This is a genomic window from Acinetobacter sp. V110_1 (genome assembly GCF_031798975.1).
Taxonomy (GTDB): domain Bacteria; phylum Pseudomonadota; class Gammaproteobacteria; order Pseudomonadales; family Moraxellaceae; genus Acinetobacter; species Acinetobacter nosocomialis_A.
The window spans coordinates 1-115,343 of the sequence record NZ_JAVQNN010000030.1 but is presented as its reverse complement, the minus strand read 5'-3'; the positions used below and the strand labels follow the sequence as shown (position 1 = coordinate 115,343).

The 115,343-nt window shown below is 37.8% G+C and carries 101 protein-coding genes and 1 pseudogene (1 of these 102 running past the window's edge); 44 read left to right on the top strand and 58 right to left on the bottom strand.

Annotation, left to right across the window (positions count from 1 at the left end):
* The 4 genes in view from RMA95_RS11430 to RMA95_RS11415 are tightly spaced (at most 18 nt apart) and all read right to left on the bottom strand, a layout consistent with a single transcriptional unit that may run on beyond the window.
* Positions 1-1,394 carry the 5' portion of a molybdopterin-dependent oxidoreductase gene (locus tag RMA95_RS11430; protein ID WP_311070678.1) on the bottom strand. 1,387 nt of this gene lie to the left of the window's left edge, so the window shows 1,394 of its 2,781 coding nt (coding positions 1-1,394); it begins with the start codon at positions 1,392-1,394; its stop codon lies beyond the left edge, outside the window.
* A gap of 18 nt (positions 1,395-1,412) precedes the next feature.
* Complete coding sequence (gene nirD, locus RMA95_RS11425) at positions 1,413-3,035, bottom strand: nitrite reductase small subunit NirD (RefSeq protein WP_311070676.1); 1,623 nt, start codon at positions 3,033-3,035, stop codon at positions 1,413-1,415.
* A 12-nt stretch (positions 3,036-3,047) separates the two neighbouring features.
* Positions 3,048-5,594, bottom strand: a complete 2,547-nt coding sequence (nirB, locus tag RMA95_RS11420; protein WP_311070674.1) for a nitrite reductase large subunit NirB — start codon at positions 5,592-5,594, stop codon at positions 3,048-3,050.
* Positions 5,595-5,605: 11 nt separating this feature from the next.
* Positions 5,606-5,947 carry a hypothetical protein gene (locus RMA95_RS11415; protein ID WP_191104841.1) on the bottom strand — a complete coding sequence of 114 codons (342 nt, stop codon included), beginning with the start codon at positions 5,945-5,947 and terminating at the stop codon, positions 5,606-5,608.
* 384 nt (positions 5,948-6,331) lie between these two features.
* On the opposite strand from RMA95_RS11415, the gene RMA95_RS11410 reads away from it, so the two are divergent.
* Together RMA95_RS11410 and RMA95_RS11405 are read left to right on the top strand one after the other, a co-directional pair.
* Positions 6,332-6,922 carry an ANTAR domain-containing protein gene (locus tag RMA95_RS11410; RefSeq protein ID WP_311070671.1) on the top strand — a complete coding sequence of 197 codons (591 nt, stop codon included), beginning with the start codon at positions 6,332-6,334 and terminating at the stop codon, positions 6,920-6,922.
* Positions 6,923-7,942: an ABC transporter substrate-binding protein gene (locus RMA95_RS11405; protein WP_311070669.1), complete on the top strand. Its 1,020-nt coding sequence runs from the start codon at positions 6,923-6,925 to the stop codon at positions 7,940-7,942.
* Positions 7,943-7,946: 4 nt separating this feature from the next.
* Here the strand turns inward: RMA95_RS11405 and RMA95_RS11400 are convergent.
* Positions 7,947-8,047 (bottom strand): annotated as a pseudogene (locus RMA95_RS11400) (hypothetical protein).
* 218 nt (positions 8,048-8,265) lie between these two features.
* On the opposite strand from RMA95_RS11400, the gene RMA95_RS11395 reads away from it, so the two are divergent.
* From RMA95_RS11395 to accC, 4 genes are all read left to right on the top strand, one after another.
* Positions 8,266-9,594 (top strand): Y-family DNA polymerase, encoded by a 1,329-nt coding sequence (locus tag RMA95_RS11395; RefSeq protein WP_311070667.1) that lies wholly within the window; start codon positions 8,266-8,268, stop codon positions 9,592-9,594.
* Between the two features lie 235 nt (positions 9,595-9,829).
* A complete protein-coding gene (gene aroQ, locus RMA95_RS11390) occupies positions 9,830-10,285 on the top strand; it encodes a type II 3-dehydroquinate dehydratase (RefSeq protein ID WP_004701126.1) in 456 nt (151 codons plus the stop codon).
* A gap of 17 nt (positions 10,286-10,302) precedes the next feature.
* Positions 10,303-10,722, top strand: a complete 420-nt coding sequence (accB, locus tag RMA95_RS11385) for an acetyl-CoA carboxylase biotin carboxyl carrier protein (RefSeq protein WP_263613924.1) — start codon at positions 10,303-10,305, stop codon at positions 10,720-10,722.
* A 16-nt stretch (positions 10,723-10,738) separates the two neighbouring features.
* Positions 10,739-12,109: an acetyl-CoA carboxylase biotin carboxylase subunit gene (gene accC / locus RMA95_RS11380; RefSeq protein ID WP_263613925.1), complete on the top strand. Its 1,371-nt coding sequence runs from the start codon at positions 10,739-10,741 to the stop codon at positions 12,107-12,109.
* 54 nt (positions 12,110-12,163) lie between these two features.
* On the opposite strand, the gene RMA95_RS11375 is transcribed toward accC, so the two are convergent.
* The 3 genes from RMA95_RS11375 to RMA95_RS11365 form a co-directional block, all read right to left on the bottom strand.
* Entirely contained in the window at positions 12,164-12,667 is a 504-nt protein-coding gene (locus RMA95_RS11375; RefSeq protein ID WP_263613926.1) for a hypothetical protein, read from the bottom strand.
* A 147-nt stretch (positions 12,668-12,814) separates the two neighbouring features.
* A complete protein-coding gene (locus tag RMA95_RS11370; RefSeq protein ID WP_263613927.1) occupies positions 12,815-13,981 on the bottom strand; it encodes an MFS transporter in 1,167 nt (388 codons plus the stop codon).
* A gap of 267 nt (positions 13,982-14,248) precedes the next feature.
* A complete protein-coding gene (locus tag RMA95_RS11365; protein ID WP_311070662.1) occupies positions 14,249-15,046 on the bottom strand; it encodes an MBL fold metallo-hydrolase in 798 nt (265 codons plus the stop codon).
* A 350-nt stretch (positions 15,047-15,396) separates the two neighbouring features.
* On the opposite strand from RMA95_RS11365, the gene RMA95_RS11360 reads away from it, so the two are divergent.
* On the top strand, positions 15,397-16,749 hold the full coding sequence (locus tag RMA95_RS11360; protein WP_311070660.1) for a PepSY domain-containing protein: 1,353 nt from the start codon (positions 15,397-15,399) through the stop codon (positions 16,747-16,749).
* 59 nt (positions 16,750-16,808) lie between these two features.
* On the opposite strand, the gene RMA95_RS11355 is transcribed toward RMA95_RS11360, so the two are convergent.
* The 5 genes from RMA95_RS11355 to RMA95_RS11335 form a co-directional block, all read right to left on the bottom strand.
* Positions 16,809-17,837, bottom strand: coding sequence for a spore coat U domain-containing protein (locus tag RMA95_RS11355; protein WP_311070658.1), 1,029 nt, complete (start codon positions 17,835-17,837; stop codon positions 16,809-16,811).
* A complete protein-coding gene (locus RMA95_RS11350; RefSeq protein WP_311072259.1) occupies positions 17,828-20,236 on the bottom strand; it encodes a fimbria/pilus outer membrane usher protein in 2,409 nt (802 codons plus the stop codon). Before RMA95_RS11350 ends, RMA95_RS11355 begins: the two co-directional genes overlap by 10 nt.
* 40 nt (positions 20,237-20,276) lie before the next feature.
* Complete coding sequence (locus RMA95_RS11345; protein WP_311070656.1) at positions 20,277-20,984, bottom strand: fimbria/pilus periplasmic chaperone; 708 nt, start codon at positions 20,982-20,984, stop codon at positions 20,277-20,279.
* An 86-nt stretch (positions 20,985-21,070) separates the two neighbouring features.
* Positions 21,071-21,601 (bottom strand): spore coat U domain-containing protein, encoded by a 531-nt coding sequence (locus tag RMA95_RS11340; RefSeq protein ID WP_275290118.1) that lies wholly within the window; start codon positions 21,599-21,601, stop codon positions 21,071-21,073.
* Positions 21,602-22,136: 535 nt separating this feature from the next.
* Positions 22,137-22,568 (bottom strand): hypothetical protein, encoded by a 432-nt coding sequence (locus RMA95_RS11335; protein WP_263613933.1) that lies wholly within the window; start codon positions 22,566-22,568, stop codon positions 22,137-22,139.
* A 516-nt stretch (positions 22,569-23,084) separates the two neighbouring features.
* Between RMA95_RS11335 and RMA95_RS11330 the strand changes: the two genes are divergently transcribed.
* The 3 genes from RMA95_RS11330 (at position 23,085) to RMA95_RS11320 (ending at position 26,587) form a co-directional block, all read left to right on the top strand.
* Positions 23,085-24,758 carry an FMN-binding glutamate synthase family protein gene (locus tag RMA95_RS11330; protein WP_274786156.1) on the top strand — a complete coding sequence of 558 codons (1,674 nt, stop codon included), beginning with the start codon at positions 23,085-23,087 and terminating at the stop codon, positions 24,756-24,758.
* 208 nt (positions 24,759-24,966) lie between these two features.
* Positions 24,967-26,022: a linear amide C-N hydrolase gene (locus tag RMA95_RS11325; RefSeq protein ID WP_311070652.1), complete on the top strand. Its 1,056-nt coding sequence runs from the start codon at positions 24,967-24,969 to the stop codon at positions 26,020-26,022.
* A 61-nt stretch (positions 26,023-26,083) separates the two neighbouring features.
* Complete coding sequence (locus tag RMA95_RS11320) at positions 26,084-26,587, top strand: hypothetical protein (RefSeq protein ID WP_081404935.1); 504 nt, start codon at positions 26,084-26,086, stop codon at positions 26,585-26,587.
* A 60-nt stretch (positions 26,588-26,647) separates the two neighbouring features.
* On the opposite strand, the gene RMA95_RS11315 is transcribed toward RMA95_RS11320, so the two are convergent.
* The 5 genes from RMA95_RS11315 to RMA95_RS11295 all read right to left on the bottom strand — a co-directional run bounded on the left by RMA95_RS11315 (position 26,648) and on the right by RMA95_RS11295 (position 30,898).
* Positions 26,648-27,676: an alpha/beta hydrolase gene (locus RMA95_RS11315; RefSeq protein WP_263613936.1), complete on the bottom strand. Its 1,029-nt coding sequence runs from the start codon at positions 27,674-27,676 to the stop codon at positions 26,648-26,650.
* Positions 27,676-28,806, bottom strand: coding sequence for a YdcF family protein (locus RMA95_RS11310; protein ID WP_311070648.1), 1,131 nt, complete (start codon positions 28,804-28,806; stop codon positions 27,676-27,678). The genes RMA95_RS11315 and RMA95_RS11310 overlap by 1 nt, the downstream gene beginning before the upstream one ends.
* Before the next feature lie 4 nt (positions 28,807-28,810).
* Complete coding sequence (gene murB / locus RMA95_RS11305) at positions 28,811-29,845, bottom strand: UDP-N-acetylmuramate dehydrogenase (protein WP_311070646.1); 1,035 nt, start codon at positions 29,843-29,845, stop codon at positions 28,811-28,813.
* 19 nt (positions 29,846-29,864) lie between these two features.
* The gene (locus RMA95_RS11300; protein ID WP_263613939.1) at positions 29,865-30,368 is read right to left on the bottom strand and encodes a low molecular weight protein-tyrosine-phosphatase; all 504 of its coding nucleotides are present in this window, start codon (positions 30,366-30,368) and stop codon (positions 29,865-29,867) included.
* Between the two features lie 302 nt (positions 30,369-30,670).
* Positions 30,671-30,898 carry a 4-oxalocrotonate tautomerase family protein gene (locus RMA95_RS11295; RefSeq protein WP_311070644.1) on the bottom strand — a complete coding sequence of 76 codons (228 nt, stop codon included), beginning with the start codon at positions 30,896-30,898 and terminating at the stop codon, positions 30,671-30,673.
* Between the two features lie 62 nt (positions 30,899-30,960).
* Between RMA95_RS11295 and RMA95_RS11290 the strand changes: the two genes are divergently transcribed.
* Positions 30,961-31,434, top strand: a complete 474-nt coding sequence (locus RMA95_RS11290) for a winged helix-turn-helix transcriptional regulator (RefSeq protein ID WP_311070641.1) — start codon at positions 30,961-30,963, stop codon at positions 31,432-31,434.
* A 64-nt stretch (positions 31,435-31,498) separates the two neighbouring features.
* Here RMA95_RS11290 and RMA95_RS11285 read toward each other — a convergent pair whose 3' ends face one another.
* Positions 31,499-31,858, bottom strand: a complete 360-nt coding sequence (locus tag RMA95_RS11285) for a YcgJ family protein (RefSeq protein WP_311070639.1) — start codon at positions 31,856-31,858, stop codon at positions 31,499-31,501.
* A 299-nt stretch (positions 31,859-32,157) separates the two neighbouring features.
* Here RMA95_RS11285 and RMA95_RS11280 point away from each other — a divergent pair, with 299 nt between their 5' ends.
* Complete coding sequence (locus RMA95_RS11280) at positions 32,158-33,315, top strand: iron-containing alcohol dehydrogenase (protein ID WP_086496966.1); 1,158 nt, start codon at positions 32,158-32,160, stop codon at positions 33,313-33,315.
* Positions 33,315-33,749 (top strand): thioesterase family protein, encoded by a 435-nt coding sequence (locus RMA95_RS11275; protein WP_311070636.1) that lies wholly within the window; start codon positions 33,315-33,317, stop codon positions 33,747-33,749. Before RMA95_RS11280 ends, RMA95_RS11275 begins: the two co-directional genes overlap by 1 nt.
* Positions 33,750-33,796: 47 nt before the next feature.
* Here RMA95_RS11275 and RMA95_RS11270 read toward each other — a convergent pair whose 3' ends face one another.
* The 5 genes from RMA95_RS11270 to amvA all read right to left on the bottom strand — a co-directional run bounded on the left by RMA95_RS11270 (position 33,797) and on the right by amvA (position 42,724).
* Positions 33,797-36,025, bottom strand: a complete 2,229-nt coding sequence (locus tag RMA95_RS11270; RefSeq protein WP_311070634.1) for a phosphocholine-specific phospholipase C — start codon at positions 36,023-36,025, stop codon at positions 33,797-33,799.
* 324 nt (positions 36,026-36,349) lie between these two features.
* Entirely contained in the window at positions 36,350-38,428 is a 2,079-nt protein-coding gene (locus RMA95_RS11265) for a DNA polymerase III subunit gamma/tau (protein WP_311070632.1), read from the bottom strand.
* Between the two features lie 124 nt (positions 38,429-38,552).
* Entirely contained in the window at positions 38,553-39,185 is a 633-nt protein-coding gene (gene cpaB, locus RMA95_RS11260; RefSeq protein ID WP_227063222.1) for a metalloprotease secretion chaperone CpaB, read from the bottom strand.
* 21 nt (positions 39,186-39,206) lie between these two features.
* Positions 39,207-40,988: a metalloendopeptidase CpaA gene (gene cpaA, locus RMA95_RS11255; protein WP_311070629.1), complete on the bottom strand. Its 1,782-nt coding sequence runs from the start codon at positions 40,986-40,988 to the stop codon at positions 39,207-39,209.
* A 257-nt stretch (positions 40,989-41,245) separates the two neighbouring features.
* Entirely contained in the window at positions 41,246-42,724 is a 1,479-nt protein-coding gene (amvA, locus tag RMA95_RS11250) for a multidrug efflux MFS transporter AmvA (protein WP_311070626.1), read from the bottom strand.
* 125 nt (positions 42,725-42,849) lie between these two features.
* On the opposite strand from amvA, the gene RMA95_RS11245 reads away from it, so the two are divergent.
* Entirely contained in the window at positions 42,850-43,428 is a 579-nt protein-coding gene (locus RMA95_RS11245; RefSeq protein ID WP_275067874.1) for a TetR family transcriptional regulator, read from the top strand.
* A gap of 47 nt (positions 43,429-43,475) precedes the next feature.
* Here the strand turns inward: RMA95_RS11245 and RMA95_RS11240 are convergent, their stop codons facing one another.
* The 3 genes from RMA95_RS11240 to RMA95_RS11230 all read right to left on the bottom strand — a co-directional run bounded on the left by RMA95_RS11240 (position 43,476) and on the right by RMA95_RS11230 (position 47,127).
* A complete protein-coding gene (locus tag RMA95_RS11240) occupies positions 43,476-44,735 on the bottom strand; it encodes a serine hydrolase domain-containing protein (protein ID WP_311070623.1) in 1,260 nt (419 codons plus the stop codon).
* A gap of 71 nt (positions 44,736-44,806) precedes the next feature.
* On the bottom strand, positions 44,807-45,661 hold the full coding sequence (locus RMA95_RS11235) for a MaoC/PaaZ C-terminal domain-containing protein (RefSeq protein ID WP_004701066.1): 855 nt from the start codon (positions 45,659-45,661) through the stop codon (positions 44,807-44,809).
* Between the two features lie 74 nt (positions 45,662-45,735).
* Positions 45,736-47,127 carry a 3-oxoacyl-ACP reductase gene (locus RMA95_RS11230; protein ID WP_004701064.1) on the bottom strand — a complete coding sequence of 464 codons (1,392 nt, stop codon included), beginning with the start codon at positions 47,125-47,127 and terminating at the stop codon, positions 45,736-45,738.
* A gap of 235 nt (positions 47,128-47,362) precedes the next feature.
* Here RMA95_RS11230 and RMA95_RS11225 point away from each other — a divergent pair, with 235 nt between their 5' ends.
* Positions 47,363-48,931: an acetyl-CoA C-acetyltransferase gene (locus RMA95_RS11225; RefSeq protein ID WP_311070620.1), complete on the top strand. Its 1,569-nt coding sequence runs from the start codon at positions 47,363-47,365 to the stop codon at positions 48,929-48,931.
* 62 nt (positions 48,932-48,993) lie between these two features.
* Here the strand turns inward: RMA95_RS11225 and aceI are convergent, their stop codons facing one another.
* Entirely contained in the window at positions 48,994-49,428 is a 435-nt protein-coding gene (aceI, locus tag RMA95_RS11220; RefSeq protein WP_004701059.1) for a chlorhexidine efflux PACE transporter AceI, read from the bottom strand.
* A 90-nt stretch (positions 49,429-49,518) separates the two neighbouring features.
* Between aceI and RMA95_RS11215 the strand changes: the two genes are divergently transcribed.
* From RMA95_RS11215 to leuE, 3 genes are all read left to right on the top strand, one after another.
* Positions 49,519-50,412, top strand: coding sequence for a LysR family transcriptional regulator (locus tag RMA95_RS11215; RefSeq protein ID WP_311070617.1), 894 nt, complete (start codon positions 49,519-49,521; stop codon positions 50,410-50,412).
* Between the two features lie 130 nt (positions 50,413-50,542).
* Positions 50,543-51,532, top strand: coding sequence for a transaldolase (tal, locus tag RMA95_RS11210; RefSeq protein WP_311070615.1), 990 nt, complete (start codon positions 50,543-50,545; stop codon positions 51,530-51,532).
* Between the two features lie 74 nt (positions 51,533-51,606).
* Positions 51,607-52,257, top strand: coding sequence for a leucine efflux protein LeuE (gene leuE / locus RMA95_RS11205; RefSeq protein WP_004701054.1), 651 nt, complete (start codon positions 51,607-51,609; stop codon positions 52,255-52,257).
* A gap of 35 nt (positions 52,258-52,292) precedes the next feature.
* Here the strand turns inward: leuE and RMA95_RS11200 are convergent, their stop codons facing one another.
* Positions 52,293-52,766: an Lrp/AsnC family transcriptional regulator gene (locus RMA95_RS11200; protein WP_311070612.1), complete on the bottom strand. Its 474-nt coding sequence runs from the start codon at positions 52,764-52,766 to the stop codon at positions 52,293-52,295.
* A gap of 187 nt (positions 52,767-52,953) precedes the next feature.
* On the opposite strand from RMA95_RS11200, the gene RMA95_RS11195 reads away from it, so the two are divergent.
* Positions 52,954-54,126 carry a benzoate/H(+) symporter BenE family transporter gene (locus RMA95_RS11195; protein ID WP_019458671.1) on the top strand — a complete coding sequence of 391 codons (1,173 nt, stop codon included), beginning with the start codon at positions 52,954-52,956 and terminating at the stop codon, positions 54,124-54,126.
* Between the two features lie 73 nt (positions 54,127-54,199).
* On the opposite strand, the gene RMA95_RS11190 is transcribed toward RMA95_RS11195, so the two are convergent.
* From RMA95_RS11190 to RMA95_RS11170, 5 genes are all read right to left on the bottom strand, one after another.
* Positions 54,200-54,919, bottom strand: coding sequence for an MgtC/SapB family protein (locus RMA95_RS11190; protein ID WP_311070609.1), 720 nt, complete (start codon positions 54,917-54,919; stop codon positions 54,200-54,202).
* 15 nt (positions 54,920-54,934) lie between these two features.
* A complete protein-coding gene (mgtA, locus tag RMA95_RS11185) occupies positions 54,935-57,691 on the bottom strand; it encodes a magnesium-translocating P-type ATPase (RefSeq protein ID WP_311072257.1) in 2,757 nt (918 codons plus the stop codon).
* A 562-nt stretch (positions 57,692-58,253) separates the two neighbouring features.
* The gene (locus RMA95_RS11180) at positions 58,254-58,697 is read right to left on the bottom strand and encodes an RDD family protein (protein ID WP_263613959.1); all 444 of its coding nucleotides are present in this window, start codon (positions 58,695-58,697) and stop codon (positions 58,254-58,256) included.
* Between the two features lie 269 nt (positions 58,698-58,966).
* Positions 58,967-59,140 carry a hypothetical protein gene (locus RMA95_RS11175; protein ID WP_240061580.1) on the bottom strand — a complete coding sequence of 58 codons (174 nt, stop codon included), beginning with the start codon at positions 59,138-59,140 and terminating at the stop codon, positions 58,967-58,969.
* Positions 59,141-59,317: 177 nt separating this feature from the next.
* Positions 59,318-59,545, bottom strand: coding sequence for a hypothetical protein (locus RMA95_RS11170; RefSeq protein WP_263613961.1), 228 nt, complete (start codon positions 59,543-59,545; stop codon positions 59,318-59,320).
* Positions 59,546-59,831: 286 nt separating this feature from the next.
* Between RMA95_RS11170 and RMA95_RS11165 the strand changes: the two genes are divergently transcribed.
* A complete protein-coding gene (locus RMA95_RS11165; protein WP_151740140.1) occupies positions 59,832-60,275 on the top strand; it encodes a universal stress protein in 444 nt (147 codons plus the stop codon).
* A gap of 266 nt (positions 60,276-60,541) precedes the next feature.
* Entirely contained in the window at positions 60,542-62,125 is a 1,584-nt protein-coding gene (locus tag RMA95_RS11160; RefSeq protein ID WP_311070601.1) for an ATP-binding cassette domain-containing protein, read from the top strand.
* 62 nt (positions 62,126-62,187) lie between these two features.
* Here RMA95_RS11160 and RMA95_RS11155 read toward each other — a convergent pair whose 3' ends face one another.
* On the bottom strand, positions 62,188-62,619 hold the full coding sequence (locus tag RMA95_RS11155) for a DNA breaking-rejoining protein (RefSeq protein WP_311070600.1): 432 nt from the start codon (positions 62,617-62,619) through the stop codon (positions 62,188-62,190).
* Between the two features lie 382 nt (positions 62,620-63,001).
* On the opposite strand from RMA95_RS11155, the gene RMA95_RS11150 reads away from it, so the two are divergent.
* The gene (locus tag RMA95_RS11150) at positions 63,002-63,700 is read left to right on the top strand and encodes a hypothetical protein (protein ID WP_311070598.1); all 699 of its coding nucleotides are present in this window, start codon (positions 63,002-63,004) and stop codon (positions 63,698-63,700) included.
* Positions 63,701-63,747: 47 nt separating this feature from the next.
* Here the strand turns inward: RMA95_RS11150 and RMA95_RS11145 are convergent, their stop codons facing one another.
* From RMA95_RS11145 to RMA95_RS11115, 7 genes are all read right to left on the bottom strand, one after another.
* A complete protein-coding gene (locus RMA95_RS11145; protein ID WP_263613965.1) occupies positions 63,748-63,879 on the bottom strand; it encodes a hypothetical protein in 132 nt (43 codons plus the stop codon).
* Positions 63,880-64,106: 227 nt separating this feature from the next.
* A complete protein-coding gene (locus RMA95_RS11140) occupies positions 64,107-64,490 on the bottom strand; it encodes a hypothetical protein (protein ID WP_263613966.1) in 384 nt (127 codons plus the stop codon).
* 174 nt (positions 64,491-64,664) lie between these two features.
* The gene (locus tag RMA95_RS11135) at positions 64,665-64,946 is read right to left on the bottom strand and encodes a hypothetical protein (RefSeq protein ID WP_311070595.1); all 282 of its coding nucleotides are present in this window, start codon (positions 64,944-64,946) and stop codon (positions 64,665-64,667) included.
* A 189-nt stretch (positions 64,947-65,135) separates the two neighbouring features.
* Entirely contained in the window at positions 65,136-65,462 is a 327-nt protein-coding gene (locus RMA95_RS11130; protein WP_311070594.1) for a hypothetical protein, read from the bottom strand.
* A 209-nt stretch (positions 65,463-65,671) separates the two neighbouring features.
* Positions 65,672-66,142, bottom strand: a complete 471-nt coding sequence (locus RMA95_RS11125) for a hypothetical protein (RefSeq protein WP_311070592.1) — start codon at positions 66,140-66,142, stop codon at positions 65,672-65,674.
* A 411-nt stretch (positions 66,143-66,553) separates the two neighbouring features.
* On the bottom strand, positions 66,554-66,805 hold the full coding sequence (locus tag RMA95_RS11120; protein WP_016804989.1) for a hypothetical protein: 252 nt from the start codon (positions 66,803-66,805) through the stop codon (positions 66,554-66,556).
* Between the two features lie 307 nt (positions 66,806-67,112).
* A complete protein-coding gene (locus tag RMA95_RS11115; RefSeq protein WP_311070590.1) occupies positions 67,113-68,348 on the bottom strand; it encodes a mechanosensitive ion channel domain-containing protein in 1,236 nt (411 codons plus the stop codon).
* A gap of 605 nt (positions 68,349-68,953) precedes the next feature.
* On the opposite strand from RMA95_RS11115, the gene sbnA reads away from it, so the two are divergent.
* The 7 genes from sbnA to RMA95_RS11080 all read left to right on the top strand — a co-directional run bounded on the left by sbnA (position 68,954) and on the right by RMA95_RS11080 (position 80,595).
* Entirely contained in the window at positions 68,954-69,958 is a 1,005-nt protein-coding gene (sbnA, locus tag RMA95_RS11110) for a 2,3-diaminopropionate biosynthesis protein SbnA (protein WP_311070587.1), read from the top strand.
* 21 nt (positions 69,959-69,979) lie between these two features.
* Positions 69,980-70,993 (top strand): 2,3-diaminopropionate biosynthesis protein SbnB, encoded by a 1,014-nt coding sequence (sbnB, locus tag RMA95_RS11105; protein WP_002115662.1) that lies wholly within the window; start codon positions 69,980-69,982, stop codon positions 70,991-70,993.
* A 71-nt stretch (positions 70,994-71,064) separates the two neighbouring features.
* The gene (locus RMA95_RS11100; protein ID WP_311072256.1) at positions 71,065-72,708 is read left to right on the top strand and encodes an IucA/IucC family protein; all 1,644 of its coding nucleotides are present in this window, start codon (positions 71,065-71,067) and stop codon (positions 72,706-72,708) included.
* A 3-nt stretch (positions 72,709-72,711) separates the two neighbouring features.
* Complete coding sequence (locus RMA95_RS11095; protein ID WP_311070584.1) at positions 72,712-73,917, top strand: MFS transporter; 1,206 nt, start codon at positions 72,712-72,714, stop codon at positions 73,915-73,917.
* Positions 73,914-77,441, top strand: coding sequence for an IucA/IucC family protein (locus RMA95_RS11090; protein ID WP_311070582.1), 3,528 nt, complete (start codon positions 73,914-73,916; stop codon positions 77,439-77,441). Before RMA95_RS11095 ends, RMA95_RS11090 begins: the two co-directional genes overlap by 4 nt.
* A complete protein-coding gene (locus tag RMA95_RS11085; RefSeq protein ID WP_311070581.1) occupies positions 77,434-78,207 on the top strand; it encodes an aldolase/citrate lyase family protein in 774 nt (257 codons plus the stop codon). Before RMA95_RS11090 ends, RMA95_RS11085 begins: the two co-directional genes overlap by 8 nt.
* Positions 78,208-78,360: 153 nt before the next feature.
* A complete protein-coding gene (locus tag RMA95_RS11080; protein WP_311070579.1) occupies positions 78,361-80,595 on the top strand; it encodes a TonB-dependent receptor in 2,235 nt (744 codons plus the stop codon).
* Positions 80,596-80,660: 65 nt separating this feature from the next.
* Here the strand turns inward: RMA95_RS11080 and RMA95_RS11075 are convergent, their stop codons facing one another.
* Positions 80,661-81,215 carry a TetR/AcrR family transcriptional regulator gene (locus RMA95_RS11075; RefSeq protein WP_311070577.1) on the bottom strand — a complete coding sequence of 185 codons (555 nt, stop codon included), beginning with the start codon at positions 81,213-81,215 and terminating at the stop codon, positions 80,661-80,663.
* Between the two features lie 650 nt (positions 81,216-81,865).
* Here RMA95_RS11075 and RMA95_RS11070 point away from each other — a divergent pair.
* Both RMA95_RS11070 and RMA95_RS11065 read left to right on the top strand, forming a co-directional pair.
* Positions 81,866-82,393, top strand: coding sequence for a hypothetical protein (locus RMA95_RS11070; RefSeq protein WP_311070576.1), 528 nt, complete (start codon positions 81,866-81,868; stop codon positions 82,391-82,393).
* Between the two features lie 80 nt (positions 82,394-82,473).
* On the top strand, positions 82,474-82,953 hold the full coding sequence (locus tag RMA95_RS11065; protein ID WP_311070574.1) for a hypothetical protein: 480 nt from the start codon (positions 82,474-82,476) through the stop codon (positions 82,951-82,953).
* A 165-nt stretch (positions 82,954-83,118) separates the two neighbouring features.
* Here RMA95_RS11065 and RMA95_RS11060 read toward each other — a convergent pair whose 3' ends face one another.
* On the bottom strand, positions 83,119-83,457 hold the full coding sequence (locus RMA95_RS11060) for a hypothetical protein (RefSeq protein WP_032011802.1): 339 nt from the start codon (positions 83,455-83,457) through the stop codon (positions 83,119-83,121).
* A gap of 1,144 nt (positions 83,458-84,601) precedes the next feature.
* Between RMA95_RS11060 and RMA95_RS11055 the strand changes: the two genes are divergently transcribed.
* From RMA95_RS11055 to RMA95_RS11045, 3 genes are all read left to right on the top strand, one after another.
* A complete protein-coding gene (locus RMA95_RS11055) occupies positions 84,602-85,432 on the top strand; it encodes a sugar phosphate isomerase/epimerase family protein (RefSeq protein ID WP_311070571.1) in 831 nt (276 codons plus the stop codon).
* 73 nt (positions 85,433-85,505) lie between these two features.
* Positions 85,506-86,123: a LysE family translocator gene (locus RMA95_RS11050; protein WP_009392922.1), complete on the top strand. Its 618-nt coding sequence runs from the start codon at positions 85,506-85,508 to the stop codon at positions 86,121-86,123.
* A gap of 247 nt (positions 86,124-86,370) precedes the next feature.
* Positions 86,371-86,856, top strand: a complete 486-nt coding sequence (locus RMA95_RS11045) for an Lrp/AsnC family transcriptional regulator (protein WP_031944247.1) — start codon at positions 86,371-86,373, stop codon at positions 86,854-86,856.
* A 28-nt stretch (positions 86,857-86,884) separates the two neighbouring features.
* On the opposite strand, the gene RMA95_RS11040 is transcribed toward RMA95_RS11045, so the two are convergent.
* From RMA95_RS11040 to pepN, 10 genes are all read right to left on the bottom strand, one after another.
* Positions 86,885-87,442, bottom strand: a complete 558-nt coding sequence (locus RMA95_RS11040) for a chorismate mutase (protein WP_311070566.1) — start codon at positions 87,440-87,442, stop codon at positions 86,885-86,887.
* Positions 87,443-87,520: 78 nt separating this feature from the next.
* Positions 87,521-88,204, bottom strand: coding sequence for an SDR family NAD(P)-dependent oxidoreductase (locus tag RMA95_RS11035; RefSeq protein WP_311070564.1), 684 nt, complete (start codon positions 88,202-88,204; stop codon positions 87,521-87,523).
* Positions 88,205-88,213: 9 nt separating this feature from the next.
* The gene (locus RMA95_RS11030; protein WP_311070562.1) at positions 88,214-88,975 is read right to left on the bottom strand and encodes an SDR family NAD(P)-dependent oxidoreductase; all 762 of its coding nucleotides are present in this window, start codon (positions 88,973-88,975) and stop codon (positions 88,214-88,216) included.
* Positions 88,976-88,982: 7 nt separating this feature from the next.
* Positions 88,983-89,669, bottom strand: coding sequence for a glutathione S-transferase family protein (locus RMA95_RS11025; RefSeq protein ID WP_311070560.1), 687 nt, complete (start codon positions 89,667-89,669; stop codon positions 88,983-88,985).
* Positions 89,670-89,919: 250 nt separating this feature from the next.
* Positions 89,920-90,792 (bottom strand): DUF4882 family protein, encoded by an 873-nt coding sequence (locus tag RMA95_RS11020; protein ID WP_311070558.1) that lies wholly within the window; start codon positions 90,790-90,792, stop codon positions 89,920-89,922.
* A 153-nt stretch (positions 90,793-90,945) separates the two neighbouring features.
* Positions 90,946-91,968 (bottom strand): spore coat U domain-containing protein, encoded by a 1,023-nt coding sequence (locus tag RMA95_RS11015; protein ID WP_263613989.1) that lies wholly within the window; start codon positions 91,966-91,968, stop codon positions 90,946-90,948.
* Positions 91,959-94,418: a fimbria/pilus outer membrane usher protein gene (locus RMA95_RS11010; protein WP_311070556.1), complete on the bottom strand. Its 2,460-nt coding sequence runs from the start codon at positions 94,416-94,418 to the stop codon at positions 91,959-91,961. Before RMA95_RS11010 ends, RMA95_RS11015 begins: the two co-directional genes overlap by 10 nt.
* 9 nt (positions 94,419-94,427) lie before the next feature.
* Positions 94,428-95,132: a molecular chaperone gene (locus RMA95_RS11005; RefSeq protein ID WP_263613991.1), complete on the bottom strand. Its 705-nt coding sequence runs from the start codon at positions 95,130-95,132 to the stop codon at positions 94,428-94,430.
* Positions 95,133-95,207: 75 nt separating this feature from the next.
* Positions 95,208-95,744, bottom strand: a complete 537-nt coding sequence (locus tag RMA95_RS11000; protein WP_311070552.1) for a spore coat U domain-containing protein — start codon at positions 95,742-95,744, stop codon at positions 95,208-95,210.
* Between the two features lie 501 nt (positions 95,745-96,245).
* Positions 96,246-98,852, bottom strand: coding sequence for an aminopeptidase N (gene pepN, locus RMA95_RS10995; RefSeq protein WP_311070550.1), 2,607 nt, complete (start codon positions 98,850-98,852; stop codon positions 96,246-96,248).
* Positions 98,853-99,171: 319 nt separating this feature from the next.
* Here pepN and RMA95_RS10990 point away from each other — a divergent pair, with 319 nt between their 5' ends.
* From RMA95_RS10990 to thiM, 3 genes are all read left to right on the top strand, one after another.
* Positions 99,172-99,429, top strand: coding sequence for a hypothetical protein (locus tag RMA95_RS10990; protein WP_004700972.1), 258 nt, complete (start codon positions 99,172-99,174; stop codon positions 99,427-99,429).
* A gap of 151 nt (positions 99,430-99,580) precedes the next feature.
* On the top strand, positions 99,581-100,738 hold the full coding sequence (locus tag RMA95_RS10985; protein ID WP_311070547.1) for a hypothetical protein: 1,158 nt from the start codon (positions 99,581-99,583) through the stop codon (positions 100,736-100,738).
* 31 nt (positions 100,739-100,769) lie between these two features.
* Positions 100,770-101,597, top strand: a complete 828-nt coding sequence (gene thiM / locus RMA95_RS10980) for a hydroxyethylthiazole kinase (protein WP_311070546.1) — start codon at positions 100,770-100,772, stop codon at positions 101,595-101,597.
* 28 nt (positions 101,598-101,625) lie between these two features.
* On the opposite strand, the gene RMA95_RS10975 is transcribed toward thiM, so the two are convergent.
* The 3 genes from RMA95_RS10975 to RMA95_RS10965 all read right to left on the bottom strand — a co-directional run bounded on the left by RMA95_RS10975 (position 101,626) and on the right by RMA95_RS10965 (position 104,674).
* The gene (locus RMA95_RS10975; protein ID WP_311072254.1) at positions 101,626-102,477 is read right to left on the bottom strand and encodes an AraC family transcriptional regulator; all 852 of its coding nucleotides are present in this window, start codon (positions 102,475-102,477) and stop codon (positions 101,626-101,628) included.
* 81 nt (positions 102,478-102,558) lie between these two features.
* A complete protein-coding gene (locus RMA95_RS10970; protein ID WP_311070543.1) occupies positions 102,559-102,918 on the bottom strand; it encodes a 5-carboxymethyl-2-hydroxymuconate Delta-isomerase in 360 nt (119 codons plus the stop codon).
* Positions 102,919-102,961: 43 nt separating this feature from the next.
* Positions 102,962-104,674 (bottom strand): AAA family ATPase, encoded by a 1,713-nt coding sequence (locus tag RMA95_RS10965; RefSeq protein ID WP_311070542.1) that lies wholly within the window; start codon positions 104,672-104,674, stop codon positions 102,962-102,964.
* Between the two features lie 230 nt (positions 104,675-104,904).
* Between RMA95_RS10965 and RMA95_RS10960 the strand changes: the two genes are divergently transcribed.
* Both RMA95_RS10960 and RMA95_RS10955 read left to right on the top strand, forming a co-directional pair.
* Positions 104,905-106,077 carry an iron-containing alcohol dehydrogenase gene (locus RMA95_RS10960; protein ID WP_311070540.1) on the top strand — a complete coding sequence of 391 codons (1,173 nt, stop codon included), beginning with the start codon at positions 104,905-104,907 and terminating at the stop codon, positions 106,075-106,077.
* A gap of 195 nt (positions 106,078-106,272) precedes the next feature.
* Positions 106,273-107,241, top strand: coding sequence for an alpha/beta hydrolase (locus RMA95_RS10955; RefSeq protein ID WP_107972129.1), 969 nt, complete (start codon positions 106,273-106,275; stop codon positions 107,239-107,241).
* Here RMA95_RS10955 and RMA95_RS10950 read toward each other — a convergent pair.
* The gene (locus tag RMA95_RS10950; RefSeq protein WP_068613364.1) at positions 107,238-108,428 is read right to left on the bottom strand and encodes a helix-turn-helix domain-containing protein; all 1,191 of its coding nucleotides are present in this window, start codon (positions 108,426-108,428) and stop codon (positions 107,238-107,240) included. The two genes, RMA95_RS10955 and RMA95_RS10950, sit on opposite strands and share 4 nt — an antisense overlap.
* Before the next feature lie 142 nt (positions 108,429-108,570).
* Between RMA95_RS10950 and RMA95_RS10945 the strand changes: the two genes are divergently transcribed.
* From RMA95_RS10945 to RMA95_RS10925, 5 genes are all read left to right on the top strand, one after another.
* Complete coding sequence (locus RMA95_RS10945; protein WP_004791594.1) at positions 108,571-110,082, top strand: aldehyde dehydrogenase family protein; 1,512 nt, start codon at positions 108,571-108,573, stop codon at positions 110,080-110,082.
* Positions 110,083-110,302: 220 nt separating this feature from the next.
* Positions 110,303-111,739 (top strand): ethanolamine permease, encoded by a 1,437-nt coding sequence (gene eat / locus RMA95_RS10940; protein WP_311070536.1) that lies wholly within the window; start codon positions 110,303-110,305, stop codon positions 111,737-111,739.
* A 14-nt stretch (positions 111,740-111,753) separates the two neighbouring features.
* The gene (locus tag RMA95_RS10935; RefSeq protein WP_311070534.1) at positions 111,754-113,139 is read left to right on the top strand and encodes an ethanolamine ammonia-lyase subunit EutB; all 1,386 of its coding nucleotides are present in this window, start codon (positions 111,754-111,756) and stop codon (positions 113,137-113,139) included.
* Positions 113,140-113,149: 10 nt separating this feature from the next.
* Entirely contained in the window at positions 113,150-113,965 is an 816-nt protein-coding gene (gene eutC / locus RMA95_RS10930; RefSeq protein WP_311070532.1) for an ethanolamine ammonia-lyase subunit EutC, read from the top strand.
* A gap of 165 nt (positions 113,966-114,130) precedes the next feature.
* Positions 114,131-114,853, top strand: a complete 723-nt coding sequence (locus RMA95_RS10925) for a glutamine amidotransferase (protein ID WP_311070530.1) — start codon at positions 114,131-114,133, stop codon at positions 114,851-114,853.
* Positions 114,854-115,343 lie beyond the last annotated feature (490 nt).

Below are 115,343 nucleotides of genomic sequence, written 5' to 3'. Positions count from 1 at the left end.
CCCCAACCTAAAGCTGGAAGCAAAATATCGGCGTAAGCTGTAGTATCCGTATCGGCACAGATATCTGACACAACGACCAATTCGCATTTCTCTAAAGCACGTTTCACCTGATCGGCATCTGGCAAACTCACCACTGGATTAGTTGCCATAATCCAGATGGCTTTAATTTTTCCGGCTTCAACCGCATTAAATAAATCAACTGCTTTCAAACCAGCTTGAGTTGCAATAAATGGGCTATCCCAAAAGGTTTGCACTACTTTTTGATGTAATGGGTTATCTAAGTCCATGTGTGCCGCTAGCATATTGGCTAAGCCACCCACTTCACGGCCACCCATCGCATTGGGCTGACCTGTCATCGAAAATGGTGCAGCACCAAGCTTACCAATTTTGCCTGTTAGTAAATGACAATTAATAATACTGTTGGCCTTATTTACGCCCTGACTTGATTGATTCACACCCATTGAAAATAGGGTAATTACTTTTTCAGTTTGAGCGAATTTTTCAACAAACTGCTGTAATTTATCGAGTGCAATTCCCGTACGCTTTGCCACATATTCAATATCGGCTTCTGGCTGACTGCTTGCCAAAACTCCTTGCAAACCTTCGGTATAAGCATCAACAAAAGCCTGATCGGCATGACCATTTTGATATAGATATTGGAATAGGCTATTAAATAAAGCGACATCTTGACCCGGTAAAATCGGCAAATGCAAATCCGCTTGTTCACAGGTACTGGTAAAGCGTGGGTCAATCACGACCACAAACATATCCGGATTTTGGCTTTTTGCCTGCATAATCCGCTGATACAACACAGGATGGCACCATGCGGTGTTAGATCCGACCAATACCACCATATCTGTATGTTCAAAATCTTCATAACTTGCAGGCACAATATCTTCACCGAAACTCCGTTTGTGACCTGCCACCGCAGATGACATGCAAAGGCGTGAGTTGGTATCTATATTTGCAGTACCCAAATAGCCTTTTACAAACTTATTCACCACATAATAGTCTTCAGTCAAAAGCTGACCTGAAACATAAAATGCAATGCTGTCACGACCATATTTGTCGATACAAGATTGGAATTTATCAGCAATTTTATTGATTGCCGCATCCCATGTCGTTACCACCCGATCAGCTTTGCGCCCCATCATTGGTTGTAAAACACGTGTTTCTAAACCTAAAGTATCCGCAAGACGGCTACCTTTAATACATAAGCGTCCAAAGTTGGAAGGATGCTCAGCATCCCCCTCAACTTGCACCACAGGTCCTTGAGGTTTTTGTTGGACGTTTACGCTAACACCGCAACCTACACCGCAATATGGACATGTTGTTTTGATTGTTTTTGCAACATGATCGGAGCTATCGACTTCAACGCTTGGAATACTATTCATAACTGCTCCTTTCCCTATTTAGCCTGCATTTTTTAATGCAAAATCTCGACCAAATAGCAGTTTATTTCTAAATGAAGAAACAGGGGTTTGGTCTGCAATTAATTCTGCATACCACATGCCATCTTCAGTATCACCAAACAATACTGCACCGACTACTCGATCGCTTTGAATGATAATACGCTTATAAATCTGGCGTTTTTCATCGTTCAGGATAATGTCTTCATAATCATCTTTCGGCTCAAAATTACCAGCCGAGAATACATCGACACCACTGACTTTTAACTGAGTCGGCACAGTTGGTGCTTTAAAAGTTAAGCTGCCGTGCTCTGCTAAATGGGTCGCGCAAATAAAAGCTTGCCCCCATAGTGGCTCAACCAAACCAAAAGTTTGACCACGGTGTTCAATACACTCACCCACCGCGTAAATACTTGGGTCAAATGTTTGCATGGTGTCATTCACTAATACACCACGATTGCAACGTAATCCTGCACTTTGGGCCAAAGCAATATTTGGACGAATGCCCACAGCAAACACCACAAGGTCAGCATCTAAAACTGTGCCATCTTTCAATCGAATTTGCTTCACATGCCCATTTTCATCACCAATTAATGCTTCAGTATTGGCTTCGGTAATGATTTGAATGCCTTTTTGTTCAATGCTATGACGAAGTAAGTGACTTGCACGACCATCAAGTTGACGTTCCATAATACGGTCCATCAAATGCAATACTGTGACATTCATACCGCGTTGTTTTAAACCATACGCCGCTTCTAAACCGAGTAAACCGCCACCAATCACCACTGCATTGGTTTTTGAATCGCAGTATTCAATCATGGTGTTGACGTCATAAATATCGCGGAAAGTTAATACACCCTTTAAGTCAACACCTTGAACTGGTGGAATAAATGGTGCCGAGCCTGTTGCCAGAATCAAACGATCATAATCAACTGTCTGACCTTTTTCGGTATAAACCACTTTACGTGGGCGATCAATTTTTACGGCTTTATCACCGGCAATAAATTTAATGCCTTTATCGTCATACCACTTTGGTGGATGCAACATAATGTCTTCAATGGTTTTTTCACCCGATAAAACCGGAGACAACATAATACGGTTATAGTTCCCCCATGGTTCTTCACCAATCACCGTAACTTCATAACGGTCTGGTGCCATATCCAGTAAATCTTCTAGACAACGCATCCCTGCCAAACCATTCCCGATCAGCACCAGTTTAAGTTTGTCTTGTGATACACCTGTATTGGTAATATAAGTTTTTTGCGGCACTGCATTGACCCAAACACGGCCATCAACAATTTTGCTCGGATAAACTGCCAATTTTTGGTCTTTATCTTCTAAACAACGGCCCGTTGCCAAACTAAAATGTTGTTTATAGATTGGCGATGCAATGACACGCTCACCTTGTAAATCACCAATAATGCCGCGGCTCATCACATTCGCTTGGCTAAACGGATCTTTATTACTCAGTACATAAACACGTTTTTCATGCCCCACACGGAAGATTGCAACCGCTTGACCGCCCACTAGCGCTCCTGCACCCGTGTTTGGGGTTAAATCATCGAGTGCACACACATCAATCCATTGATCATCAGGAAGCATATTTTTGTCTTGTACAATATTCATATAAGTTCTCCTTTATGCTTCAACCATTGGAATACGGTCTTCTGAACGTTCAGCTTCAGTTAATGGGCGGATTTGACCACGTTCAGTTGTAAATTGAATGTGCGGATCAGTTTGTTCATTTGCTCCTGCGTTGATATACGTTTGGAAGCGTTTGCGAACTTCAGGATTTTCCACCGCAGTACGCCATTCGTCTTGATATGTGCCAATGATGTGTTCCATACGGCGTTCAAGCTCGGCAGCCAAACCAAGAGAATCATCCACAACTACAGATTTAAGGTAATCTAAGCCGCCTTCCATGTTGTCACGCCATACACTGGTACGTTGTAAACGGTCTGCAGTTTGAATGTAGAACATAAAGAAACGGTCGATATAACGAATAAGTGTTTCTTTATCTAGATCAGATGCGAGTAATTCTGCATGACGCGGTTTCATACCACCGTTACCACATACATAAAGGTTCCAACCCTTTTCAGTGGCAATCACGCCTACATCTTTACCTTGCGCTTCCGCACACTCACGTGTACAGCCAGACACTGCCATTTTCAATTTATGTGGTGAACGCAAACCTTTGTAGCGGTTTTCAAGTTCAATCGCCAAACCAACCGAGTTATCTACCCCGTAACGGCACCAAGTGCTACCTACACAAGATTTCACTGTACGCAACGACTTACCATAGGCATGACCAGACTCAAAGCCCGCAGCATTTAACTCTTCCCAAATAAATGGAAGCTCATGAACTTGGGCACCAAACATATCAACACGTTGACCACCAGTAATTTTGGTGTACAAGTTATATTTCTTCGCAATTTGGCCAATCGCGATTAAACCATCCGGAGTGACTTCCCCACCTGCCATACGCGGTACAATGGAGTAAGAGCCATCTTTTTGAATATTACCTAGGTAGTAGTCGTTACTGTCTTGCAGACCTGCATGACTTGGCTTAAGTACGAAATCATTCCAGCAAGATGCCAAAATATTTGCTGCCGCCGGTTTACAAATATCACACCCCAAACCATGACCATGTTGATGAATTAAATCATCAAATGTCTTGATTTCATTGACACGAACCAAGTGATACAACTCTTGACGCGAGTACGGGAAGTGTTCGCAAATGTGATTGTTAACAGTCACACCTTGACGTTGTAACTCTGACTTCAATACTTGAGTCACTAATGGTGCACAACCACCACATGCTGTTGCTGCTTTGGTGCATTTCTTTAATGCACCTAAAGAAGTCGAACCATCGCTAATTGCTTGGCAGATGTCTGCTTTTGATACGTTGTTACATGAACAAATAGTCGCACTGTCTGGCAGCAAATCGACTCCGCTACCACCAGATTTTGCTGCTGATTGTTCAAAACCCGGCATGATTAAACTTTCAGGCACTTCCGGTAAAGCCAGACCATTAAGCATCATTTGTAAAAGGTCGTTGTATTCTTTGGCATCACCCACTAAAACCGCGCCAAGCAACTTGGTTTTGTCGGCATTTACAACAATCTTTTTATAAACCAGTGCATGTTCATCTGCATAGAAATAGCTTAATGCACCTGGGGTCATAGCATGTGCATCACCAACAGAAGCAACATCAACGCCCATCAACTTCAACTTGGTGCTCATGTCTGCGCCAGCGAAGCAATGACACTCTTCATCTAAAATGTGTTTTGCTGCAATACGCGCCATGTCATAGCCCGGTGCAACCAAGCCATAAATTTTATTTTGCCAAAGCGCGCATTCACCAATGGCATAAATGTTTTGATCAGATGTTTGGCAATAATCATTAATCACAATACCGCCACGCTCACCAATCGCAAGTCCGCTATTACGCGCTAATTCATCCCGTGGGCGGATCCCCGCAGAGAATAAAATCACATCAGTTTCGAGTTCACTACCGTCGGCAAACTTCATCACATGAGTGGTATTTACCCCAGACTCAATAGACTGAGTCGCTTTTTGTGTATGGACTTTTACACCTAAATCTTCAATTTTACGGCGTAAAACCTTGCCCCCTAAGTCATCAATTTGAACTGCCATCAAACGTGGTGCAAACTCAACAACGTGTGTTTCTAAATCTAAATCACGTAATGCTTTGGCTGCCTCAAGTCCAAGTAAACCACCACCAATGACTACGCCTGTTTTAGCCTTTAAACTTGCTGCACGAATGGCATCTAGATCTTCAATGGTACGGTAAACAAAACAGTTCTCGCGGTCATTACCCGGAATTGGCGGAACAAATGCATATGAACCGGTCGCCAGCACCAACTTGTCATAGCTAATCACATCACCATGATTGGTTGTTACGGTTTGTGCAGCTGTATCAATCGCCACTGCTTTAGTATTTAAACGCAGGTCAATGCCATACGCATCGGCAAAATCAAAACGTGCTAAAGATAAATCTTTTGCCGATTTCCCTGAGAAGTATTCAGTCAAATGTACGCGGTCATATGCGATACGAGGTTCTTCCGCGAGAATCGTGATTTCCAGTTCATCATCTGCTTTTTCTAAAATGGCTTCGATGAATTTGTGGCCCACCATACCATGACCAATCATTACCAATTTCATAGTGTTTCTCCTCAAATCACGTTGCTTTTAAGCTGCGTTATTGCGTTCTCAAATAGACGTTGTTTTTTTGCATTGTGTTCTACCGAGAAGCGAATCAATCTCACAAAGCATGTAGCTGCTTGGAATCCATTTTTCCCACTCGTTAATGACACCCAATACACAGCAAAGTCATAAAAACAAATAAAAAAAGCGAGCCCCCTCATAGAGAAGGCTCGCATCGCTGGAACTGAAAAATTAGTTAATTCAGATGTAACTTTTTTATGCAATAAAAATAAAGACATGACCTTCACTCCGACTGAACGTAACTTCTTTGTGTGTACGGTTGCACTCACAAAATCGATCAGAACGGACATCGTTGGCCGTCTTTAAAACTTATGGTCGTCTTCGACCTGTAATTAACTAAGCATTTTGCATGCCAATTGTTATAAAATTCGACAACCAAAATTTTTTATATTTATTTTCAATTGGATAGTGTTTCTCTATCTTTCCTCCCCAAATAATAACCTATTCTCTTTGCACCAAAGCTCTACACTTAAATGGTTTAAATAAAAATACGCCTTGCCACAAAATGAATCGTATTTTTGCACCAAGATCGATCAAACTAACTTTTTGGCCTCCTAGAATGTCAATTAATCCTAATTTTGGGTTTAATTTTGGATGGCACTAATCTTGCTTAAAACTCAATAACAAAAAACGCGTCGAATTGGCGCATTTTCTCAGCCTGATTTTCTGAACTTATGCCAAAACTCAAAATAGCTCTTATTGATGATGATCATGCGCGAGCCGACTATATAAAAAATAGTCTGCTTGAAAATGAATTTGAAGTGGTGGCCTGCCTTACTTTGGACCACTTAAATATTTTTCGTCTTGAAGATTTACAAGCCGATGTCATCTTGCTCGATATGGATCATCCCCATCGAGATATTATTGAAAGTTGTGTCAGTAGTTATGACCTACCCACTGTCCTGTTCACCAAAAATTCAGATAAAGACACCATCAAACAAGCCATAGATGCAGGCGTGACCGCTTATATTGTAGATGGCATAGACCCTGCTCGCTTACATACCATTTTAGAGATCTCAATTGAGCAATATAAAAAACATAAAAAGCTCGAAGGTGACTTAAAAGAAGCCCAAACCAAACTGGCAGACCGTAAAGATGTTGAAAAGGCTAAAGTACTACTCATGCAACTGCATGGCTTACCTGAAGACACAGCTTTTCAGCTTCTCAGAAAAAATGCCATGAGCCACCGTATAACCATTGGGGAAATGGCACGGCGTTTACTTAACGCTCAAAAACTACTAAATGATCAACTAAAGGACGAATAAATGAGCACATTAGAAAAGACTCAATTGCAACTCGGCTATATTCCTTTACTTGATTGTCTTGCATTGCTTTGGGCAAAACAGCAAGGTTTTTTCGAAGAAGTCGGTTTAGATGTTACTTTAGTTAAAGAAGCATCATGGGCAAGTCTACGCGACCGTTTGGCTTTTGGGCTATTAGATGCCGCACATTGTTTATCAGCCATGCTGCCTGCAGCAGCCGTGGGTGCAGACCAAATTGGTATTGCACTACAAACCCCTCTCATTTTAAGTAAAAACCGTGCCTTTATAAGCTTAAGCCAGAAATTAATTCATCAACTGGCTATTAATAACAATGATGATGCACAAACTACCGCCCAAAAAGTGACGAGCTACATTAAAGAAGATAATGCTCTATCCTTAGCCCACGTATTTAAACATTCAATCCATCATTATTGTTTAAGAGAATGGCTTGCTTTGGCAGACTCTAGAATAGCTCAAACGCTCAAACTCAAAGCACTTCCGCCACCGTATATGGTCGAAGCTTTAGATAACCATGTGATTGATGGTTTTTGTGTAGGGGAACCGTGGAATACTCAAGGCGAACTTTTAGGCTTAAGTAAAATCGTATGCTCAAGTCAGGACATTATTCCCAATGTGGCAGATAAAGTTCTCGCGGTAACTCAAGAGTGGGCTGAACAACATCCTCAAACTTTAATTGCACTCACCACAGCAATTATGAAAGCTCAAAAGGAATTGAGTAATTTAAAAGATTTTGCACCTGTCTTAAAGTTGTTGGTCGATTTTGGAATTGTCCGCTTTCACTGTTCTGAAGAAGTACATGTCGATAAATACTATATGATTCAAAATATTGTAAAGCACTTGGTTAAAGAAAATGCTGCCCCACAACCTGAAGATTTCCATTGGCTATTTGAACAAATGCAAAAATGGGAGAAACTTCATTTATCCCCTGCTCAAATCATAGAACTGAGTGCTCAATGCATTAATCTCGATTGCTACAATCAAGCCAAGCTAAGAAATACTTAAATCATCATAAAAAAAAGCTGTCTTTTATAACAAAGACAGCTTGAAAGACCCATAAGACAAATGCGTTATACGCATTACTATATTTAAAGGACTCAACCCATCGATTAAATATAGCTCTTATGGTTTCGATCATAACTAATTAAAACTTATCATTTTCAGACATTTCCATATCAATAACTGACAATTCATTCCTTTTACAGCCTTTTCATAATTTCGACGAACAACCAGAACTCCCCTAGATATCTGTCCATAATTTTGTTAACTTGATTATGTTACAAATTCAAAATATGTATTTTGAGTTGATGAATTTGGGGGATGAAAGAATGAGAGAAATCTCACACCGCGAAGTTTATGCACTGGTTGATATCAATAATTGCTATGTCAGCTGCGAACGACTTTTCAACCCTAAACTCATTGATAAACCTGTAGTTGTTTTATCTAACAACGATGGCTGTGTGGTTTCACGTAGCGAAGAAGCAAAAATTTTAGGTATTAAGATGGGAGTACCGTGGTTTCAAATTGAGAAAGATGCTTTAGAAGCTGGTGTTGAAGTTTATTCAAGCAATTACACTTTATATGCCGAGATGTCCCGTCGTTTTTTTGCTGTCCTGGGACAATTTTTTTCTCCAGATGATATAGAAGCTTACTCTATAGATGAATGCTTTATCCATCTCACCCCTTACCTTCAATCTATCGATACCTCAGATTACTGCAGTGAGGTGAGAAAGACTCTCCTCCAATGGTTAGGTTTACCTTGTTGTATTGGAATTGGATATTCAAAAACACAAGCAAAACTAGCCAATCATTATGCAAAGAAAATTAAAAGTTTTAAGGGAATCTGTAATTTCATCACCCTAGATCCATTAATTATGGAAGACCTCATGCAACAGACATCGGTCAAAGAAGTCTGGGGAATTGGCTATCAATTGGTCAAACAGCTACAAAGTTATGAAGTGTACTCTTGCCTAGACTTAACTTTTGCCAATGAACATCATATGGCAAAGGCATTTTCTGTGGTCATGGCACGCACTATTCGTGAGCTAAAAGGCCAATCATGTATTGAACTTGACGATCCTGCTATTCCAACTAAACGGATTTTAGCATCACGAAGTTTTGCTCAAGCTTTATCCAGCATTGAGATTATTAAACAAGCACTTATTTTTCATCTTAATCGGGCGCACCGCCGTTTAATGAAACAAGAACAACTTTGTGCCTGCATTCAGGTCATGCTTTATGAGAAAACTGATAAGCCACCTTATAAAAAAGCCACTTCTCAGGCCATTGGTCTTCACTATGCAACAGATGATTTATGCATACTAACAAAAGCAGCAATGCAGCAAATTGATGTTTTATATAAAGAAAATAAAAGTTATATAAAAATTGGAGTATTATTTTGTGGTCTACACGCGCGTCAACAACACATTGATGATTTATGGCAGCCTCTGGAACTTATTCATCAAAGACAACAATTGATGGAAACTTTGGGGACGGTCCGTAAGCGTTTTGGTAGTCATTATTTACAAGTGGGGTATCACTCGCGTAATCCATCTTGGCAAATGAAACAATGCCATCGCTCAAAAAACTATCTAACTCGCTGGAATGAAATGTTAACAATTGAAGATGCCCATACTGTCGTTACACAAAATACATGAACTGTTTTTGTCAATTCGGTTTAAAATAAGCTCCGTTAAATTACTTGAAATTTTGTCATTTTTTAACATTGCTAATTCGTCGCAAAATTTACAATATATAAGCCGAATTTGGTGTACCCTTTCTGCGACAATTAAAAGAAATTATAAAAAACTTGTAGAAACATATGCCATAATAAGCAAACTTTGCAGACATCTTGCAAAGATTATTTGCAACTTTAGAGCTGGAGCAATCTGAATGAGTTCGACCATTTTGGTAATTCATGGACCGAATTTGAATTTGCTGGGAAAACGCGAACCAGAAGTATATGGTCATCTTACCCTAGACAATATCAACCAACAACTTATTGCTCAAGCTAAACAAGCCTCTATTACACTAGATACTTTTCAAAGCAACTGGGAAGGTGCCATTGTTGACCGTATTCATCAGGCACAAACAGAAGGCGTAAAACTTATTATTATTAACCCTGCTGCTCTTACCCATACTTCAGTTGCTTTACGTGATGCCCTACTTGGCGTTGCCATTCCGTTTATTGAAGTACATTTATCAAATGTTCACGCACGTGAAGCGTTTAGACACCACTCTTATTTATCAGACAAAGCAATTGGCGTGATTTGTGGTTTAGGTGCAAAAGGTTATAGCTTTGCACTCGATTACGCTATTGAAAAAATTCAACCATCTAACCCAAACTAGTTCAGGAATAGTCGCCCATGGATATCCGCAAAATTAAAAAACTCATCGATTTAATGATTGAGTCTGACTTGCAAGCGATTGAAGTTAAAGAAGGTGATCAATCGATCGCTTTAACTCGTCGCAATCCTGTCGTTGCTGCGGCTGGTGTAGCACTTCCAGCAGCTCCTGTTGCTGAAGCACCTGCTGCAAAAACTCCACGTGGAGCAGTTGAAACTTCTCCTATGGTTGGTGTGTTCTATGCCGCTCCAAGCCCAGGCGAAGCACCATTTGTTAAAGTAGGTCAAACTGTATCTGCTGGTGAGACTTTGGGTATTATCGAAGCAATGAAAATCATGAACCCTATTGAAGCAACTCAAAGCGGCGTGATTGAAGAAATTTTAGTGAAAAACGGTGATGTGATCCAATTCGGTCAACCTTTATTCCGTTATCGCGCGTAATACCTCGGGGACAACTATGTTGCAAAAAGTTTTAATTGCAAACCGTGGTGAAATCGCTTTACGAATTACCCGGGCTTGCAAAACATTAGGAATCAAAACTGTCGGTATCTATTCAGATGCTGATAAAGATTTGATGCATTTACGTTTCGTTGATGAAGCAGTATGTATTGGTCCGGGTGCAAGTAGTGACAGCTATTTAAACATCCCAGCAATTATTACTGCTGCAGAAATTACTGGTGCTGATGCAATTCATCCAGGCTATGGCTTCCTTTCGGAAAATGCCGAGTTTGCTGAAATTGTAGAAAGCTCAGGCTTCACATTTATTGGCCCTCGCCCAGAACATATTCGTTTAATGGGTAACAAGGTTTCTGCAATTGTTGCAATGAAAAAAGCTGGTGTACCTACAGTACCTGGTTGTGACCATGCAGTAACCATCCACAACGCTTTAGCTGAAGCTAAAGAAATCGGCTTCCCGCTTATTGTTAAAGCGGCAGCTGGTGGTGGTGGTCGTGGTATGCGTATTGTTGAACGCGTAGATACATTACTTGAGTCAGTTCAAGCAGCTCAACGTGATGCAGAAATGTGGTTCGGTGATGATACTGTATACATGGAACGCTTCTTACAAAAACCTCGCCATGTCGAAGTTCAAGTTTTAGGTGATGGTAATGGCCATGCGATTCATTTATATGATCGTGACTGTTCATTACAACGTCGTCACCAAAAAGTGTTAGAAGAAGCTCCTGCTCCAAATCTACCAGAACAAGCACGTGCTGATATTTTAGAAGCTTGTGTTCACGCATGTCAGCTCATGCAATATCGTGGTGCGGGTACATTTGAATTCTTGTTCGAAGACGGTGAATTCTTCTTCATCGAAATGAACACCCGTGTTCAGGTTGAACATCCTGTAACTGAAATGGTGACTGGTGTTGACATTATTGAGCAACAATTACGTATTGCAGCAGGTTTAGGCTTAGAACTTCAACAAGAAGATATTGAAGTGCGTGGCCATGCTATTGAATGTCGTATCAATGCTGAAGATCCAACAACATTCTTACCTTCACCAGGTAAAATTGAAAGTTTCTATGCACCAGGCGGTGCTGGTATTCGTTTAGATTCTCATATCTATCCTGGATACAGCATTCCACCTTATTACGATTCAATGATTGCAAAATTGATCTCTCATGGTAAAGATCGTGAAACTTCGCTTGCTCGTATGCGTCAAGCGTTAGACGAAATGATTCTTACAGGAATTAAAACTAATATTCCTTTACATAAAGATCTTATCTTGCAAGACAAAAACTTCTGTGAACAAGCAATGGACATCCATTACCTTGAAAAACACTTGTTGAAAAAAGTGGAAGAAGAAAAGAAAGCTGAAACTGCATAATATGCATAATAAAAAAGCCTCTTACATAAGAGGCTTTTTTATATCTATTTCAAATTATGGCAACATGCGACGTAGTGTTGCAAAACATTGCTCACCTTTAGCAGTTGAACAGAAATTGATGGTATGGTCATTTTTCCATTGCACAAAATATTGGGAAACATCCCCAGTCTGATCTTGCTGCTGACCAGAGCAATCAACTTTATTATTATCAAATTTAATTTGCATCACTAAGGCTGATAGCTGCTCTTTAGGGTCGTCCGATGGTTGGTATTCATAAATACCATATGACCATTCTTCACCGCTTTTAATCACCACATCATTACTACTACGGAAGTTATAGTACTCTACACATTTCTTATTATTTGGAATCTCCATTCCCCACAAGCCCATAATTTCAGGACGAGTAACAATACGTATAGCGTTAGGATTACTTGCAGTGCGAACAGGTTGTTCTGTTGGCTGTTGAGTCACTGTCTCAGCCATAGCAAAACCAGAAAAAGCCAATAATAATCCCATAATATAAATATTTTTCATAGATTTATTAATCATTAAACGCATGGGTTTAAGTTAGCACATTTTTTTAGAAAAACATTGTTTCATAACCATATAAAAACAATATTTTTCAACAGTAACGAACCGATACTTCTCTTCAAACAATTTTTATCTTTAACTACCTATGGCTAACAATTTTAGTAATGTTCTCAATTAAGAAGCAGGTTTTTCAATTTGTTTAGGGAGCCAAAATACAAAGCACAACCCTAAAAGCACGACTAAAGCAGCGATCATAAAAATATGTTCACCAGTAAAAATTTTCCAATAATGTCCAGCCAAAATACTTCCAGATGCCACTCCAAGCCCCCACATGGTACTGTAGAAAGCTTGACCACGCCCTTGTTGCCCGATTGAAAAGTTTTGGAAAATAAGCCGCATTGCAATAAGGTGAAACAAGCCAAAACTAAAAGCATGTAAGCACTGTGCAAATAGCTGGCCTATAAAATAATGAGAAAAAACGGCAACCAATAACCAGCGTATACTTGTTAAAACTAAACATATGGCAACAAGACTTCGCCAAGAAAAATATTTAAAAAATGTGGCAGCAAATGCAAACATTACAATTTCAGCCATCACTCCCATTGCCCATAAAAAGCCAATTTCGGTCGTACTGTAATTTAAAGATTTTAAAAAATTGCTATAAAAACTATAAAAAGGTGCATGTGAAAAAAGAAGAATAAATTCAATAGTGAAAAAAGCAGTAACTTCTGGACGCTTCAACACAGGCAATAAAGGCTCTAAATACTTTTGTGAAGTGGGAGCTCCCTCGGGTTCATGAATCGTAAAGGCCCAAATAAATGCAAGTGAAGCAATAATAAGCAATAAAATAGGCAACATAGAAATTGGAATAATTTCTAAAATTGCACCTATGGTGAACACACCTACAATAAATCCCACCGATCCCCATTTTCGGATTTTGCCATACAGCTTTGCTCTTTGGTCACCTAACCAAAATAAGGTTACCCCTTCAAACTGAGCTAAAATTGCGTTTTGAAAAAAACTAAAAATAAGCATGAGTAAAGCGACAGATTGGAAGGTATTAGGAACTATAAAGATAGCCAACCATATGCAAGCCTCCATCCAAGTTGCGAGCCGCACCAGAAGCATTCTTTTACCAGATTTATCTGCGATCCAACCCCAGACTAAAGGCGCAAAGAAACGTGTCACAATAGCAATAGATGATAAAACACCTATCTGCTGATAATTAAATCCTTGGTCTTGAAGATATAAATTCCAGTACGGCATGAATGTGCCAACGATGGAATAGTAAAAAAAGTAGAATCCACCTAGTCTGGTTTGGATTGTAAGTGATGGGAACAAGTGATAAACCTTTGTATTTTCAATAGGCTGAAATTCTAAATGGTTGCATAGGTATATCTACGTTTACCCTCACTTGTAGTTCAGCGGTCTACAAATTTAATTTCAAACATTTTGTAGACTGCTCATTAGTTAGACAAAATAGATACTACTTACTGGCCGTCGCAATTCTATCATTTACATAAAAAACTCATAGCGTTATTCGCTACTCATAATAGAAAATATGAAAATACAAGATTTTCATTTAATAAATGTTGATTAAATCTTGTCTTAATTTTCATAAATAAGTGTTTGCCCATCTTCAGGGATCTGTACACGATGAACAGCATTCATTTCAATAGAAATCTGCTTTATCTCATCCCGCTTTACTGGACAATGGTTTAAGGCTTCAAGATGATTAGCAATCACATGTTTAGGTGAAAGGCGTATAAATTCACGTACTTCTTCTGTCGACATAAGAATTGGTTGCCCTGCATCCATTTGCGCTTGTCCTGCAGCAACTACAGCAATATCAGGCTGAAAGTTAAGCAAGGCATTTTTAACATCATTGGTCAGTACGGTATCACCACTAATATATAAAGAAGGTTCATTTGGCAATTCTAAATAAAACCCACAACCATTCGCCATCAATTTATTAATCCAGCCATGACCATGACGCGCTGGTATGGCAACTAATCTTCCTCCCAAAAACTCGATTTCTTCCCAGTAATCAACACCACCCTGAACATTTATTCCATATTTAGATAAATATGACACATCATTTTGAAAGGAATAAACAGGTATTTGCTTTTGAACAAGAAAGTCCTCACCCTTTTGGTCTAAATGATCAGTATGTTGAAGTACTTTTATTCCTAAAGTTTGGCTATGAGTAATTAAACAATGGGTAACTTTGTTTAATAATTCTTGGGCATTCAAAGGTAAATCGACTAAAGGATTTTTTTTAGCCTTAAAGCGGATGAATGAAAAAGCAGGAAGCGAACCTTTCCTTCCCAACATGGGATCAATTAAAATAAAATAAGGTCCAGTTTCAATAATAAAAGTTGCACTTCGCAAATGATGAATTTTCATAGCTATACAAATTATTTAATTATATAAAATGCAATTATAAACTATTAGTTTAGTAGAAATTTAATGGCTGATAAGTTATTTCTATTAGTCGTTTGAACAGCCTATTGCTTAAGCCGTCCACCATAAAGATATCTGAACATTTTTTGCGTTAACCGACTATAGTCAATCTTGTCCAATTTTCAGAAAAATCATGATAACAAAACCTTATATCAGTTATCCAATCTACTTAGTTAAAAAAACAGTTTTTACAATAACTTAGATATATAGAATAATCTCATGTTTTAATTATTTTAAAATTTAGGAATAAAGTAGATATACTTCACGCCAAAGTTTGTTTGATACTCCTCAAAATGCCTCATACCCCTAGCTTTTGGCGTAGTCTTTTTCGTCTTGTGCATATTTATGCTGGTATTTTTATTGCCCCATTTATATTTATTGCGGCGTTTACAGGTCTTCTATATGCAATTACTCCCCAGATAGAACAATCTATCTATAAAGATACGTTGTATGTTCAACCTTTAAATAAAGATACCTACCCACTAAGCCAACAGGTTGAAGCAGCAAAAAAAGTTATGCCTGCGTCTGCACAAATTACAGAAGTTAGGCCAGCACCAAGTTCTATACAAACAACACGAGTTATTTTTTCTGATAAGGCTCATCATTTAAATAATGAAGCTGTTTTTGTAGACCCTTATACACTTTCTATAAAAGGTCAACTTACTGTATATGGAACCAGTGGTGTGCTACCGTTTCGTACCTTCTTAGATCAATTGCATAGTAATTTATTACTTGGAAAATGGGGACGTTTTTATAGTGAACTTGCTGCAAGCTGGCTGGGCATTTTAACTCTGACTGGACTATACAGTTGGTGGAAACGTCGTCAAAATTTCAAAATCAGACAAACAAATAAAAATAATTTATTAAAGTGGCATAGTTCTATTGGCTTAACCTTATTACCACTTTTATTGTTCATTGCGATTACAGGTCTTACATGGTCCCAATGGGCTGGTGATAATATTCGTATTGCTCGTCAATGGTTAAATTGGCAAACGCCAACATTAGCCACAACTTTAAATAATGCCCCATTACCAAAAATGTCTCGTGATGAGCATAAAGAACATCATGGCATGATCATGGAAACTTCGAATGTAGAAATCATGCCAACCGAATTCGACTCTGCATTAGCAATTGCTAGAGCAAATGGAATTCATTCAGTACAAATACAAATCAAACCACCAGTTGATGCAAATCAGGCTTGGACTGTTACTGAACTACAGCGCAGATGGCCAACACAAGCAGATAGTGTGGCTATTGATATACATCAACAAAAAGTCATCGATAAATTAGCTTTTAAAGATTATTCATTATTTGCAAAGCTTACACGCTGGGGAGTCGATGCTCATATTGGCGTGTTATTCGGTTGGGCCAATCAGCTTATACTGGCTTTATATACACTTGGGCTATGCATCATGATTATTTATGCATATAAAGCTTGGTTTAAAACATCTAATTTAAAACTTACGACTAGCCATTTTGTTAGCCAAACTTTATTGGTCTGGAAGCGTGCAAGCAATCAACAAAAAATAATCACAGCACTTACACTTATTATTTTAGGAATTAGTTTGCCCATCTTTGGATTTAGCTTATTGATCACACTGTTTATATTGCTAATACGAAAACAAAGCTCTCTAAAAACCAACTAAAACTTATGAGACTTGCCAATTCACCTCCTTAATTAAATAAATAGTGAGTTGGCAAATAATTAATAAGTCACTGTAACAACTATGCTATCTGAATAGTTACCGGGCGTACTTGAAATAGCGATTCCTTGCGGAATTTTTCCATATACATTTGAAATTTGACTAGTGCCAGATCCTGTCTTTGATACTCCTCCAAAACCACCCACCGCTGTTATGCCACCTGTAGCATCCCACACTGTGCTATAAGCAGTATCTTTGTATAACTGATAAGGAATGTATTGACTACTTCCATTGGTCATACGTCTAAATCCACCGCTTATACGATTATTGCCGTCCCCCAAATAAATGCTATAAGGTGTTCCATTGTTGCAAGTTGCATTAATCGCACCTTGAGCCGTATAGTCACGACTAGTCGTACCAATATCACTAATATTGCCAAAATCGACATTTGAGGTAGAGTCTAATTGGCAGAAACTTGGTACAACATAGTTAGCTGTAATAGTCGTATTACCTGAGTCCCAACCACCCCCACTATCACCTTCACATACAGTACTTGAACTTGCTTGCATATCCCAATAAAGCTGAACTGTACCCGTATATGTTCCTTTAGGATAGGCAACTAGCGTTCCTGATCGGGCTGGTACTTTTATATTTACGGAGTAACTAACAATATTGTTTGTTGCGACTGTTCTTACGGGTCCATACCAAACATTTGACGTTTGATTGGTGGTAGTCGAACCTGCCCCACCTACAGTTGCCGTAACCGTATAAGGTAACGTCACACTGCTATTCGCGGTAGTAGCCCCTGTAAATACAGTCTTCATACACATATAAGGTGATATTTCTGGCGTCGTACGCCCACCAAGACAGCTAATTGTTCCCGAAAAATTAATAGTTGCATCACTATTAATCGTTGCTGCTGTATAAGTATAAGTACTATTTGTAGTTCCAGTTACCGTGCAGGCAGCATGTGCCGAACTAAAAAATGCATAAAGTACAAATAAGGTTAAGGCAGCTAAACTATACTTTATTGCTGATGAAAACTTTTTAGCTACCATCCAGAAACTATGACTTACAACACTTATTGACATACATAAGGCCCCAATTTTTTAGCACTGTATTGCTTACTTTCATAAGTGAAATTAATTTGACAAGTGCCATGATCGAGAAGATCTACTTCAAGTTTGTTTTGTTGTAATAAGTTGGGAACGAATACTTCGCCATCGTAGCCTACTACAGCATCTTGTTGCCCATTAATTCGAACGCTATAACCCGGCAATAATGGTGAGTTATTTTTATCAACAACTTTGACTAATCCTGAAACAACTCGATGAGCACCAAAGTCAACAAGAGTACCTTGGCGATAGCCCACAAGCGCTGTTCGGTTGGTCGTTGTCACATCCCATTCCAGCGGTAAATAAGATGGATCTAGATAGATATGATGGGATTGATACGGTCTTAAGTTCGCGATTAAGAATCTTCCAGACTTATCAGTCTCTCCTAAATTTACCCCACCATTGATAATCTGGCTTTGCGGTCCGGCATTGGTAACAACAGCATAACCATCTCCAATTTCATTGGCCGCAAAGACGCGTCCTGCTGCTGCAACCAATGATCCTGTCGCTGAAAGTGCAACTTGGTCATTGTCTCCAATTCGGTTATAGCGACCTGTCAGGTACGCAGCTCGGGCGCGGTAAGAACCATAGATCGATGCATTATTGTTATGTGCATCCTGATCTCGCTCAACATAACCACCCCATCCAAATGAACCAATTTGTGGATCGGTAAATCCATTTATTTCTTGTCTGTAGGTAGTTTTACCGCTGTCATTAGTGAAACTTGTAATCGCATTAACTCTGGTAGATGGCGTATAGCGAAGCGCAAAGTAAATGCCATAGTCCTTATGGTTTTCATAGTCTTTATAAGCTGAACTATAAAAGCCCCAGTTCTTGTTCAGACTTCCACTTAAGTTAGCAGATAGCAACTTATACGAGTTATCACTGTACTTGATCTGGTTATAGCCGACATAAACACCATAGCCTGTATAAAAGTTATAGTTAATCCCTGCCCTAAATACTTCATCCGCCAGTGCACTGTAGCTCAAATAATTTTGTGGCTCCGAAGTAATCTGATTCTCTTTTAAATATCGAATTTGAGACACACGGGCTAAGTCAAAATAGTTATCAAATACTTTGCGGTAACTGGTATTAAACGAAATACTCTTACTAATACGCCCTTCTAAACCAAGTAAGACAGAATAGCCGTTCTCATCCTTATACTGGCTTGCTGCAACGTCGGCATTAATCACTCCAACACCAAAAACATTCTTGGCAAAACCTGTTCCCACGTTGAAAAGACCATCTGTGGAAGCTTCTGCACCACCGCTTAAAGTCAGTGAGTTGCTATAACCATAGCGAATCGCGCCAGAAGCAAAGGTGGCATCATCATAATCGTTTGAATACAGCCCATAGTTATAGCGTGGAACCCCAACATCTACTGAAAACTCATTGATGTCCTTTGCCAGAATCTTCGATGAAAAATAGTAAGGCTTTTTAGTAATGGTTTGCTGACCTGTGGCATCAGTAGTCACCAGGGTGACTTCATTTCCTGAAATAAACGGCAGCTGTTTAATATCAAAAGGGCCTGAAGGAACAAGGCCTGAATAAATCTTTTGCTGGTTAACGTATAAGTCCAGTGTTGAAGGCAGTGCCGCTGAACCTGAAAACTGCGGTAATGCCGAGGTAACAATATCCCCACGCTGGGTATAAGCACTCGACCACTGCAAACCGGCAAGACGTACACTACTGCCCCAGTCAGAGCTATTGGAAATAAAGTCACCTAGGGTATATATTCTAACTTTTTCAGGATCTACATATTGCCATTTACTTTCCAGACGTACCCATTTTTCATGGCTATAGCTCGTTTCATTACTACCGTTGTATAAAACGCCTGATGAAAAATTACCGATGCCGCTATTAAAAAACCCTTCAGCCGAACCAGAGAAAATACTCTCATCATTGGTTATGGTGTGATACAGGCTGTAATTCAGGAGTGCAGCATTTAAGGGTTTCATTTTTAGCAGACTGGAGCTAGTGGTCTGTTGACCCGTTAAGTCAACTGAGTAGTCCGTTAACATGCTTGAAGGAACTTGTAAGTTTAGAGACTGCTCATTTTCCAAATATTTAAACTGAATTGCTTTAAATTCATTAATACACACCCATTGGCTATCAGGGACATGCTCATCCATTTTTAGCCTTAAAACTTTTAAGTCACGAGCGCGAACATATAACTTTTTATCTTGATTCTGACGTACCGAGATTAAGTCCGTAGAAGTATTTGAGTTAACAGAAATATTTAAAAATAGCTGTACATATCCTTTATCAGAACTAGAACCCTGATAAGAAGAATTTGCAACTTCCGGAATGCTTGGTAAAGCCGCATTGGTGCTATCTTGCAATGATTCAGCAAAAGCATGAACCGGCAAGTACATAACACATAAAGCACTTACGAGATATTTCATATGTGCCTCTTTATAGAGATGCTTGCTTACCGTTAATATTCAGTGAAATATTATATTTATGAGTAGCTTGGAACTTAAAATCTGGGCTAATGTTATAGTTTCTTGATTTTCCGGAAAGAATATAACCATTTACAGTATTTACTTTAATCGGATAACTTTTATTTGCAGTCGTATCGACAAGTATTAAATTATTTAAAAGTGCATGGCGATTGCCAACATTACTTATCGTAAGGTAAGCATTATCTTGTTCTTGTTGTATAGACCAATTCAGTTTCGTAATTGCATCTTTATTGACTACAAACACAGGCAATGATGAGCGAAGCAATACATTTACACCTTGAGACGCTTTGCGGCTGTCAATAGGCTTTGGTAATTCATCAATAATAATACGATAGGTTTTTTCACCAGAAATAGGCTCTGGCTTAATTCTCACTACCCGTAAATTATAAGAGTCATTCGGTTGTAATTTTAAAAAAGGTGGGCTAATTGCAATATCATCTGTAGGTATTAATTGATCTTGCCCGGCATTTTGAGTCCATTCAAATATACGCACTTGTAAATCAGCACTTTCATTTGACTGATTATACAAACTAATTGAGGATGCTGTTTGATCACTCAATATTTCCACATTTACGGGAGAAAGACGTATTGAGGCAGCATTTAGCATACTAGGCAAAAATAATAATAAACTTGTAACAACAAAGATATTTTTTCTCATAACTTGCCCAGAACAACTTTTCTCAAATTAAGCTAGCTCTTTCAAACAAGAGCTAGCGACAACAGCGAATTGAACTTATTTTTAAATTAATAAGTTACAGTCACAGTTACTGTGTCAACATAACTACCTGCACTCGGTAAAACTGAGCCAGCAGGAATACGACCGTATACGTTCACTGTTTGTACCGCACCCGTACCTGTCCCGCTGTATGCTGTTGTTGAAATACCGATTGCTGTTGCACGGTTAGTGTCAGAGAAAAGGTTATAAGGGATATATTCGTTACTTGTTGCACCGCCAATCATACGGCGTTGAGTAGTTTGAGCATTTTTGCCTGCATCAAAAGCCAAAGTCCATGGCACAGTGTTGTTACATAGAACTTTAATTGCAGTACCACCTGTAGTTGTAGTGTCTGCATCTACGTTGCTCGCAAGCGAACTTAAAGTACCAAAGTCTAAAACTGCATTAGCAGTTGTACCTGTAGCTGAAGTATTGAGTACACAACTATTCGTAATTGTAGCCTTAACAGTTAATGTACCAGTAGCCGTTGCAGCATTTGCGGCATTGATAGACATTAAACCCATAGCAATTGCTGATAAACCGATGAGAGATTTTTTCATGATTGAAAACCTTTTTACATTACGCCAATAAGAATTAATAGATGTAAAAACTAGCCTTCCCCAATCCAATCACTAGCTTTTTCGACTGTTTTTTCAAAGCGTCATTTTTTTACTCTACTGTCCGCGCATCATACAAAAAAACAACAAAAATACTGATATTAATTTCATTTTAAATATCTATTAACAATTCAAAATTCGATGGATTTCTCAATTATGTGTTTTTGTATGGTCTATACCACTTTTTATAGAAATTTCCGGTAATTTTAATCACTTTTTTATTAGATTTAATAAAAAATGATAAAATTTCATTAGTTAAATTTTACCATCATTTTTTATAGTTTATCATTTATTAAAATCTCGCTTCCACTAGAAGAACAAAATTTAAGCTTTTGTTTGTTCTATATATTTTAAATGAATAAGAAAGCAATATTCTATGAATAAGAATTCTAAGTGGTTAGCTTTAAATTGAACAGTTTTTCTTAAATTTTATATAGTAAGAGTGACTTACCTTCAGCAAAGAAGAAAAATACGTCGCTTAAGTATTTCTAAAGACTAAATGAAAAATGAAACCTAAAATTCCACCTACCATCGCAAAGCCCAATTGAACATATGCTTTGCCATACCAAGCAAGCCGATCTAATTGATAATTTCCGTCACTCACATTAACCATCCACATATTCTTGATATCCCAAGTATGGAACCCCTTAGGACGTTCTGCGAAAAAATCAAGAATGGGAGTAAAACCTAAAATAAATAAAATGCCTAGCAAAGGGTAAACGATACAACCTGGAAAAATAGGTTTCTTTTTCTGTTCCATTGCATCAAATATAATGGCCACAATAACAAGTAAGGTTTCAACTAAAGCCACTTTCCTAAACGTTTCAAAATCGTAGCCAAGGTAAAACATTAAAAACAATAAAAAAATATCAGTAAAAAAAACAGAAAATGTTAACAATTTCCAGCTCATTTCAAATCCTTACTTAATTTTTTAGAATGCTATATAGTTGTAATAAAATCTATTGAAAATACTCTTTCAATTGACAAATACTATCAAAAAACGTTTAAAAAAACACAAGATGATCAGTTTAAAAGCTAGCTTTTTGATCAAGTGATATACAAATCTTTTTTGAGTTTGATTAATACTATAAGCATAAAAATATACTTAAATTAAAAGATAAATTTATATGATGAAAAATAGTTGCAATTAACCTTTCTAAATAATATTAATTTTATTCAATGCTATAGTCCAAATAATAACTTTAGCTATGAAATTTATAATCAACATTCTCATTATAAAATTTAATCATTTCTATAATCTACTCAATATTATATTTACTGAATATTTTGATCATCACAAGCAAAATATCATTATCACTTTCTAAATATATAGTCATTTAATTTTCAACTAACAATTCCCTACTTGTAGTTTGGGCTGCTTCTTGGCAAGGTATGTGCCAGTAAAACATTAGGAATTTGTTCACATATGGCGAGTCCGGCACAAATCATTCGACATAAATTTCTCAATACATTCTTTTCACGCCATTCTCTCTGGTTCTTGTGTATTTTTACTGCACTCAGTATCACGTGGTTTAGAACCGTATATACCCCTCATAGTATCTATTATTTTATTTCAGACACACTACTCAATGGTTTATGGGTAGTGACTAGTGCATTGAGCCTATTGGGTTTATATGACGTCTTACAAAATAGACACTCTATCTTAAGAAATTACCCAATTATGGGCCATTTCCGTTTTTTATTTGAAGATATACGTCCTGAAATTCGCCAATACTTTATTGAAGCCGATCAAGATGCCCTACCTTTCTCACGTATGCAAAGAAGCCTAGTTTATCAACGCGCTAAAAATGAAAATGCGGATAAACCTTTTGGCTCAATCATTGATGTATACCAACAAGATTATCGTTTTATTGTGCACTCAATTAGTCCATGCCCACCAGCAGATCCTAAGAGTTTTCGTATTCAAATTGGTAATGCACAATGCCTTCAACCCTATAGTGCTTCGATTATGAATATTTCTGCCATGAGCTTTGGTAGTTTAAGTGCGAATGCAATACGTGCATTGAATAAAGGAGCGCAATTAGGTGGTTTCTATCACGACACTGGTGAAGGTAGTCTCAGTCCTTATCATTTAGAAAATGGCGGTGATATTGTTTGGCAAATTGCCAGTGGTTATTTTGGTTGCCGTACTTTAGATGGAAAATTTGACGAACAAAAGTTTGCGAAGCAATCTCAATTACCACAGATCAAAATGATTGAGCTGAAGCTTTCACAAGGTGCTAAACCTGGTCATGGCGGTATTTTACCTAAACATAAAATTACCGCAGAAATTGCCGAAATTCGTGGCGTTTCACGTGACCATGACTGTATTTCCCCCGCAAAACACTCTAGCTTTTCAACACCAATTGAAATGATGCACTTTTTACAAAAGCTGCGCACATTATCTGGTGGTAAACCAGTTGGTTTTAAACTATGTATTGGCCAGCCATGGCAATTTATGAGCATTGTAAAAGCAATGCTTGAAACAAAAATTGTTCCAGATTTTATTGTGGTAGATGGCTCTGAAGGTGGTACTGGTGCAGCACCAATTGAGTTTAGTGACTATATTGGTACTCCATTACGTGAGGGCTTACGTTTTGTACATAACACGCTTGTAGGTGCAGGACTAAGAGACCAAGTTAAAATTGGTGCAAGTGGCAAAATTATTAGCGCATTTGATATTGCCAGTACTTTTGCATTAGGTGCAGATTGGGTTAACTCAGCACGTGGTTTTATGTTTGCTGTGGGTTGTATTCAAGCGCAAAGTTGTCATACCAACCAATGTCCTGTAGGTGTAGCAACTCAAGATAAAGACCGTCAAAAAGCACTACATGTACCCACTAAAGCAGAGCGCGTGTTTAATTTCCATAAAAATACATTACATGCTTTATCAGAAATGATTGCTGCTGCTGGTTTACGCCATCCTTCAGATATTAAAGCTCATCATTTGGCTCAGCGTGTAAATGACCGTGAAATCAAGAACTATGCTCAATTGCATTTCTTCTTGAAAGAAGGAGAACTTTTACAATCTGAACTAAAAAATGATGATGATAATTTCTATTACCGTATGTGGAATATGGCCGATGCCAATCATTTTTAATTTAAATTAGATTGATTATTTGGGCATCATCTTTATTGTGATGCCCTTCTATTTTCTAACTTATTATGTGATTTTTATTTAAATAAAATTCTGTTATTAATTTGTCTTTGCTATATTTTTCACCTACTATAAAAGTATAAATAATATACACACTTTAATTTTATTAAATAAATATCCTCAAATTGTTATAACAAGAAGGTGTTCACTCATGTTAAAAAAAACATTCATTCCCACTTTTATTGCTCTTGCTGTTGGTTTAAGTAGCTATGCAGCCGCTTGTACACGTGCGGTATATTTAGGCAATGACCAACATGTTATTACAGCCCGCTCAATGGACTGGAAGGTTGATACAGGCACAAATTTATGGATTTTGCCGAGTGGTGTTGCTCGTGATGGGAGTGCAGGACCAAATTCAATAAAATGGACGTCTAAATATGGCAGCGTTATTGCTACAGGTTATGAAGTTGCTACAACCGATGGAATGAATGAGGCTGGTTTGGTCGCTAATGTCTTATGGTTAGTCGAATCCCAATATCCAGATGTAAAAAAATCTAATAAACCATTATTAAGCATCGCAGCTTGGGCACAGTATGTACTCGATAATTTTGCAACCGTTGACGAAGCCGTTAAAGCTCTTGAAAAAGAGCCCTATACAATCGTGACAGATAGCGTTCCGGGCGAATCAAGACTCACAACACTCCATTTGTCTATTTCCGATAAAACAGGTGATAGTGCAATCATTGAATATATCGGCGGAAAACAAGTGATTCATCACAGCCGAAGTTATCAAATTATGACTAATTCCCCTACATTTGATAAACAGCTTGCACTTGCGGAATATTGGAAACAAATCGGCGGCACCGTTATGCTACCAGGTACTAACCGTGCTTCTGACCGTTTTGCACGAGCATCATTTTATATTAATGCAATTCCAAAAACTGATGATATGAAACAAGCTCAGGCTTCTGTATTTAGTGTCATTCGGAATGCCTCTGTTCCATATGGATTGAATACACAAGAAGAGCCTAATATTTCATCGACTCGCTGGAGAACTGTTGCAGACCATAAACAGATGCTTTATTTTTTTGAATCAGCCTTATCACCAAATGTATTTTGGGTCGACTTGAAGAAAATAAATTTTAAAGATGGTAAAACGCGTAGACTGGATCTCGGTCCCGAGCAAAGCCATATCTATGCTGGAGATGCGACTTCTGACTTTAAAATTGCAAAACCATTTGCTTTTTTAAGCCCCAAAACTCTTTAATGAAGGGTAAAATTTATCATCTCTAAGATAAATAATATTAAACGTGCTTTCTTGGAATTACATTATGAAAAAAGCCCTATTTTTATTAGGTACTTGTTTACTTACAGCAGCTTGTAGTACGACTTCGTATAAGTCTAATACCACGACAACAACATCTGAGGTAAAGACAGCGGGTCAGCTTAATTGCTTACCTACAGAACTTTGTCCAAGCTTACTCGTTAAATGGAATGAACAACAGAAAAACCAAGTCCGCGTAGATGTACATTTAAGTAGTAGTTATAACTTCTATGATATTAATTCATTAGTATTTGATATTGATGGGAAACAATTTAGTTATAAACCAGCTCAAGCTACTGAGAAAACAAATGTCAGTCGCCTTGTTCCTAAGCACTCGACGACATACTTTATTATTCCAAGTCAATTCTTACAGGAATTTAAAAACGCGAAAAACATTAATGTTTTAGTTAAAACTGATAAAGGTATTATTGAGCGAAATATGTATTCACCGCAAAAGCAATCTTCAGTGTATAAAAATTTCGTTGAGCTTTATCAAAGCTTAAAATAATCATCTGATTTGATTAACTGATGCACTCAATCTATTGACTAGAGTGAGTGCATTAATTTTTTAATAATAAAAATGCTTTGGCTTAGCATGTAAAAAGGCTGGAATCAAACCAGTTAAAGCCGCACGAATATCTGCACGTTCATTAATTAATTGATGAGACCCCTCTTCAAGCATTAATAATGTTTGAAGTCTAAATTTACGGCGAATAAACTCAATGTTATAACGCCAGTCTACCGTTTGATCTAATGCCCCTTGCGCCAACCAGACAGGAATACGGCAAGCAGGTCGTTCTTCCATTTCCTGCATCCATTTTGACATTGCCAAAATCCAGTCCATACCCATCATGCGTGGCTGTAACGGATCTTTTAAACGAATAAATCGTAAAAATTCAGGGTTATGGTTATTGCGTCTAAAGTGCCTAGGAACCTGACGCTTTATGCGGCGAATAATGCCGAGTCCTACCGGATTATGCCACCATGCAGTTTTAGCAGGTCGAATTAAAGGCGAAAGTAGCAAAACTCTATCAACGATTGGGTCTTGTCTTTTTTCGGCATATTCAAGCAGATGATGCATCCAAATTGCCCCACCCGTACTTTGGCCTATACCTACCCAAGGTTTGGGTAATTGATCTGCATGTTTAACATACCGATAAACAGCCATTAGAACTTGCTGATAATGATCAAAATTTTGAATACTTGCTGGTGAACCATTGCTCAAACCATGACCAGGTAAATCATAGGTAATTACACTAAAACCTTGCTCAAGTATTTCACGAATGATGGGTTGATATATCCCGCTATGCTCAAGATAACCATGTAACAAACATACAGTTCCCTGTACTTTATCTACTTTAGGCTTAAAAACTTGGACATGTAGACGAAATAAAGGCATTTGAACATAGCCTTGCCAATGGTCACAGTCGAGCAAATGCAAACCATATAATTTTCGGTAGGCTAAAAGTTCACGAGAAGGTTCTTCTAATGTATTTAAATTAAGTGGACTTAAAACTTGCGGAGTGAGATCACGGTTAGGCACCGGTAAATCTAATTGTTTTAATACGGCAGGATTGAGAAATGGAATCTCAGACATTAAGGCACCTCTCGACAATCACTTGAACCAAATAACATGTCACGAATTGTCGCAAGTAATTCATAATTTGCACGACGACTATGATCGTAGTTTTGTGTACTTGGTTGCCAACGTGTAAGTGCTGTTGGCATTGGGGCAATTACTGGAATCGTTTCGATGCCATTCAAAGCAAATAGACGGCGCGTACGCGGCATATGATATTCATCTGTGACTAACATCACCGTAGGTGCACCACCTTTCTTTTGAAGCAGCAATGAACTAAAGCGAGTATTCTCACAAGTATTCATACTTCTTTGTTCTAATAATTTTGCATCAACGCCACGTTCTTTCAACCAAGCCTGCATGTAAGGAGCTTCAACACCACTTAATACAATGGGTAAATGGTTTTGCTTTTCAACTTCTAGCGTTTTTTCCAGTCTTAATCGTGTATAGCTGTTAACTACAATATCTTTGCCATTTTTATCTAAAGTTAAACCACCACCTAACACCACAATAGCGTAGGGTTCTGATAACTTTTTAGGTTGAGTCGGTAATGGATTTTTACGGACATATTCAACTTTCTGCTCAGGCTCACTTACCGCTTTCTGATGTTCTGGTACGACAGGTTTTCTAGCTAAAAACTCAGTATATTGTTCGGTAAGCGCTTTATTTTCAGAACTATTAATAAAAAGTGCCTCATCAATAGGACTACTTGCTTCATCAGCAGCATCAATTTCTGAGTTTTTAGCAACTAGAGGTACACTTACAGCTGAGGTGTCGTCATCTTCTTCCTGCTCTTGTTCTTTTTCTTCTAAAAGAATAATTTGCTGCAAAGCTTTATAGTTCTCTTGGATGTAGCCCAAGTCTTCTGTCTTTTTTTCACGTATCGCATCTTCGGTCAGCTTTAAATATGCTTGACGTGCAATCCATAAATTTGAACCTGGTTCTAAGTTATCATGTTCACTTAATGCAGCTTGTCGCTGGCTTTCCGCTGCCACTTCATTCACATCTACCGGAACAAAATAGTTAAGTCCAGCTACAATAAGTTTTGAGTAAAATGGCGAATATAAAAAAACCACGAAACAGCCTAATAGTACAAATAGCACAGTAACTACTTGTACAAAACGTACCATCAAGTGTACTTTTGGCATAGACCTATTCCGTATGATTTTCAATTAAACCTAAACTGTTATAAAGCACAGGCTCTGGTTCTAACATAACATGGAACCGCTGATCAACATCATGTTGTACAGCTTGATAAGTTTTCTTTACATCAGCAAGAGATGCATTGGCATAATTCACCAAAACCAACGCTTGTTTGTGAAACATCCCTACTACACCAAGTTGTTTCCCTTTCCAACCTGCTTGATCAATTAACCAGCCCGCTGCAATTTTAACGTTGCCGTTGGCTTGAGGATAATGTGGAATTGTTGAAAATTGTGTGATTAAGCGTTCAAATTCTTGAGCACTTACAATCGGGTTTTTAAAGAAACTTCCTACATTTGGATATGCTTTAGGATCGGGTAATTTACTTTGGCGAATACGGATGACCTGATTTTGTAAATTCTCAGCAGTTAGGTCGTCTCCAACCGCTTGCTTTAAATCACCATAATTCAGCTTTAAATGAGCTTGTTTAAGTAATTTAAAGGTAACATGCGTAATGATGTAGCGTGTCGGATCATCTTTAAAAATGCTATGTCTATAAGAAAAATGACAGTCGGCCGCCAAAATTGATTGGGTCTCTTTAAGTTTACGGTCATAGACTTGTACTGACTCAATAAACTCACCAACCTCAACACCATAAGCACCAATATTCTGTACGGGTGAAGCACCGACTAAGCCCGGAATAAGGGCTAAATTTTGCAAGCCAAACCAGTTCTGCTGTGTGCTATATAAAACAAAATCGTGCCAAACTTGCCCTGCACCTACTTTGACACAAACAAAATCCTCATCTTCAGATAAAACTTCTATACCCTGAATATCAAGATGAATGACTAACGCATTAATTTGCTGCGGTAGCAACATATTACTACCGCCAGATAATACAAGTACATTTAGCTCATGCGCTTTAGCAAAATCTAAAGCTTCCTTAATGTCTTCAACAGACGTGATCTTAGTATAATGAGAAGATGTTACATCTAAACTTAAAGTATTGAATGGCTTAAGCTGTACTTGATTTTGAATTTGCATTGTATTGATAAACCTATTCTTAAACATTCAATTGTTTTTTTAAGACATTAATCCATGCCAGAGTACTTGATTCACATTGGTCAAGTACGCGCTCGAAACCATCATCCCCACCATAATAAGGATCAGGCAAAGCTTGTTTTGGATATTGAGGATCATGTTCACTCATTAATGCTACTTTTGCTCGAATTTGATGGCTACCAAATTGAAAGATAGCGCTTTGTAGCAAATCATGAATATCTTCAAAGTTCTGATGATCCATTGCCAAAATCAAATCAAAATCTAAAAAGTCTTGAGTTGAAAGTTGTCTGGCACGTAAAGAGGATAAGTCATAGCCTCTTTTCTTCGCATGCAGTTGGCTACGCTGATCTGGTGCTTTATTTGGATGATAATTGCTCGTTCCAGCTGAATCGACAATCACATTAAGTTGATGCTTATCACAATAATGTCTGAAAACAACTTCAGCCGTGGGAGAACGGCAGATATTTCCTAAACAGACACATAACACCTTATACTGCGTTTCCATTAGAAATTTATTCCAACCACTTGAATTACATATGAATAAGTATTTTGCACGTAAAATCTTGCAAAATCCTGACTAAACTATCAATTGTTGTCAGGTTTGAGTTGACCATTGTGACAAGTTGCATTTTGTCAAAACTCAGATGGCTTGAAAAGGAAAATAATGTTTATCAATAGATTAAAAGTTGATAAATCAGGCGACAAAGTAGCTAAATTTGTATTTTTATTTTCATTAGATACGCTAAATATATTTTCAGCAAACACATACTCAATTATAAAAGCCCTACTCATAGGGCTTTAAATAAATCACTTAGATGCAGTCATTAACTCAATCATTTCCTTTGTTGGCCTTAAGCCACCTAATTGCCACTGTTCAGGTGGATATTCATCAATTCGAATCCAAACATGCTCTCGAAAAGCTGGATTACCCTTACCCTCTATTTCTACAAATAAGTCTGTTATCCGTTTAAAAAGTTCGGCCTTACTGTCTTTATCGAGTAAACCTTCTATAGTTTGTATATTTATAAATGGCATAATGCTACCTGAATTAATGCTAGGTCTAAATTATAGACTCATCCTAATTGGAGCTCCCTCTAATGTCAAATCAAATTATTCCAGATCATAAATTTCCCGTAGATGTATGTGGAATCTTTAAAATTACTGAAATATTGAATGACAGATGGACAATCCTCTTGTTAAGAGAAGCTTTCTATGGGATAACAAAATTTAATGATTTTTTAGTAAATACAGGTATATCAAAGCAAATTTTATCTAATCGTCTAAAACACCTCATCCAATTAGAAATATTTGAACTATCAATTTATAAGGAAGTGGGTGTACGAGAGCGTAAAGAATACTTACTCACCAAAAAAGGTAAAAGCTTAAATATTGTTTTGCTTGCCATGCTTGAATCTGGTAGTAATTTTATTGAAGCCGATAAAGATGTCGTGAAAATTTTTAAGAAGAATTCAGATGATCAACTCAAATTAAAGCTTGTTGATTCATCTAATCAAATCATAGATCGTAATAATCTGGAACTGAAACTTATTCCTCGCAGAAATAAGGAATAACTTTTTATTTAGATATAAAAAAAGCTCAAATATTATGGGCTTTTAAGCAACATGAAGACAAAAATCATTTATTTTTAAATAACTTATCAGTCATATTTCTATCAATTTTACTACGATGACCATTCTCGAAGTATCGGTCTACATGACATAGTTTTGTTTTGGTATCACAGAACACACCATTTGAAAGTGTAAATGCTGAAGTATCAAAATCGCCTTGAGAGAACGCTTTATTCGCTTTATAAGTGCCTAAGTATTTAGCTGTAAGTTTTTTAGAGATACCCTTTTTGTCTGCGCAAATGTATTTGTCACAAATTACACCCTTTTGAGGTGAATATACACCAGAGTTGGTTTTTGCCATCGCTGCGGAGCTAAGCATAAAGCAAGTACATCCAATAACACTAAGTAAAGTTTTAGAAATTTTCATTTTTTAGAACCGAATAAAATTATAAATTGTTAAGACATTATATAAATTAGAAGCTTGCCAGAAAATCAACAGAGCCCTATAAATAACAAAAAGCCCACCGTTCAATGGCTTCTTAAATAACTTGTGCATCGCCTGAATATCCGATTTAGAGCACATAAAAACAGTGCTCATCTTATACAACACTCAACATAATTGCCCCAGAACTACTTTATTTTAAAGTGTCTTATGCTAAGTTATTTAAAGATTGAATCTTATAGAATCGTTCAACAATAATTTTCAAGAATAAGGAAATAACGTATATGAGCCATTTTCAATTTCAAACCGTTCCAAACATCATCTCTGGCTTAGGCTCTATACAAGAATTACAAAATGTTTTGTCATCAAAAGCTTACCGTAAGTTATTACTGGTCACCGATGCAGGCATGATCAAAAATCAGTTACATCTACCCATTCTTCAAATTTTAGATACACTCAATATTGAATATGACATTTATGCAGATGTACAGGCTGACCCACCAGAACAAGTGGTCTTAGATGCAGCCAATTATGCAAAACAGCAAAATGTAGATGCCATTATTGGTTTTGGTGGTGGCAGTTCTTTAGATGTTGCAAAAGTTATTGCTTTACTCGCCCACCCCGACCAGACTCAAAGTTTGCAAGACATGTATGGCGTAAACCAAGTCACCACAGCTCGCCTTCCGCTTATTTTAATTCCAACGACAGCCGGTACGGGTTCGGAAGTAACGCCTATCTCCATTGTCACCACGGGTGAAACGACAAAAATGGGGATTGTCTCTCCAGTACTGTACGCAGACACTGCAATTCTTGATGCTACCTTTACTCAAAACTTGCCAGCTCATATTACTGCTGCAACAGGTATCGATGCGATGGTGCATGCCATTGAGGCATATACCTCTAAACACAAGAAGAATATATACACCGATATTTTAGCTAAGAATGCTTTGAAGCTACTAAACCATAACTTACCGAAAGTTCTTAAAGATGGTAATGATTTAGAAGCACGTCAAAACATGCTGTTCGGTTCAATGCTCGCAGGTCAAGCATTCGCAAACTCGCCTGTTGCCGCTGTACATGCTTTAGCTTACCCATTGGGCGGTCATTTTCATTTATCACATGGACATACCAATGCCTTAGTGTTGGTCGAAGTATTAAAATTTAATGCGCCCAATGCAAAAAAATACTATGCAGAACTTATGCAATGGCTCGATCCATACAGTAATGGCAGCACCGATGGCTTGTGTGATCTGTTTATTGACCATATGCAGAACCACTTAGACCGTAGTGGCTTGACCTTAAAACTTAGAGATTTGGGTATTGATGAGTCGAGCTTACCTCGGCTTGCACAAGATGCCATGTTACAAACTCGCTTGCTACAAAATAATCCACGAGATATGACAGAAGCAGCTGCTTTGGCAATTTATCAGGCGATTCATTAATGACTAAACCAGTTTTAAGAAACCGAGATCAATTTAAGTTCTTTTTAGATATTCAAACGCGTTGGGCAGATAATGATATTTATGGTCATGTGAATAATGTGACTTACTATAGCTACTTCGATACAGCAGCCAATGCATTGCTCATTCAGAAAACAGGTTTTGATATTCATGAAGCAAAGTCAATTGGGTTAGTGGTTGATTCAGCTTGTAGCTTTTTACAAGAGTTATCATTTCCAGAAATTATTCAAGTAGGTGTTGCGATTGGTAAAATCGGTACGACTTCACTACGTTATGAATTGGCAATCTTTAAACAAGGTCAAGATCAAGCCTCAGCTCAAGGGCATTTTGTGCATGTGTTTGTAGATCGTGAAACGCGTAAGACTGTTCCAATTTCTGAGTCAATTCGTGCAGTATTAGAGAATTTTTTATTATAAAAAATGGGGCAAAAAGAAAATGATCTGTTCTTTTTGCCCACCTAAACTTACATCATTGCGGGATCACTAAAGGAGTCTTCACCCGTTTCGACTCGGCCCGCAAAACGTCGGTAATAATACGGATCACTCTGACTCGTGATTTCAAAATCATACCAATGCCCTACATCAGCCAAAGCCCAATGCTGCTTAACAAGCTGTCCCACTTTTACGGTAAGTTGTAAAGGTGCATCTTTTCGGTATGCACAAGGTTTTATCGTCAATATTGCATCCTTGGTTCCTTCATTCATAAGTTCGACATAAACATCACCATTGGCAATGTCATAACAGACGCGAATTTCAGGTTTAACGCCACTATCAACAATACGTTGAGTATCCCCTTTGAAATGACGATGGTAGCCATTTGGACCAAGTACCCATAGGTCATAACAACCTAGGTTATCTTTTAAAGCATCCCATTCATCGTCTAAAGTTTTATTCGGCTCGACAATATAACGCTTTGGAATACGGTCTAAGTTAAGTTTGTCATAAACATGAAAAACCGCAGCTTGTGTACCTGTATTAGAGAATATTAATTGCACTTTGCCATCCGCTTTACAGCGCGCACTGGTATGCAATTCGTAAGGTAGCGCACGCGACAAACGTATGCCACTTTGCTGGATCGGCAACTTAATATCCGTTGGTACAGGAACAGCAGGCAAAGCTTCTTGATTTACCCTTAATGTATCTGCCTGCACACGTGTTTGTTTACCGCTCAGCTGCGGTAAAACATCTGCATTTGGAGTTTTAAAGTTAAATGCACTGGTTAAATCACCACACACTGCACGGCGGTACGCACTGATATTCGGCTCTTTAACCCCAAAACGTTTTTCTAAAAACATGAGTACAGAGGTATGGTCAAACACTTGCGAATTGACCCAGCCACCACGGCTCCATGGGGAAATCACATATAACGGAACACGAGGACCCGGACCATAAACACGACCATCAGGTGTAGGCTGAGAATGGCTTCCTTCAGGCGCAGCATGATCAAAATATTCATCCTGCATATCGGCACTACTTAATGTCGATTTGCCAGCATACTGACCATTTGCAAGTCGTGATGGCGCAGATGGTGACGGTACATGGTCAAAGTAACCATCATTTTCATCGAAGTTAATAAGCAGTGCTGTTTTACTCCAGACTTCTGGCACAGCAGTTAATGCATCAATAATTTCTTGAATAAACCATGCCCCTTGGACAGGACTTGAAGGGTCTGGATGTTCGCAATAAATTGAGGGCGCATTAATCCAAGACACTTGAGGTAACATACCTTCACGAATGTCGCGTTTAAAAGCATCGAGGTATTCTTCAGGCTTATTGCCCGGTAGTGTATTTGCAATGCCTTTATAGAGTGGATTTTTGGCATTATCCGTAGCAGAGTCATAGGCTTTATACGGTAGTTTTTGGCCCGTATCTGCATATGGTTTGTTTGGTTCACCACCACTTGCAACTGGGTAACCAGAAGCAATGTTTGCCTTTCTAAAGGAACGAAATGCACCAAGCATATTATCGCCCCATTCATCCGGCATATTTTGATAACAAATCCAACTTACCCCTGCTTCTTCTAATCTTTCGGCATAGGTCTTCCATGTATAACCGCGATCTGCCGTGGCAGGATTACCATCAATCCAGTCCCATTCGTTATTTACAAATGAACGCTTGGTCGGTGTTGCCCCATTAGTTCCAGTTAAATGAAAAGAGCGGTTAGCATCTGTTCCAGTGTGCATAGAGCAATGATAGGCATCACAAATCGTAAAGGCATTGGCAAGCGCAAACTGATATGGAATTTCTTTTTCTTTAAAGTAGCCCATGGATATATCAGTCTTATGAGTTGGCCAGTTCGCCATACGCCCATTATCCCATGCCAACTGACTATCGTTCCATGTATGCGGTGTGCCATCTGCACGCTGTGCATTATTGGCTGTACCGTCTAAATGAAAAGGCGTTAAAACTTGCCGATTGCGTCTAAGCTGTTCCCAAACCTTACGACCATTTGGCAAGGGAATTGTAAAGCGGTCAGCAAAACCTCGAACGCCTTTTAACGTACCAAAGTAATGATCAAAAGATCGGTTTTCCTGCATTAAAATAATAACGTGTTCAATATCTTGAATAGTACCCGTTTTATTATTTGCAGGAATGGCTAAAGCTTTTTGAATACTAGATGGAAAAGCTGCCAATGCCGCAGCACCAAAACCCATATTTAAAGAGTAATTTAAAAATTTACGACGTGTAATCATGATCAGGTTCTTTTTATTATTTAAGTTTAAGGAGCACAGCGCATTACAGGCTTTTTACCTGTCTCTGGTGTATTTGAATTATCATTTGATGAGTCGTTACAACCACTCAGCAGAATGGCGCCGATTAATAAAAAATAAGAATATTTAAAGGAAGGTGTTCCTGTGCATTGCCTTTTCATGACGATATATAGTCCATTTAAAATCTAAAATGGCTAACATAGAAAAGTACAATGACAGTGGCGTGACCTGAATATTTCAATCCAGTGAAAAATATGAAAATTCTATTATTTCCACATTTCTCACAAGGTCAAAATTTATGTAAATTTAAGGCTTTAATTGAATATTTTGGAGTTCGCCATCAAAAGTATCAATCAGGCTTTTTATAACGGGTTGTTGCTGTAATAGTTCTGTCGCTCTATGGAAAGCTTTTTCTTTACGAATGCTTTGCATGACATAAGGTGTAGATGTATTAACTGCACCATACTCAACCGTAAATTGTGTATTCGGCCATTGCTCGTTTAATGCATCAATGAGGCCTTGCTGTAATTGGGTCAGCATATTTTCATATTCTTGAGGAATATGGAAAACCGTGTTACCACCAATTTCTCCAGTCATTACACCATGTTGAGCAAGTTCTTGAACGGCTGGGGAAAGCTGGCTGTTTCTAAACCAGTATTCCCATTTTTCAAGTGTCCACTCACTTTCCAAAACTTGAGCAGAAAGCTTCAAAATATCCTGAGGCATCAACTGCCCGTTATCAGTTGCGCTAGATTCTTCTACAGCTGTAGCAGTTTCAATAACCACTTCGGGTTGCACCAATTGTTGCTGCTCAATAATAGGTTCAGAAACTAAGTCATGAGTTAAAGGCGCATCCTGACCGAGGGAAAATTCAGCAGCGCTAGATTCTTCAAACAAACCTTGAGACTCAGCAATAAAAGCTGGTTCTGGTTCAATTTGTTTGGCTTGGGTTTCAGCTTGAACCTGTACTGACTTCTGTTCTGGTACTGGTATGAAATCTTCTTCTAGAACACTAACGGTCTCTTGAATAACTGCTGACTCAAGTCCAATCAGCTCATGATGATTTGGATCAAATACCATTAAATCCTGATTAGACTCAGGTTCAGGTTCAGGTTCAGGTTCAGGTTCAGGTTCAGGTTCAGGTTCAGGTTCAACCATAGCGGGTTGATTAATAACTTCAACCGGCTGAACAGTACTTACAGGTGGAATCTCTTGAACTGTTTGCTGAGCTTGTTGATTTAGCCCTACTACTGCTTGCTCATTTTGTTGAACAGGCTCTGATACTAAAATTTCATTTGGCGCTAAAGGACGGAATGCCAATAAGCGTAAAATACACATTTCAAAACCTTGCTCTTGCGTTACGGCAAGTTGCAAGTCTGAACGACCTTTACATGCGATTTGGTAATAAAGCTGCAAATCTTGAGCAGAAATTAGCTTAGACAGTTGCATGATTTTGCGATTGATTTCATCGCTATATTTCAAACTCAAATCAGGTAGATATTGCAAAATTGCCAATTCATGCAATGTTGAAATGAGCTGGTCAAGCACCAGTGAAACATCTAGCGCTTGATGTCTAAATTGCAATAAAAGCTGACTAACTTTCTCACGTTGGTTTTGATGAACCGCTAAAATCAAATCATAAATAATTGTACGGTCAATCAACCCAAGCATTTCTTTAACATCTTGATGATGTACAGCACCCTGTCCATAAGCAATCGCTTGGTCAGTTAAAGATAGTGCATCTCGCAGTGAACCTTGAGCAGATTCAGCAATTTGCCAAATTGCATCCTGATCAGCATTAATTTGCTCTTTTTCAAGAATAGCGCCAAGGTGCTTAGTAATTTCATCTACAGCTAAAGGTCGTAAAGTAAATTGCAAACAACGTGAAATGACCGTAATCGGTAGCTTTTGTGGGTCAGTCGTAGCAAACAGAAACTTAACGTGTTCTGGTGGTTCTTCTAGTGTTTTTAATAACGCATTAAAAGAATGCGTCGATAGCATATGTACTTCGTCAATCAGGTAAACTTTAAAACGACCTTGCGTTGGTGCATAAGGAACGTTGTCTAATAGTTCACGAGTATCTTCTACTTTTGTTCTTGAAGCAGCATCAATTTCGATTAAATCAATAAAACGGCCTTCATTTACCGCCTTACACGTTGCACAAACTTCACATGGTGTAGCAGTCACACCTGTTTCACAGTTCAAACACTTGGCTAAAATACGTGCAATTGTAGTTTTACCTACACCACGCGTTCCTGTAAATAAATAAGCATGGTGAAGACGACCGCGTTCCAATGCACTACTTAATGCACGAGAAACATGGTTTTGCCCCACTAACTCATTGAAATTACGTGGACGGTATTTTCTAGCAAGTACTTGATACATGTATGCTCCTTATTACAGGCATAAGCATACTTTGTTTTTAAAAGAGTGTGAACGCATAAAGCTCATATCCGTACAGATAAACTGCGAACCACTCTCTTTTTCAAAGCCAGAAGCTTTTATTTGCCTACGGATGATCATGATGTAGCTCTTGATCAGTTACACCTTCATCTATCGTTTGCACTAGCCCTACACCATCCTTAATTTCAGCCGAATAATTTCCTTTCTCGGTAAAAATTTGCATGACCGTATAGTGGTCTTTTTGACTTTGAGTAATAGTAAAGAAATTCTGATTTGGATCGCCCTGATCAAATTTTCCAGTCCACCGAACAATATCTTGGTCAACAGGTTCAATCTCTACTATTTTTCCTGTGCGATTAATGCCATATTCCAACATTTGAAACTTAACAGTGTCACCCACTTTTTTAAGTTCAATCATATTTGGATCATATTTAATGACCATACCTTTCGCATTTTTAAGCAGCGGAAAATTAATATTAGAAGGAAGCTGATCTTTTTCTATTTCATTAAAAACAATTTGTTGCCTAGACAACTTTTCCTTTTCTGATGAACTCAAATTCAGCATATTTTGACGAGAAAATTCATTCTGACGATCTGCCACTTTTGTCCCAGCCTCTTGCTGACTTTCTAAAGGCGATGTTAAAGCAGAAGAGCTTTGCTGTGAAAAAGCAAACCAGATTAAAACTGCTAACGCCACACAAGCGATAGCAGTTCCTATTAACAATTTATTTTTCTTCATTATTTACAGCTAAAATAGAGATTAGTTATATAGAGAAATTTTCTGCGCATTCAGGTTAATCACACTAACCGCATCAATTTTTCCTTCTTCACCTAAACGTACACCATATTTAGGGTTATACAGATACGGGCTAGAGTAAAAATTAATATTATTACCACCCATTGCGGTACTTCCTAACGGATGGGCAAAACCTGAACCAATATTGGTTGAACCATTATGGTACAGGCCAAGATTGTGCCCGACTTCATGACGCATAGCGGCAAAAGAACAACCTGCAATATCATTTGCACCAATCATGTTATATGCAGAAGCATTAATCCAAGCCCAGCCACAACCACCGTCACCAGGTTCATTACCTTGATAATAAACACCGTCTGCCAATACACGTTTACGCTCATTTTGTACCGTCGTGTCATCTCGTCCAGTAGAAATTGCTTCTTTTAAAGTGGCAGCAGGGATTTTATAAGTTAAATAGCCCACATCTCTTAAGTAAAAACGCGCATTTGAATTTTCAGCGGTTAAGTTTGTTAGATTTACGCCTTCAATCATTCTAAGTTTTGCAGCGCTCTCTCCTAAAATTGCATTTACTTCTGGACTAGAAACTAACAACATATCAATTGTATAACTATCTACTGTCCAGCCTTGAGCAGTGTAAATAAAACGGCGATTTTCACCATTTTTAATTGCTGTCGACAAACCATTAGCAGCATTAATATAGGTGTCTGCCGATGCATTCGACACAATAACCACCTTATCCCCGACTTGAGCTTGAGCGGGTAGCTGCAAAGTCGGCTGCCAATTTGATGTAGACAGTTTTACCTTTAAAGTGGGCTGAGTCATATTCGGTAAAGTTGCAGGGATTGTTGCCGTTGAATCAATCACCTTTGTTGGTGAAGAGATCAGCTGCCAATAGCCTTTATCACTTACATACATAAACTCATATTGATCGCCTGTTTTAAGCGTTAAAGTCGCTTGGCTATTAACATTGGTATTATTAATCTTTGCTGACCAAGTCGCTGTAGACTTGATAATAACTCTATCTCGATCACTTGCAGTGGTAGGCAAAGTGAAATTCGAGACCCAGTTCCCATCTCCAAATGCAATTTCGGTAAGTGGACTACTTACCGCGGCTAAAGATGTTCCGATTTGCTGAACATTTAGCTTCTGAGGTTTTATATATTCTGGAACCCATTTTCCTAAAGCAGAATAATATTTAAACCAATATTCCGAACCATTTTTTAATGTAAAACTGCTCGGGAAAAGTAAATTTGTTTTATCAATCTCTGAGCTTGCACTTGCTGTAGAAACAACTTGTACGGTTGTTCCGTCACGTACGTCACTTGGTAAAGCAATGGTTTGTGCCCATTTGTCATTTTGAATGAGTACTTTTTGCATTGATGCGGTTGTTAAAGGTACAACCTCATAGTTAGTACCATTGGTAGGACTAACCGTCGCTAACTGAGCAATCCATTTATTTTGACTGCTATTAAAGATGAATTGATAAACATCTCCGCTATTTATCTTCAACACTTCTAACGGAATATTCGTATTAGAAGTATCTAAATAACTACTATAGGCGGCACTAGAACGAATTGTAATTTTGTCCGAATTATTAGCACTTGCCGGTAAAGAGAGATTTTTGACCCAATTCCCATTTGCTAAAGAAAATTCTAAATCTGAATAACCAGATGGTATTGATCCACTATTATTATTCTGATTTGGTGAAAGTACAGTTGCGGCATACACAAGTGAAGACGCAACAATTACTCCAATAATAAGTGATGTTTTTAATTTAAAATTCACAGCGGCCTCTTTTATTTGTTTTTAGATTTTCGAATAGCAGGTTAACAAACCATTTTTTTACAGTCAATTTTCGATCAATCATTTTTTCATTAAATTTCAATTACATGAATATTGAATCATTTTGAAATAAAAACATGAAATTTATTAAAGAATGGGTTGTTTATGAGAATTAAATAACTAAATTTATTATAAAGAAAATATTAAAAAAGACATTTGAGGGTAAAAAGAAAGATAAATCTCTCTTTTTACCCTTTATTTTAGTTTACTTTCTCAGGAAAGCTAAACCAGACAAATACAGTTAAAAGGAAGAAACAAATAGCTGAAATAGTGAGTACCCAACTATGCGCATAGCTAAAAGCTTGCTGAGCAACTGCAATTAATTGCCCTCCCAAAGGGCTTTCAAGGTTAGAAGCTAATTGCATGGTTTCACCAATCGAGATACTCGCTTTTTCAATTAAGTTCGATGGAAGCTCTGCTGGTAAAATAATTGAGCGGCTATAAAACCAAGACAACATTAACCCAAAAATAGCGACGCCTAAACCAGCTCCAAGTTCATAGGCCATACCTTCAATTGCACCTGCTGCACTTGCTTTTTGTGGTGGAACAGATGACATAATCGCAGCAGTTGAAGCCAGTAAGGCAATCTCAATACTAAAGCCTAAAAAGACCATACACGTCCACGCTAAAAAGTGATCGGTCGAAAAGTTAAGCTGGGCAAGCCCCCATAGACTAAATCCACTTATTAAAATACCAACAGTAGATACAAGTCTAAGCCCCCACTTATTCAAGCAAATACCAGCTAATGGACCACCTAAACTAATTGCAATCATGAATGGAATAATAAACATGGCTGCCTGTAATGGAGAAAACCCATGCACAAACTGCAACTCTTGAGACAAGAGTAATTCAAAGCCAACCAAAGCAATCATGGAAACCACCGCCATCACAATGCTGGTAGAAATCACTGGATGTTTAAATAACTCCAGATCAATCATTGGCGTGGTCATTCTTTTTTGGCTTCGAATGAAGTGAATTAAAGTACTTATACCCACCACAAACATCACGACTGTAAGTACCGAGAAGTTGTACATCGCCGATTTGATTGAATAGATGAGGCTTAAAATGGCTACAACCAAAATTAAAGCTTGCCCTAAATTAATTGGCTGATCCGTTTTCTCTTGTTGTTTAGGAATGATCATCGCGATCATGACCAGAACCACTAAAATAATCGGGATATTGATGAGGAATACTGCTCCCCAATGGAAATGTTCCAGTACAAATCCACCAACTAATGGACCAAAAGCTGCTCCGCCGCCACCCACTGTAGACCAAAGACCAAGTGCAAAATTTCTCTGCTTTTCTTCGGTAAAAGCATTACGAATGCCTGATAAAGTGGCAGGAATAAGCATCGCTGCCCCTAGACCTAAAACAGCACGGGAAGCAATTAACGCGTAAGCTGTTGGAGAAAAAGCCGCAGCTAAGGAACCGACTCCAAAAATTGCAGTTCCAATAAATAATAATTTTTTAAAGCCAATACGATCACCCAGTGCACCCATCGGCAAAATCAAACCCGCCATAATCAGTGAATAAATATCAATGACCCATAAAAGCTGATTGGCAGTTAAATTCAATGCTGCACTTAAAGATGGTGTTGCAACATGCATCACCGTTGCATCAATCGTAACTGGTAAATATATAAGGACGATAATTGTCAGAATTAACCATTTTTTTTGCATAACGCTCTTCAATATCCAAAACTTGGACATGTGTTCAAATCATGGTTATTATATACACAATTGGACACTTGTCCAACTTTTAGTTTTAATGTAATTTGTGTCGAATTCTGTCAGGTGAAAGAAACATGGCCTATCTTAATCGCGATCAACGCAGAGAAATGATTCTGCAAGCTGCCATGCAAGTTGCTTTGGCTGAAGGTTTTACAGCCATGACGGTACGCCGAATCGCAACAGAAGCACAAACATCAACCGGACAAGTTCACCACCACTTTTCTTCGGCATCTCATTTAAAAGCTGAAGCTTTTCTAAAGCTAATGGAACAGCTTGATGAAATTGAACAAACCCTAAAAACGACTAGCCAATTTCAAAGGCTATTCATCTTATTAGGCGCAGAAAACATAGATAGACTTCAGCCCTACTTACGCTTATGGAATGAGGCTGAACTCTTAATTGAACAAGATGTTGAAATACGAAAGGCTTATAACCTTGCCATGCAGAATTGGCATCAAACAATTGTGCGAGCAATTGAATCTGGTAAAAAAGAAGGTGAATTTAAAAATATATCTAATTCAACAGACATAGCTTGGCGACTCATTGCTTTTGTGTGCGGATTAGAAGGTATTTATCAACTTGGTTTACACGGTTTAGCTGAAGAAGACTTCAAGCGTCATACCGAAGCAATTATTCGTCTAGAATTATTATAAATATTGAAGCTGGCATTAATTAAAATACCAGCTTTACAACACTAAAATTAGAACCAACCTTTACGGCCTTTTAAAATTTGGTCAGTGCAACGTAAGGCTTCTTGAGTCAGCCCCCACAAACGGTAATCACCCGTGATTGAACCAATTTGAAAATTATGAATATAGGCAAAACTCAGGTCGCGCTCAGGATCGCACCACGCCCCTGAACCATTGTAACCAATATGCCCAAAGCCATTTTTAGCGCGTTTACCCATGGTAATAATGCGGTGATATCCTAAACGCCAATTCATCGGAATTGGCATGACACGATCACGTGCATAACTTTGAATAGTACTGAGCTCTTTAAATATTTCTGGGCGAATAAGTTGCTGTCCATCCCATTCACCGTGATTTGCCAGCATCGCATAAATTTTAGCAAGACTATTTGCAGTAAACGTGCCGTTCGCCGCTGGAATGACTGCTTGTAACCCTTCATCACTAAAGAAACTAAAATGCTTCATTCCTTTTGGAATCATGGCATCCTGAAAATCTTGCGGGTCTTGTCCAGTCCACGTAATCATTTTTTCAGAGAGTGAACTCTTGCGTGCTTGAGGCTTTTTAGGTTTTTCAACTTGGGGAGCCGCTGGTTTTTCAGGTTTTGGTTGAATAATTAAACGTGCTACACGGTCTAGCTCACTTGCAGGTGTACCAAAATAAGCACCGTCTAACTGCAAAGGCTCAACGAGATATTTTTGCATGAGCTGATCTAAAGATTGACCAGTTGCTTTCTCAAGCACACCGCCTACCAGCCAGCCAAATGTTAAAGCTTGATAAGCATTGCCCTCTCCGGCAAGGAATCTAGGCTTAGTCGCTGCAATCACATTTAACATATGAGACCAGTCGAGCATTTCTCTTGCACTTTCGATAATATTTCGAACATCAAACATACCACTTTGATGACTTAGCACATGACGTAAAGTCATTTGCTCTTTACCATTTTGAGCAAATTCAGGCCAATAAGTCGCAATCGGTTTATCGTATTCTAAAAAACCTTCACTTACTAAAATATGCGCTAAGGTTGCAAGTACGCCTTTACCTGTAGAATAGCAAACTGCCAAAGTATCGGGTTGCCAAGCTTCAGTTTGTGATTTGAGACCTGTATAAATATCTACAACTTTCTGGCCTCTAAAATAAACCGCTAATGCAGCTCCACCTTGTCCAGTTCTAGCATCTTGAAGACGGCTGAACTGGTGAGCTAAATCAATAAAACGTTCATCTAAAATACCGTGATAGTTATGGGTATCGGCCAGTAAAATTTCTTTAATCACATGAAGTTCCTTGCATTTTTTGTTATTTTGCTCAAAAGCAGCCCAAACCTCTGTTCAGGCTGCTGATATTTTTATAATGCTTTTACTGTTCCTGCAACATGCGGTTTTTGTGATTTCGCATTACGAATCAAGAAATCAGTCTTTTTGTCTGTATTGGCAGTTAAAAACTCAACTTTTGACGGTAAGAACATTGGTAGCTTAAACCACACATCTGCTTCATAAGCATTAGGTAATTCAAGATTCGCTAGTGCTTTAGCTTTGCTCCACATACCATGCGCAATTGCTTGCTTAAAACCAAATGCTTTTGCAGTAATGGCATGAATATGAATTAAGTTAAAATCACCAGACACTTTCGCATAACGGCGGCCTGTGTTTTCTAAAATATCCCACTCTGCCTTTGGAACATAAGCTGGCGCTTGTTCTTCTTTGGCTTTCTCACCCACTCTTTTCTCGACTTTTTGACGAGATAAATAAGTCGTTAAGCCTTCCATCACCACTTCATTGCCAACTTTTGCCGTGGTAATAAAGTCAAACTGAACACCTTTATCATGCGGTTTTAATTCCCCAAATTTGCATGACAAGGTTAGTTTTTCAGTTACACCAATTGGTCTGGTTTGTTTAATCTGGTTACGAATATGAACTAAACCTAAAATTGGAAATGGAAATGCTTCTGCTGTCATCATGTGCATTTGCAAACTTTGAGAAAGCACAGCCAAATAAATTGCCGGTACAAAGCCATTATTTTGAAAGCCACATACTTCGTTATAAGCTTTGAGATGGCTCTGATCAATTTCAAGACGGTCTACCACATATTCAACTTGTGGCAAGATTTTTGGCCCCTGAGGCTTTTTAAAAATTAAGCCTTGTACTACTTTTGGATAAGCCAATGCCGCTTTTGGTAGTTGGCTAAAATGACGAGTATTCATACCTAACCTTTTATAATTTATAGATTCTTGAATAAAAAAGGGATGCACAAGCACCCCTATTTAGCTAAAAGTGCTTAAGCGCCCAACAAGCTTTGTCCACACACACGTACAACGTTACCGTTTACACCAGTAGACGCAGTTGATGCAAACCATGCAATTGTTTCTGCTACATCAACAGGTAAACCACCTTGTTGCATTGAATTCATACGGCGACCAGCTTCACGAATTGCAAATGGAATTGCCGCAGTCATTTGAGTCTCGATAAAGCCAGGTGCTACTGCGTTAATGGTAATACCATTTTTTAAGATAGGCGCAGTAAATTTCACTAGACCAATCACACCAGCTTTAGATGCAGCATAGTTGGTTTGACCAAGGTTACCCGCAATACCACTAATTGATGATACACAAACAATGCGGCCATTTGCATTTAGACCATCGTTTTCTAACAAGTAGTCATTTACACGTTCAGCAGCAGACAAGTTAATGTTAATTACCAAGTCCCAAAGCTCTGGCTTCATGTTTGCCAAAGTTTTGTCACGAGTAATACCTGCGTTATGAACGATAATATCTAAACCGCCTTGTTTAGCCGCAGCAGTTTTAATTTTTTCGCCTGCATCGGCAGCAGTAATGTCAATTGCCAATGTAGAACCACCAATGTCAGCAGCTACACGGTCAAGGTCAGCTTGTTGTTGTGGTACATCTAAACAAATAACATGAGCGCCATCACGCGCCAACACATGTGCAATTGCTTCACCAATACCACGGCTCGCACCAGTTACCAATGCAGTTTTACCAGCAAGTGGTTTTGCCCAATCAACATCAACTACATCTGCTTTAGATACACGAATTACTTGACCAGACACATAAGCTGAACGTGGAGAAAGCAAGAAACGTAAAGTTGATTCAAGGTTTGCAGCAGCACCTTCGTCTACATAAACAACTTGTGCAGTAATACCCTTTTTAAACTCTTTACCTACAGATTTGATAAAACCTTCAAGTGCACGCTGAGCAATCGCCTGTTTTACAGTTTTTGCAGTTTCAGGCGTTGTACCAATCACAATTACACGACCAGAAGTTGCAACTTGACGTGCAATCGGATTAAAGAATTTATAAAGTTCGTTTAACTGTTCTGAGTTTTGAATACCAGAAGCATCAAATACTACTGCTTTGAATTTTGATTCTTTGTCGCCTGCATTGAATGGGCGTAAATTTAAACCAACTTTTGCAGCTTCTTGCTGTAATGCAACATTATTCCCTACATAGCTGTCAGCATGAATATTGCTAAGTACTTGTGCAATCTCACCAGACAATACACTTGATGGCGCTGCGCCAACCAATACTGCACCATTCACTATTGGCTGAGCACTTTCAAAACGCTCTAATGCAACTGGTGATGGTAAACCCAGATTTTTAACAACGAATTTACCAATAGGAGATTGCGTAAATGCTTGGTATTGATCAGTCATGATTATTATCTCTCAAAGAAATGAATTTTCTACGACAGGCTTCATTATGTTATGAGATGGACAGAAACAATATGAAATCAGTCGTTCATTAGAGTTACTCCAAATCATACTTGAGTTCATCTTTGGATGTCTTGACCTGAATGCTATCTACAATGTCATTCTAGTCAATACAGGTCTATTTGAATTGTGTTAAGGTAGCTAGCAAGAATATCGTTATTATGCTTGGAAAAGCCTTATGAGCAAAACAACTCAAGAAAATCCAGCAGTCGAGAATTCTGCTCAGGAAAAAGTGTCAAATACATCAAAGTCGGCTTCTAACACGGCTAAGCGTAACAGCACTACTCCTAAAGCAGCAACTAATACACAAAAAACGACACGTACTCGTTCAACGACTGCACCTGCACGTAGCCCTCGTAGTAAGAGCGCTGCTTCAGCAACCCCGTCTACATCTTCAAATGTAGCTGCAGCACCAAAAGCAACAAAAACCAAACCTTCTGTTCAACAGGATAAAACCATGAGTCAAAACACTGTTCGCCGCGTTGCAATTATTGGTGGCAACCGTATTCCATTTGCACGTTCAAATACTGCTTATTTCAAAGCGTCTAATTCTGACATGCTGACAGCAGCATTGAATGGTTTGGTTGAACGCTTTAATTTACAAGGTAAGCGTATTGGTGAAGTTGTTGCGGGCGCTGTTTTAAAACACAGCCGTGATTTCAACATGACTCGTGAAGTTGTACTGAGCACAGATCTTGCTCCTGAAACTCCTGCTTATGACATTCAAATTGCATGTGGTACAGGTTTACAAGCAGCATTTGTCGTTGCCAACAAAATTGCACTTGGTCAAATCGACGTAGGTATTGCAGGTGGTGTAGATACAACTTCTGACGCGCCGATTGCTGTAGGTGATGGCTTACGTAAAGTTTTACTTGAGCTCAATGTTGCTAAAACGGGTAAAGACCGCCTTAAAGCTTTAACAAAAATTGATTTTAAAAAGCTTCTTGATGCACCAAGCAACGGTGAACCACGTACTGGCCTTTCAATGGGTGAGCACCAAGCAATTACTGCTTTAGAATGGGGTATCACTCGTGAAGCACAAGACGAGCTAGCTGCAAGCAGCCATCAAAAACTTGCTGCTGCTTATGAGCGTGGTTTCTTTGATGACTTAATGACTCCTTTCTTAGGTCTTAACCGTGACAACAACTTACGTGCAGACAGTACAGTTGAAAAACTTGCTAAGTTAAAACCAGTTTTCGGTAAAGGCGAAACTGCAACAATGACTGCAGGTAACTCAACTCCGTTAACTGACGGCGCTTCTGTTGTATTGCTCGCATCTGAAGAATGGGCAAAAGAAAACGGTCATGAAGTTTTAGCTTATCTTTCTTTCTCAGAAACAGCAGCTGTTGACTTCATTGGTAAGAACGGCCCTAAAGAAGGTTTGTTAATGGCTCCTGCTTATGCAGTACCTCGTATGCTTAAGCGCGCTAACATTAAACTTCAAGATTTCGATTTCTACGAAATCCATGAAGCATTTGCATCTCAAGTGTTATCTACATTGAAAGCTTGGGAAGACGAAAAATTCTGTAAAGAACGTCTTGGCTTAGATGCACCTTTAGGTTCAATTGACCGCTCTAAACTTAACGTAAATGGTTCATCTTTAGGTGCAGGTCACCCATTTGCTGCAACTGGTGGTCGTATCTTGGCTACTGCTGCGAAATTAATTAATGAAAAAGGTTCAGGCCGCGCATTAATCTCGATCTGTACAGCAGGTGGTGAAGGCGTTGTAGCAATCGTAGAGAAATAATTTTACGATTCACCTAAAAAAAAGCACCCTGATGGGTGCTTTTTTACTTTAACTAGTTAATTTTAATGAAGTGATGCAGCTTTAGCATTTGGGAAAAACTTATCTTCAATATGGTCATAGCACCACTGGAAAATAAAGGTATAAACCAAAATACATAAGGTTAAGCCAATATCTAAAATAAATGCATCAATCACTGTCATCTGCATCATATATGCAATCATTGGAACAGTCGCAATCAGCAAACCACCCTCAAAACCAATTGCATGTAAAATCCGCACAGGGATCGTTCTTTCCCAATTATATTTATGCTCTACTTTTTCGAAATAGTGGTTAAAAATCATATTCCAGAAAACTGAAACCACTGCCATAAACACACCAAGTGTTCCGGTCACTTCCATCGGCATGTCAAAAATAAAACTTAATGCAATCGCAATGATGACCAATAAAATTCCTTCATAACTGATTGCATGAATGAGTCTTCTCTTGGAAATCAACATTTTTAAATACTCAATAATTACTTGGATAATGTGCATTTTATTTTTATAATTTTGATTAATCCAATTAGGTTCTTTCAGTTTTTTTGACAGATGAATATTAATCAAGAACAATTGCTCATGTTTCAGGCCGTTATGGAAACAGGTTCATTTTCAGCAGCAGCACGGAAACTCGGTAAAGTTCCCTCTGCTGTAAGCATGTCTATTGCCAATTTAGAAATCGATTTGAACCTGACATTATTTGAACGTAAAGGCCGTGAACCTACCCCAACAGCTGAAGCACGAGTGCTATATGAAAAAACGGCGCAACTATTAATTGAAATGAATCAATGGAAACAGCACGCGCATGCATTAAGTACTGGACTGGAACCTAATCTTACTATTGTTGTAGTGTCTGAGCTGCTACATACCAATTGGACCGACTATGTTTGTCTATTAGAAAGCCGCTTCCCTGACCTACAAATTAATATTGTGTCTGCCCCTCAAGAGGATGCTCTTCACATGTTACTAGATGGCTCTGCCCAACTGGCCCTTATGTTTGAACGTGAACATTTAGACAATAGAGAGCAGTTTGTAGAACTCAAACGTGAAGCTTTAATTCCTGTTATTTCAAAAACCCATCCGCTCGCAAGCCAAGAGCATGTTTCTTATGAGCAGATTTTGGGTACGAGACAAATTGTGGTGGCAAGTCGAGATGAGACGTTAAAACCCGAATTATTATTTTCAAAACACTACTGGCGTACAGACAACCACCACTCCGCATGCCTAATGATTTTACGTAATTTGGGTTGGGGGGTACTGCCACAAGAAATGTTTAAAGAAAACCCCGAGTTAAACAACAAGCTAAAAGCATTAGATGTATTTGATTTTACACCGCGTTTTGAATATTACGTCGACTTAGTTTGGAGCCGTGAAAATGAACTTGGTGCTGCTGCCAGGTTTTTGATTGACTATATTCGCGATAAGCGAATGCAGCAGGTCCCTTAAAATAATTTCAATTTAGATGCACAACATAAACGTTTTTCTTTGAAACATAACAATTGATATATCGACAGTATGGATAGAGTTTGTGCTATAAAGAAAACATAAGATTTATTACTGAAGATGTTGAATATCAATGACTCATACAGCACTTGACCAATTAAAAACATTAACGACCGTTGTTGCTGACAGTAGCGACCTTGATGCCATTCGTAAATTTCGTCCCTTAGATGCTACAACGAATCCTTCATTAATTACGGCAGCGGCAGAACAACCAGAAAGTAAAGAGCTCATTGAAGATGCTTATTATCAAGCCAAAGAAGAAGGCTATAAAAGTGATGAGTTGATTGAAAGAACCATTGATATTTTAACCGTAAAATTTGGCGTAGAAATTTTAAAACTCATTGAAGGCCGTGTTTCGACCGAAGTTGACGCTGCCCTTTCATATGACACCGAAGCAACAATTAAAAAAGCGCATGAATTATGTGAACTTTACAAAGGTTATGGTATTGATCAGTCACGTATTTTGATTAAAATCGCGTCGACTTGGGAAGGTATTCAAGCTGCTAAGCTACTTGAAGCTGAAGGTATTGCCTGTAACCTCACGCTGCTTTTCGGTTTACACCAAGCACAAGCATGTGCAGATGCAAAAGTGACTTTAATCTCACCATTTGTCGGCCGTATTTTAGACTGGTACAAAAAGGCTGAAGGTGTAGACGCTTACCCAATCGAAAAAGACCCAGGTGTGGTTTCAGTTAAGAAAATCTACACTTACTACAAGCAGCAAAATATCCCAACTCAAGTGATGGGTGCGAGCTTCCGTAGTATTGATCAAGTGGTTGGACTTGCAGGATGTGATTTGCTAACGATTTCACCGGGGCTACTTACTCAGCTTGAGCAAGATACACGTACAGTTGATGCAGCTCTTGATGCGACTAAATCAAAACAAGCAGAGGCTATTGTTAGACCTGCTCAAGATGAACAAAGCTTTAAAGACGAACTTAATCATGACTTAATGGCATTCCAACTTTTACAAGGTGGTGTTGATGGCTTTATTAAAGCTCGTGACCAATTAAGTTTTTTATTACGTCAATCTTTTGGAATTGATGCAGAAATTAAACCTTAAAAAACTGCACTTTTCATACAAAATCACCGATTTTTGTTATTATGACAAAAATCGGTTTTTTTATTGGGTTTCTTGTGTTCGGCATAACAGATATAACAACATATATTATTGGTACATTCCTAATTGTGTTATTACCCGGACCCAATTCCCTTTATGTGATGTCAATTGCTTCACGCTACGGGATTAAAACCGGATATATGGGTGCACTTGGTATTTTTACTGGTGATCTTATTTTAATGCTCTGTACCGTACTGGGTGCTGCTTCTTTATTAAAAGCATTTCCTTGGGTTTTTATTATTCTTAAGCTCGTCGGTGCACTTTATCTGTCCTATTTAGGGTTTAAGCTTTTACAAGGCAGTATTCAACGCTGGAAACTGCGTAATCAACCACAACCAGAAATGGCTGATTTACCTACTTTAGATAAAATTCACCCTTATAAAACCGCCTTAAGTATTAGTTTACTTAACCCGAAAGCGATTTTATTTTTCTTATCTTTCTTTGTTCAGTTTATTAATCCAGATTACGCTTATCCAGCTTTAAGTTTTTTAATTTTAGCGGTTATTTTACAAATTATTAGCTTTAGCTATTTAACAGCACTTATTTTCTCTGGAATTAAGCTCTCGGCATTTTTTAAACAAAACCATAAAATTGCAGCAAGTAGTATTTTCTTGGTTGGAATTTTATTTTTTGGATTTGGTTTAAAGTTGGCAACTTCAACGATGTAATCTGCCTAGCCTATAAAGATGAACATCCTGAACTTTTAAAATGCCAGCATGCCATCTGTTTTAACTTCATTGAGTACAAAGAATGTCCTAACCTGCCTTACTCCTGGCAAGGCAATAATTTTCTCACTATGAAATCGGTTAAAAGCAGCCAAATCTTTAACACGAATTTTTAGAAAATAATCGACTTCTCCAGCAACTAGATAACATTCTAAAACATTCTCCAAACCACCTGATGCCTGTTCAAACGCTTGAAAGCTATCGGGTGTTGAACGGTCTAGTACCACACCCACTAATACAATTGTTTCACGCTGTACTGTAGCTGGATTAATTCGCGCACGAACATCCAAGATTGCCCCTATTTTAAAAAGACGCTGGGTATGATTCCAACAAGATGAGGTGCTTATACCTACAAGTTTTGCCAGTTCAGCGTTACTTAAGCGTCCATTTTCTTGTAAACAACGCATAATTTTCAGATCAAGCGGTGTTAAATTTTCAGTTTGTTCATCCATAAGAACAATATCCAGTATTCATTAATTTTTATGAAATGAATAATAGCATTTATAGCTTTTTAAAAAATATTATTTCATTTTTAAGATAAAAATAGAAAGCACCTTCTTAAAAAAAATTGTTAGATTTACCTAGCTGAAAATGTAGGCAGAAACAAATTAATTTTTCAGGGATTTAGAACATTTAGCCATGCAAAAGATTCTTCAAGATTTTTCTATTCCAGCTGTATTCGCGGGTTTCATTACCTTTCTTATTGGTATTAGTGTTTCGGCTATTTTAGTGATTCAGGCTGCCCAAGCTTTAGGTGCTTCACCTGAACAAATCACCTCATGGTTTTGGGCTTTAGGTTTGGGTCTTGGTTTATCAGGCCTTATTCTTTCTTGGAAATTTAAATATCCTGTAGCAACAGCTTGGTCTACTGCTGGTCTCGCTTTAATTATTGCAACTGGCGGTGGATATAGCATAAATGAAGCAATTGGTGCTTTTTTAGTTGTTGGTGTACTGACTGCAATTTTAGGTTTTTCAGGAATTTTTCAAAAAGCACTTTCATATATTCCTCAAAGCTTGACCAGTGCCATGCTTGCAGGGGTTTTACTCAAATTTGGTATTTCACTTTTCGCAAGTTTACAAAATGATTGGGTATTCGTTTTATCTTTGCTCGTCATTTATATCATTACAAAAAGATTATGGCCGCGTTATAGCATCGTGTTCACAGCACTTGCTGGTGTTGTGCTCTGTCCTGTGTTTTTAGACTTTCATATGCCTACACTTCACTGGTCTTTGGCTAGACCTGTTTGGATTAGTCCTGTCTTTAGCTGGTCGGCTCTTTTGGGCTTAGCGTTACCTCTTTTTGTGATTAGTATGGCTTCGCAGTATTTACCCGGTATTGCCATGATTAAGAGTTATGGCTATAAACCACATGTTAACCAACTCATTGGCTGGACTGGTTTAACCCAAGTTTTGCTTGCACCTTTTGGTTGTTATAGCGTCAATATTGCCGCGATTAGTGCGGCTGTATGCCTTGACGATCAGGTTCATCCTGACCCAAGCAAACGCTATATTGCTGGCATAAGCTCTGGTTTTTTCTATGCATTGATGGGACTATTTGCAGCAACACTGACAAGCTTGCTCATGTCTTTTCCTCATATTTTTATTGTAGCTTTAGCAGGTATTGCATTACTTGGTACAATTAGCCATAACATTGCGCTTGCATTTGGCCCTGTTGAAGACCGTGAGGCCGCATTATTTACCTTTTTATGTAGTGCTTCGGGTATCCAATTTTTCGGTATAGGTTCGGCATTTTGGGGTCTGATTGTCGGTATTATTGTATTTGTAGTTCTTAAGTTTAAGGCTAGAAAATAAGACCTAAAATAAAAACTTTGCGCTTAACCATTTAGAGCATTTCATAAACAGTTAAGTGCAAAGTCTTATTAAATTAATTAATTGCGTTTTTATCCCAAAAAGCTTGGCGTATTTGTGGCATTGCATTTAAGTGGTTAATAATATGCTGTGCTTCTTCTGTCTCAATTGAAGTCGCAATAAGCGTCACCTCTATCTCAACTTCTTTCTCTCCAAAAGGTGTCACATCAATGTCTTTAGCAGGATAATTGTGATGCTTCAACGTTAGGTTTAATTCATCCATAACCACTTTACTCTGACTGCGGTCACATATGATGTAAATGACATGCAAGACTTCTGTGTCATCGTCTAATGGACGGCGGTCAATGATATGAACAATCGGTCTCAATAGCGTATTGGCAGATAAAATAAAAGCTGTTGCCAGTATAGCTTCAATAATTAAATCGGAACCTGCCGCCGCTCCAACCGCAGCAGAACACCACAAAGTCGCTGCGGTATTTAAGCCATGGATATTACCTTCTTGACGCATAATCACACCTGCGCCCAAGAAACCAATCCCTGAAACCACATAAGCAATGACCCGAACAGCTCCATCTGCTCCAGTAAGATTTGTTGCAACATCCACAAAAATTGCAGCGCCTACAGCGACGAGTACATTGGTTCGAAGACCAGCAGTCCGTTGCCTATATTGACGTTCAAATCCAATTAATGCTCCTAAAACAAAAGCAACTGAGAGACTAATTAAAGTATCAAAAATATTGGATAAATCTGCATGTTGTAGAAATTGCAACTTCATCTTGCACCTATAGTTTTATTGCCAACCGTAACGGCGGATGTAGATTTTTTTTACCCATTGAGTAATACACATATAAGCAATTAAAATTAAAGGCAAATATAAGAAATAACTTAATGGTAAAGCTTGCAGTTTTAAGTAACTTGCCAAAGGCCCCATTGGTAAGAAAATACCAATACACATAATCACCACTGTCATGACCAATAATGGTGTTGCAGCACGACTTTGAATAAATGGAATCTTAGCCGTACGGATCATATGTACAATCAATGTTTGAGTGAGTAACCCCACAACGAACCAGCCAGACTGGAATAAAGTCTGATGTTCAGGCGTATTTGCCGAAAACACAAACCACATCAGACAAAACGTGATAATGTCAAAAATTGAGCTAATCGGTCCAAATACCACCATAAAACGGCCGACTTCTTCAGGTTGCCAACGCTGTGGTTTTGCAATTAACTCTTCATCAACGTTGTCAAAAGGAATGACAATTTGTGATACATCATAAAGTAAGTTTTGGATCAGTAAGTGAATAGGCAGCATTGGTAAAAATGGAATAAAAGCACTCGCAATTAATACCGAAAAAACATTACCGAAATTTGAACTTGCCGTCATTTTGATATATTTCAGCATATTGGCAAAAGTTCTACGGCCTTCAATTACACCTTTTTCAAGCACCATCAAGCTTTTTTCAAGCAAGATTAAATCTGCTGATTCTTTAGCAATATCTACTGCTGTATCTACTGAAATACCAATATCAGCAGCACGTATAGCCGCAGCATCATTAATACCGTCTCCTAAGAAACCAACCACGTGACCATTGGCTTTTAACTGCTCAACAATACGTTCTTTATGTACTGGACTTAGCTTCGCAAAAATATTGTATTGCTCTACTGCTCTTTTGAGCTGCTCATCAGTTAAAGTTTCAATTACACCACCCAAGAGAACTTGATCATAATTGAGACCAATTTCACGGCACACTTTTTGAGTTACAAACTCATTATCACCTGTAAGTACTTTTACGGTTACACCATGAGCATGCAAACTTTGCACTGCTTCTCGAGCAGACTCTTTAGGTGGATCAAGAAATGCAACATAACCAATTAAGATGAGATCACTTTCATCAACAACCGAATAATTTTCCTGATTATTATCAAACTCACGATATGCTACAACAACGACACGTAAGCCATCGCGGTTATAACGTTGAGTTAATGCTTCAATTGCAACTTCACGTTGTTCTGTTAAAGGTTCTACTTTGCCATTTACTTCAACATAACGGCAAACTTTTAACATTTCCTCAACCGCGCCTTTAGTAATCATACGTACTTTTTCTTGGGGCGTTTGTACCACAACTGACATACGGCGGCGATCGAAATCAAAAGGCACTTCATCTAACTTCTTATAACGTAACTTTTGAGTTTTGATCTGATCATCTACAGCTTCTAACACAGCCACATCAAGCAAATTTTTCAAACCAGTTTGATAATAACTGTTTAAAAATGCCTGCATGAGCACAAAGTCTGATTTTTCACCATTTACATCAATATGTTGGGATAAAAAGATTTTGTCTTGAGTTAGCGTTCCAGTTTTATCGGTACACAGAACATCCATTGCACCAAAGTTTTGGATCGCATCTAAACGCTTAACAATCACTTTCTTTTTAGATAAGAAAACCGCACCCTTTGCTAAAGTTGAAGTCACAATCATCGGTAACATTTCAGGCGTGAGACCAACAGCAACCGATAATGCGAATAAAAATGCCTCTGTCCAATCACCTTTGGTAAAGCCATTAATGAACAGTACAACAGGTGCCATGACCAACATAAAGCGAATGAGCAACCAACTTACTTTGTTGACACCCATTTGGAATGCCGTTGTGCTTCGATCAGTAGCTGTAACTCGGTGAGCAAGCGCGCCGAAATATGTTTGAATACCCGTACTTAAAACAACAGCTTGAGCTGAACCAGAAACAATATTGGTCCCCATAAATACAATATTATCTAGCTCTAAAGCACTCGTTTCTTCGAGATTTTTCTGCAAAGGAAATTTCTCGACAGGCATTGATTCACCAGTCATTGCAGCTTGAGAAACAAACAAATCTTTTGCATTTAAAATTCTGCAATCAGCAGGAATCATGTCGCCTGCAGACAATAAAATCACATCACCTGGCACCAAATATTGAATTGGCATTTCAAATTGATGGTTGGTTTGATTCTTAACATCAATACCATAGCGCTCATGCATAAGCGCTAAATCTTCTGCACTGACTTGATGACGAAGTACCGTAGCAGTATTGCTCACCATTGCCTTTAAAGCATCCGCAGCTTGATTTGATTTTGCTTCTTGCCAATAACGAAGTAACGTCGAGAGAATAACCATCACACTAATGATGGTTGAGCCAGTTAAGTCATCGGTAAAAAAAGCAATTAGTGCCAAAAGGCTAAGCAAAATATTGAATGGATTGCGGTAGCAATACCAAAGATGTTGCCACCAAGTTAATGGTTTCTCATGAGTAATCTCATTAAGCCCCACTGCCATTTGCTGGGTATGTGCTTGCTCTTCTGTAAGCCCTGTGAAGTGAGTATCGAATTGTTTTAATAAGTCACCTGTTTGGGCTCTTGATGCATCGAGCAAACGCATAGATAAATTTTTGCTAATTTCTTGAGCATAGCTTGATTGATGTAGCTCTTTAAAAGATCGATTACGACCAAAAAAACGCATCAAATGAAATCTTTGTAAAAATGCTGTGAAGAGTCGTTGCCAGAATTTCATCACGAAATCCTCCATTTTTTAGGCGTACAAAGCTCTCGACCTTATTGAGAAATAAAGTCTATAAAAATTTAAAATTTAGAAAGGAATAGGAGATCGTAGACTTACGATGAAGAAGAGAAAATTAGCCCAAAGCCAAACCAACGCTGACGAAAAGTCACAGGTTTGAACATAGCTTGGATACTTTGAATCGTATGAGACGAATTATTTACCAACATTGAAGTTTGGTAGGCATAGCTGTGTGTGGAAGCATATAAAAACATTGGCTTCTCCCCATTTCTAGCGAGAAACTAAACAGATAAGCGCTTGAAGTACTTGATTACAAATAAAGTAATTTGTATAGGTTTAATCTAATTTTTTACAAAGCTATCTCATTGCAAGATAGCCCTTCCTAAAGGTGATCTTGCTCAGTATTGGCTTTGGTTTAATTGATAATTAAACTCGAACCTCGAACAACTACCCATTTAGGATCTCCATTAAATAAACTCGCGGCAAGTATATGTTTTACTCTGCAACACACAAGAATTTTTTTGTAATTTTTTATTAACAAAAATATTGACTAAAATTACAGCTCTTTGACTACCACTGTTTTTGCCATTTTGTCATGCCAACCTTGTTTTTTAGGATCAAATGCGACCCAAATAAGACCAATACAAAATACCAAAATAGAGGGAATATATCCAATATAGCGAATTAGAGATTGCATTACAGTTAACTTATTACCTGTTTTCTCATCGAGAACTTTTAAACGCATAAGACGTTTTCCAGGTGTACCTGCAAAGTAGAGCCAACATAAAACAGTATATAAAAATGGAAAAGCATAATTTACGATCAGATCAAACCAATAGTTTTGAGGTTTACTACTCATGCCTGTAGCAAATATCAAATCGTAATCTCCACGGTAAAAGATCCATGCGGCTGGAATAATGGCTAAAAAAAGAATAAGCGTATCAATAATCATTGCACCAAATCGTAACCAGAACCCTGCATATTCGTATTTATAGCTCATGCGTACACCTCACTTTTGTTATTGTTTGCCTTATACCAAAGAGACAACTTCACGTTACTTTCATCGTAAAGGAAATCTTTTTATTTTTAAATACTTGAAGTAATTTTTAATTTTCTATTTTATAGAGAATTGTAATAAAGATTATAAATAGCTATAAATACTTTTATAAATTAAAATAATATAGATCATGTTTATATATTTTATATACACCTCACTCTAGATGAGGTGGTTTAATTATTTTTATTCAGTGAGTGATATATAACAGCTGATCATTTCCAAAACAAAACATCTATTTTAAATTCTTTTTTCAATAATAATGCAGCACAGATTAGTCCTAAGCCAATAATAATCAAAAATAGACTGAGTGTTAATATGCCACCTACTATAGATAAAAAACCTAAAATAGTGATGAGATAAAATAAAACTATAATTAACTTAAACATTTAGTTTATTCAACCATTTACGATAAAATCAACTCATTCTAGCGTTTTTAGCAATAAATACTGTTCTCAAATGTTGAATACACACCTTATTTGTATTAACTCAAAAACAATATGTTAATAATTCTTGCTAAATGTTAATAACACAATGTAAAGCGTGACAAAAATCACATTTATGCTTTATTTCACTTCAAAATAGTGTTTTTCAGTAACAAGTTTTATTTTAAGATTTTTATAGAGACGATCTTTTGAGTTTTCCAATGAAGGTACAACCTTTTCAGCGAACTTATCATCCGCCATAAGTCGGGCATAAGTTTTATATCCAATCACTAGCTTTTCTGGTTCTTTGCCTGTTTGGCGGAATTCTTCAATAAGTTTACTTACTTTCTTTGCTGTTAAATCTGCCATATTACCTCTCCCCCTCAATATACTATTTGGTTATACGAGTTCAGTATGACAAAAATATGAAAAGTAATTTATTGTAAAGTTCATCTTAAAAATAAGGTTTTCCATGCACCCCTTTCATCCTGATATTCTAATTTTAAAAATTAATAAAAATCAAATATATATTTAATTTTTATTTAATTTAACTGCAACTTAATTGAATTGAGTTGTACCTTTAAACAAATGTGTTAATCTTTAAGTAAGAAAAGCTTCATACATATAACAACTTGTAAATAAGAGGAATAACATTATGAATTACCAACATATTATTGTACCTGTGGATGGTTCAGAGATTTCTTTGGCAGCAGCACGACAAGCTGCTCATATTGCTAAAGCTTTTGGTAGTAAACTTACAGCAATTAGTCTTGTTGCAGTGGATCCGTTTAGTGGTGTTGATTTTTATTACATCTCTCCTGTTGTAAAAGATTATTTTGTTGAAGCACGTGCTAATGCTGAAAAAACACTAGCGAAGGTAAAAGCCTTATGTGCTGAAGAAGGTGTTGATATTGAAACACAAATTATTCAAGGCGAAATCTCATCTGATGGCATTTTAAAAGCTGTTGAAGACTTAAAATCAGACCTAATTGTTATTGGTTCTCATGGCCGTAAAGGCTTCCAAAAACTTATTTTAGGTAGTTTTGCCCAAGACGTTCTAAACAGTACCAAAATCCAAGTTTTAGTCGTCAAAGAATAATTAGTTGATGTTAAGGAAAAGCCTAATCAATCGATTAGGCTTTTCTACATATAAACTGCGCAAGTTTTACACAGACTAAAAATCGTTATAAGATAACGTTGTTATATTTTCTATTTTTGTGAGTCACGCCAATGAAGTAAGTCTTTTTTCTCATCAATTTTCTCTTTTTTGATGTGCAAAATAGACTATTTTTTTAGTGACTTAACGTCTTTATTTAAAGTTTAACTTTCCTATTTTGTACATCCTGTATTTATGAGGTTTTTTTTATGACTCAGCAGGCATATGTAATATCGCAACTCACTTTAGAATTTCCTTCAAAAGTGATGTTTAAAGAATTGAATTTCTCACTTGAGTATCATCAAGTATCCGCTTTAATTGGTCGTAATGGCCAAGGTAAGTCCTTACTTATGCAATTGCTCCAAGAGATTTCACCCACTGAGGAAATGCACATCAGTGGGCAAATTACTTGGCAGACAAAGCATGCGTATTTATCTCAATTAACGCGTCTTTCTTCATCCACCATTGCAGAAGCTTTAGACATTGACCATCTCTATAAAGCTTTGCAAAGAGTAGAACAAGGCGAAGCTGAATTCGATGATTATGATTTATTAGAAGGCAATTGGGACCTCCCTTCTGTTTGGGAAGCATTATTGCGATCGGCCCACATACCAACCGATTTAAACTTTCCTGTGAAACAGTTAAGTGAAGGGCAAAAAACCAAGTTAGCTTTAGCAGCGTTATTTTTAAAAACCGATCACTATTTATTACTTGATGAACCAAGCAACCATCTTGACCAAGATGCTAGACAATGGTTGATTTATCACCTTAAGAAGCATCCAGTAGGTGCTCTTATCATTAGCCATGATCTCACTTTACTAAATGAAGTCGACCATATTTATCATTTAAATGAACATGGTTTACAGCACACCACAGGAAACTATGAAAATTTTTATGAGCAATACCAAACGCAGATTCAAGCTTTAGAGCAGTCGGTACACCAACATCAACGTGAAGTTAAGCACATGAAGCAGAAGCAACATGATGTTTTAATGAAAGCACAGAAACGTGAGCGTGCCGGTAACAAACTTCGTGATTCAAATTCACAAGCTAAAATTTTGCTCGACTTTAAAAAAGAACAGGCTGGGCAAAGCTTAGGAGCAATTCAGTCTCAACATCAGCGTCAAATTGATCAAAGCCAGCAAGACTTAAAGAATAAAAAAATACTTTTGGAAACTGTTAAGCCTCAGCAGTTTGTATTCCCCTCGTTTCAAAAACGCTCAGGAGAAATTCTTAGAGTTCATGACTTAAAGCTTAACTATGGAACCCAGCAGCCCATTAATTTTGCCCTCAAAGCGTCTCAAAAAATTCATTTGATGGGTCGTAATGGTATTGGGAAATCAACTTTGCTGAAACAGATTGTTCAATCTGCTGTAGTGCCCACAGATGAAATTAGCCTATTTGTAAATTGCTTTTATCTTGATCAGAACTTTAGCTTTTTGTTAGACCATTTGTCTGCTGTTGAAAACTTAAGAAACATTAACCCTAATATTTCTGAGTTAGAGTGGAGAAATCTACTAGGTCAGCTTAGGCTTCGTGGTGAAAAAGGGACTTATCCTTTAGCTCAACTGAGTGGGGGTGAGAAGTTAAAAGTCGCATTGTTAGGTTTGAGTCATGCAGAGACTATGCCTGAACTTTTATTACTCGATGAACCAGAAAATCATTTGGATGTTGAATCAAGAGAACTATTTGCAAATGCTATTTCTAGCTATGAGGGTGCTGTATTATTAGTCTCTCACGATTTAGCTTTTGTTGAAAAGTGCGGAATTCATGAGTCAATTTATTTAACTTAATATATTTTCAATCTTATATAAAAGCTCTAACTATGAGAGCTTTTATATAAATCTTTTAATTATCACTTTATATTTTTATTATTTAATATTTGAAGATCTAAACTAAAAGATACGGTTCTATTTTTTCGTGCACTATTTCTCATTTGATAAACTTGAATAATATAGTCACCATCGACTGGTAGTACTAGTTCTCCTGAAGAACCCATAGTCGAACCTACCAATAATGCTTTATCTTTGCCTGGCTTTTTACCGGGAGCAAAAACATTAATATAAGCTAAGTTACTATAACTATTAATGTTAAATTTTAAAACCTGACCACTTTTTGCAAAAACTCGATACCTTACATCATCATACCCCTGAAATTTCCCTGTTAAAGTTGCTTGATCAGAACCTTTTAAAAAGCTTACTTTGTTTTCAACATTTTTAGCAGTTACGGTTAAGGGTAAGGTTGCAATTAATCCTGTTAATAATAAAATTTTAATGATTCTTTTCATTTTAATCCTCGAAATTCTTTTAAATAATGATAAAAAAGATACGTTTTATTAAATTTTACTTTATGTATAAGTTTGATGAGTAACGTTTGAGTTTGTATATCTTTTAATAGTTGTTCAAAAAATATATGTCATGAAACTTTAACTTGCCAGCTCAGAAAAACCACCTTAGAATCCGCGCAACGAATTTTTAGGGGCTTCATTGTGAGTACTTGCTCGATTGATAAGAATAAATCATCGACTCAGATCTAAGTATCCACTAAAGCTCATTGGCTCTCTTGTGGATTTAAGAGAGTCCCTCCTTCTTGCTTTATTTCTTATTTATCTGTCTTTTTGAAAGATGAGTAAATACTTGCATATGCTCCTTGTTGTATTGGAGTCATCAATGCTATTTCTTAATTTTAAAAAATCTGTCGTTTTTTTTAGCACTTGCTTGGCATTTATTTCTAGCTATGCTGGACGACCTATGGTGGTTGATGATGCTTCTTTAGTTCCTGCCCATTCTTGTCAACTTGATTCATGGATGCAGAATAACCCTAAAGACAAAGAATATTGGGTTATTCCTTCTTGCAATATAGGTGGCAATTTTGAGTTTGGTGTAGGTATGGGGCGCCATTTTTCTGATGACACAGGTAATGCGACTTATACAACTGTTCAAGGGAAAACGCTTATAAAACCACTTGAGACAAATAACTGGGGAATTGGCGTTTCATTTGCGACTCAAATTAATAACAACCACACTTCTGAAAAAGATTGGACTGTGAATGTTCCCTTAAGTATTTCTATGCTAGATGACCATTTCTTAGTTCATACCAATGTGGGTTGGCTTAGAGAACATACCACTCACCGCGAGCAAACCACATGGGGTGTGGGAACAGAAACATTCATTACGAAACCTTTAACATTGACTGCTGAAGTTTATGGAAATGATCGAAGTGATTCATTTTATCAAACCGGCATTAAGTATATGTTGTACAAAGAGAATGTTCAGTTCAATGCAAGCTATGGTAATCGTTTAAATCAGACCAAAGATGACTCGTTTTTCTCAGTTGGTTTAGTTCTTGTGACTAACCCATTTTTCTAAGTGAAAATGTGATTTAAAAAGCCCATCAATAGATGGGCTTTTTAATTTTATGAGTCTTTATCTAATGAATGTGGTGTCGTGGTTTTGTCTTGCTGCTTGGTATCATTCTCGCCTTGGCAGGCTGCAACAGAGATTGAAACGATTGCTGCTAAACCTAGGGTAGCTATAATTTTAGTCATATCTTACCTCATACAGTTTCCATTGATTAGCTTATAAATACTGGCTATCAATATTACGATCAGCATAGGTTTATAGACTTTTTTGTACTTCTCACTTAGAAATGTAAATTAGAAAAAATCACCTTTAACCAATTTTTTAATGACAAAGAGGTGAGAAATTTTAGATGTGGTATGAATTAACGTTTTAGCTCATTACTTTAATTATCGCTCTGTGGTTAAGCTTTTTATTAGTTGTAAGAAACACAAAAATCAAGCCGATCATGTTGTTGCTTAAAGCAGGTCCAAGAGTCTTTTTCAGGAGCTTCAATAATCTTTTTAGTTTTGAAATCACGATAATAAATAGTCGCATCTTTTAAATTCGATAAATTACTTCCCACAGACACACATGAATCTTCATGAGAACAAATATTTGATTCTTTTATAAATACTTTGCTATTTGGAAAAGTTAATCTTTCAAAGTTAGAACTTAAGTTATTTGTAGAAGAAAGTAAGCAAGACACCGTACTATTTTTACCATTCACTACAAAACAGCTTTTACTGACTTCGAAGGGCTCTTGAGCGAACGTACCCGTAGCATAAGGCAATAAAAATAATGTAATAAGGCGCTTCATGTTCTTTCTCTCTATTCAACATTTAGTCCAAAACTGCCTATAAATATTCAGACTACATTTAATTTAGCTGTCTATAATACCTGTATTAAGTTTAGTTAAATATTTACTATTTGATAAATTTTACAAAATATTCAAAAAATTAACTTATAGAATGGTTATGTACTCACTTTAACGTTATTCGTCTAAAATCTTCCAATCCGTACCAATTTGCGCCAGCGCTGGCAACTCATCACTATTAAAAACATTCTGGTTATCATCAACAGCAAATCGATAAAGTGGTATTGAATCCGCTTGTGTTTTCTTAAAAAAACTAAAATCTTCGGTAATATGTATTAGGTCCACTGACCGATTATCTCCGCCTATTTTGTTTACTCCAGTACCTGACGGTATATGTATATAACTTTCACAAGTTACTTCGATGATATTCCCATTCAAATCTTGATATGAACATTTCATGACTAAGTCCTGCCATAAGTTTTAGAGATGTGTAGAAAAACTTAACATGCTATACAGATAAGTTATGGAAGTTTTTATGATGTAATTGTTTTAAGTATGTATATCGTGTTGAAAACTGAAAGATTTACTATTATGTAAGACTGATAAGAAATTACCCTTTAAAAAAAGCACCGTTACCGGTGCTTTTTTTTATTTACATTTCCCATGAGGGCTGTTTATTTCTTCTTTTAAAGAATCAATATCCATTTTAATTAATTCTTTATCATTAGTTGCTTCTAGTTCAGATTTCTTCATGAAAGCTTTATATTCCTTAAATCTAGTAATAATAAATTCATCATATTGCAGTTCAGATTGCATATAAGTACATTCTATTGAATCTAGCTTTTTTCTTTGCGAACTAGTTAGATTTTTATTCGCATTCTTTTTGATAAAAGCATCTCTTTGTGCTTGAGTTGTATGGAATTTTTCTAAAAGACTATGATATTCCTCTTCAAAACTTGTGTCTGATGCAGCCATAGTATTGGTACAAATAAGTATGCCCAAGATAAAAAGTCTTAATTTCATAATATGTAATATTCGCTTATCATAATTAAAAACTGCATATTATAAGACTGTCGCGATCAAATAAAGTAAATAAACTATATAAAGAAAACCGCCCCAGAAGGCGGTTGCTGAAATTTTCCAGCGATTATAAAAGTGCGGTGGACACACACTTTTATAGGGTTTTAAACCAGATTTACTTTCTTATTATTTTTCTTATACTCCTCAGAATTAAAATAGTTCACTATCATCTTGGCATTTTCTTCCGACACGGCTTTTTTATTTTCAAGTACCGTCTGAGCTTCTTTTTTTACGTTAAAGTCGGCTGGCACAATACTTGAAAGTGGTGGCAGTTTTGGCTGTCCACCAATCGTGATTCTTTCAATAAAGCTCGCTAGCCACATAATATATTCGCCCTTGTTTTTATATTTAGGCATTAAGCTCATGTCGAGTTTAATCGTACATTCATTTAAAGGTTTACTTAGACATTCTTCAAAATCTATAAAATTGTATTTGAGTTTACAGGGGGTTCCCTTTATCTCTTTTCGAATAATGCTGACTAAATTATTCAGTTGTTCAATCAGGTTATCAAAGAATAATTTATCTTCTTCAAATTTTTTATAGACCTTCTCGGCAATTGTTAGAAATTTTGGCATGGGTCCTTCCCTCCTATTCTGACTTTGGTGGTTAATCAGATTTTTAGGGAAGTATGATGGATATATTATTGCAGTATGTAAGTCTTGAAATGGCAAATGTAATCAATAAGAGTGTTCTGAAACCGAGTTCCATAATACGCCACAACAATTGAATAAAATGCAAAATTCATCGCATTTTTGGTGCGGAAAGATTTTATAGTTGGTAATAATTTTCTGAAAAAAATTAAGCTCATCAATAATATTATTTGACTTAGATTTTTTGTGATTTCTTAGCTAAAAATAGAATATAGGAATATTTGAATTATTTTTATTTACTGCCTTGCTGAATAACGAGGTGATTTAGTCGAAGAATAAAAGTTAACCCTATATTCAGCAAGGTCTTCTATGGTTTATATTTTAGATTGATGCAGCTTATGCACTACTTAGCGCTGCTTCAAACATTTCAATAATTGCTTTGGCTCCTTCAGCCTTTTGCCTTGCGTCTTGATCATCGAAGATAACCGTTTCATCATTGAGTTCACTCACATATCGCCGGGCTTCGTCTAGAGCTCTCCTTAATTTTTGTACTTTGTGTTTGTTTACGTCTTTGGCAATGGTTGGCGCATATCCTCCACGTTTTGCGTTTTTAAGTTGTCTAGCTCTGTTCTCTATTGCTGTAGCCATTCAAACACTCCAACTCACCTAACAAATTTTAGTAAAGCAACTTTATTGTTTGTTATTCTTAAACATTTAGTATTTTCTTTGTTCAAAGTGTCAAATTCGTTACTTAAGCCTCACTCCTTAAAAATTTTAGATCGAGTTTGCTTAAAAATCAGCCTATTCTAAGTTATGAAACGCGCATAACTCATATAGTCAATTTATACCGCTATTTAATAATAATTTTCCAAAAATATTTATAAATTAATGTATAAAAATATTAAAAAAATGCTATCTACTTGAAAATTCAAAGAAGATAGCATTCTTGTACCACTTACTCTACTGTAAGTTTTTGAAAATCATGGCCTGATGGTGCCTGATACACTCTTAAACCAAACTCAGGCAAAATCGCGATGAGATGGTCAAAAATGTCGGACTGAATTGCTTCATAAGAAACCCATGCAGTGGTATTAGTAAAGGCATAAATCTCTAATGGTAGACCTTCACTCGTCGGTTGTAATTGACGAACAATTAAAGTTTGATTTTGTGCGATTCCTTTGTGCTGACGCAAATAGAATTCAACATATGCTCTAAATGTTCCGATATTGGTTAAACGTCTTTTGTTATAGCGAGACTGACTACCTAAATGCTTATTGAACTCGTCAATCTCAGATTGTTTAGCATTGAGATATTGATCTAACAATAGAAAATCTTTTAGCTTTTGCTGCTCTTCTTCGGTCATGAAGTGCACACTACTCTGGTCAATGAAAAGCGAACGCTTCATACGACGGCATCCAGCATTACTCATACCACGCCAGTTTTTAAAAGTGTCTGTTACGAGTTTATTGGTTGGGATAGTGGTATAGGTTTTATCAAAGTTCTGAACTGTCACGGTATGCAATGAAATATCAATCACATCACCATCGGCATTCAGCGACGGCATTTCAATCCAGTCCCCTATACGTACCATGTCATAAGATGCAATTTGCACACTCGCGACCAATGACAAAATCGTATTTTGGAAAACCAACATTAATACGGCGGCCATTGCACCGAAGCCAGCAAGCAAGGTGAATACATCCTTTTTAAGGAATGTACCTAAAATCATCAAACCGCAAACAACAAAAATAATGAGTTTAACGAGTTGTAAATAACCTTTAATCGGCTTGTTTCTCGATTTTGGATTACGCTGATAGATTAAATTAAATATATTTAATAATTCACTGATCGTGAGCGCAATAGTCAGGAAAATAAATGCTTGCGCACCCATCTGCACTAAAGCAATTGCTTTTTCGGATAGATGCGGAACTGTTGTAATCCCATTCATAATGACAATGGCGGGCACAATATTGGCAAATCGCTTAATAACACTATGCTGAGCAAAGACTGACTGGTTAAGTGACTTGATTTTAGTCACTAAATGACGGATTCCCCGAACAATAATTCGCTTAGCAATAAAATTTGCCAAAGCAGCAAATAAAATCAAAATTGTGAGTGAAACTATCATTTCTAGCCAAGGATAGTTGCTTAACTCAGCTTGAAGATCACGATAATAATTAAAAAAATCCAACCCTTTACACCTTAAAACTTTATTTTCAATAATTTTAAAGTGTTCGAGTGTTATAGATTAAGGCTTGTTTACATATGTCGTCATAAATACAACACGTCTATAATACTTAATCGCTAAATTAGATTAATTTATGGAAATATGATTCACACAGGCAATAAGTGAATCTTCTTTTTTAAATAAAACTGTTCCATTCAACACGGCTCTAGCTTCTTAGCTCCTTCATAAGGAGTGCTCGTTTTATCAAATTACAGCTTTTTTGTTTCAATAAACTTCCCTTTGAATGGAGAATTTTGAGTAAAAAAACTTTCTCCATAAATTATTTACCTTTATTTTTTGTCAATTAACTCATTTTTTCACTGTGATCAATTTTTATAAAATAGTAAGTTTCTGCCTATCTGCTTATATTTAAAAACTTTACTAATTTAAGCATTTGTAAAATATACATTTTATTATTCAAAGTATTAGTCTAAAAAATTTAGTGAAAATTCCTATAACACCCCCTGTTTTTTCTTTACAAACAGCAACAATCTTGGAATAAATCGTAATAATAATTTAATTAATAATAATTATCATTTACAACACATAAAAACCTGAGAAGATCTGCCATGATCCATGAAAATATTCTCGAATGCATAGGTAAAACGCCACTATTACAACTATCAAGGCTATTCACGCATCAATCGATCTCAGTGATTGCGAAAATGGAATTGTTAAACCCAGGAGGAAGTATTAAAGACCGTCCAGCATTATTCATGCTACAGGAAGGCTTAAAATCTGGAGTAATTCATAAAGATAGTCATATTGTTGAAAGTTCTTCAGGAAACTTAGCAATTGCGCTTGCAATGGCATGCAAAATATATGGATTAAAATTTACTGCTGTTATTGACCCGAAAATTGCCTCAGCAAACTTACAAATGCTGAAGCTCTACAAGGCCAATATCGAAATGGTCTCTGAAAAAGACCAAAACGGCGGTTACTTAAAAACCCGAATTGACACCGTAAAACGGCTCTGCCAACAACTGCCAAATGCTGTTTGGATTAACCAATATGCAAATCCAAACAACTGGAAAAGCCATTACTTTGGTGAAGCAGAAGAAATCCTAAGTCAAATTGATCGCAAGATTGATTACCTCGTAATTGGAGCAAGTACCTCCGGCACGATTATGGGCGTATCTCGTCGTCTTAAAGAAAGATTTCCAGAATTAAAAGTCATCGCAGTCGATATTGTCGGTTCCGTATTGTTCGGTGGCACATCTGGTCCACGCGAAATTCCTGGCATTGGTGCAAGTACTGTCCCACCGCTACTCTCCCCCGATGAAATTGATGATGTCATTTATGTAGATGACTATGAGTCGGCACTGGGTTGCCGAGAACTTCTTGAACATGAAGGAATCTTTGCAGGCGGTTCGAGCGGCTCATCTATTTCAGCCATCAAAAAACTGATTCCAACCATTCCAAAAGGTTCATGCGTCTTAACGCTGTTGCCCGATCGCGGCGACCGTTATCTCGATCTGGTTTATGAAGATGAATGGTTCGAAATGATCAAGAAGCGTCACTTCAATCGAAACACACGACGCCAAGAAAACCTTACTTTACAAAATGTTGTTTAACTTTCTCCTTAGGACATATTCATGAGCAATTTGGCTACCCTTCGCTATTTAAGTCAATCAGATTTATTAAATCTTGGCGCAAATCATAGTAATTCATTTATTGAAGCGATTACTGAAGGTTTAACCCTGCATGCAAATAAACAGTTTGTACAACCCTTAAAACCATACCTTCGCTGGCAAGGTGCAGACCATATTGCAGACCGTATTATCGCTATGCCTTGTTATTTAGGCGGTAATGACCCGATTGCCGGAATTAAATGGATTGGTTCAAGACAACATAACCCTAAAAAATTCAATATTCCGCGTGCGAGCGCGCTGATTGTTTTAAATGACTCAGAAACAAATTATCCGGTTGCGGTGATGGAAGGCAGCTTAATCAGTGCAATGCGAACTGCGGCAATTACGGGTGTTTCAATTAAATATCTAGCAAAAAAAGACTTTTCAGACATTACTGTAATTGGCTGCGGACCAATTGCGCAAATGCAAATTAAGACTGTGCTTGAACAATATGCTCAAGTGAAAAAAATCCATTTATTTGATGTAAACCCTGAAGCGGCTGAAAAACTCAAAGCGTTGTTCTTATCAGAATATCCAAATTTAGAAATTGAAATTCATGACAGTGCTAAGTCTGCTATTCAGCAAGCCGATGTCCTCATTACCTGCACAGTCTCAGATAAACCTTACATTCCATTTGAATGGCTTAAAAAAGGCTGCTTTGTTTCAAACATTTCAATTATGGACATTGAACCTGAAGTCTTCTTAAAAGTGGACAAAGTGATTGTAGATGACTGGGACCAATCAAACCGAGAAAAGAAAGTCATCAATGTACTGGTTGAAGATGGCTTATTCAGCCGTGAAAAACTACATGCTGAACTTGGCGACATCATTATTGGTCATAAAAACGGCCGCGAACACGAAGATGAAATCATTTTGCTCAACCCAATGGGCATGGCGATTGATGACATTGTCTGCGCTAAGTGGTTCTTCAATGCCGCACAAGAACAAAACGTTGGCACGGTTCTACCGCTTTTATAAGAAAAGGAATAACTAAAATGTTAGATCGGATTTACACAGCACAACTACAAAAAACGATAGATGCACTCTACATGGAGAATTATGGAGATTTTAAAGATCATATTTCCTATAAAAAGCCTTATTTGGCAATTACTCTCAATGATGAGTTGGAACTCTATTTCAACTGTTTAAAAGTAGATGGTGTAAATCCTTTCTATGTTACCCAACCCGAAATTTTGCTTCATAACCTGTTGAGCAATACGACATCTAAAATTTCTATTTCTGAAGTTTTCAACTATTTAACGAAAGCAACTTGGTGGCCGTCACCACACCATCAAAAAGCGATTGATTACTGGCTAGACAACTTAGTAACGGCTGAAAAAATTCCTCAAATTTTACAGTCAGCCCTTTCATTTTCTTCGCCTTTGATTACTAGTGAATTGCTATCGCTGGTCGCTGACCGTCCATTTCATCCATTCGCGCACTCAAAAGGTGAACTCGCTCCGCTCACAACTCAAAAAGAAATTGAGGTGTACTGGTGGGCATTTAAAAAAGATGACGTGATCAATAATATGGAGTCGACTCCTCATAAAGAGCTTCTGTTAGCAGAAGCTGAGGAAAGTAGTCTTATTGCTGACAAAATGGCTGACCTTTCAGATGACTACTTAGCCCTACCTTTGCTAGAGACTCAACATCGCTATTTAAAGTTTGATGAAAATAAGTACGAAGGTATTGACCTAAACCATGTCACCACAATTGGTTTACCGACTTCTTCTTTAAGAACGCTTATTCACAACGCAAACCCTACTCTGCATTTAAAACTCTCAACCAATGCCAAGACATTAGGTGCAATCCGCTCTATGCCAGGCCGTTATTTAATGAATGGGCATACGGCTTATGATTTTTTAAATGACGTTATTAATGAAACTTCTTTATTAAAAAATCGCCTCTTTTTGAGTAATGAAACCCACTGGTGGGTACTGGGTAAACAAGAGCCGATTGTAAAAAATTTAGGTGTAATTGGTTGCCAAGTCCGACATTTACCCGACTTTTGTCAAGATAAAAATGTCACGCCAATCACTATGTCAGCTTTAAGCTGTACTTATATAGACCCTTGGGAAACTTTAGGCGTTGAAGGTGACAAATGGACATTACTAAAAGACTTAAGTGTTCATTTTATTCAAACATTCTTAACCCTTTGGTCGAAAGGCATCATGCCTGAATGCCACGGGCAAAACACCATGGTGTGTTATGAAAATAACAAGTTGAAATGCTTTATTTTACGTGACCACGATACCTTAAGAATATGTACCACAGCCATTAAAGAAAGTGGTTTTACACCTCCGATTTATACCATTGATACCAGCACGCCGAACAATCTTATCTTTACTAAAAATGAGGACTTATTTAATTACTTCATTACTTTAGGGATTCAAATTAACCTCTACCCGATTGCTTTAGCTACCTTGAAATATACGGATCGAACGGAAAACGATTTCTGGGAGATGGTTCAAGACATTATTCAAGATTTTGTAGAAACCCAACCGATTTCAGAGCATACAAAATCCCAGATTCGAACCTATCTTTTTGACAATAAGACTTGGCCGTTCAAACAGCTACTTACACCTTTACTCGCTCAAGAAAGCGACTCAACAGGCATGCCAAGCAAAATCGGAACGACCCCGAACCCTTATCACAGCTTATCTATTTCTAGCTATGAGACCATGGATATCTAAATCATGCGCTCATCTCGCCTAGATCATTTCATTATTTTGCTCTGTCAGTTTTTTTCCACTTTCGGGCTCATGGTGCTTATTCCGATCATGCCGCTTTATATGGAAAAACTGACGGCGCATATGAGTGCTCCCACTATCTGGGCAGGTTTGGCACTCGCGGCTCCAGCTATTGGCAGTTTATTTACAGCACCGATTGTTGGTCATCTATCCGATACATTCGGTCATAAAAAAGCCTTGCTACTTTCTTTGGCTGGGTTCTGTATTTCAATACTGCTCATGGCGAGCGCCCAGCATTTATACCTGTTTATTTTCGCGCGAATTTTACTCGGGTTTTGCGGTCTCTCAGTCATTTTAAATGCTTACGTTTCATATCTCTCGAATGAACAACAACGAGGCGCTGCTTTTGGGCAACTACAAAGTAGTGTCGCGCTCGCTTGCCTATGTGGTCCCGTACTCGGCGGTATATTTATGGATCAATGGCGGGTTGAAGTATTACTCAACGCAACAGCATTTGTTGTGGTGACACTCATTGTGATTGCGACATTTGTATTAACCAATCCCGTTAAAACTGAAACCACAAAAACCAAAGAGAAATCCAAGCTTCCAGCTTTCTTTGATAGAACGATTTTTTCATGGTTAAGCGCTGGCATTTTGGTTCAAGCCGGTGGCTTTGGTTTGGTGTCTTGCTTCGTTTTATACATTAGTGAAATAAGCCAAAGCACTCATTCATCGTTATCTGCAGCAAGCTTAACAGGAACCATTCATGCGCTTTCATGGGGAGCAGCCTTTATTGCTGCGACCTATTGGGGAAAAAGAAATGATGATAAAGGAGATTCTTTTAATAACTTCGTTTACGCATCTTTAATTTGCGGTATCACGATTTTCGCATTGATCTGGGTTTCAAATATTTGGCTAGTTCTTGTATTACGACTCATACAAGGCTTTTGCTTTGCAGCCCTGATTCCTTCGATCTTACACACCATTTCTCTAAAAGCTGGCGCTCAAAGCCAAGGAAAAGTGATTGGCATTTCTAACAGTGCCTTTGTCTTAGGACAGCTTATTGGCCCAATCACCATCACGCTCACTTACTCATTTTTCAATATTACCGCGGCATTAATCTGCACCTCACTATTTTTTATCGGTGCGGGATTAGTGGTGATTTTGAACAGATTCTTAATGGATACAATTTTAGAAGAGGCACAAGAATGAACTCAATTATTACAACAGATGCATGGTCTTATAAACTTTTCGAGCAATACCTGAATACTTTCTTTCGTGAACTTAAAGTGAATCTTGAAAAGAACATTATCCCAGCTCAAGATTCTCCTTTATTCACCCTATATGCAGAGCAACCAGACACCCTATGTTTTGCTTATACGTTTAATGCATCTAACACGGTTGTTTATGGCGCAGTTCAGCACTTATCAACTACGGGTTATCACAGATATCACCGTGGTTTTGTTCTGCAAAATTTGAACGACAATACGTTTGACTCGCTCACCGACCCTAAACATTTAGTGAAGCTGATTACAGATGAACTGAATAGCTTATTTAAAGATAAAAACCAAAATAAAAATCTGTACTCCGATATTGCCAATAGTATCGAGAACACAAAATTCTTTTTAGAAAATAAGCCATCTCAAACAGCAACTAAAGCATTAAGTGGTTTTCAGGCTACTGAACAAGGCATGCTATATGGGCACCCTTTTCATGTGACCTCTAAAGCCAATTTAGGTTTTTCTAAAGAGGACATGAAAAAGTATAGCCCCGAGTTAGGTACAAGTTTTCAACTCCACTACTTTGCAGTTCATTCGTCTTTAATCCAAAAACTGGTCAGCGAGACCGAACCTTCTCACCATATTGAAGATGAAGTTTTAGAAGCAGCAAAAGATCGTTTGCAAGAGAACTTCACTAATTATGAACTGATGCCAACCCACCCTTGGCAAGCCAATTTCTTACTTCAACATCCGTCTTTAAAAAAACATTTAGACAGCCAAGATGTAATCTATCTGGGCGCTTTAGGTCAAACGGTATGGCCGACCTCATCCGTTCGTACTGTGTGGCTACCTCAATCGACCCTATTCTTAAAGCTTTCCATTGATGTGCGAATTACCAGTTTCATTCGTAATAACCCAATGGATGAAATGGAACGCGCGATTGATGCGAGCAAAATTATTATTAATCACAAGATTAATGAACAATATCCAGACCTTGTGATTCTGCCGGAGTTAGAGGCAAAAACAGTCAAAATTCCAGAGCTTGAGAGTTCATTTGGCATTATTTATAGAGCAGGGCTCACGCCAGAGGTATTAGAAAATACCCGAATGCTAGGTGGCTTGGTTGAAGAAAATGAAAACCATGAAATCCCACTTTTAAGCTTTATTCAACAAGCAGCACCGAATCAAAACTTACAATCGAACGATGCCAAAGACTTCATTACTTTTTGGTGGAAACAGTACATTAAAGTTTCGCTTATTCCATTAGTTGAATTGTTTGCAAATAAAGGCATTAGCGTAGAAGCGCACATGCAAAATAGCTTAATGGAATTTAAAAACGGTTATCCACACCGCCTTATTCTTCGAGACATGGAAGGCATTAGCATTGTTCCAGAAATGATAGAAGACGACTCATCTATTTCTGAAGATAGTACCGTTTGGTTCTCTCAAAAAGATGCTTGGACCTTTTTAAAATATTACCTCGTGATCAATCACATTGCCCATCTCATCAGTGCAATTGCACGCGTTACGGCCATTGAAGAATCTGAACTTTGGCAAGCCACCCGTCTTACGCTCACACAAGAAAATTTTAGCGTCAAAAGCGAGCAATACCGCGATTTATTAATTAATTCACTCACATTACCAATCAAGGCAAATATGTTAAATACGCTCTACCACAGTGGTGGCAATCCAATCTGGATTGAAGTTGAAAACCCTATTTATAAATATCGCGGTGCAGAAGCGCTTTGCCCTCTTCAACCAACACAACAAACCAATTATAAAACCCTCGCGGAAAATCGCGTGATGGGCCAATTATTAGAAGCGCTCATTTTTGAAAATACCTTTAAATATGAGTTTTCTAAAGGTCAAATCAAGTTCTATATTTCCGATACCATTTTTTATACCTGTGCGGCCAAACGACACTTTAGTTTTAAACGAATTAAGTTAGATCCTTCAAGCTTAGTTCGTTCTGATATTACTTTAGACATTGAAACTCGTCCTAACTTAAAAACGCTACTTGCCGACCTAAAAAATATTATTGAAGCTGACCCAGTTAAATGGCAAAACTTTAATGATGAACTCAATTTAACGTACGTTAAACATGCGCAAACTTTGGGCCAAGCCCCTGCTCAACCTTTAAGAACTTTGTCTTACCTAGAACAAGAAGCACGAATTACCAATGCGCATTTATATCACCCAAGTTTTAAGTCTCGTATCGGCTTCGATTTAAAAGAAAATCAAAAATATGCACCAGAGCTTTCTGAAGGTTTTACGGTTCAATGGGTGGCGACTCATAACAGTTTATGCAAACTGGTTTTAAGTGAAACCATTAACTTAGAGCAGCTTTATAAACAGCATTTTTCAGAAAAAGATCTACAAGCCATTAACCATCAATTGAAAGAGCAAAATGTAGATTTTAAAGATTATATCCTCACCCCAATTCATCCGTGGCAGTGGGATAAAATTATTGAATTGTATTATCAAGATGCGATTAGCAACCAACTGATCATCCCGTTAGATATTGAAGGTCCCACTTATTTACCACAGCAGTCGATTCGAACTTTATCAAATATTAGTGATATCTCGGCGCTTTCTCTAAAGTTAGCAATGAACTTAGTCAATACCTCTACCTCTCGTGTATTGGCACCACATACCGTTCAAAATGCTGCAAAAATGAGTGATTGGCTTTATAACATTGTTGAACAAGATCATATTTTAGAAAAACAGCGCAAGCCGGTTATTTTAAGAGAGATTGGAGGTCTTTCAGTTAATCAGCAGATCACCCTTCCTGTTCAATACGGCGCACTCGCCTGCATTTGGCGCGAAAGTATTTACAGCTACTTAAAAGAAGGTGAATCGGCCACGCCAGTAACAGGTTTAATGCAAGTTGATACAGACCACAAACCTCTCATTGATGAGTGGATTCAAGAGTATGGTATTGAGTTCTGGTTAGAAAAATTACTCACCAATGCTTATTTACCAATCATGCATATTTTATGGTGCCACGGTCTCGCTTTAGAGTCACATGCACAAAATATGGTACTGATTCATAAAAATGGCTTACCCGTTAAAGCTGCCTTGAAAGATTTCCACGATGGAATCCGCTTTAGCCGTCATCTTTTACGCGAGCCAGAGCTTTTACCAAACTTGCAAGATGCGCCAAAAGAGCATGCCAAAATTAACCCGAACTCGTTCTTAGAAACCCACTCTCCAAATGAACTCAGAGACTTTACTCAAGATGCGCTTTGGTTTGTAAATCTGGCTGAGTTAGCGATTTTCTTAAATGAACATTATGACTTCGATGAAATCAAATTCTGGACTATGTTAAGAACTATCATCAATCAGCATAAAGAAGCTCACCCAGAGTTTAGCGAACGATATGAATTGTTTAACTTTACAGATGACACCATCGATATTGAACAACTTGCAAGCCGCCGTTTCCTTCCAGAAATTCGCTTAAGAGTACAAACTACGCCGAACCCGCTTAGTCTTATTAAGGAAATTGAATATGAATAAGCATTCGATTTCTTTTAAGAAACGAATAGCAAATGGTGAGACGCTCTACGGAATATTTTGTTCCGTAGCTTCTCCGATTAATGTCGAGCAACTGGCACTTGCGGGCTATGATTTTATTATTATCGACTTGGAACATACTTTATTTAGTACGTCTCAAGTCGAAACCATGATTCTAGCCGCTAGAGCTATGTCTCTTGATGTCTTTGTAAGAGTGCCTTTAAACGCCAACCACCTAGTACTACCTCTGCTCGATGCAGGGGTAACAGGTATTGTTTTCCCACGTATTGAAAATGCGAAGCAGGCACAAGAAGCCGTGAACTATTGTCACTATATGCCGCTTGGGCAAAGAGGACTGAATTCGACTAGATTAAATCGATACGGCATGGATGATTTAGCGAGTTTTGTTCAACACGCAGCAAACGAAACAGTTGTCGTTGCCATGATTGAAAGCTTGGAAGGACTAGAACAATTAGATGAAATTTTAAAAGTCGAAGGTATTGATATTATTCTTGAAGGTGCTGCCGACCTTTCCCAATCGATGGGAATGCCGTGGCAAACTAGCCATCCAAAAGTGAAAGAAAAAGTTCAAGAGATGTATTTAAAGACTAAAAATAGCCAAAAACATTTCTGTGCTATTCCTCGACAACCTGAAGATATTGCAGCTTGGAAACAACAATCCGTTCAGCTTTTTGTGCTCGGGGATGACCGCAGCATTATACGCCGTGCCCATCAAAACCATCTAAATACCTTTAAAGACAACTCATAACTGTTCAAATCTTTTAAGGGGAATAAATGCCTATTCCCCTAATTCATTGAATAAATTTCAAATATATTATTTTAATGCAATTAATAATATTGTTAATTACAATGATTCTCATTTATAATTCGCTCAATTTAAAATCACTCTCAGGGCGAGACAATGGCAAATAAGAAAAGTAATAAACTTTTTACAAGAAAGTCTGAAGTTAAAAATATCATTCCACTTCTTTCACTTGGTGGAGCCATTATTCTTTCAAACTCAGCATTTGCAGCTTCAACTTCTGATACCACAGAAACAGAAAAAAAGCCTGAAGCCCTTCCTACCATTACCATTACCGCTTCACGTGCAGATGAACTCTCTACCTCTGCCAAACAAGTCACCAAGCTTGATGAAAAACAAATTGAAATTTTGAAAAATGGATCGTCTGGGAACATTGCGACTGTTTTAGCCAAAGCCGTACCGGGCCTATCGGACTCAAGCCGAACCATTACCGATTATGGTCAAACTTTACGTGGCCGTAATGCGCTTATTTTGGTGGATGGCGTGCCAATGAACCTCACTCGTGATACAGCGAGAGGACTTTCAGCCATTGACCCTGAAAGTATTGCTAACATTGAAGTGATTCGTGGCAGTAACGCAATTTATGGTGGCGGTGCTGCGGGCGGTATTATTTCAATTACCACGAAAGCTGCGGGCGGTGAACCTACGGCTAAAACGGTCGTTGGCCTACAAACACCCCTCACAAATTTCCGTTCTAATGCTTTAAGTGGTGACATTCACCAGTATTTTACGGGCAGTTTTAACGCCTTTGATTATGCACTCGACTTTGGTTATCAACGTATTGGTAGCCCCTACGATGCAAGTGGTGACCGTGTTGCACCGGAACCAAGTCAGGGCGACCTTTACGACTCAAATGGCTATAGCATTGGCGGTAAGCTGGGTTATCACATTGATGACAACCAATACCTCCAGTTTGCTGCAAACTACTATAATGCAGAGCAAGACTCAGATTATGCATCTGACCCAAGTGTTAAAAAAGCTCCTGCTGGAACTGTGCCAGCCAAAGCCATTAAAGGCTTAAAGCTCAAAGACCAAAATAAAAACGAAAACCAGATCTACAATTTGACCTATAACCATAAAGACTTTTTTGGTAATAAGGTTGATGCTCAAATTTATTACCGCGATTTCTTTACCCGTTTTTCACCGTTTGATGCCCGTGGAAATGCCAACCGTGGTAAACAAGTCGACCAGATTTATCAAGAAAATAATGTACTCGGTAGCCGCTTAACGGTGACCACTCCCCTTGAGTTTTTAGGTGATACATCTTTAGTTTGGGGTGGTGACTTTAGCCGCGAAAAAAGCGAAATGCCTTTAGATATTTTTGATCAAAAAATTTATGATCAATCGGGCGGCTTAGAGTTTGTAAAAATCGGCAAACTCATTTATTTACCTGAACTCACCACACAAAGTGTTGGTGGTTTTGTACAGCTAAAACATCGCTTTAATGACCAATGGTCAGCAGAAGCTGGCACACGCTATGAAGACAGCTATGCCCAAATTGATAGCTTTGTTCCATTATCACAATTAGGCAAAACCAACCCTTACACGGTTCCGGGTGGAAAAGTAAAAGCTGATGCATGGTTGTACAATGCTAATGTGACTTTCTCACCAAACGACCAGCACTCGATCTATGCATCGTTTAACCAGGGTTTCCAGTTACCTGATGTCGGCTTGATTATTCGTAATGCTGGTGAAGGTTTTAACCTTGGATCATCATTCTTAGAGCCTGTAAAAGTAGACAACTACGAGCTTGGCTGGAAAGGTAACTTTAACAACTTCTCTTCAAGTTTAGCGGTATTCCGTTCAACATCTGACTTAGGTGCTGTGCAATCATTCAACAATGGTTTAGTACTGGCTCGAACCAAAGAGAAAGTCACAGGTGTTGAAGCAACTTTTGACTACCTTGACGATGCAAATGTTTGGGGAACTGGTGGTAGCGTTACGTGGATGAAAGGCCGTGAAAAACCTCAAAACGGTGCGGAACAGGACATGACGGGCTTCCGTATTCCACCATTAAAACTCACAGGTTATATTTCTTATAGCCCAACTGAAACTTGGACGAACCGTCTACAAGCCACTTACTTCGGTTCAGAAGATTACCGTTTAAATGGTATAAATAGTTTTGGTCGCTACGATGTAAAATCTTATACCACAGCAGATTTAATCAGTAGTTTTGCGCTTAACAAGAAAGACACCATGACTATTGGCCTAGAAAACATGTTTAACCGCAAGTACTACCCGCTTTATAGCCAATTATTAAGAACGAACGATAACACCAGCCACTTAGTTGCAAATGGTATAACGCTTAAAGTGACTTATAGCCATAAGTGGTAAGAACTTTGGTTAGTCCCTAATACAGTAAAAGCCCCAACCTCGGGGCTTTTATTTTTAGAGTATTTCTATGAAAATATCATTATAAAATATTCGAATTGTTTGTCCCGCTCATCTACATCGTTATGACTGAGCCTTTGAATAATAGTCCCTTCTATTATATGTAAAAGTAGTTTGGCATCATGAAATGAGGTATCAGCTTTTAATGTTCTAAGCTGACTATAAATTTCATTGGTGAGCCAAGTTCTATATTTAATGGCGACTTGATAAGCGTTTGAATAAGTATTTTTGGTTTCAAAAATGGCTTTAAATAACAAGTAGTACAGCTCTTCTAAGTCCGTATGTAAATCATAAAGTGTTTTGAGTTTATCCGTCACGCTTGAGTTGTAGTCGTACTCGACCATTGCCGTGACTTTGTCTTGAAGCCGCTCTTTTTGTACGAGCAGGCAGATTTCAATAAACCGTGCTTTGGACTGGAAGTGATGATAAAAAGTCATTTTTGTAATTTCAGACTCTTTGATAATTCTATCAACCCCCACTAAGTGAAAGCCGTGGTGATGAAATAAATGAATTGCTTTATTCACAACTTTTAAAGCACGTGTAGAAAGTACTAAAGGTGGCATATTTGTACCATTTAAAATAATTTTTTGTTGTATATAAAAGAGATAGAAATACCGTCACTCTTAAATTGAGCGCTAAAAACAGGCATACAAAAGCAGCACAATAAAGGTGTGCTCGCCTATCTCAGGTTTATTGTTGCTATGATTTTTGAGTCGTAACGATTCTTAAGGTGTAGAAAACCTAGAGTCGATTAAACCGATTTATAGGATGTTGAAATGGTATGGGCAGAGAGACTTTGGCAAAGGCCAATAAATGAGAAGAAATAGTACGCATAGCGGACTCCTTGTGTGTAAAGAAGTTCTACCAGATCACTGTCAAATGATTATGGTGGTAGAACGAGAGAAGGTTGACAGACTGACACACAAGAATCAGCACGCACAAGGCGTCCCTCCCTCGCCCTACCGCTACGAAGGGGGACGAACGAGTTCGCCACCAAAAAGAGAACTTTTTGATGTCTTGTGTGTTAAATCGATCTGTCAAAATCGACTGGCAATGTAGGCCAGCAGGCAAAGGATAATCGGAGAGATTTGGGGTGTCAATGTGATATTGGCTAGAAAATAGATAAATAATTTTTTGTTTTTCATTAGATTAGATTCGTTAATCTATTGAATAGAATATATTATATTTGCTTAACGCACATTAACTTATAAATATGAATACGATCTCAGCTACTCTTTTACGTGAACATCTGATTGAAGGATGTATAAAAGATGCTAATGGTAATTTTAAACCATTCCCTATTCTCGCAATTGATAATATTCCATTAAATATATGGGTGCACCAGAATACCCAAATTATTGATCGTGCAGAAACTTTAGTTCCAGCTCAAGGTTGGTTATATGATTATGATAGTGAGTTGGCATTAAGTAATGCATGGAAACTTCTTAAACCTGAAGTTCATAAAAATGGAGCTGTTTCAACAGTGGTTCCAATATTAATTTGCTCTGATGATTTAGATCTAGTATGCAGCGTAATTATGGTTGAACAAGTTGTTTCAGCAGATCAAGTCGTATGGGCTCGTTTTGGTTACGCATTTAACCATATTCATGATGTTGTGACATCCGTAGTCTGGGAAACCTCACCTTCTGCTCCGCAGTTAAGTTTTTCGTTGAGCGAATTTGAAAAAGCATATAATGATTTAAAAGAATTAGACAAAAAATGGAGTGAAGGTTTTATCTAGTTTTTTTAAATATGACCACATATTGAAAGATGCTGCTCTTACCTTCTCTAAATATCATCTAATAAATTTAGGTTAAATAAATGTCTAATAGTTATAAATTTCAATTAAAAATGGAGCTAGATCTAAAATTAATCACGCCTGAAGAGATTCTGAACTGGGCCGTGCATGCATTAGAAAATGATCCAACAAATGAGCTAGCTTTAGACATCTGTTTTTTATCAAACACTGAGCAAATATTACAATATTTCAGACTCACAGAAAAAAGTGAATTTTGTTCATGTTCACGAGATTGCTTAGCAATAAAAGTTATGGAAAATTATATTTTTAAGCACTTAAATACTTGGAATTATAAAGATCAGATAGATTCTTTCTTTCAAAATACTCATTACCTGATTCATTATTTAGAAAATGCAGAACTAGGTTTGTTAATTCGATCATATGAGAGTCAACTAGATGTGGCATTTTTAGGTTACTCACAATTAGAGCCTGAAACATTATGGGAAAATTTTAAATTAGAGTTAAAAGAACACCTTTCATCTTCGACTAATTCCGACAATTAAAATATGATCATTAATAGATCCCCAATTAGCTATTTTTTATATTGAGTAGATTCTTAATAATTATTTTCTGATTTAACCGATAGTTATATACTGTGATACACCGATAAAATGAATCATAAAATCCATTTTATCGGCTTGCCTACAAAGGCTTTTTAAGATTCCATTTTATTTTCTAATATAGTTTGGAAACTCTTTTAAAACCGTACTACATAATTGGCCTTTCATATCTTCACGTTTGCGTGCTTCAAATTGGTCCATACCTAATCGCATAACTTCTTTACCATACTTTTCACCTAGTTCATGTTTGGTACATTTGTCAGATTCATGAACTAATTCTTGTGAAGTATAGTGATAATTACAATCAAGTTGAGCACGGCTTAAAAAACCATGTAGTTGTACTGTTCTCTCGCAAGTCGTTCGCTGTATATAAGTTTTAGGCTCTTGAGCAGCATAAACTGATGTACCTACCAATAAAGTGAAAGCTGTTACTAAAAAATTACGCATTATTTCCCCGATAAAATTATTAAAAGTATAAGTGGCAATGTTGCGAGTGTATTAAATAATAATTGTTTATAAGTGTCTATTAATAATAAGAAAGTTAGATAAATCCTCTTATCTTTTGAATATTTCATCACCTTATTAAAATTATGGAATTAAGTTTAATAAATGAGATTGGTCTTTATCAAATAGCTGACATTGGATTTGTTTTATGCCCATCTTTAAACATTAGTAAAGAATGTGCTCTTATTATTTTCAATAAAGCGGATTGATAACAACTTTGAAATTTCAATGTTCTAGACTAAAAAACAAACCTTTGAATATAAAAAAGCTCTTTAAGTAACAAGAGCTTTTTTATCATTTCGACAATTTTACTGATTATCGATACTTTTTATTACCACTTGGTGTAATACAGTAAGTCCCTCCACGAGGCCCAACACAATTATTTGATCCACTACAAGGACACTCGGAAGAACTATTACTAGAAGAGCTACTAGAACTCCCATAGCTACTTCGTCCGTGGGATAATTTACTTTTTGAAGAGTAATGATGACTACTAGATGAGTAACTATGGCTACTAAATGATCTTCCTCCGCCACGACCTCCCCGTGCCTCGGCCTGAGTTAAAAATATTACCTGTAATAAAACTAATATAGATAAGAAAATAATTCTCATATTCACCCCTAAAAAATAAAAACTCATATTAATTTATGGCCAAATTTTAAACTACAGTTTAATAATTCAACTTTGGTAGATCATATAATATTTGTTTTTATGAATACAATTTAAACTAACAGATAACTTGAAATTCTATTAGCTCATTAATTATACAAATATTTTTTGTAATCTAATGCCACTTATAAGGAATTATTTTAAATCCCAAATATGATAATTAATGACAAATTATATTAAAATATACAATATTTTTAATATAATTTAGTATGACTAAAGAATAATAAAAAGGGAAAAAACCAAATATTTTGATCATTTTTGCAATATACGGCTCTGTCCATATAGAGATTTATATGCCTTATAAAAATTCGACTTTAGTCTGATGTTTTTATAGCAGAATAAAAATAAGATGGCGGCTGGGTAGACAGTGAATAAATAATTATACCCAGAATATCTTTAATAAATCAGGAACATAACAATGACTTCGCCTTTAATGAATAATTATCTTAACTTTGCATCTGGAATTGCACATCAGCAGTATTTACCAGCTGAAGAAGGGATTGTTAAGGCATATAATGATGGTTGTACTCACTGGTATGTAGATGGAAGTCTACATGGAGAAATGGTTCCAGATTGGTCTTCTGAACGAATTGAAAATCTAAATAACTTAATAAAAAAATATAATGTTCAACCTATTTTCCACGGTAACTTTAAAGCCCCATTAGGTAGCGATGTAGATTATTTACGTGAAGCTGCTGTGGCATATGTTAAACAAGAGATTGATATTGCTGCAAAGATTGGCGCCCCTTTAGTGATTCATGGCGGCGGTATTGTTGAACCTAAAAAAATTGTCCTCGCAAAACAAAAAGCTCTCGATAACTATATTCTGTCTATTAAAGAACTGGCTGAATATGCGGCTGAAAAATCAGTTGATATTTATTTAGAGAATTTATCAAACTATAAACACTATCGTCCGTTCCATTATGTCTTTACCCATATGGAAGAATACGATTATGTTTTCAACAAAATTGATCATAAAAATGTCTATTTCTTTTTAGATGCAGGCCATGCAAATGTGGGTGAAGGTGACCCTATTGCTGTTGTAGAAAAATACCATCAAAAAATTAAGGGTATTTCTTTTAGCAATAACAATGGTGAGCAAGATCAACACTTTAGTATTGGCCGCGGTACTGTAAATTATTCTGATTTTATCGAAACTATTAATCGAAATAATTGGAAAGGTCTTGTTGCCTTTGAGGTAAGAGATAAAAGTACTTTAGATTCAGTTAAAGAATTGGCAAGCGCATAAAATTAAAAGCCTTCTGAGGAACACCAGAAGGCTTTTTAAATATAAATAATTCATTTTTAAAAGGATATATTAAGTGAGTGGTTTACTAGTTTTCATAACAATTGCCTTTCTTACATTATCAAGCCCAGGGCCTGGTGTCTTATTTACAGTGACAAATTCAATAAATTACGGTGTCCGTACCGCATTATTTGGCATTATTGGCTTAATTATTGGTATGTTTGTGATTGCAGTCATTTCGGCTAGTGGCGTTGGTTTAATTATTACTAGTAATCCCACTATTTTTACTGTTTTAAAGTTTATAGGTGCATTCTATTTAATGTACCTAGGCTATAAGAACTTTGTAAAAACATCCCCTTCTCAAGACTTATTAGATACCGAAACAAGTGAAAAAACGGTTAGAAAGTCCAAATTATTTTATCAAGGTTTATTCGCGTCTCTTCTAAACCCTAAAACTATTGTTTTCTTTATTGCTCTTTTCCCACAATTTATTGATATAAAAGAAAAAATAATAAATCAATTTTTAGTATTATCTTTAACCTTTTGCCTGATCGGATTCTTAATCCATCTGGTCTATGCTAATTTTTCTTCAATCTTTAAAGAAAAAATGCTATCTGGAAATAACTTTGCCAGATTAAATAAAATCAGTGGTTGTATATTTTTTATTCTCGCTGTTTTATTAATTGTTCAATAAGTAAACTTACGTTTTTGTCTTAATATCAGTTCTTTATTAGATCCGCAAAGAGCACTGTTTAGTCACCCTTACTGAAACAGTACTCTTTGCTTCATCACAACTCCTATCCAGTAGAGTTCGATGCATAGAAATAGTGTATGGCTGTCGAGCTCAAAATGTTTACTGTATTTTCAGTTTTTTTAAATGATCTCAGCATAAAAATCACGTATATTAAAAATTAACAGAAGAATCTTCTTTGGTTTATATTTTGAACAGCACAGAATACACACTAGATCGCATAGATCGGAAAATATTATCTGCCCTTCGTGGAAATGGACGCTTAACGGTTGCGCAGCTCGCTGAAGAAGTTGGGCTTTCATCTTCACCCTGCTGGACTCGACTCAAGCGTTTAGAAAGCCTAAAAATTATTGAAGGTTATACGGTAAACGTAAACCCAAAAGCGATTGGCATTCACGAGTTGTTCTTTATTGAAATTACGCTAGAACGTCACGACGACGAAATGCTAGAAAACTTTAGTGAAGCTTTGGCAGACATTCCCGAAGTAGTCGAGGCGCATTTAGTTACCGGTGACTATGATTACTTGGTGAAAGTGGCCGTAAAAGATGCCGAACATTACGAACGCTTTTTACGTAAAAAGCTCTATTCGATTAAAGGTATTCGGCATACGCGTTCAACCTTTGCCTTACGACCACTTAAATCTGCCAATACTGCCGACTTAATGTTGATTGAATAATTGAGTTATATAAGCCGCTTTAGGTGCTTCATTGTTTTAATTTGATTTTATTCAATGTTACACATAAAGCTTTCTTGTCAGCTTCTTTAAGTTGAGGGTGCTGAACTGGCCACATATAGCTACAGCCATGAGGCGCCTTGTTATTATTTTTCTTAAGTTCATAGGCAATATTTTTTAGAAGCTCGGTGTTTAAAGAACTAATTTTTAAACGCACTTCGCTTAAGTCTTGAGGCTTCCAATTAGTTTCAGGGCTAGACAACCAATCTGCTCTATATCGGTACTGAATAGCTTTCGCTACATTCATTTGCGTCACTATAAACGGCTTTACCGTTTCACTGTTCAGACCAAAAGATTCGGCCTCAGAAAGTGATTGGTCAAGTACTTTCTTTTCTTGAGTTAAATCTTCAATCGGTAAATGCTGCTCTGCTTTATAGCCTGCAACATCTTTCATATAAGATAAGCGCTCATTAACTAAACGTGCTGCTTGATCATATTGATATGCTTGTGCCAGTGAAGAAAAGCACATCAAAGCTGCTACTGTAGTCGCTACCTTAACCGTTTGTTGAGCATTCTTAATATTTAACATTTGAGTACCTATCGAAATTATTGTTGTGCTGTCATTCCAAAGCAGTACTCTATTTTAAGAACACTCGAAAGTAAAATCTCACGATACGCTGAGCTCTTGGCTCCATGCAGAATCAGATTGGTGATAGATGTGCTGACACACTTGTTTAACAGATGAAATAAAGTGCGGGTTTTGTCCATCCCATTTTTCCAACATGCAATACGTGACATGTATGCCTTTGGGCTGAAACTCTCTTGCCAACGACTGCGATAACGCTCGAATACTCGCAAACATACTTTGGCTTAATACATCGTGGTGAGCAGAATGATGAGATGGCGCTCCAAGAAAAATAACTGTACCCCGCTGCTGCTTTAACATGGGTTTAAGTACTAACTGCGACACGCTCACGGCACTTAAACCTGTGGTCTGCCAACTGTGCTCAATTTCTTCTAAAGATAAAGCTTCAATATTTGGTGCAGATGAAAAATTTGGCTGAAACACGCATAACTCAATGGTATGACGATGCTCTGTTATATATTTCAGCAGACTTTTTAAATGCTTAGTTTTTACCAAGTTTAAGCGGACACTCGTCATGCCATCATTTATAGAACTTACTTGTATGTTCCGAACAGTAGAATCATGTATGACTTGATAAACATGTAATGGAGCTTGATAGTTTTTATCTAAAATTACAAAATCATGGTCGAGTAGTTCTATATCATGACCGGCCACAACCACACAGCCCTGCTTTTTTTGAAACTTCTGAAATATTGTTTTTAGCATATTCGTCTCTCAAAATTTTTCTTGGTATGGGCGTAAATCTAACTCATGTGTCCAGAGCTCAGGGCTTTGCAGGTAAAGCATCCAATAGTTTTCTGCTATTGCATCAAGATTAAGTCCGCCCGTTCCACGTGTAAGACGTGCTAAACGGCCTAGCCCAAATAAAGCTTTATTAATTCTGTCACCATTCACCATTCCATCAATAATGACATGAGCAATATGAACGCCTTGTGTTTTATATATTTGAGCTAAATTTAATGCATAAGCTCGCAACGCAGATTTGCCCATCGTAAAAGCAGCAAAGAAAGGTTTTCCGCGCAAAGAGGCACTCGCTCCAGTAAAAATAAGCGTACCGTGATTTTGTTCTTTAAAAATTTTTAGGCAGCTTTGAGAAACCAAATAAGCCGATAAAAATGTGGATTGCCACATATCATTAAAAAACGATAGCGGGCTGCGTAAAAAAATTGAGGGAATATTTCCCCCAACATTATGAATAACAGCAGTAATACGTTCGTTTTGACTAGTAACGGTGTCAAATAGGGCCTGTACTTGATGTATATCTTCGGCATCCAACCGAAATGCGGTAGCCTCACCGCCTTTTGCATGGATTTCGGCAGCGACTGCTTCAATTTTCTGGAAAGTTCGCCCAGCAACGTAAACTTTTAAGCCTTCTTTTGCAAAACGATGACAAACGGCTGCTCCAATCCCCTGTGAAGCCCCGACACCAATAACAACTGCACAATCTCGTGTTTTATCTGGTGTTACTAATGACATAGTCGTTTCACCCTGTTTGTTTTTTATACCATAAAGCAATAAACGGACGATTCAAAATTTCTTTACTAAACTTTTTACTTGTTCGAACGACTTCACCAAGTTGAGCAACCACGGCAATGTCTGCAATCGTCTGGTGATCTCCAACCAACCATTCGCTTTGTGATAAAACCTGCTCAATACGGTCTAAGTGTTTAATAAACTCTGCTTCAACATCCTCGGCTTTCATTCGGCCCAAGCCCTGAAAGAAAAGCTGTGTTTTTAATTCGGCTAAAATAAAAGCTTTCACCATCGGCTTTTCATACGCTGGGCGACCAATGCTACTAATACGGATGGCTTCCTCTAAAGCGTCCGAATCATTTACTCTTAAATACACTTCATAAAAATAAAGAGACTCATCTGCCCAGTCCTCCCACAGTTCGGCAAGTGCTTTTTGATTTGGACCTGCGGGATAAAGTCGCGGTGTATCCGGATAGGCTTCATCTAAGTAACGAGCAATACGAGTACTGTCTTGTATACGTTGTCCTTTATGGTCAATCACAGGTACTTTGCCCACTTTACTTAGCAAAGGAACTTTGGCACCAAGAATGCCGTTATAGTTTACTGTATCAAATGAGATACCCTTAAATTTCAAAGCTCTTGCAACTTTCTGACAAAATGGAGAAATTTCCCATTGGTGCAAAATAATATCCGACATTTGTTCACCTTTATTTTTAATTGCCTGTTTTACTTACTAGTTCTTTTTTAGAACTAACCAATAAATATACAGAATACCTTTTTAAGTCAAACCATTTTTAATGACGGTCAAGTTTCTAAAACTAAGAATTATTTGATTTTTATTATGATTAAAAAGAGCTCTGAATGTTTATGTTATCTTTTAATTTATAGTTTTTCGCAAAGCTATGTACCCTAAAAAACTAAGATACATAGCTTGGTTAAGTCTTTTCTTATAAAGCAACACCACAAATGTCTTTAGTCCCTGTTGGGTAAGTAAACTGCATTTTTGATTTATCTGTAATTAATTGAAGACCCACTGTTTTACCAGTTAAGGCCGAGTTAGCGAAATGATCTTGGTTAATTGCTCCCATGAAGCTGATATATTTTAATTTATTTTCCATCGTAAGGTTCAAGTAGCCGTAATTTACACCATTAACAATATATCCAATCTGTTTAGTATTTTGATTTACATAAATTCCGACTCTAACCTTTCCATCAGCTGGTACTTGTACAGGATTACTGGTTCTATTAGCACTTAAGAGTGTTAAATGACCATTTCCATCAGATTTATATGTAACACCTAAAGAAACAATTGAGTCTCCATTTAAAACACCTGAATAGTTATTACCTTTTGCAAACATTAAATTTAATGTAAATTCCACCTTAGACTCTGAAGATCCAGTAATAACAAAACCATACTCATACATCTGAGAAGTGCTACCAAGGTTTACCTTGAGATTATTCACATCAAAAATGAACTCCTGACTAAAAATATCTGAAGTAGTAATAGGTTTATCTACTATGGCAACATTATCTGGCGTATTAGAGGTATATTGAGTTTTAAACTGAATATATTTTTTTGAAGCTAAAAGCTTATCGACATCTTTATTTGAATAATAATTTATAACGTCATAACCAGACTGATTCGTATTATTTATATTAGCAACTTGCTCTGCATAACGATAATTAGCTGTGTTTGCTCCGTTTGCTGCTTCAAAAGCTTTTATGTCTTGTAAGGTCGCATCAAAGCTATAGGTACACTCAGCAAAAGAGTTACTCATACCCGAGATACCTATTATTGTTGCTAAAATTATCTTTTTCACGTCATTATCCTTTTTTATATTTGAACGTTTAGTATATATAAATACATAAATAATTTGATTAAATCTGATAAATGGCATTTTTAATAAGACAACAATATATTTATTAATTCTAAAAAAGCACTATATCTTTTGAAGAAATAGTGCCTGAGGCAATTAATAAGTCACTGTAACAACAACACTATCAGAGTAGCTACCGGGTCTACTTGCAATCGTAGTACCTTGCGGAATTTTTCCATAAACTGTAGTGGTTTGAGCATTACCTGTTCCAGTGCCAGATACTCCTCCCGTTCCCCCAACGCTATTCACTCCACCCGTAGCATCCCACACCGAACTATAAGCAGCATCTTTGTATAACTGATAGGGAATAAACTCATTATTACTATTGGCCATACGCCTGAACCCTCCACTTATACGGTTATTGCCATCCCCTAAATAAATCGAATATGGCGTTCCAGAGTTACATGTCGTATTTACAGCACCTTGAGTCGTGTAATCACGCTTAGTAATACCAATATCATTAATATTGCCGAAATCGACGTTTGACGTTGAGTTTAATTGACAAAGCGTCGGTACCACAAAGTTCGCTGTTAGCGTTACATTTCCAGAGTCCCAGCTGAGTAAATCACCTAAACATAACACCGCTAGAAGATCCATATCCCAAAACAGTTGAACCGTAGCGGTATAGGTTCCTTGAGGATAGGCAATTAATGATCCTGTACGTGCCGGTACCTTCACATTTACCGAGTAACTAAGAATATTATTTGAAGCGACAGTTACCACTGGACCATACCAAACATTAGAGGTTTGGTTGGTGGTAGAAGAACCGGCTCCACCAACAGTTGCAGTGACTGTATACGGTAACGATACACTATTATTTGTAGTGGTTGCTCCTGTAAATACTGTCTTCATACACATAAACGGAGAGATTTGAGGTATTAGTCCTCCATTCGTGCAAGTAATTGTTCCTGAAAAGTTTACAGTTGCATCACTATTAATATTTGCTGCCGTGTAAGTAAACGTATTATTAGTCGTTCCAGCTACCGTACAGGCAGCATTCGTTGGACTCAAAAACGCATAAACGAGATAAAGTAAGCAAATGCCTATAAAGTATTTTAAAGATAAGGAAATTTTTTTATAGCTCTCTATTTGAGCCTTATTCATAATATTTAATGACATATATAAGGTCCCAATTTCTTAGTTGAGTACTGATTACTGTTATAAGTGAAGTCAACTTGGCATGAACCATGATCGAGAAGATCTACTTCAAGTTTGTTTTGTTGTAATAGGTTGGGAACAAATACTTCGCCATCGTAGCCCACTATTGCATCTTGCTGCCCATTAATTCGAACGCTATAACCCGGCTTTAACGGTGAGTTGTTTTTATCAACGACTTTTAATAAGCCTGAAACGACCTGATGTGCACCAAAGTCAACTAAGGTTCCTTGGCGGTAACCTACTACTGTTTTTTGATCTGTAGATTTAACATTCCAATTTAAAGGTAAATAAGATGGATCTAAATAAATATGGTTCTCTCTATAGGGCATGAGGCTTGGAATAAGAAACCTTCCGGACTTATCAGTTGTTCCTAGATTTATCCCACCATTAATAATCTGGCTTTGCGGTCCGGCATTGGTAACAACAGCATAACCATCTCCAATTTCATTGGCCGCAAAAATACGTCCTGCCGCTGCAACCAATGATCCAGTCGCTGAAACTGCAACTTGATCGTTATCTCCAATTCGGTTATAGCGACCTGTTAGGTATGCAGCCCGTGCTCGGTAAGAACCATAGATCGATGCATTATTGTTATGTGCATCTTGATCTCGCTCAACATATCCTCCCCATCCAAATGAATCAATTTGTGGTTCCGATAGAACAAATACTTCTTGTCGATAAGTCAATCTGCCACTATCACTAGATACGCTAGAAATAGCATTCACTCTGGTAGATGGCGTATAGCGCAGCGCAAAGTAAATGCCATAGTCCTTATGGTTTTCATAGTCTTTATAAGCTGAACTATAAAAGCCCCAGTTCTTGTTCAGACTTCCGCTTAAGTTAGCGGATAGCAACTTATACGAGTTATCACTATATTTAATTTGGTTGTAGCCGACATAAACGCTATAGCCCGCATAAAAGTTATAGTTAATCCCTGCCCTAATAATCTCATCTGCCAGTGCACTGTAGCTCAAATAATTTTGTGGCTCAGAAGTAATCTGATTTTCTTTTAAATATCGAATTTGAGACACACGGGCCAAGTCAAAGTAGTTATCAAATACTTTGCGGTAACTGGTATTAAACGAAATATTCTTGCTAATACGCCCTTCTAAACCAAGCAAGGCAGAATAGCCGTTCTCATCCTTATACTGGCTTGCTGCAATGTCAGCATTAATCACTCCAACACCAAACAGGTTCTTGGCAAAGCCTGTTCCAAAGTTAGAAAGACCATCTGTGGAAGTCTCTGCACCACCACTTAAAGTCAGTGAGTTACTATAACCATAGCGAATCGCGCCCGAAGCAAAGGTAGCATTATCATAATCGTTTGAGTACAGCCCATAGTTATAGCGTGGTACGCCAACATCTACTGAAAACTCATTTATACCTTTTGCCAGAATTTTCGATGAAAAATAGTAAGGCTTTTTAGTAATAGTTTGCTGACCTGTAGCATCGGTGGTCACCAGTGTGACTTCATTTCCTGAAATAAACGGGAGCTGCTTAATGTCAAATGGGCCTGAAGGAACAAGGCCTGAATAAATTTTTTGCTGGTTAACGTATAAGTCTAGTGTTGAAGGCAGTGCCGCTGAACCGGAAAACTGCGGTAATGCCGAGGTAACAATATCACCACGCTGGGTATAGGCACTCGACCACTGAAAACCGGCAAGACGTACACTGCTCCCCCAATCAGAGCTATTGGAAATAAAGTCACCTAGGGTATATATTCTGACTTTTTCAGGGTCTACATATTGCCATTTACTTTCCAGACGTACCCACTTTTCATGGCTATAGCTCGTTTCATTACTACCATTGTATAAAACGCCTGATGAAAAATTACCGATGCCGCTATTAAAAATCCCTTCAGCCGAACCAGAAAAAATACTCTCATCATTAGTAATGGTGTGGTACAGACTGTAATTCAGGAGTGCAGCATTTAAGGGTTTCATTTTTAGCAGACTGGAGCTAGTGGTCTGTTGACCAGTTAAATCAACTGAGTAACCCATTAACATGTTTGACGGAACTTGTAAGTTCAGAGACTGCTCATTTTCCAAATATTTAAACTGGATTCCTTTAAGTTCGTTAAGACATACCCATTGGCTATCAGGGATATGTTCATCCATTTTCACTCTTAGCGTTTTTAAGTCACCAGAACGAATATATAACTTTCCATCTTTAGATTGTTTTACAGAAAACAAATCTTCAGAAGTATTTGAATTAATAGAAATATTTAAAAATAGCTGAGTAAAATCATGTTCTTGCTGCTGTCCATTCGTCTTTTCATGCATATATTTATTATTACTTCCTATAGACTTAGGAACACTAGGAACTGCAGTATTTGTATGATCTAGTAACTGTTCAGCAAAAGAATACGTTGGAAAATACGCAACACATAAGACACCTATAATATATTTCATATAAGCCTCTTAAAGTGTGGTTTTCTTACCATTAACTGTCAGAGAAATGCTGTATTTATGATTGGGCTGATATGTAAAATTATTAACTGAATAGCTTCGTGCTTGGTTTGCAAGAATGTAGCCATTCACGGTATTCACTTTAATCGGATAACTTTTATTTTCGGTGTTATCTATAAGTGTTAAGTCATTTAAAAGTGCATGTCGGTTGCCAATATTTCTAATATTTAAAAAAGCTTCCTTTTGATGAGTATCAATTTTCCAATTCAGTTGAGTAATCGCATCTTTATTGACTACAAATACAGGTAATGACGAACGAAGTAATACATTTACACCTTGAGAAGCTTTACGGCTATCAACTGGTTTTGGTAATTCGTCAATAATAATACGATAGGTTTTTTCACCAGAAATCGGCTCCGGGTTAATTCTGACTACCCGTAAATTATAAGACTCGCTAGGCTTTAACTTTAAAAAAGGTGGGCTAATAGTGATTTCATCTGTAGGTGTTAATTGATCTTGTCCATTATTTTGAGTCCATTCAAATATACGTGCCTGTAAATCAGCACTTTCATTTGACTGGTTATATAAACTAATTGAAGAAGCTTTTTGATGACTTAAAATTTCTACACTTACTGGTGAAAGACGGATTGTAGCGGCGTGAATAGTGCTAGATAAAGATAAGAATAATCCCGTAATAATAAAAATATTTTTTTTCATGTTTTACTCAAATATATATCTTTTTAATATATTAGCCCTTTCAAAAGGGCTAACAGCTTTTCTAATTTATACAACTTAATAAGTTACCGTTATTGTTACCGTATCAACATAACTACCCGCACTCGGCAGTGCTGAGCCAGCAGGAAGACGACCATATACATTCACTGTTTGTACTGCACCACTACCTGTTCCGCTATAAGCGGTTGTTGCTATACCAATTGCAGTGGCACGTCCTGTATCCGAATACAGGTTATAAGGAATATATTCATTACTTGCTGCCCCACCAATCATGCGTCGTTGGGTTGATAAAACATTTTGACCACCATCAAACGACAAAGTCCATGGCACAGTATTGTTACAAAGAACTTTAATTGAAGTACCACCTGTAGTTGAGGTATCTGCATCAACATTACTAGTGAGAGAACTCAAAGTACCAAAGTCCAAAACCGCATTTGTTGTAGTACCTGTTGCAGAGGTATTAAGGACACAACTATTTGTTACTGTCGCCTTAACAGTTAATGTCCCCGTCGCTGTAGCGGCATTTGCTGCGTTCAGGGAAAATAACCCTACAGCTATTGCCGATAAATAAAAAAAAGTCTTTTTCATGGCCAAAACCTTTTAAATTAAATTGTCGAATTAATAGATATAAAAAAATTAACTCTTATTCTTACAATCATTTTTTATTTGACTGCTCTTTTAAAGCTTATTTTTTATCCTATTTTAAATATCATACATAAAAATAATTAAAATGCATAAACTTGTTATTATTTTTATTTCTATTTAATAAAATATAGTTACTTAAAGTTACTCCACAAATATAAAAACCAACATTAACAAATCATAAGCATTTGATTTAAATTAATTTAACCCTCCTATCACAAAATTTATTCATAGAAATTTAAGTAAATGTGTCATTTTTTAATTTTCGGTAATTAATCACAAAAAATAGCTTTTTTATGTAATACTTCAACTTAAAATTAAATTGATTTATTCTTTAATATATTTAAAAAATACATTTAATATAAATTAATAAATAACATAATTTAAAGAAATATAAAATAAGGGTAAAAATAAAGGCCTCTTTAGAGACCTTTATTAAGTATATTTAAATAATTAAACGCTTAACATACTATTTAAAGTTTCAGAAACGTTTTTAGATTTCACTTTAGGCTGCAATGCCTCTAAAGCTTGTTGTACTTGAGTGCGCTGAGGCTCTGCAAGTGTGTACCAACGTGACAATACCTGTAATAGGCGTGAACCTAAAATCGGGTTCTTCTCATCAAGATATTGTGCAAGATTAATAAAGTGCGCTACACCAAAGCCCCAAGTATTTTCAGGATTATTTGACAAGCCCCCACTTACGGCGCGAATACGGTTTGGCGTCGTGAGGTCATAATCAGGATGTTGAGTGAGATATTCAATCGTCTCAACAGTAGCATTTGGATTTGCTGCCTGAATCATAAACCATTGGTCTAAAGACAATGCTTCATCTTTAAAGCGGTCATAGAAATCAGCTAGGGCATCTTGAGCTTGAGGTGCATTTTGCCAAACCAATACACGTAACGCACCTAAGCGTTCAGACATATTGCCTGTGTTTTGATATTGCACATGTGCTAATTCAAATGCAGTTTGGTCGCCCTGACGAGCCATCATCATCAGCATAATGTTCTTTAATGCACGTACACCCATCGCTAAAGAGAAGTCTTTTTGCTGGTCTGGGTCAAGCGTAAGGTAAGTATCTTTCCAGAATGAACCTAACTCTTGTGCTAAACGATTCAACAAGGCTTCACGTTTTACATGAACATCGGCTGGTGCATAGTTCTGATCGATACGACTACCCAAATAACCTTCACTTGGTACATCAAACAATCGTGATGCTAAAAGTGGGTCGCGGCCAACTAGCTCAGGTAAAGTGCTTTGAATTGCTTGAATGTACGCATCGGCAGAATGGTCTTCTAACAAAATACGTTCAAGCAAGGTTTGAGTTGCTTGCCACTGGTTAAAACCATTTGTTTCGTGTTGAATTAAGAAAGCTAATTCTGCATCGGTATAGTCAAATACAAGATTTACAGGCGCAGAGAAATTACGGAGTAACGAAACAACTGGCTGTTCAGTCACACCTGTAAACTCAATGGTTGCCTCGTCTTGATCAAACAAGTACACGCCATCTTTAACATCATTTACGAATAAGCTGTCACTGTGCAATGTATATTGCTCGCCTGTTTTTGCATTAAATAGCGCTAAAGCCACAGGAATTGGAACAGCTTTTAAATTTGGATATTTAGGATGTGCTTTTAGGCTTTGTTTAAAGCTCAAACGGTAAGTTTGTGCTGCTGCATCGTACTCACCTTTTGCTTCAAGCTTTGGTGTACCGGGTTGGTTATACCAAGTTAAAAATGCAGATAAATCGACACCCGAACCTGCTGATAATGCAGCTACCCAGTCTTCTACAGTTACGGCTTGTCCATCATGACGGCGGAAGTATTCGTCTGTTCCCTTACGGTATTTTTCTTTACCAAGTAAAGTCGACATCATGCGGTTAATTTCCGCACCTTTTTCATAGACTGTCGCTGTATAGAAGTTATTAATTTCTACAAAGTGGTCTGGACGTGGTGGATGCGACAATGGACCTGCATCTTCAGGGAATTGGTGTGATTTAAGTACAGCAACGTCATCAATACGTTGAACCGCAGCAGATTGTAAGTCTTCCGAGAAAGACTGATCACGGAATACCGTTAAGCCTTCTTTTAAACACAGTTGGAACCAGTCACGGCAAGTAATACGGTTCCCTGTCCAGTTATGGAAATATTCATGGGCAATCACCGACTGTACACGCATAATCGCAGCGTCAGTTGTGTATTCTTCATCAGCGAGTACACATGAGGTATTAAAGATGTTTAAACCTTTATTTTCCATTGCCCCCATGTTGAACTGGCTCACCGCAACAATCATATAGTTGTCGAGGTCATACGCACGGCCGTAGTGTTCTTCATCCCAACGCATTGAATGCTTTAAAGCTTCCATTGCGATATGACATTTTGGAATGTCTTTCTCAATGGCATAAATTTCTAAAGCAACATCACGTCCTTCAGAAGTCGTATAGCGATCTTTCAGTAGAGCTAAATCACCAATAACACAAGCGAACAAATAGCTTGGCTTTTTAGTTGGGTCTTGCCAGATTGCAAAGTGACGGTTTTCACCCGCTTCACCTGTTTCAAGCAAGTTACCATTAGCAAGTAATACTGGGTATTTTTTGTCTGCTTCTACACGAGTCGTAAAGACTGAAAGTACATCTGGACGGTCTGGATAGAAGGTAATTTTGCGGAAGCCTTCAGGCTCGTTTTGCGTAACAAACAAATCGCCTGCTTTATATAAACCTTCAAGCTGAGTGTTGGTTTCAGGATGAATAATCACTTGAGTCTGTAAAATGACTTCATCTGGTGCGTTAGTGATCACCAATTGTTCACTATCGAGTAAATATTGTGCAGGAGTAAGCTCTTGACCATTGAGCTGAATAGATTGCAACTCAAGATCACGGCCTAACAGCACCAAGTCTCCAGCAGTTTGACGCTTCATGACTAAAGTTGAATCAACAATTGTTTTATCGTCATAGACTTGAATATCAAGATTAATGGATTCAACCAAGAACGAAGGTTTTTGATAATCTTTTAAATAAACTGTTTGATCTACCTGAACTGGAGGCTGTGCCGCAATATTCATCTTTATTCCTTATATACTTTTCGGAAACCGTAGTACGAATTTTATGAACTTGATCATACACATTCATACATACTGTGTTTGTTTACCTTTATAAAATTAATGGGACTTCATTTATACATTTCAAATTAGAATTTGGTTTTATTAGCACAGATTAGACCAAAATTACGATAATCGTTGTTTATATAATCAATCTATACAATAAAAATAAAACTCCTTTCGCTTTTAACATTTTTTAGGAGCTGCTTACATTTTGGGCATGGTTCTTGCCTTAACTAATATACCAGTATAAGTATTTCAATTAGAACAAGAGGTAGCCACTATGGAATTAAAAACTTATTTACATCGCTTAGAAAATATTAAAGCTATTCATGATCTAGACGCAGCAGGACTCGACCATCATGTGATCGCCGTGTTTTTAACTGCCGAAGGTATTTCAATGACTGCTCAGGAGGTAACCACTATCGTTAATACTTATGACGCATTAGGTAAAGTGAAATTACCAAGCAAAAAAGTACAGGCGCTTATCAATGCTAAAAAACTTGGACAACATGATGAGAGCTTGCCGTGCCCTGTTTAATCTTAACTTTTAACCCCTTATGAAAACCTAAAATCAAAATAAAGATTTTAGGTTTTCTATTTTTGCAGCAAACAAAAATACAATCTCAGCTATCGGCAATGCGGCTGTGTATAATAGGTCAATCATGATTGATTTAAGTGTTCGGAGCGAAATGGCCTTACAAATTCTACAGAAACAGCTAGATGAAAGTAGCCATTGCCCACTCTGCCAAGCTTCAATGTACTGGGTAGATGCCGAACAATTTGAGCAAGACATTCAGTTTCATGAATGCAGTCATTGCCAGCACCGTGTATTTAAAGACACAAAAATGACGTGCCATTGTGACCAATGCACTAAACAAAGAAAAAAGCTTTTACAGCAAACCCGCCTACAAGAACAGCGCCAGTTTAAGTCAAAAGACCAACCTCAGCGCAGTTTGGAGCAACTTAGTTTTTTAAATAAACTTTTTCTGCTTAGCCTGCTTGATGACTATGCACGTGACGATGTTGCACATGACGAATATATTCACTGGGACCAAATAAAATATCAACCTATTACACCCAACTGGATGTTCCAAAACCATCTGATTAAACAGCTTCATAAAGATGGGATTTTAAATGCACAGGATCAATCTGACGAACCACAGTGCTTTTATTTAAACATTCGCCTAGACGGCTATAGTGACCCAAGCTTATTTAGTGTAGCCCAGCAATTACGCCACTGGTTTTATGAAAACTTAAGTCTTGGTATTCCGTTTCGTAGTGCCGATGAAGTGAAAGATGTCCTGTTTCAGGTGCTCTATCAAGAAATTATCCAGTTTATGCAGTTCTACTGCCGAACATGGGGTATTCAAATTGCAGGTAGCTCTAACTTTCAAACTTTTTGCTATCGTTTAATGGACTCATTGGCCATTGGTCAAATTTATTATTTGATTCAAACCGCGCTTGAATATCTTTATAAGCAAAAAGCTCTACAGCCACGTAATGAAAAGTTTATTAATACTAATTTATTAAAGAAAACTTTAGAACAATATCGGGAAAGAGCTTTAGCTGAAAAGTGGGAAACTTCGATGTTGCCACGTCCGTACAATATTCCTTACAGTAAAATGAGCCACATTTTGTTTAACCGCTTTTTAGGTTATGACGAGCAAATTTTTGTACAGCCTGTATGGAAAGCATGGCGGAAAATTGAACCTCGGTTAAACTTTTACTCAGTTAAACGTTGTATGCATTGTGGTTCAAATGATTTAAGTGTTGATTATGATGCAGCAGATTATGTTTCTTTGATTTGCGAAAGATGTAAGCATCAAGACCACTATTTTACCCGTTAAATGTTATCTCTGGCTTAATAAGGATAATCAGATGACTTCAACATCAAACCTCATTGAACAGGTGATTGAAGCTTGGCAAAACATGCAGGCAAAAGCGCCTCTTGTACAATGCATCACCAATATTGTTGCAGCCAACTATACAGCCAATGTATTACTGGCTTCCGGTGCTTCACCTGCGATGATTGATAATCCTTATGAAGCAGAAAGCTTTACCAAGATCTCATCAGCTTTAAGCATTAATTTGGGGACACCTACTTCAGAACAAATGCAAGCCATGCAAATCTCTGCCAAAACAGCACAGCTTAATAATGTTCCTTGGGTACTTGATCCTGTCGGTTATGGACCAATTTTAGCTTGGCGTAGTCAAATGACAAACGAGCTTTTACAGTTCAAGCCAAGCGTTATTCGTGGTAATGCTTCAGAAATCAGTACCCTTGCAGGCAATCAGGTTCAATCTAAAGGTGTAGACAGCACTTTAAGTAGTGATGAAGCTTATCAGCAAGCTGTTTCTCTCTTAACACATGCAAGCTGTATCGCTATTTCAGGAGAGTCAGATTATATATTGTCTCATGAAATAGATGCTGTGATTCAAGTGAACGGCGGAAGTCCTTTACAACCTAAAATTACCGCAACAGGCTGTGCTTTGGGTGCGTTAATTGCAGCATATAGCCCTGTGGCAACACCAACCATTGCTGCTCTTTCAGCTCATGTTCATTTTGCAATTGCAGGTAAACTTGCTGCAAATCAAGCGCAAACCATGGGAAGCTTTAGTAGCATCTTTATGGATTATATCCATATGCTAGATGACAACCTAATTGAACAATATGCAGATATCAAACTTTTAAACATACAGGCATAACCTAAGCTAGGCCTGTATCAGATTAGACTCACTTTAGAAGTAAGTAAATGTCGGTAACAAGGTCGCACTCGTTCACTTCGTGCACAAAGTTGTGATAGTGAAAGAAAACTGGATAATCCCCTGCTTCTTCTGGTTGCTCAGGTAACCAGTTTCTAAAGATGTAATACACGCTATCTTTAATCTGGTCATGGCTACCCAAATGTCTTACGGTTGCATAACGCCCCGCAGGAATTTCACCTGTCTGCACGCCGTAACTATTTTCAGGTACAGCCTTTTCAATTGAACCTGCAATATCAAACCGAAACTCATCAGATGGTGTCTGATCTGGATCAGCAAAAGGAATACCATAAGTTCTAGATTTGGTCACAGGCGACAAACCTGTTTCTTTACGCCAAGCAATAAAACGCGCAGCAGTTTCAAAGACTTTATCTGGACTGCCTAAATGCGACAGATAGGCAATCTTTTCAGCAGGTCGCTCAACAATATTTACATTCATTTTTAGCTCACTTTTTGGAATCGTAAAAACAAACTTCTGGTGCCAAGATTCCCAGTCTGGTTTATCTCTAAAAGCCCGAGGAGTTTGATCAAATGAACGCTTAAATGCACGAGTAAATGCCTCGGGACTGTCAAACCCTGCTTGTAATGCAATCTCAATAATCTTGAGATCGGGTTCAAAAGCCAGTTGAAAAGAGGCCCGTTTTAAACGAGAAAGTTGAATAAACTTCATTACATTTAAACCAATATGAATGGCAAAAATGCGATGAAAATGAAACTTAGATAAGGTCGCAATCTGGCTCAATCGGTCAACATCTAAATCTTCATCTAAATGTCTTTGAATATAATCGCAAACCAGTTGCAGCTTTTGTGTATATACAGCCATACTTTTATGTCTGTTCATTCGATAGCACTACTTTTACATAGTGCTGATCTCTATTCTTGATCGAAATTGCGCTTTTTATAGTTATACAACTTGCTTGAAATAATCTTCTCTTGGCATATCAACAAGTTCAACACACAATTGAATTTCTTTATTAAACCCTTGTTGTAAATATTTTTTGTTGCTAAGCGCCGCTAATAACTGCTCACCCATAAGCTGTTTTTGTTCAGCCGTTCTTCCCGACAAAATATAAACTTTTACATGAATATAAGCCTGTTCTAGTCCCAAACCAATTAGGAAAACATCATCTTTACGCGCACGGCTTTTAATGTCTTCTGGGCTAAACAACTCTGTTTTAATGAGCGTTGTATTAATTTCTTCAAGTAATTGTTTTGCATTTAATCCAGTTAAGTTATCTGAATAATCAACTACAATGTGCGGCATAGCCACCTCAATTTATGTAATAAGTAATTAAGCTAATTAAACTTTACTCAATAAATAATAAAGCTAATCGAACCTGATCATATCCCATTCGAGGACTGGTTGCTTCAACAATTGGTCTTAGTTTGATCGAACCATCATCAGAAAAATGATCTGGATTCTGACGTTTTTTCAATTTCTTATAAATTTTACGGACTTCTTCAACCACTTCTTCACCCGGATGGGCAACTGAAATATCCAGCTTTTGTTCTTTATGAAGTCGAGCCAAATGGTTAATAATCGTCGCTGGTGTCAGACCACGCTCATGCGCGATGTCTTCAATTTCGTAGCCTTCTTCAAACAATGCACGAGTTTCATCTAGCGTTGCCGTAGCGTAATTTTGCTTGCCACCTTTTGCGAGTTTCTTCTCATTACGAGAAATCTCAGTTTCATTTAAGGTGCCGCCACAGTGACGAATAAACGCTTTGTGCTGAGCCGTTAAATCTACATCTGCAAAGTTATCTTCGGCTTCAGCCGATAACTCCTGAAAACGGCGATCCGCTTTGACCGCTAAACTATCTAACTCTAAAGCTTGTTCATTAATACCTAATAACTTTAATCCAGTTAAAGATTTTAAGCGCGACAATGCTACATAACCCTGACCTTTTTCGAAGGTATTCGTGAGGTTAATTTCTGCAGCTTCTAAAGTCATACCCTGACTTTTATGAATAGTAATCGCCCACGCTAAACGAAGCGGAATTTGCTGAAAACTTGCAATCACTTTGCCTGCTTCATTTTCAACCGACCATGTTTCAGGGGCAACGAGCAATGTCGTGCCATCGGTTAGTTTTACTTTCGGCAGTAAGCCATTTTCGTCATCTTCTTCAAAGCCGATAACTTCACCCAAGCTTCCATTGATATATCCCATATCAAAGTTGTTTTTGACAAACATGACTTTGGCATGCTTTTTCAGTGTGAGTTCTTCTGGTGCGCGTACCGAGGATTTTAAAGTTTCTACCAGTTTCTCATTACCATCCAAAACGGCATTAAATTGATGCCCTTCATTATCAATTTCATTTAAATGCTGATAATTGATATTGTCGACATCCATATTGTGCGTATAAAGACGAGTAAAGGTCTCACCAATATCATGCGAACGCGATTGACGTAATGCGTGTAAATGATCTGCTTGAATATTTTGCGCACGGATGGCATTTAAAATCTGATTTAGAATTTCATCGTCTTGACGGTGTTGTTCTGTTAAATAACATACGCGGAATTTGGCTTCGACCCATGCATCAGACATAAAACAGAACTTGTCACGATTAGCTTCACCATTACGTCCTACAGGTGGTAACTGGAAGAAATCTCCAGCCACAATGACTTGAATGCCACCAAATGCCTCATCGCTTTCTTTAAAATATTTTAGAACCTGATTGACCAGATTAAGCTGCTTTGCATGCAACATTGAGATTTCATCGATGACAAGAACTTGCGCATTTTCAAGGTGTTCCTTGAGGTATTTACGCTCTTTCATACGCTTTAGGTCATCGTCAGTTAACTGATCTTTAATGCCGATGCCCGCCCACGTATGAATGGTCATGCCGTTCATATGCGTTGCCGCAATACCTGTAGACGCCGTAATTGCCACAGGCACTTTACGTGCTTTTAGGTATTGGATGTACTGATTAAGTGTATAGGTCTTCCCTGCACCAGCCGAACCGGTTAAAAAAACATTTTCACCTGCTTTGAGCAGTTTAAGCGCAGTTTCCTGTTTCATAATCTCATATGTACATCTTCAACAGCCCATAGCTTAACGATTTTCCCGAAAAAATTAAATGAATGTGCCAAATTTTATATAAAGTCATTAAAAATCAATAATTAAATCCCAAGTAATATTTGGTAGGTTTTTGGTAGGTAGGAAAATAATCTTCAGATCACAATACTAAGCCCATGGTGAGGCTCACCTGTAATAACAAACAATGAATTTATGGAAGAAGGAATCACTCCATGGCTTTTAAAAATATTGCAGATCAAACAAACGGTTTTTACATTCCTTGCGTATCACTCTTTGGACCAGGATGTGCCAAAGAAATTGGTACGAAGGCGCAAAACCTCGGCGCAAAAAAAGCATTAATTGTGACCGATGAAGGCTTATTTAAATTTGGCGTTGCAGACCTTATCGCAAACTATTTAACCGAAGCAGGCGTTGCGAGCCATATTTTCCCGGGTGCAGAACCTAACCCAACCGATATTAATGTTCATAATGGCGTGAAAGCCTATAACGAAAATGGCTGTGACTTTATTGTCTCTCTAGGTGGTGGATCATCTCACGACTGCGCAAAAGGTATTGGCCTAGTTACCGCTGGCGGTGGCCATATTCGTGACTACGAAGGTATTGATAAAAGTAAAGTACCAATGACACCACTGATTGCAGTAAATACAACGGCTGGTACTGCATCTGAAATGACTCGTTTCTGTATTATTACCAATACAGACACCCACGTAAAAATGGCAATTGTCGACTGGCGTTGTACCCCACTGATTGCCATTGATGACCCGAAACTCATGATCGCAAAACCGGCTGGTTTAACAGCGGCAACAGGTATGGACGCGTTAACTCATGCAGTTGAAGCATATGTTTCTACGGCGGCAAACCCGATTACTGATGCGTGTGCAGAAAAAGCGATTACGATGATTAGCCAGTGGCTCCAACCTGCTGTCGCAAATGGTGAAAACATCGAAGCGCGTGATGCAATGAGCTACGCACAATACTTGGCTGGTATGGCATTTAACAACGCGTCATTAGGCTATGTTCATGCAATGGCGCACCAGTTAGGCGGTTTCTACAACCTACCTCACGGTGTATGTAACGCAATCTTGTTACCACACGTTTGTGAATTTAACTTAATTGCTTGCCCAGATCGTTACGCAAAAATCGCAGAGTTAATGGGTGTAAATACTCACGGACTCACCATAACAGAAGCTGCCTATGCTGCAATTGATGCCATTCGCAAACTGTCTTCATCAATTGGTATTCCATCTGGCTTAACCGAGCTTGGTGTAAAAACTGAAGACCTTGCGGTGATGGCAGATAATGCTCAAAAAGATGCATGTATGCTCACCAACCCTCGTAAAGCAAATCATGCACAAGTTGTGGAGATTTTCAAAGCAGCACTCTAATACTGATGTAATGGCATGTCCCTCTAGTAAGTCAAATCCCTCCGACCGTTGACTTACTTTTTTGGGGAATACTTAGCTCCAGCGGTATTCCCTTTTTTTAGAACCTATACTCCAACCTTCTATAAACCTGATTGACAATTTGCCCATTTCATTGAAGGATACTCAGCATGTCTTAATTACAATAGCTCGATAAAAATGAATACATCTTCAGCTAATCAAACTTATGTCCCAGATATTTTAGGTGCTGGCTACGAACAGCTCACACTTAGTTTTCCTGATGATTATGAAGGGAAAGTTGTAGCTACATTAGTCCGTAAAAAAGCCGCTCAATCGACTCAAAAAGCCGTACTTTATATTCATGGTTTTCTAGATTATTTCTTTCAAACCGAAATGGCTGAGCAATTCAATGCTCATGGTTACGACTTCTATGCACTTGATTTAAGAAAATATGGCCGCTCAAAGCTGCCTCATCAAATTTTCTATAATGTGCTTGATTTAAATGAATACGACGCCGAAATTACTCAAGCATTAGAGATTATTGGCGAAGAACAACACACCCAAGTCTTGCTTGCAGGCCACTCTACTGGTGGCTTAACGGCGACGCTTTATGCAGCCCATCACCCGAATCATCCACTCATTAAAGCACTATGGGCGAATAGTCCGTTTTACGACTTTAATTTAAGTTTAGTCGAAAAGAAATTTGGTATCCCTGTACTCAGTCGAGTAGGAAAATATCTACCAAAAGTTAAATTCCCAAGCCAATTAAACAAATGGTATACCACCAGTCTTCACAAGCAGCTCAAAGGTGAATGGGACTTTAATCTTGACTGGAAACCGACCTCTGCCCCTACAGTTCAACTCAGCTTTGTACATGCAATTCATACGGCACAAAAAGAAATTCACCGCGGGGTTAAACTCAATGTTCCCGCACTGATTATGCATTCTCATCAGACTAAAAACCCTAAAAAATGGGGGCCCGATGCGACTCAAAGTGACGTGATTTTAGATGTTAAAGACATTGAGAAACATGGTAAAAAAATTAAAGGTGATGTCTCTGTAGTTTCTATTCACAATGGATTGCATGACTTAGTCCTTTCAGCCCAGCCAGTACGGGAACAAGTCTATCAACAATTGTTCCAGTGGCTAGATCAAAAAATCACTTAACTGAGCTTAGGTGAGTCAAGGTATTTCACCAGCAGTTGATGCGCAGGATGTTCACTCGGTAAGAGTTCCATCAGACGTTCTACCGCATCGATTGCTTCAGGGAAATGAGCTAAATGCTTGAGTAATAAATCCGTTTCTTGGGTTTTAAAAATCGCATCGCTCAAGCGTGATTCGAGGCAGTCGCGCCATGCACATAAAAATGGACTTTCCGTTTTTGCTAGAAATACGCCTGTGTAAAGCTGCAAAGCCGAGGCCGCATATCCCGCATCGAGCGCTTGTTCAGCTTGTAAAAAATCGGCTTCAACATGCACCAGCAAACGATATGGACGTGAACCAAGTAAACCACCCAAAATATCTCGTAGTTGAGACATTTCAGCTTTAAGTGTGCCCATGCTGACTTTACGTTCGCCATAGAGCGCCTGATAAAGATGCTCTAAAGTTAAGCCATGTGGACATAAGGCCAATATGGTTAAAATTTCAATTTGACGCGGCGTTAATAACAGACTTTTGCCATTAAATTTAACTTGTGGCGTCGAAAAAGCACGAATATGTAACTGCTGGCGCTGTTGCTCTAGCAAAGCAGATTGAATAATGGATGCACAACGTTCGGCAGCCAATATTCCTAAACTATTATGATTCTTCCATGTAGTTGATAAATCAACGACACCAAGAGTTTGTTTCGAGTATGGATCGATAATCGGTGCGGCATAGCAAACCCATTCATGAATCGATTCCATATAATGTTCATTTGAAAAAACACAGCTTGATTGTTGAGTTTTTAAGGATAAAGCCAAGGCATTTGTGCCCACAAATTCTTCACGCCACTGACCACCCTGCACAAAATGTACACGTTCAGCAGCACTTTGCATTTGAGCACTTGGAGCAGTCCAGATAATGGTACTGCCGATATCACCGACAGCAATCACCATTGAAGATTGCTCTGCAATATGACGTAAATCATCGGCACATTGGCTTAAAGCCATATCTAAAGCATTTTGTGAAGCAGTTTTTTTCTCGACTAATGGAGCCGCAAAACGCTCTTTAGGAATCGCAGCAGAAGCTGATCGTTCCCACGAGCTTGCAATACTTTGGCCGAGTTTGGCAGCGTTTTGAGGAGAGAGACTATTTTGCGTGCGCAGTTGATCAATCAACGTCCGTTGCTGCAATAAATCCTTTTTTGTGAACATTTGTAAATTCCTTATATATCCACATTTCTATTCCAACCTTTCTCCAACCTTCTTCTTTATATCCTAATTATACAAAGTACGAAAGTACCTACTGACAGGGTTCTTGTTAGTCTTTAGTCCTAAAAAGCAAAGGAATATTTATATGCGCTATATCGATCCAAATCAACCAGGCTCAAAAGTTCAATTTAAATCACAATACGAAAATTTTATTGGCGGTGAATGGGTTGCACCTGTAAAGGGTGCGTATTTTGACAATGTATCTCCTGTTGACGGAAAAGCTTTTACACGTATTCCACGCTCTAGTGCCGAAGATATTGAGCTCGCTCTAGATGCAGCGCACAAAGCAAAAGCGACATGGAATAAAGCATCACCAACGGTACGCTCAAATATCCTTTTAAAAATTGCTGATCGTTTAGAAGCAAATCTTGAAATGCTTGCTGTTGCAGAAACTTGGGATAACGGTAAAGCAGTGCGTGAAACTTTAGCAGCCGACCTTCCACTTGCGATTGACCATTTCCGTTATTTCGCTGGATGTATTCGTGCTCAAGAAGGTGGCATCTCTGAAATTGACGAAGATACCATTGCCTATCACTTCCACGAACCACTCGGTGTAGTTGGTCAAATCATTCCGTGGAATTTTCCGATTTTGATGGCAGCATGGAAACTTGCACCTGCTTTAGCAGCTGGTAACTGTGTTGTGATTAAGCCAGCTGAGCAAACTCCAGTGGGTATCTTGCTGGTGGCTGAACTGATCCAAGACATTTTACCGCCGGGTGTCCTTAATATTGTCAATGGTTTCGGTTCAGAAGTCGGCCGTCCTTTAGCGACAAACCCACGTATTGCAAAAATCGCATTCACAGGTTCAACTCAAACTGGACAAATGGTGATGCAATATGCGACTGAAAATATTATTCCAGTTACCTTAGAACTTGGCGGTAAGTCACCAAACCTTTTCTTTGAAGATATCATGGATAAAGAAGATGACTTCCTAGAAAAAACGCTTGAAGGTTTCGCCATGTTTGCCTTAAACCAAGGTGAAGTATGTACTTGCCCTTCTCGCGCTTTAGTACAAGAAAGCATTGCTGATCAGTTCTTAGAAATGGCTGTCGAGCGTGTAAAACGTATTAAAACTGGTCATCCACTTGATACTGAAACGATGATTGGTGCTCAAGCATCTCTACAACAACAAGAGAAAATTTTACGTTGTATTAACACTGGTCGTGAAGAAGGTGCAGAACTCTTACTTGGCGGTAGCGGCCGTAAAGAAGTAGGCGATGGTTACTATGTTGATCCGACTATTTTTAAAGGTCACAATGGCATGCAAGTTTTCCAAGAAGAAATTTTTGGACCTGTACTTGCTGTGACAACGTTCAAAGACTTTGACGATGCAATTAAAATTGCCAATGACACCATGTATGGTTTAGGTGCAGGTGTATGGTCACGTTCAGCTCACATTTCTTATCGTGCGGGTCGTGCTATTGAAGCTGGCCGTGTTTGGACAAACTGCTATAACATCTACCCTGCACATGCTGCATTTGGTGGCTACAAGAAGTCTGGTATTGGCCGTGAAAACCATAAGATGATGTTAGATCATTATCAACAAACTAAAAACTTGCTAGTGAGTTATTCAACTAAACCAATGGGCTTCTTCTAAGTTTCGCACCAAGTTGATACCAAACTATCAACACTAGAAAGAAGTAAGATGACTAATTATATAAGAAGCCAGTAATTTAGATTGCTGGCTTCTTTATTTCCGATTGTTAAGCTTGAATTTTTATCATTTAGAATAAAAAAACTCCATCTACTCTCTGAAGTGCTTCATTTAGGCATTGCTTTTGCATTGATTCATACAAACCCACTCGCAGGAGTATTGTATGAATCAACCAGAAACAGCTTCCGTCATTTCTTCAAGCACAGAAGTCTCATCAGCAGAATATTTTGCTCAGCGTCAACTCAAACAAGGTACGGTTGGTTGGTTACTCCTGATTGGTTTAGGCGTAGCTTATGTGATATCGGGTGATTTTGCTGGCTGGAACTTCGGTATTGCTCAAGGTGGTTGGGGTGGCATGTTTATTGCCACTGCACTCGCTGCGCTTATGTACTTATGTCTGTGTCTTTCTATGTCGGAAATGTCCACCATGATGCCTACAGCAGGTGGCGGTTATAGTTTTGCACGTGCTGCCTTTGGCCCTTTTGGTGGCTATTTAACAGGAACAGCCATTTTAATTGAATACGCAATTGCCCCTGCGGCGATTGCCGTATTTATTGGTGGTTATTGCGAATCTCTATTTGGCATTAATGGCTGGATGATTTACCTCGCCTGCTACGCTATTTTTATGGGCATACATCTGAAAGGTGCTGGCGAAGCCTTAAAAATTATGTTCGCAATTACCCTTGTCGCAGCTGTTGCTCTGGTTGTGTTTATTGTGGCAATGGTTCCACATTTTAATACACAAAACCTGTTAGATATTCCTGTTGGCACAGCAGCTGGTGCAAGTCATTTTCTACCTCATGGCTATTTAGGCATCTGGGCCGCAGTTCCCTTTGCGATCTGGTTTTTCCTTGCAGTTGAAGGTGTGCCATTAGCAGCCGAAGAAGCGAAAGATCCAGCTAAATCTCTCCCACGCGGTCTAATCGGTGCAATGCTCATATTAACGGCGTTTGCCATGCTCATTTTATTCTTGGGTGCGGGCGCAGCTGGTGCAAGTACTTTGCAAAACTCAGGCGCTCCCCTCGTCGATGCTCTGGTTAAAGTTTATGGCACCAACACTTGGCTTGCGACTTTCGTAAACTTTGTAGGTTTAGCAGGTTTAATCGCAAGTTTTTTTTCAATTATCTATGCCTATTCGCGTCAAATCTTTGCACTCTCTCGTGCTGGCTACTTACCTACTTCACTCTCGTTAACCAATAAAAATAAAGCCCCTTATCTCGCAATTATTATTCCGGGCATTATTGGGTTCTTGCTTTCACTTACCAAAGAAGGTGATTCACTGATTTTAATCGCGGTTTTTGGTGCCACCATTTCCTATGTGTTGATTCTTTTATCCCACATCAAACTACGCCTATCTAAACCAGATATGCCTCGTCCTTATAAAACTCCTGGAGGAATCGTTACTTCAAGTATTGCCTTAGTTCTAGCAGTCGCTGCTGTCGTTGCGGGCTTTGTTGTTAATCCGAAAGTTTGGTTTATTGCTGCCGCTATTTATGTCGTATTTATTGCTTACTTTTTATTCTATAGCCGTTATCATTTAGTGAAAGGTACACCAGAAGAAGAGTTTGCAAATATTAAAGCCGCAGAACAAGAACTATAAAAAAGGATGTAAATATGAGTTATCGCAATATTGTCGCCAATCAACAGTATCACTTTGCTGATTTGAAGACCTTGATGGCGAAAGCTACGCCGCTACGTTCAGGAGATGAATTAGCAGGTATAGCTGCCAGAGATGCAACCGAGCATGTTGCGGCACAAATGACTTTGGTCGATGTACCACTTAAAACCTTTTTAAATGAGGTTGTGGTGGATTACGAAACCGATGAAATTACACGACTGATTATTGATGAACATGATCTGGCAGCCTTTGCCCCTATTTCACACTTTACAGTAGGTGATTTCCGAAATTGGTTACTTGGAGAAGAAGCAACTGCCCAAAGTTTAAAAGCATTAGCATCAGGTTTAACTCCAGAAATGGTAGCTGCTGTCAGCAAAATTATGCGCAATCAAGATTTAATTTATGTCGCCAGCAAATGTGAAGTAGTTACCCAGTTTCGTAACACAATTGGTTTAAAAGGCCATCTTTCTACCCGTTTACAACCGAACCATCCTACGGATGATGTGCTTGGTATTTCTGCCAGTATTTTAGATGGTTTGATGTATGGCAATGGTGATGCCGTGATTGGCATTAACCCCGCCACAGATAACCTACATAATTTGTCAGAGCTACTAAAACTACTTGACCATGTCATTCAGGAATATCAAATTCCAACACAATCTTGTGTACTTACCCATATCAGCTCAGGCATTCAACTGGCTGAAAAAAATGTGCCAATTGATTTAATGTTTCAATCAATCGCTGGTACCCAACTGGCAAACGAAGGATTTGGAATTTCACTCGATTTACTACAAGAAGGATATGAAGCCACACTCGCACTCAAGCGTGGAACCATTGGACAAAATGTTATGTACTTTGAAACGGGTCAAGGCAGTGCCTTATCCAGCAATGCACATCACGGCGTTGATCAGCAAACATTAGAAACGCGTGCTTATGCAGTAGCTCGTAAATACAATCCGCTTTTAGTGAATACAGTCGTTGGCTTTATTGGTCCCGAATATCTTTTTAACGGTAAACAAATTATACGTGCAGGACTAGAAGACCACTTCTGCGGCAAGTTACTTGGTGTGCCAATGGGCTGCGACATTTGTTACACCAACCATGCCGATGCTGACCAAAATGATATGGATGTTCTACTTACTCTGTTTGGCGCTGCGGGCATTAACTTCATTATGGGAATTCCAGGTTCAGATGATGTCATGCTCAATTATCAAACGACCTCGTTCCATGATGCCCTCTATTTAAGGCAACTCCTCGGTTTAAAACCCGCTCCTGAGTTTTCAGCTTGGCTTGAACAGCAAGGTATTTTTAAACAGCAAAACTCTCAAATTTGTTGGGCAGACCACATGCCTGACCAATTCTCTCGTCTGCTCATGAACTAGGGAGAACACCATGAAACTGAACCATGATATTCAATATCCATCTTCTACCCACCAAGATCAGTGGGAAAAACTCAAACAGTTTACCGATGCCCGTATTGCTCTGGGCCGTGCAGGTTGTAGCATCCCCACACAAGCCTTACTTGAGTTCCAGTTGTCTCATGCGCAAGCAAAAGATGCGGTTTATCAAGACATGGATATTTCCTATTTATCTGAACAATTAGCGCAAAGACAGCTGCAAAGTCTTCATGTCCACAGCAACGCACCTAATAAGGAAATCTATCTTAAACGTCCAGATTTAGGTCGTCAGCTTTCAAACCTATCAAAAGAAGCCTTAATTAAGAAGTATGCAGAAAATCCGCAACAATATGATGTTTGTATTGTGGTCGGTGATGGACTCTCAGCAAGAGCGATTGAAGCGAATGCTATTCCATTCATTACCGCGCTAAATGAGCAAGTTCAACAAGAAAACTGGACTCTTGCACCCATTGCACTGGCAACAGGTAGTCGGGTTGCTTTAGGTGATGAAGTTGCTGAGATCTTTAAGGCATCCATGCTAGTGATGCTGATTGGTGAGCGTCCTGGTTTAAGCTCTCCAGATAGTATGGGAATTTACTACACGTGGAATGCATATTCAGGCTGTCTTGATGCAAAACGAAACTGTATTTCCAATGTACGCTCAGCAGGCTTAAGTATTCCTGTTGCAGTACAACGGTTAATCGCACTCATGAAAAAATCAAAACAACTTGGCTTTTCAGGTGTTAATTTAAAAGATGAGCATCAACTTGCAAATATAGGCCTTGAGACAACTCAAAAGCTATTATTTTAAAAGATGGAATATGCAAACAGACTCACTCAAAATAGGTAATCGTTTGCATAACAGCATTATCTTAACGAAAAATATCAATTTTCAGGTATTGACGATTTATATGGATATTTTCTTCTTTATATTTATCGCTATACTCCACCTATTGATCTTCTATGAATCATTTGTATGAACACAACAAACGCCTTCCCTAAAACTATTTATGCCATTCAGCATCTTGCTTTCGAAGACTTAGGTTCATTAGAAGATGTCTTTTATCAACTTGGCTTTCGCGTCCGTTATTTTGAAGCGGGTGTTGATGATTTAACAGCTGCTTTTGCACACGATGGATTAACTATTATTTTAGGTGGCCCAATCGGGGTTTATGAAACTGAAGATTATCCATTTTTAAAAGATGAAATTGCTTTACTTAAACAACGTTTAGCAGCGGATAAACCTACACTTGGTATTTGTTTGGGTGCACAGTTAATTGCTCATGCACTTGGTGCCAAAGTGTATGCTGGTCATCAAAAAGAAATCGGTTGGAGTCCACTCAGCTTAAGTTTACGTCCTAACCAGGTATTATCTCCTTTGCTTAATAATGTTCATGTTTTACATTGGCATGGTGATACTTTCGATCTTCCTGAAAATGCTGCCCTTTTGGCTAGCTCAGATATTTATACCAATCAAGCCTTTGAAGTCGGTAATAATATTCTGGCTTTACAGTTTCACATTGAAACGACTCAAGAAAATTTTGAAAAATGGCTCATTGGTCATACATGTGAACTTCGCCATGCCGGAATTTCAATTCCTAAATTGCGCGAGCAAAATATCGAATATGCATCTGCACTTGAACAAGCTGCATTTGAAGTAATTCAAAAATTCTTGAAAAGAATTGGTTATAGTGCATAAATGAACAGTTTCTAATCTGCATCGAATATAGCTTTTTATCATCTCGCATTTTTTGATTATTTTTTAAACAAAAAAGCTTTATATTTTATTTTTAGAAACATTTCAGAAAAATTTCAGTGTATTATTAATTTGTAACATAAAATATACGCTGATTTACTATGGATATCTGGAAGTTTATTAAAAGCTTTAATACGGTCAATACTTATTTAATGCTTTCAAGTATGCTTCTCATACTATTAGTTCTTTATTTTTATGTGATTAATCCTACCTAAGCTCTTTTGCCAAGGAAGTGGAATCATAAAGAAAAAGAATATTATGAGAAGACCTCCGAATAAAAAGCCCAACCTTACAGTTGGGCTTTTTTGATATCTGCTGTTTACTCACAACATGTTGCTCGTCTTGCGAAAAAGTAAGAGATAATCAATCTCGACTATCTACTCACAACATGTTGCTCGTCTTGCGAAAAAGTAAGAGATAATCAATCTCGACT

Coding starts and splice junctions, on each gene's coding strand:
- RMA95_RS10955 (WP_107972129.1), top strand. CDS start 106,273: ATGAATACATCTTCAGCTAATCAAACTTATGTCCCAGATATTTTAGGT.
- RMA95_RS10925 (WP_311070530.1), top strand. CDS start 114,131: ATGAACACAACAAACGCCTTCCCTAAAACTATTTATGCCATTCAGCAT.
- aceI (WP_004701059.1), bottom strand. CDS start 49,428: ATGTTGATTTCCAAGAGAAGACTCATTCATGCAATCAGTTATGAAGGA.
- RMA95_RS10965 (WP_311070542.1), bottom strand. CDS start 104,674: ATGAAACAGGAAACTGCGCTTAAACTGCTCAAAGCAGGTGAAAATGTT.
- RMA95_RS11335 (WP_263613933.1), bottom strand. CDS start 22,568: ATGAGCTGGAAATTGTTAACATTTTCTGTTTTTTTTACTGATATTTTT.
- cpaB (WP_227063222.1), bottom strand. CDS start 39,185: ATGAAGAAAAATAAATTGTTAATAGGAACTGCTATCGCTTGTGTGGCG.
- accB (WP_263613924.1), top strand. CDS start 10,303: ATGGATATCCGCAAAATTAAAAAACTCATCGATTTAATGATTGAGTCT.
- RMA95_RS11155 (WP_311070600.1), bottom strand. CDS start 62,619: ATGAAAAGAATCATTAAAATTTTATTATTAACAGGATTAATTGCAACC.
- pepN (WP_311070550.1), bottom strand. CDS start 98,852: ATGAATATTGCGGCACAGCCTCCAGTTCAGGTAGATCAAACAGTTTAT.
- RMA95_RS11140 (WP_263613966.1), bottom strand. CDS start 64,490: ATGAAGCGCCTTATTACATTATTTTTATTGCCTTATGCTACGGGTACG.
- RMA95_RS11180 (WP_263613959.1), bottom strand. CDS start 58,697: ATGAGCTATAAATACGAATATGCAGGGTTCTGGTTACGATTTGGTGCA.
- RMA95_RS11010 (WP_311070556.1), bottom strand. CDS start 94,418: ATGAAATATATTATAGGTGTCTTATGTGTTGCGTATTTTCCAACGTAT.
- RMA95_RS11225 (WP_311070620.1), top strand. CDS start 47,363: ATGAGCAAAACAACTCAAGAAAATCCAGCAGTCGAGAATTCTGCTCAG.
- RMA95_RS11035 (WP_311070564.1), bottom strand. CDS start 88,204: ATGCTAAAAACAATATTTCAGAAGTTTCAAAAAAAGCAGGGCTGTGTG.
- RMA95_RS10935 (WP_311070534.1), top strand. CDS start 111,754: ATGAGTTATCGCAATATTGTCGCCAATCAACAGTATCACTTTGCTGAT.
- RMA95_RS11065 (WP_311070574.1), top strand. CDS start 82,474: ATGTCTAATAGTTATAAATTTCAATTAAAAATGGAGCTAGATCTAAAA.
- RMA95_RS11360 (WP_311070660.1), top strand. CDS start 15,397: ATGCCTCATACCCCTAGCTTTTGGCGTAGTCTTTTTCGTCTTGTGCAT.
- RMA95_RS11170 (WP_263613961.1), bottom strand. CDS start 59,545: ATGGCAGATTTAACAGCAAAGAAAGTAAGTAAACTTATTGAAGAATTC.
- RMA95_RS11085 (WP_311070581.1), top strand. CDS start 77,434: ATGAATAAGCATTCGATTTCTTTTAAGAAACGAATAGCAAATGGTGAG.
- RMA95_RS11350 (WP_311072259.1), bottom strand. CDS start 20,236: ATGTACTTGCCGGTTCATGCTTTTGCTGAATCATTGCAAGATAGCACC.
- sbnA (WP_311070587.1), top strand. CDS start 68,954: ATGATCCATGAAAATATTCTCGAATGCATAGGTAAAACGCCACTATTA.
- RMA95_RS11130 (WP_311070594.1), bottom strand. CDS start 65,462: ATGGCTGCATCAGACACAAGTTTTGAAGAGGAATATCATAGTCTTTTA.
- RMA95_RS11405 (WP_311070669.1), top strand. CDS start 6,923: ATGAGCACATTAGAAAAGACTCAATTGCAACTCGGCTATATTCCTTTA.
- RMA95_RS10950 (WP_068613364.1), bottom strand. CDS start 108,428: ATGTTCACAAAAAAGGATTTATTGCAGCAACGGACGTTGATTGATCAA.
- RMA95_RS11075 (WP_311070577.1), bottom strand. CDS start 81,215: ATGCCACCTTTAGTACTTTCTACACGTGCTTTAAAAGTTGTGAATAAA.
- RMA95_RS11120 (WP_016804989.1), bottom strand. CDS start 66,805: ATGGCTACAGCAATAGAGAACAGAGCTAGACAACTTAAAAACGCAAAA.
- accC (WP_263613925.1), top strand. CDS start 10,739: ATGTTGCAAAAAGTTTTAATTGCAAACCGTGGTGAAATCGCTTTACGA.
- RMA95_RS11235 (WP_004701066.1), bottom strand. CDS start 45,661: ATGAATACTCGTCATTTTAGCCAACTACCAAAAGCGGCATTGGCTTAT.
- RMA95_RS11100 (WP_311072256.1), top strand. CDS start 71,065: ATGGAGAATTATGGAGATTTTAAAGATCATATTTCCTATAAAAAGCCT.
- RMA95_RS10985 (WP_311070547.1), top strand. CDS start 99,581: ATGGCCTTACAAATTCTACAGAAACAGCTAGATGAAAGTAGCCATTGC.
- RMA95_RS11125 (WP_311070592.1), bottom strand. CDS start 66,142: ATGCCAAAATTTCTAACAATTGCCGAGAAGGTCTATAAAAAATTTGAA.
- RMA95_RS10960 (WP_311070540.1), top strand. CDS start 104,905: ATGGCTTTTAAAAATATTGCAGATCAAACAAACGGTTTTTACATTCCT.
- RMA95_RS11090 (WP_311070582.1), top strand. CDS start 73,914: ATGAACTCAATTATTACAACAGATGCATGGTCTTATAAACTTTTCGAG.
- thiM (WP_311070546.1), top strand. CDS start 100,770: ATGACTTCAACATCAAACCTCATTGAACAGGTGATTGAAGCTTGGCAA.
- RMA95_RS11070 (WP_311070576.1), top strand. CDS start 81,866: ATGAATACGATCTCAGCTACTCTTTTACGTGAACATCTGATTGAAGGA.
- RMA95_RS11015 (WP_263613989.1), bottom strand. CDS start 91,968: ATGTCATTAAATATTATGAATAAGGCTCAAATAGAGAGCTATAAAAAA.
- RMA95_RS11215 (WP_311070617.1), top strand. CDS start 49,519: ATGAATATTAATCAAGAACAATTGCTCATGTTTCAGGCCGTTATGGAA.
- amvA (WP_311070626.1), bottom strand. CDS start 42,724: ATGCAAAAAAAATGGTTAATTCTGACAATTATCGTCCTTATATATTTA.
- RMA95_RS11310 (WP_311070648.1), bottom strand. CDS start 28,806: ATGCCAAAAGTACACTTGATGGTACGTTTTGTACAAGTAGTTACTGTG.
- RMA95_RS11295 (WP_311070644.1), bottom strand. CDS start 30,898: ATGCCATTTATAAATATACAAACTATAGAAGGTTTACTCGATAAAGAC.
- RMA95_RS11415 (WP_191104841.1), bottom strand. CDS start 5,947: ATGTCCGTTCTGATCGATTTTGTGAGTGCAACCGTACACACAAAGAAG.
- RMA95_RS11175 (WP_240061580.1), bottom strand. CDS start 59,140: ATGTTTAAGTTAATTATAGTTTTATTTTATCTCATCACTATTTTAGGT.
- RMA95_RS11315 (WP_263613936.1), bottom strand. CDS start 27,676: ATGTCTGAGATTCCATTTCTCAATCCTGCCGTATTAAAACAATTAGAT.
- RMA95_RS11275 (WP_311070636.1), top strand. CDS start 33,315: ATGACTAAACCAGTTTTAAGAAACCGAGATCAATTTAAGTTCTTTTTA.
- RMA95_RS11410 (WP_311070671.1), top strand. CDS start 6,332: ATGCCAAAACTCAAAATAGCTCTTATTGATGATGATCATGCGCGAGCC.
- RMA95_RS11300 (WP_263613939.1), bottom strand. CDS start 30,368: ATGGAAACGCAGTATAAGGTGTTATGTGTCTGTTTAGGAAATATCTGC.
- RMA95_RS11330 (WP_274786156.1), top strand. CDS start 23,085: ATGGCGAGTCCGGCACAAATCATTCGACATAAATTTCTCAATACATTC.
- RMA95_RS11080 (WP_311070579.1), top strand. CDS start 78,361: ATGGCAAATAAGAAAAGTAATAAACTTTTTACAAGAAAGTCTGAAGTT.
- RMA95_RS11160 (WP_311070601.1), top strand. CDS start 60,542: ATGACTCAGCAGGCATATGTAATATCGCAACTCACTTTAGAATTTCCT.
- RMA95_RS11025 (WP_311070560.1), bottom strand. CDS start 89,669: ATGTCGGATATTATTTTGCACCAATGGGAAATTTCTCCATTTTGTCAG.
- RMA95_RS11245 (WP_275067874.1), top strand. CDS start 42,850: ATGGCCTATCTTAATCGCGATCAACGCAGAGAAATGATTCTGCAAGCT.
- RMA95_RS11055 (WP_311070571.1), top strand. CDS start 84,602: ATGACTTCGCCTTTAATGAATAATTATCTTAACTTTGCATCTGGAATT.
- RMA95_RS11265 (WP_311070632.1), bottom strand. CDS start 38,428: ATGTATCAAGTACTTGCTAGAAAATACCGTCCACGTAATTTCAATGAG.
- RMA95_RS11290 (WP_311070641.1), top strand. CDS start 30,961: ATGTCAAATCAAATTATTCCAGATCATAAATTTCCCGTAGATGTATGT.
- RMA95_RS11150 (WP_311070598.1), top strand. CDS start 63,002: ATGCTATTTCTTAATTTTAAAAAATCTGTCGTTTTTTTTAGCACTTGC.
- RMA95_RS11165 (WP_151740140.1), top strand. CDS start 59,832: ATGAATTACCAACATATTATTGTACCTGTGGATGGTTCAGAGATTTCT.
- nirD (WP_311070676.1), bottom strand. CDS start 3,035: ATGAATATTGTACAAGACAAAAATATGCTTCCTGATGATCAATGGATT.
- RMA95_RS11095 (WP_311070584.1), top strand. CDS start 72,712: ATGCGCTCATCTCGCCTAGATCATTTCATTATTTTGCTCTGTCAGTTT.
- eat (WP_311070536.1), top strand. CDS start 110,303: ATGAATCAACCAGAAACAGCTTCCGTCATTTCTTCAAGCACAGAAGTC.
- RMA95_RS11135 (WP_311070595.1), bottom strand. CDS start 64,946: ATGAAATGTTCATATCAAGATTTGAATGGGAATATCATCGAAGTAACT.
- RMA95_RS11365 (WP_311070662.1), bottom strand. CDS start 15,046: ATGAAAATTCATCATTTGCGAAGTGCAACTTTTATTATTGAAACTGGA.
- tal (WP_311070615.1), top strand. CDS start 50,543: ATGACTCATACAGCACTTGACCAATTAAAAACATTAACGACCGTTGTT.
- sbnB (WP_002115662.1), top strand. CDS start 69,980: ATGAGCAATTTGGCTACCCTTCGCTATTTAAGTCAATCAGATTTATTA.
- RMA95_RS11200 (WP_311070612.1), bottom strand. CDS start 52,766: ATGGATGAACAAACTGAAAATTTAACACCGCTTGATCTGAAAATTATG.
- RMA95_RS11280 (WP_086496966.1), top strand. CDS start 32,158: ATGAGCCATTTTCAATTTCAAACCGTTCCAAACATCATCTCTGGCTTA.
- nirB (WP_311070674.1), bottom strand. CDS start 5,594: ATGAAATTGGTAATGATTGGTCATGGTATGGTGGGCCACAAATTCATC.
- RMA95_RS11195 (WP_019458671.1), top strand. CDS start 52,954: ATGCAAAAGATTCTTCAAGATTTTTCTATTCCAGCTGTATTCGCGGGT.
- RMA95_RS10970 (WP_311070543.1), bottom strand. CDS start 102,918: ATGCCGCACATTGTAGTTGATTATTCAGATAACTTAACTGGATTAAAT.
- RMA95_RS11325 (WP_311070652.1), top strand. CDS start 24,967: ATGTTAAAAAAAACATTCATTCCCACTTTTATTGCTCTTGCTGTTGGT.
- RMA95_RS11060 (WP_032011802.1), bottom strand. CDS start 83,457: ATGCGTAATTTTTTAGTAACAGCTTTCACTTTATTGGTAGGTACATCA.
- eutC (WP_311070532.1), top strand. CDS start 113,150: ATGAAACTGAACCATGATATTCAATATCCATCTTCTACCCACCAAGAT.
- RMA95_RS10990 (WP_004700972.1), top strand. CDS start 99,172: ATGGAATTAAAAACTTATTTACATCGCTTAGAAAATATTAAAGCTATT.
- RMA95_RS11005 (WP_263613991.1), bottom strand. CDS start 95,132: ATGAAAAAAAATATTTTTATTATTACGGGATTATTCTTATCTTTATCT.
- RMA95_RS11345 (WP_311070656.1), bottom strand. CDS start 20,984: ATGAGAAAAAATATCTTTGTTGTTACAAGTTTATTATTATTTTTGCCT.
- RMA95_RS11040 (WP_311070566.1), bottom strand. CDS start 87,442: ATGTTAAATATTAAGAATGCTCAACAAACGGTTAAGGTAGCGACTACA.
- RMA95_RS11030 (WP_311070562.1), bottom strand. CDS start 88,975: ATGTCATTAGTAACACCAGATAAAACACGAGATTGTGCAGTTGTTATT.
- RMA95_RS11285 (WP_311070639.1), bottom strand. CDS start 31,858: ATGAAAATTTCTAAAACTTTACTTAGTGTTATTGGATGTACTTGCTTT.
- RMA95_RS11145 (WP_263613965.1), bottom strand. CDS start 63,879: ATGACTAAAATTATAGCTACCCTAGGTTTAGCAGCAATCGTTTCAATC.
- RMA95_RS10975 (WP_311072254.1), bottom strand. CDS start 102,477: ATGGCTGTATATACACAAAAGCTGCAACTGGTTTGCGATTATATTCAA.
- RMA95_RS11340 (WP_275290118.1), bottom strand. CDS start 21,601: ATGAAAAAATCTCTCATCGGTTTATCAGCAATTGCTATGGGTTTAATG.
- RMA95_RS11395 (WP_311070667.1), top strand. CDS start 8,266: ATGAGAGAAATCTCACACCGCGAAGTTTATGCACTGGTTGATATCAAT.
- RMA95_RS11355 (WP_311070658.1), bottom strand. CDS start 17,837: ATGTCAATAAGTGTTGTAAGTCATAGTTTCTGGATGGTAGCTAAAAAG.
- mgtA (WP_311072257.1), bottom strand. CDS start 57,691: ATGAAATTCTGGCAACGACTCTTCACAGCATTTTTACAAAGATTTCAT.
- aroQ (WP_004701126.1), top strand. CDS start 9,830: ATGAGTTCGACCATTTTGGTAATTCATGGACCGAATTTGAATTTGCTG.
- RMA95_RS11190 (WP_311070609.1), bottom strand. CDS start 54,919: ATGAAGTTGCAATTTCTACAACATGCAGATTTATCCAATATTTTTGAT.
- murB (WP_311070646.1), bottom strand. CDS start 29,845: ATGCAAATTCAAAATCAAGTACAGCTTAAGCCATTCAATACTTTAAGT.
- RMA95_RS11230 (WP_004701064.1), bottom strand. CDS start 47,127: ATGACTGATCAATACCAAGCATTTACGCAATCTCCTATTGGTAAATTC.
- RMA95_RS11375 (WP_263613926.1), bottom strand. CDS start 12,667: ATGCGTTTAATGATTAATAAATCTATGAAAAATATTTATATTATGGGA.
- RMA95_RS11270 (WP_311070634.1), bottom strand. CDS start 36,025: ATGATTACACGTCGTAAATTTTTAAATTACTCTTTAAATATGGGTTTT.
- RMA95_RS10945 (WP_004791594.1), top strand. CDS start 108,571: ATGCGCTATATCGATCCAAATCAACCAGGCTCAAAAGTTCAATTTAAA.